This is a genomic window from Streptomyces sp. NPDC001941 (assembly GCF_040296945.1).
In the GTDB taxonomy this organism is placed as follows: Bacteria; Actinomycetota; Actinomycetes; order Streptomycetales; family Streptomycetaceae; genus Streptomyces.
In genome coordinates, this window is sequence record NZ_JBEOYE010000003.1 from 56,770 (window position 1) to 172,112 (window position 115,343).

87 protein-coding genes and 1 pseudogene (2 of these 88 only partly in view) are annotated in these 115,343 nt (G+C 73.8%); 49 read left to right on the forward strand and 39 right to left on the reverse strand.

Annotation, left to right across the window (positions count from 1 at the left end):
• Positions 1 to 2,521, reverse strand: partial view of an AAA domain-containing protein gene (locus ABT160_RS03910; RefSeq protein ID WP_351643176.1) — the 5' portion only. The gene continues 770 nt to the left of window position 1, outside the view; 2,521 of the gene's 3,291 nt are visible here — the first part of the coding sequence; the start codon lies at positions 2,519 to 2,521; its stop codon lies off the left edge, out of view.
• 351 nt (positions 2,522 to 2,872) lie between these two features.
• On the opposite strand from ABT160_RS03910, the gene ABT160_RS03915 reads away from it, so the two are divergent.
• Complete coding sequence (locus tag ABT160_RS03915; protein WP_351643178.1) at positions 2,873 to 4,909, forward strand: nuclease-related domain-containing DEAD/DEAH box helicase; 2,037 nt, start codon at positions 2,873 to 2,875, stop codon at positions 4,907 to 4,909.
• 122 nt (positions 4,910 to 5,031) lie between these two features.
• Here the strand turns inward: ABT160_RS03915 and ABT160_RS03920 are convergent, their stop codons facing one another.
• The 15 genes from ABT160_RS03920 to ABT160_RS03990 form a co-directional block, all read right to left on the reverse strand.
• Positions 5,032 to 5,763, reverse strand: a complete 732-nt coding sequence (locus ABT160_RS03920) for a 4'-phosphopantetheinyl transferase family protein (RefSeq protein ID WP_351643181.1) — start codon at positions 5,761 to 5,763, stop codon at positions 5,032 to 5,034.
• Between the two features lie 11 nt (positions 5,764 to 5,774).
• The gene (locus ABT160_RS03925; RefSeq protein WP_351643183.1) at positions 5,775 to 7,076 is read right to left on the reverse strand and encodes an MFS transporter; all 1,302 of its coding nucleotides are present in this window, start codon (positions 7,074 to 7,076) and stop codon (positions 5,775 to 5,777) included.
• Between the two features lie 85 nt (positions 7,077 to 7,161).
• On the reverse strand, positions 7,162 to 7,347 hold the full coding sequence (locus ABT160_RS03930; RefSeq protein ID WP_351643185.1) for a hypothetical protein: 186 nt from the start codon (positions 7,345 to 7,347) through the stop codon (positions 7,162 to 7,164).
• A gap of 83 nt (positions 7,348 to 7,430) precedes the next feature.
• The gene (locus ABT160_RS03935) at positions 7,431 to 8,753 is read right to left on the reverse strand and encodes a glutamate synthase-related protein (RefSeq protein WP_351643188.1); all 1,323 of its coding nucleotides are present in this window, start codon (positions 8,751 to 8,753) and stop codon (positions 7,431 to 7,433) included.
• Positions 8,750 to 9,733 carry an asparagine synthetase A gene (locus ABT160_RS03940; protein WP_351643191.1) on the reverse strand — a complete coding sequence of 328 codons (984 nt, stop codon included), beginning with the start codon at positions 9,731 to 9,733 and terminating at the stop codon, positions 8,750 to 8,752. The genes ABT160_RS03935 and ABT160_RS03940 overlap by 4 nt, the downstream gene beginning before the upstream one ends.
• 56 nt (positions 9,734 to 9,789) lie before the next feature.
• Positions 9,790 to 11,166 (reverse strand): methylaspartate mutase, encoded by a 1,377-nt coding sequence (locus ABT160_RS03945; protein ID WP_351643194.1) that lies wholly within the window; start codon positions 11,164 to 11,166, stop codon positions 9,790 to 9,792.
• Positions 11,163 to 11,585, reverse strand: coding sequence for a cobalamin B12-binding domain-containing protein (locus ABT160_RS03950; RefSeq protein ID WP_351643196.1), 423 nt, complete (start codon positions 11,583 to 11,585; stop codon positions 11,163 to 11,165). Before ABT160_RS03950 ends, ABT160_RS03945 begins: the two co-directional genes overlap by 4 nt.
• 200 nt (positions 11,586 to 11,785) lie before the next feature.
• Entirely contained in the window at positions 11,786 to 11,992 is a 207-nt protein-coding gene (locus tag ABT160_RS03955) for an MbtH family protein (RefSeq protein ID WP_351643199.1), read from the reverse strand.
• The gene (locus ABT160_RS03960) at positions 11,989 to 19,185 is read right to left on the reverse strand and encodes a non-ribosomal peptide synthetase (protein WP_351643201.1); all 7,197 of its coding nucleotides are present in this window, start codon (positions 19,183 to 19,185) and stop codon (positions 11,989 to 11,991) included. The genes ABT160_RS03955 and ABT160_RS03960 overlap by 4 nt, the downstream gene beginning before the upstream one ends.
• A gap of 366 nt (positions 19,186 to 19,551) precedes the next feature.
• Positions 19,552 to 24,930, reverse strand: coding sequence for a condensation domain-containing protein (locus ABT160_RS03965; RefSeq protein WP_502984159.1), 5,379 nt, complete (start codon positions 24,928 to 24,930; stop codon positions 19,552 to 19,554).
• A gap of 11 nt (positions 24,931 to 24,941) precedes the next feature.
• Complete coding sequence (locus tag ABT160_RS03970) at positions 24,942 to 26,771, reverse strand: non-ribosomal peptide synthetase (protein ID WP_351643207.1); 1,830 nt, start codon at positions 26,769 to 26,771, stop codon at positions 24,942 to 24,944.
• An 8-nt stretch (positions 26,772 to 26,779) separates the two neighbouring features.
• Positions 26,780 to 27,826: a TauD/TfdA family dioxygenase gene (locus ABT160_RS03975; RefSeq protein WP_351643209.1), complete on the reverse strand. Its 1,047-nt coding sequence runs from the start codon at positions 27,824 to 27,826 to the stop codon at positions 26,780 to 26,782.
• Positions 27,827 to 27,904: 78 nt separating this feature from the next.
• Positions 27,905 to 28,696, reverse strand: coding sequence for a thioesterase II family protein (locus ABT160_RS03980; RefSeq protein ID WP_351643212.1), 792 nt, complete (start codon positions 28,694 to 28,696; stop codon positions 27,905 to 27,907).
• Positions 28,693 to 35,115 carry a non-ribosomal peptide synthetase gene (locus tag ABT160_RS03985; RefSeq protein ID WP_351643215.1) on the reverse strand — a complete coding sequence of 2,141 codons (6,423 nt, stop codon included), beginning with the start codon at positions 35,113 to 35,115 and terminating at the stop codon, positions 28,693 to 28,695. The genes ABT160_RS03980 and ABT160_RS03985 overlap by 4 nt, the downstream gene beginning before the upstream one ends.
• Before the next feature lie 139 nt (positions 35,116 to 35,254).
• Positions 35,255 to 36,778 carry a helix-turn-helix domain-containing protein gene (locus ABT160_RS03990; protein ID WP_351643217.1) on the reverse strand — a complete coding sequence of 508 codons (1,524 nt, stop codon included), beginning with the start codon at positions 36,776 to 36,778 and terminating at the stop codon, positions 35,255 to 35,257.
• A gap of 320 nt (positions 36,779 to 37,098) precedes the next feature.
• On the opposite strand from ABT160_RS03990, the gene ABT160_RS03995 reads away from it, so the two are divergent.
• Entirely contained in the window at positions 37,099 to 37,287 is a 189-nt protein-coding gene (locus ABT160_RS03995; protein WP_351643219.1) for a hypothetical protein, read from the forward strand.
• A 242-nt stretch (positions 37,288 to 37,529) separates the two neighbouring features.
• Here the strand turns inward: ABT160_RS03995 and ABT160_RS04000 are convergent, their stop codons facing one another.
• The gene (locus tag ABT160_RS04000) at positions 37,530 to 40,814 is read right to left on the reverse strand and encodes an AfsR/SARP family transcriptional regulator (RefSeq protein WP_351643222.1); all 3,285 of its coding nucleotides are present in this window, start codon (positions 40,812 to 40,814) and stop codon (positions 37,530 to 37,532) included.
• A gap of 328 nt (positions 40,815 to 41,142) precedes the next feature.
• On the opposite strand from ABT160_RS04000, the gene ABT160_RS04005 reads away from it, so the two are divergent.
• Positions 41,143 to 41,481 carry a nuclear transport factor 2 family protein gene (locus ABT160_RS04005; RefSeq protein WP_351643225.1) on the forward strand — a complete coding sequence of 113 codons (339 nt, stop codon included), beginning with the start codon at positions 41,143 to 41,145 and terminating at the stop codon, positions 41,479 to 41,481.
• Positions 41,482 to 41,523: 42 nt separating this feature from the next.
• Here the strand turns inward: ABT160_RS04005 and ABT160_RS04010 are convergent, their stop codons facing one another.
• Positions 41,524 to 42,672 carry a magnesium and cobalt transport protein CorA gene (locus ABT160_RS04010; protein WP_351643228.1) on the reverse strand — a complete coding sequence of 383 codons (1,149 nt, stop codon included), beginning with the start codon at positions 42,670 to 42,672 and terminating at the stop codon, positions 41,524 to 41,526.
• A 120-nt stretch (positions 42,673 to 42,792) separates the two neighbouring features.
• Here ABT160_RS04010 and ABT160_RS04015 point away from each other — a divergent pair, with 120 nt between their 5' ends.
• The gene (locus ABT160_RS04015) at positions 42,793 to 43,908 is read left to right on the forward strand and encodes a winged helix DNA-binding domain-containing protein (protein ID WP_351643231.1); all 1,116 of its coding nucleotides are present in this window, start codon (positions 42,793 to 42,795) and stop codon (positions 43,906 to 43,908) included.
• A gap of 22 nt (positions 43,909 to 43,930) precedes the next feature.
• Here ABT160_RS04015 and lysA read toward each other — a convergent pair whose 3' ends face one another.
• The 3 genes from lysA to ABT160_RS04030 form a co-directional block, all read right to left on the reverse strand.
• On the reverse strand, positions 43,931 to 45,259 hold the full coding sequence (gene lysA, locus ABT160_RS04020; protein ID WP_351643233.1) for a diaminopimelate decarboxylase: 1,329 nt from the start codon (positions 45,257 to 45,259) through the stop codon (positions 43,931 to 43,933).
• A complete protein-coding gene (locus tag ABT160_RS04025) occupies positions 45,256 to 45,612 on the reverse strand; it encodes an SAV_915 family protein (protein WP_351643235.1) in 357 nt (118 codons plus the stop codon). The genes lysA and ABT160_RS04025 overlap by 4 nt, the downstream gene beginning before the upstream one ends.
• A gap of 378 nt (positions 45,613 to 45,990) precedes the next feature.
• A complete protein-coding gene (locus tag ABT160_RS04030) occupies positions 45,991 to 46,821 on the reverse strand; it encodes a LuxR C-terminal-related transcriptional regulator (protein ID WP_351643236.1) in 831 nt (276 codons plus the stop codon).
• A gap of 107 nt (positions 46,822 to 46,928) precedes the next feature.
• Here ABT160_RS04030 and ABT160_RS04035 point away from each other — a divergent pair, with 107 nt between their 5' ends.
• Together ABT160_RS04035 and ABT160_RS04040 are read left to right on the forward strand one after the other, a co-directional pair.
• Complete coding sequence (locus tag ABT160_RS04035) at positions 46,929 to 48,620, forward strand: AMP-binding protein (protein WP_351643239.1); 1,692 nt, start codon at positions 46,929 to 46,931, stop codon at positions 48,618 to 48,620.
• A gap of 68 nt (positions 48,621 to 48,688) precedes the next feature.
• On the forward strand, positions 48,689 to 50,329 hold the full coding sequence (locus ABT160_RS04040) for an AMP-binding protein (RefSeq protein ID WP_351643669.1): 1,641 nt from the start codon (positions 48,689 to 48,691) through the stop codon (positions 50,327 to 50,329).
• Positions 50,330 to 50,372: 43 nt separating this feature from the next.
• Here ABT160_RS04040 and ABT160_RS04045 read toward each other — a convergent pair whose 3' ends face one another.
• The 3 genes from ABT160_RS04045 to ABT160_RS04055 form a co-directional block, all read right to left on the reverse strand.
• Positions 50,373 to 50,876, reverse strand: coding sequence for a GNAT family N-acetyltransferase (locus tag ABT160_RS04045; protein ID WP_351643241.1), 504 nt, complete (start codon positions 50,874 to 50,876; stop codon positions 50,373 to 50,375).
• Positions 50,877 to 50,984: 108 nt separating this feature from the next.
• Positions 50,985 to 51,788 (reverse strand): TIGR04222 domain-containing membrane protein, encoded by an 804-nt coding sequence (locus ABT160_RS04050; protein WP_351643243.1) that lies wholly within the window; start codon positions 51,786 to 51,788, stop codon positions 50,985 to 50,987.
• 113 nt (positions 51,789 to 51,901) lie between these two features.
• Positions 51,902 to 52,639, reverse strand: a complete 738-nt coding sequence (locus tag ABT160_RS04055; protein WP_351643245.1) for a hypothetical protein — start codon at positions 52,637 to 52,639, stop codon at positions 51,902 to 51,904.
• 301 nt (positions 52,640 to 52,940) lie between these two features.
• Between ABT160_RS04055 and gcl the strand changes: the two genes are divergently transcribed.
• Together gcl and ABT160_RS04065 are read left to right on the forward strand one after the other, a co-directional pair.
• Positions 52,941 to 54,728: a glyoxylate carboligase gene (gene gcl, locus ABT160_RS04060; RefSeq protein WP_351643248.1), complete on the forward strand. Its 1,788-nt coding sequence runs from the start codon at positions 52,941 to 52,943 to the stop codon at positions 54,726 to 54,728.
• A 120-nt stretch (positions 54,729 to 54,848) separates the two neighbouring features.
• Positions 54,849 to 56,063, forward strand: coding sequence for a Shedu anti-phage system protein SduA domain-containing protein (locus ABT160_RS04065; RefSeq protein ID WP_351643250.1), 1,215 nt, complete (start codon positions 54,849 to 54,851; stop codon positions 56,061 to 56,063).
• 661 nt (positions 56,064 to 56,724) lie between these two features.
• Here the strand turns inward: ABT160_RS04065 and ABT160_RS04070 are convergent.
• The 3 genes from ABT160_RS04070 to ABT160_RS04080 form a co-directional block, all read right to left on the reverse strand.
• A complete protein-coding gene (locus ABT160_RS04070; RefSeq protein WP_351643253.1) occupies positions 56,725 to 58,182 on the reverse strand; it encodes a catalase in 1,458 nt (485 codons plus the stop codon).
• Positions 58,183 to 58,357: 175 nt separating this feature from the next.
• Positions 58,358 to 59,248, reverse strand: a complete 891-nt coding sequence (locus tag ABT160_RS04075) for a 2-hydroxy-3-oxopropionate reductase (protein WP_351643256.1) — start codon at positions 59,246 to 59,248, stop codon at positions 58,358 to 58,360.
• Between the two features lie 34 nt (positions 59,249 to 59,282).
• Positions 59,283 to 60,122, reverse strand: coding sequence for a TIM barrel protein (locus ABT160_RS04080; RefSeq protein ID WP_351643259.1), 840 nt, complete (start codon positions 60,120 to 60,122; stop codon positions 59,283 to 59,285).
• 124 nt (positions 60,123 to 60,246) lie between these two features.
• On the opposite strand from ABT160_RS04080, the gene ABT160_RS04085 reads away from it, so the two are divergent.
• The 8 genes from ABT160_RS04085 to ABT160_RS04120 all read left to right on the forward strand — a co-directional run bounded on the left by ABT160_RS04085 (position 60,247) and on the right by ABT160_RS04120 (position 67,619).
• Positions 60,247 to 60,528 (forward strand): YkoF family thiamine-binding protein, encoded by a 282-nt coding sequence (locus tag ABT160_RS04085; protein ID WP_351643260.1) that lies wholly within the window; start codon positions 60,247 to 60,249, stop codon positions 60,526 to 60,528.
• Entirely contained in the window at positions 60,525 to 60,902 is a 378-nt protein-coding gene (locus ABT160_RS04090; RefSeq protein ID WP_351643262.1) for a helix-turn-helix domain-containing protein, read from the forward strand. Before ABT160_RS04085 ends, ABT160_RS04090 begins: the two co-directional genes overlap by 4 nt.
• Before the next feature lie 84 nt (positions 60,903 to 60,986).
• The gene (uraD, locus tag ABT160_RS04095) at positions 60,987 to 61,586 is read left to right on the forward strand and encodes a 2-oxo-4-hydroxy-4-carboxy-5-ureidoimidazoline decarboxylase (protein ID WP_502984160.1); all 600 of its coding nucleotides are present in this window, start codon (positions 60,987 to 60,989) and stop codon (positions 61,584 to 61,586) included.
• On the forward strand, positions 61,583 to 61,972 hold the full coding sequence (gene uraH, locus ABT160_RS04100; protein ID WP_351643266.1) for a hydroxyisourate hydrolase: 390 nt from the start codon (positions 61,583 to 61,585) through the stop codon (positions 61,970 to 61,972). Before uraD ends, uraH begins: the two co-directional genes overlap by 4 nt.
• A gap of 5 nt (positions 61,973 to 61,977) precedes the next feature.
• Complete coding sequence (pucL, locus tag ABT160_RS04105) at positions 61,978 to 62,901, forward strand: factor-independent urate hydroxylase (RefSeq protein WP_351643268.1); 924 nt, start codon at positions 61,978 to 61,980, stop codon at positions 62,899 to 62,901.
• Between the two features lie 67 nt (positions 62,902 to 62,968).
• Positions 62,969 to 64,366: a nucleobase:cation symporter-2 family protein gene (locus tag ABT160_RS04110; RefSeq protein ID WP_351643270.1), complete on the forward strand. Its 1,398-nt coding sequence runs from the start codon at positions 62,969 to 62,971 to the stop codon at positions 64,364 to 64,366.
• 80 nt (positions 64,367 to 64,446) lie between these two features.
• A complete protein-coding gene (locus tag ABT160_RS04115) occupies positions 64,447 to 65,838 on the forward strand; it encodes an 8-oxoguanine deaminase (RefSeq protein WP_351643271.1) in 1,392 nt (463 codons plus the stop codon).
• 326 nt (positions 65,839 to 66,164) lie between these two features.
• The gene (locus tag ABT160_RS04120; protein ID WP_502984155.1) at positions 66,165 to 67,619 is read left to right on the forward strand and encodes a nucleobase:cation symporter-2 family protein; all 1,455 of its coding nucleotides are present in this window, start codon (positions 66,165 to 66,167) and stop codon (positions 67,617 to 67,619) included.
• A 170-nt stretch (positions 67,620 to 67,789) separates the two neighbouring features.
• Here the strand turns inward: ABT160_RS04120 and ABT160_RS04125 are convergent, their stop codons facing one another.
• Positions 67,790 to 68,662: a chitosanase gene (locus ABT160_RS04125; RefSeq protein WP_351643273.1), complete on the reverse strand. Its 873-nt coding sequence runs from the start codon at positions 68,660 to 68,662 to the stop codon at positions 67,790 to 67,792.
• Between the two features lie 274 nt (positions 68,663 to 68,936).
• On the opposite strand from ABT160_RS04125, the gene ABT160_RS04130 reads away from it, so the two are divergent.
• The 5 genes from ABT160_RS04130 to ABT160_RS04150 all read left to right on the forward strand — a co-directional run bounded on the left by ABT160_RS04130 (position 68,937) and on the right by ABT160_RS04150 (position 75,102).
• A complete protein-coding gene (locus ABT160_RS04130; RefSeq protein ID WP_351643274.1) occupies positions 68,937 to 69,638 on the forward strand; it encodes a TetR/AcrR family transcriptional regulator in 702 nt (233 codons plus the stop codon).
• On the forward strand, positions 69,622 to 70,845 hold the full coding sequence (locus ABT160_RS04135) for a cytochrome P450 (RefSeq protein ID WP_351643277.1): 1,224 nt from the start codon (positions 69,622 to 69,624) through the stop codon (positions 70,843 to 70,845). The genes ABT160_RS04130 and ABT160_RS04135 overlap by 17 nt, the downstream gene beginning before the upstream one ends.
• Before the next feature lie 237 nt (positions 70,846 to 71,082).
• Positions 71,083 to 72,501, forward strand: a complete 1,419-nt coding sequence (locus ABT160_RS04140; protein WP_351643279.1) for a M20/M25/M40 family metallo-hydrolase — start codon at positions 71,083 to 71,085, stop codon at positions 72,499 to 72,501.
• 86 nt (positions 72,502 to 72,587) lie between these two features.
• Positions 72,588 to 74,042 (forward strand): YfcC family protein, encoded by a 1,455-nt coding sequence (locus tag ABT160_RS04145; RefSeq protein WP_351643673.1) that lies wholly within the window; start codon positions 72,588 to 72,590, stop codon positions 74,040 to 74,042.
• A 91-nt stretch (positions 74,043 to 74,133) separates the two neighbouring features.
• On the forward strand, positions 74,134 to 75,102 hold the full coding sequence (locus ABT160_RS04150) for a fibronectin type III domain-containing protein (RefSeq protein ID WP_351643281.1): 969 nt from the start codon (positions 74,134 to 74,136) through the stop codon (positions 75,100 to 75,102).
• Between the two features lie 75 nt (positions 75,103 to 75,177).
• Here ABT160_RS04150 and aceB read toward each other — a convergent pair whose 3' ends face one another.
• Both aceB and ABT160_RS04160 read right to left on the reverse strand, forming a co-directional pair.
• Entirely contained in the window at positions 75,178 to 76,809 is a 1,632-nt protein-coding gene (gene aceB, locus ABT160_RS04155; protein WP_351643283.1) for a malate synthase A, read from the reverse strand.
• Positions 76,810 to 77,046: 237 nt separating this feature from the next.
• On the reverse strand, positions 77,047 to 77,691 hold the full coding sequence (locus ABT160_RS04160) for a nucleotidyltransferase family protein (protein WP_351643285.1): 645 nt from the start codon (positions 77,689 to 77,691) through the stop codon (positions 77,047 to 77,049).
• A gap of 219 nt (positions 77,692 to 77,910) precedes the next feature.
• Between ABT160_RS04160 and ABT160_RS04165 the strand changes: the two are divergent.
• Positions 77,911 to 78,225, forward strand: a pseudogene (locus ABT160_RS04165) (DUF5955 family protein); the annotation flags it as partial.
• 169 nt (positions 78,226 to 78,394) lie between these two features.
• Here ABT160_RS04165 and ABT160_RS04170 read toward each other — a convergent pair.
• A complete protein-coding gene (locus ABT160_RS04170) occupies positions 78,395 to 80,485 on the reverse strand; it encodes an ATP-binding SpoIIE family protein phosphatase (protein ID WP_351643287.1) in 2,091 nt (696 codons plus the stop codon).
• Between the two features lie 122 nt (positions 80,486 to 80,607).
• On the opposite strand from ABT160_RS04170, the gene ABT160_RS04175 reads away from it, so the two are divergent.
• Positions 80,608 to 80,814, forward strand: coding sequence for a hypothetical protein (locus ABT160_RS04175; protein ID WP_351643289.1), 207 nt, complete (start codon positions 80,608 to 80,610; stop codon positions 80,812 to 80,814).
• Between the two features lie 32 nt (positions 80,815 to 80,846).
• Here the strand turns inward: ABT160_RS04175 and ABT160_RS04180 are convergent, their stop codons facing one another.
• Both ABT160_RS04180 and ABT160_RS04185 read right to left on the reverse strand, forming a co-directional pair.
• The gene (locus tag ABT160_RS04180) at positions 80,847 to 81,473 is read right to left on the reverse strand and encodes a response regulator (protein ID WP_351643291.1); all 627 of its coding nucleotides are present in this window, start codon (positions 81,471 to 81,473) and stop codon (positions 80,847 to 80,849) included.
• Entirely contained in the window at positions 81,470 to 82,735 is a 1,266-nt protein-coding gene (locus ABT160_RS04185) for a sensor histidine kinase (protein WP_351643294.1), read from the reverse strand. The genes ABT160_RS04180 and ABT160_RS04185 overlap by 4 nt, the downstream gene beginning before the upstream one ends.
• A 112-nt stretch (positions 82,736 to 82,847) precedes the next feature.
• On the opposite strand from ABT160_RS04185, the gene ABT160_RS04190 reads away from it, so the two are divergent.
• Positions 82,848 to 83,933: an ABC transporter permease gene (locus tag ABT160_RS04190; RefSeq protein ID WP_351643295.1), complete on the forward strand. Its 1,086-nt coding sequence runs from the start codon at positions 82,848 to 82,850 to the stop codon at positions 83,931 to 83,933.
• 208 nt (positions 83,934 to 84,141) lie between these two features.
• Entirely contained in the window at positions 84,142 to 84,831 is a 690-nt protein-coding gene (locus tag ABT160_RS04195; RefSeq protein WP_351643297.1) for an ABC transporter ATP-binding protein, read from the forward strand.
• Positions 84,832 to 84,925: 94 nt separating this feature from the next.
• On the opposite strand, the gene ABT160_RS04200 is transcribed toward ABT160_RS04195, so the two are convergent.
• A complete protein-coding gene (locus ABT160_RS04200) occupies positions 84,926 to 85,732 on the reverse strand; it encodes an IclR family transcriptional regulator (RefSeq protein WP_351643298.1) in 807 nt (268 codons plus the stop codon).
• Between the two features lie 393 nt (positions 85,733 to 86,125).
• Between ABT160_RS04200 and allB the strand changes: the two genes are divergently transcribed.
• Together allB and alc are read left to right on the forward strand one after the other, a co-directional pair.
• Positions 86,126 to 87,472 carry an allantoinase AllB gene (allB, locus tag ABT160_RS04205; RefSeq protein WP_502984161.1) on the forward strand — a complete coding sequence of 449 codons (1,347 nt, stop codon included), beginning with the start codon at positions 86,126 to 86,128 and terminating at the stop codon, positions 87,470 to 87,472.
• A 4-nt stretch (positions 87,473 to 87,476) separates the two neighbouring features.
• A complete protein-coding gene (gene alc / locus ABT160_RS04210) occupies positions 87,477 to 88,589 on the forward strand; it encodes an allantoicase (protein WP_351643302.1) in 1,113 nt (370 codons plus the stop codon).
• 177 nt (positions 88,590 to 88,766) lie between these two features.
• Here alc and ABT160_RS04215 read toward each other — a convergent pair whose 3' ends face one another.
• A complete protein-coding gene (locus ABT160_RS04215; RefSeq protein WP_351643304.1) occupies positions 88,767 to 89,576 on the reverse strand; it encodes an SDR family NAD(P)-dependent oxidoreductase in 810 nt (269 codons plus the stop codon).
• A gap of 254 nt (positions 89,577 to 89,830) precedes the next feature.
• Between ABT160_RS04215 and ABT160_RS04220 the strand changes: the two genes are divergently transcribed.
• Positions 89,831 to 90,742 carry a DMT family transporter gene (locus tag ABT160_RS04220; RefSeq protein WP_351643307.1) on the forward strand — a complete coding sequence of 304 codons (912 nt, stop codon included), beginning with the start codon at positions 89,831 to 89,833 and terminating at the stop codon, positions 90,740 to 90,742.
• A 16-nt stretch (positions 90,743 to 90,758) separates the two neighbouring features.
• Here the strand turns inward: ABT160_RS04220 and ABT160_RS04225 are convergent, their stop codons facing one another.
• Positions 90,759 to 90,971: a hypothetical protein gene (locus ABT160_RS04225; protein ID WP_351643309.1), complete on the reverse strand. Its 213-nt coding sequence runs from the start codon at positions 90,969 to 90,971 to the stop codon at positions 90,759 to 90,761.
• A gap of 155 nt (positions 90,972 to 91,126) precedes the next feature.
• Here ABT160_RS04225 and ABT160_RS04230 point away from each other — a divergent pair, with 155 nt between their 5' ends.
• The 3 genes from ABT160_RS04230 to ABT160_RS04240 all read left to right on the forward strand — a co-directional run bounded on the left by ABT160_RS04230 (position 91,127) and on the right by ABT160_RS04240 (position 94,291).
• Positions 91,127 to 92,356 (forward strand): sensor histidine kinase, encoded by a 1,230-nt coding sequence (locus ABT160_RS04230; RefSeq protein WP_351643311.1) that lies wholly within the window; start codon positions 91,127 to 91,129, stop codon positions 92,354 to 92,356.
• Entirely contained in the window at positions 92,353 to 93,033 is a 681-nt protein-coding gene (locus tag ABT160_RS04235; protein WP_351643312.1) for a response regulator, read from the forward strand. The genes ABT160_RS04230 and ABT160_RS04235 overlap by 4 nt, the downstream gene beginning before the upstream one ends.
• Before the next feature lie 76 nt (positions 93,034 to 93,109).
• Entirely contained in the window at positions 93,110 to 94,291 is a 1,182-nt protein-coding gene (locus ABT160_RS04240) for a cytochrome P450 family protein (protein WP_351643313.1), read from the forward strand.
• Between the two features lie 125 nt (positions 94,292 to 94,416).
• Here ABT160_RS04240 and ABT160_RS04245 read toward each other — a convergent pair whose 3' ends face one another.
• On the reverse strand, positions 94,417 to 95,421 hold the full coding sequence (locus ABT160_RS04245) for a Gfo/Idh/MocA family protein (RefSeq protein WP_351643315.1): 1,005 nt from the start codon (positions 95,419 to 95,421) through the stop codon (positions 94,417 to 94,419).
• Positions 95,422 to 95,593: 172 nt separating this feature from the next.
• On the opposite strand from ABT160_RS04245, the gene ABT160_RS04250 reads away from it, so the two are divergent.
• From ABT160_RS04250 to ABT160_RS04315, 14 genes are all read left to right on the forward strand, one after another.
• Positions 95,594 to 96,313, forward strand: coding sequence for a GntR family transcriptional regulator (locus ABT160_RS04250; RefSeq protein ID WP_351643675.1), 720 nt, complete (start codon positions 95,594 to 95,596; stop codon positions 96,311 to 96,313).
• A 314-nt stretch (positions 96,314 to 96,627) separates the two neighbouring features.
• Complete coding sequence (locus ABT160_RS04255; protein ID WP_351643317.1) at positions 96,628 to 97,641, forward strand: sugar ABC transporter substrate-binding protein; 1,014 nt, start codon at positions 96,628 to 96,630, stop codon at positions 97,639 to 97,641.
• Positions 97,638 to 98,687 (forward strand): ABC transporter permease, encoded by a 1,050-nt coding sequence (locus ABT160_RS04260; protein ID WP_351643319.1) that lies wholly within the window; start codon positions 97,638 to 97,640, stop codon positions 98,685 to 98,687. Before ABT160_RS04255 ends, ABT160_RS04260 begins: the two co-directional genes overlap by 4 nt.
• Complete coding sequence (locus ABT160_RS04265; RefSeq protein ID WP_351643321.1) at positions 98,654 to 99,502, forward strand: ATP-binding cassette domain-containing protein; 849 nt, start codon at positions 98,654 to 98,656, stop codon at positions 99,500 to 99,502. The genes ABT160_RS04260 and ABT160_RS04265 overlap by 34 nt, the downstream gene beginning before the upstream one ends.
• Before the next feature lie 98 nt (positions 99,503 to 99,600).
• Positions 99,601 to 100,779 carry an ROK family glucokinase gene (locus ABT160_RS04270; RefSeq protein ID WP_351643323.1) on the forward strand — a complete coding sequence of 393 codons (1,179 nt, stop codon included), beginning with the start codon at positions 99,601 to 99,603 and terminating at the stop codon, positions 100,777 to 100,779.
• Positions 100,776 to 101,351 carry a hypothetical protein gene (locus ABT160_RS04275; RefSeq protein WP_351643325.1) on the forward strand — a complete coding sequence of 192 codons (576 nt, stop codon included), beginning with the start codon at positions 100,776 to 100,778 and terminating at the stop codon, positions 101,349 to 101,351. The genes ABT160_RS04270 and ABT160_RS04275 overlap by 4 nt, the downstream gene beginning before the upstream one ends.
• A gap of 91 nt (positions 101,352 to 101,442) precedes the next feature.
• On the forward strand, positions 101,443 to 102,804 hold the full coding sequence (gene pcaDC, locus ABT160_RS04280; RefSeq protein WP_351643326.1) for a bifunctional 3-oxoadipate enol-lactonase/4-carboxymuconolactone decarboxylase PcaDC: 1,362 nt from the start codon (positions 101,443 to 101,445) through the stop codon (positions 102,802 to 102,804).
• A 47-nt stretch (positions 102,805 to 102,851) separates the two neighbouring features.
• Positions 102,852 to 103,499 carry an MBL fold metallo-hydrolase gene (locus ABT160_RS04285; protein WP_351643327.1) on the forward strand — a complete coding sequence of 216 codons (648 nt, stop codon included), beginning with the start codon at positions 102,852 to 102,854 and terminating at the stop codon, positions 103,497 to 103,499.
• Between the two features lie 30 nt (positions 103,500 to 103,529).
• The gene (locus ABT160_RS04290; RefSeq protein ID WP_351643329.1) at positions 103,530 to 104,309 is read left to right on the forward strand and encodes an exodeoxyribonuclease III; all 780 of its coding nucleotides are present in this window, start codon (positions 103,530 to 103,532) and stop codon (positions 104,307 to 104,309) included.
• A gap of 80 nt (positions 104,310 to 104,389) precedes the next feature.
• Positions 104,390 to 104,830, forward strand: coding sequence for a DUF6278 family protein (locus ABT160_RS04295; RefSeq protein WP_351643331.1), 441 nt, complete (start codon positions 104,390 to 104,392; stop codon positions 104,828 to 104,830).
• Between the two features lie 153 nt (positions 104,831 to 104,983).
• Positions 104,984 to 105,727: an amino acid ABC transporter ATP-binding protein gene (locus tag ABT160_RS04300; RefSeq protein ID WP_351643332.1), complete on the forward strand. Its 744-nt coding sequence runs from the start codon at positions 104,984 to 104,986 to the stop codon at positions 105,725 to 105,727.
• A 14-nt stretch (positions 105,728 to 105,741) separates the two neighbouring features.
• Entirely contained in the window at positions 105,742 to 106,647 is a 906-nt protein-coding gene (locus ABT160_RS04305; protein WP_351643334.1) for a glutamate ABC transporter substrate-binding protein, read from the forward strand.
• Between the two features lie 7 nt (positions 106,648 to 106,654).
• Positions 106,655 to 107,299 carry an amino acid ABC transporter permease gene (locus tag ABT160_RS04310; RefSeq protein WP_351643335.1) on the forward strand — a complete coding sequence of 215 codons (645 nt, stop codon included), beginning with the start codon at positions 106,655 to 106,657 and terminating at the stop codon, positions 107,297 to 107,299.
• A gap of 56 nt (positions 107,300 to 107,355) precedes the next feature.
• The gene (locus ABT160_RS04315) at positions 107,356 to 108,153 is read left to right on the forward strand and encodes an amino acid ABC transporter permease (protein ID WP_351643678.1); all 798 of its coding nucleotides are present in this window, start codon (positions 107,356 to 107,358) and stop codon (positions 108,151 to 108,153) included.
• A 51-nt stretch (positions 108,154 to 108,204) separates the two neighbouring features.
• Here ABT160_RS04315 and ABT160_RS04320 read toward each other — a convergent pair whose 3' ends face one another.
• Complete coding sequence (locus ABT160_RS04320; RefSeq protein WP_351643338.1) at positions 108,205 to 109,788, reverse strand: alpha/beta fold hydrolase; 1,584 nt, start codon at positions 109,786 to 109,788, stop codon at positions 108,205 to 108,207.
• A 244-nt stretch (positions 109,789 to 110,032) separates the two neighbouring features.
• Here ABT160_RS04320 and ABT160_RS04325 point away from each other — a divergent pair, with 244 nt between their 5' ends.
• From ABT160_RS04325 to ABT160_RS04335, 3 genes are read left to right on the forward strand one after another with little or no spacing between them, the layout of a single operon-like run.
• The gene (locus tag ABT160_RS04325; RefSeq protein ID WP_351643680.1) at positions 110,033 to 110,548 is read left to right on the forward strand and encodes a (2Fe-2S)-binding protein; all 516 of its coding nucleotides are present in this window, start codon (positions 110,033 to 110,035) and stop codon (positions 110,546 to 110,548) included.
• Positions 110,545 to 111,579 carry an FAD binding domain-containing protein gene (locus ABT160_RS04330; RefSeq protein WP_351643340.1) on the forward strand — a complete coding sequence of 345 codons (1,035 nt, stop codon included), beginning with the start codon at positions 110,545 to 110,547 and terminating at the stop codon, positions 111,577 to 111,579. The genes ABT160_RS04325 and ABT160_RS04330 overlap by 4 nt, the downstream gene beginning before the upstream one ends.
• The gene (locus ABT160_RS04335) at positions 111,576 to 113,705 is read left to right on the forward strand and encodes a xanthine dehydrogenase family protein molybdopterin-binding subunit (protein WP_351643342.1); all 2,130 of its coding nucleotides are present in this window, start codon (positions 111,576 to 111,578) and stop codon (positions 113,703 to 113,705) included. Before ABT160_RS04330 ends, ABT160_RS04335 begins: the two co-directional genes overlap by 4 nt.
• Positions 113,706 to 113,718: 13 nt before the next feature.
• Here ABT160_RS04335 and ABT160_RS04340 read toward each other — a convergent pair whose 3' ends face one another.
• On the reverse strand, positions 113,719 to 114,927 hold the full coding sequence (locus tag ABT160_RS04340; RefSeq protein WP_351643343.1) for a L,D-transpeptidase: 1,209 nt from the start codon (positions 114,925 to 114,927) through the stop codon (positions 113,719 to 113,721).
• Between the two features lie 409 nt (positions 114,928 to 115,336).
• Between ABT160_RS04340 and ABT160_RS04345 the strand changes: the two genes are divergently transcribed.
• Positions 115,337 to 115,343 carry the start of a cytochrome P450 gene (locus tag ABT160_RS04345; protein ID WP_351643683.1) on the forward strand. 1,220 nt of this gene lie beyond the right edge of the window, so only the first 7 of its 1,227 coding nucleotides appear in the window; the start codon lies at positions 115,337 to 115,339; its stop codon lies off the right edge, out of view.

The following is a 115,343-nucleotide window of genomic DNA, read 5'->3' on the forward strand; positions in this document are numbered from 1 at the left end:
CCACGACGTACAACCGGGTTCTCGTCCGGGTCACCGCGACGTTGAACAGCCGGATGCCGTTGCGGTGCCAGGCTTCGGCCCCCGGCTGCCGGTGGGCGAGGGCCATCCACAACTCCCGGCTGTCACCGCTGCCTTCCACGGTGTCGAAGACGACGACGTCGAACTCCCGGCCCTGGAACCGGTGGGCCGTGCCGACCTCCGCGAGGGGACGCCCCGTGCCTTCGACGTCGCGCAGGGCCTCCAGGGTGGCCTCGGCCTGGACGCCGTACGGCGTGACGATGCCGGCTTCCTCCCCCTGTTCGCGGTGGAGTTCCACCAGGGCCCGAGCGATGAGCGACCCGGCGGGCCACCATCCCTTGCGGCTGCCGGTCAGGTGGACGCGGGCCAGATCGTCCAGCCCGTCGGTGTCGATGAGGACGATCTCGGGGTCGTTGTCCGGTCTCTCCCGCAACGCCTGCGGACCGCCCGTGAGGACACCGCCGTACGCCAGGTCGTTGGCCAGGCGCATGACGGCGGGGCCGAAACGGTGCTGTTCGGTGAGCGTGACGCACGACGGATGCGCCTCGGCGTCCGACGGTTCGTGGATGCCGCAGTGCTGGAAGACGTCCGGGTGCAACCACCGCTTGATGTCCGGGCGGTCGTTGTCGCCGAGAGCCGGCGGGATGACCGGCCCGAGCTGCATGAAGTCCCCGAGGAGGACGGCTGCCCGGCCTGCCTTGCCCGCGGCGAGCAGCACCTCGGGAAGGGTCGCGGCACCCGCTTCGTCGACGAGCACCACGTCGTACGGCCCTTCCAGGACCGTCCGGTTGGTGCGAAACCGCGCCAGGGTCGTGGCAACCAGCTTGGCCGACTTGATGATCTCGCCCTGGGCGTTGCGTGCGAGCCGTTCGTACCCCTCCTGCGCCTGCTGGTACTGCTTCTCCAGGTCCGGGCGGCGGGTGCGGTCGGCTGCCACCGCGGGACGCAGCCGTTCGGCCCGGTCGTGCTGGGCCGGCCAGCCCCTTCTCGCGGCTCCTTCGGCCAGCTCCTGGGCCCGCCGGGCGCGGGCAGCGGCCTCGGAAGCCCTGATCGCCTCCCGCTCGAGGGCGAGTGCCTGCTGCCCGGCCTGCTCGCGCGCGGCCACGAGCGACACGGAGTCGGCTTCGAGCTGGCGGATCTGGTCGCGGCTGAGCGGGATGGCCTCCGTCAGCACGTTGATACGGGCACCGATACGGGCGATGTGGGCGGTCGCGACGGTGCGGGCTTCCTGCGCCGCCGTGCGGGCTTCGTCCGCTGTCCGCCGGGATCGCGCCAGCTCGTCCTCAAGGGCGGTGATCGTGCCGCGCTGACGCCACCTGCCGACGGCTCCCTTCGCTTCGAGTGCCCTCAGCCTGAGCTCCAGGGCCCGTCGCTCGTCCTCTGCGAGCAGCGCGTCGGCCTCCCTGTTCCCGGCCGCCTCCCGCACACGGATGACCTCCTCCGAGAGGTTGTCGACTTCGCGCCACTGGACCTTCGCCGCGTCCGCGGCCCGCTGGCGAGCGTGCGCCGTCCCGACGGCCTCCCCGAGGTCGTGCAGGCGCTGGACCACCTGGCCGAGCCGCTCTTCCGCCGCTGCCGTCCGGGCTTGCGTCGCCGCCGCGTCCTGTCCGGGCGTCCGTACGAGCTTCAGCGCCGCGAAGTAGGCGGGAGCGTCGAACTCCTCAAGCTCGCTGTCCAGCACCGCCAGCTGTTCGGCCCGGTCCCGGACGGCGACGAGTTCGGCCTCGAGCGCCGTGCGCCGGGCCGCCGCCTCGCTCAGCCGGGCCCGGACCATCAGGGGGAGAGACACGGAAGGGTCCTCGGCCACCTCGCGCAGGTGCGGCGGTCCCACTCGGACGATGTCACCGGACCCGTGGCGCTTCTCCCGCACCACCCCCAGTAGCGCGTTGTCCACGGCGATGTTCGTCGCGGACACGAGCAGCACGCGCCGTCCCTGGGCGATCAGATCGCCGATGGCCCGCTTGAGCACGGTGGTCTTCCCCGTCCCCGGTGGCCCCCACACGAGGTGGACGCCTTCGCCCAGGCACGCGCGGTAGGCGTCCGCCTGGGCAGGGTGGAAGCCCGGCGGGTCGGCGGCGTGGACCGATGATCCACCGATCGCGGCGGTCGCGAGGGCCGTGGCGAGTGGGTGTTCCCCCAGTCCTGCGATGCCGTCGCGCAGGGCCTCGACCAGGAAGGTGGGCGGCTGCTTGAGCATCCACAGGTGGGGGTCGGTGATGTCCGCGAACTCCGGTACGACCAGGGTGAGCAGAGATCCGTTCTGCACGGTTTCGGAGACGGCGAAGCCCTTGGCCTCGATGCCGTCGCCGTCCGGTCCGGCCAGCCTCAGCGAGTCGAGCTGCTCCGGGCCGATGTCGGAGCCCCGTAGATCGACCACGTACCGGCCCGGATCACCGCTGCGGGCCGCCCGCCCGACGAGCTGCCACCGTGCGGGCTTGCCCGCGCCGCCCTCGACGGCGATCCACTCGCCGAGCGCCGAGGCGATCTCCTCGCGCCAACCCACCCACCACCCCCGATCCGTCCGGTCCGGTCACCGGTCCGCCGCACCCTGTCCACCTGCTCGTTGTCACATAAAGTGAACGACCGATGGTGGGCAGGCTCAACGTGGTCGTGAGCCGACCGTCCGTCGGGATTCGGCCAGTTGCGGTCTTCTGGACCGTGGCCGTGCCCGCGGGGATGAACGTCCCGCTGTGAACCAGAGGCCTCCGGCCGGGCGGCACAGCCCGGCGCGGGAAGCCCTGTCGCAACGGTCGCGGACCGTCCTATGCTCGCCACTCCGCGTACTGAGGGGGCAGGTATGGCGGCAGGAGGTTCGGCGTCGCGACGGGCGCAGGAGGCACGACGGCAGGAGCGGTTGCTGCGTGAGCAGTGGCAGGCAGCCCGTCGGCAGGCGCGTCAGTGGGAAGCGGCGAGCGAGGGGGAACGCCGGGTCGCCGCTCAGCTCCTGGTACTCACCGACCGCGGATGGCGACTGCTCGTCGATCGCCGATGGCCGGGAACTCGCGCCGCCAACGTGGACATGTTGATGGTGGGACCTGGTGGTGTCTTCGTCATCGACGTCAAGAACTGGCGCTCTGCCCCGGAGGTCTCGGACGGCAGACTCCGTGCTGGAGGCGAGTCGCGCGACGGGCACGCGGCGAAACTGCTCGCGGTCACCAAGGCCGCCGAGGGGGCGGTCGCGTCGCTCGGTCTGTCTCCGGTGGCAGTCCAGCCGCTCATGGTGTTCGCGGGGCAGAGGGTCGACGCCGGCCTCGACCGGATCCGGCTCCTGGGAGAGCGTGAGGTCGCCCCCGCGCTGCTCTCCGAGTGCCGTCGACTGCGTGCGGAGTCCGTCCGGGCGATTGCCGACCACTTGGAACGAGTCTTCCCCGACTACGAGGGATCGGCGCTTGCGCAGAGGATTCCTCCGCTTCCCGAGCAATCGCAACAGGAGCCGCCTGAGGGGCTGTTCGATCTGGAGGGCCTGCGGGACGCGGCCCTGGAAGAGGCGTTGCGGGCCCCGATCGAGCAGTGGATGACCTTTCTCCACCCCGACCAGGTTGCCCTGGTGCGCCGCAATTGGGCCGGTCCGGCGCGCGTCAGCGGTCCGGCGGGTACGGGAAAGACCGTGGTCGGACTGCATCGCGCCGCCCACCTCGCCAGGCGCACCGGCGGCCGGATCCTCTACGTCACGTTCGCCAACAACCTGCCCCGAGTACAGGGCACCTTCCTCAGGACCATGGCCCCGGCCGTCGCGGAACGCGTGGAGTTCCGCAGCCTGCACTCCTGGGCGCAGGAGTTCCTCCACGAGCGAGGCGTCCCCGTGCGGCTGCACGGAGACAAGGCCGAGACCGCCTTCAGCCTCGCTTGGAAGCACGTCGGGCGCGACAGCTGCCTGGCCGAGATCGATCCGGCGCCGCTGTACTGGCGCGAGGAGATCGACCACGTCATCAAGGGGCGCGGCATCACCTCCTTCGAGGAGTACGCGATCGTGCCCCGGCGCCGGCGCCGGGCGAGCCTGCGCCGCCCGCACCGGCAAGCGGTGTGGGCACTGTACGAGGCGTACGAGTCGCTCCGCGTCGAGCGTGGCGTGCACGACTTCAACGACGTGCTGTCGCTGGCCCTGGCAGAAGTGGTGCGTCACGCGGGGCGACAGCCGTCGTACGCGGCCGTCATCGTGGATGAGGTCCAGGACCTCACGCTCGTCGGAGTCCGTCTCCTGCACGCACTGACCGGTGACGTCGCCAACGGCCTGCTGCTGATCGGTGACGGCCAGCAAGCCGTCTATCCGGGTGGGTTCCGCCTCGCTGACGCGGGCATCGACATTCGGGGCGACCGCGGACAAGTACTGCGCACCAACTACCGCAACAGCAAACAGATCCTTGACGCCGCGCTCGCGGTCGTGGCCGACGACGCCTTCGAGGACATCGACGGCCTGCGTACACCCGGCCGCCGCGAGGTCGACGTCACCTACCACGACGGGCAGGTGGTCCGCGTCACGAGGCCGACCGTGAGTGCTCATGACCAGGCGCTCCTGGAGGCCCTGCGCGCCCTGTCCGACGCCGCACGGGCGGACGCCGCGGTGCTGTGCCCGTCCATGCGGTCCATCGGCCATTACCAGCGACTGCTCACGCAGGCGAACGTCCCGGTATGCCTGTTGGAGCACTACGACGGCCGCCCCGTCGACGCGGTCAAGCTCGGCAGCTACCGAAGGGCCAAGGGTCTGGAGTTCAAGCACGTGTACCTGCCCCAGCACGACGCGGCCCTGCCGAACGCGGCGTCAGCCGGCACTCCCGGTGCTGCTGGCGTGGTCGAAACGGCCCAGGAACGCGAGGAGTTGCTGCGGAGCCAGCTCTTCGTGGCGATGACTCGGGCGCGTGACCTGTTGTGGCTGGGCAGTGTGGCGCGGTAGCGGCAGCGACGCGTCCGCGGTGGGCGTCGCCCCTGACCCAGGCGCACCCCGTCCCCGCCCGGGCCCCTGCTGGGCGGACGGGGGGACGGGGGACGGCGGACGGGGGACGGGGCTCCTTCCGGTCAGGGCACCCGCAGTGCCACCGCCGCGCAGTGGCCCTCGGGGACCGAGACGTCCATCAGGGACCAGCCGGGGATCGGGGCCGGGGTCGGGCCCGAGCCGACGTAGTCGGACGACGGGTCGGCGGAGAGGCCGACGCCCAGGCCCTTGAGGTAGGCCTCCTTGCGGGTCCAGACCCGGGTGAAGGCCAGTGGGCGGTCCGGGGCGGGGAGCAGGGCGAGTTCGGCGGCTTCCCGGGGGTGCAGGACCGAGAGGGTGTCCGCGATGGTCGCGGTCGGGACCAGCTCCTCCACGTCCACGCCGACCGGGGCGGTCGCGAACGCCAGCAGGCTCAGGCCCGCCCCGTGCGAGAGCGAGAAGTGCAGGGCGCCGCCCGGCAGGACCGGGCGTCCGTGCGGTTCGTCGCAGTGCGCGCAGGGAGCGCGTTCCACGGTCACCTCGCGGGGCGACAGGCCCAGGTAGGCGCCGAGCAGACGGCGCAGCGCCACGTGCGCGCAGACGTAGGAGTCGCGGTCGGAGTTCCGTACGAACTCGGCGGCCCGGGTGAGCTCCTGGGCGTCCAGGGTGGCGGGGGCCCGGCGGTGGGCGTGGTCGCGGTACTCGGTGGTGTCCACCAGCCACACCTCGGGTCCCGGGGCGGGGCGGGCGCTCACCGTGACGGTCTCGCCCGGGTCGGGGCCGGGGTCGGTCAGCCGCTGGGGGACCAGCAGCCGGGGGACGGTCAGGACGGTCATCGGGTTCCCCTTCAGACGGCGGCGGGCACGGGCAGGTCGGCGCTGGTGGCGACGGCGGGGGCCGGCTCCTCGGCGCGCGCCGGGTGGCGCAGGGCGAGGACGGCGGCCACCGGGGAGACGAAGGCGATCGCCCCGCACACCAGCCAGGTGGTCTGCACGCCGAGCCACAGGGACAGGCTGCTGAAGACGGCGATGGAGAGCGGGGCGGTACCGATGCCGGCGAGCGACAGCGTGGACATCGCGGCTCCCATCCGCTCCTCGGGCGCGGACTGCTGGTAGAGGGTGACGATGGCGGGGCCGTTGAGCCCGGAGAGCAGGCCCACGCCCGCGGCGACGGCGGTCAGCGAGACCACGGACGGCATCAGGGCCATGACCAGGATGCCCGCGGCCAGCCCGGCGCCGGTGACCACCAGGCGTACGTACATCGGGATGCGGTGCGCGAGGGCGGCGCCGAGCGCGCTGGAGCCGAGGGCCCCCACGCTGAAGGCGGCCAGGACCACGCCCACCGCGCCGACGCCCCAGCCCCGCTGGGACACCAGCAGCGGCAGCGCGACCTCGGCGGGCCAGGAGAAGGCGAGGTCCAGGCAGAGCGAGGCGATGAACATCCAGCGCAGCCGGGGGTGACGGGCGAGCAGCCGGAAGCCGTCGCCGGAGCGCTTGACCAGGGAGACGCCGGGCTCCGGCTCGGGCCGGGTGAAGCCGTGCGTGACGTGCAGGAGGCAGCCGAGCCAGACGGCCCCGGTGAGGGCCCCGACGGCCAGGGCGACCCAGAGCTCGCCGACCGTGATCAGGAAGGCCCCGGCGGGCGCGCCCAGGATCGGGGCGACCCGCAGGACCATCGCGTAGAGGGAGTTGGCACGGGCGAGCTGGTCCCCGCGCGCGAACATCGGCAGCAGCACCCCCGAAGCGGGTCCGGCCAGGCCCAGCAGCACCCCTTCGACGAGGGCGATCACCACCAGCGGCCACAGCGTCTCGGTGCCGGCGACGACGACGGCGCCTGCCGCCAGGAGCGCCACGCGGGCCGTGGTGGTGCGCAGCAGGACGAACCGGGGGCCGAGCGTGTCGGCGATCGCCCCGCCGAAGATCAGCATCAGGGCGCGCGGGACCGTGGCGGCGAGCATCAGCAGGGTGACGGCACGGGTGCCGCCGATCTCGACGGCGGTCCAGTTCATCGCGATGAGCAGGGCGAAGCTGCCGAGCTGGACGGCGGCCTGCCCGCTGACGAGGGAGGCGACGCGGCCCCACGGGACCGGCGGCTGCTGCGGCGCGGCGGATCCCGTGGTGTCGGTGCCGGGGGCGTCGGTGGTGGTCATGGGCGGAGTACCCGTTCTCTGGGAGGAGCCGAGGGAGGAGGGGGGAGGGGGAGGAAGGAGGAGGAGGAGGCGGGTGCGGGTCCCGTCAGGCGGCCAGGGCCCGGCGTACCGCCCGGCGGGCCGCGTCGGCCGCGTCCTGCGGGCGGGGCGCCGGTCCGTACGTACGGAGTTCCAGGTGTCCGCCCAGGTGGCCGTGCCCCGCCTCGGTGAGCGCGCGGGCGGCGGCCGCCGCGGCGGGTCCCGCGCCCGGTCCGGGGCGGACGGTGAGCAAGGGAGGTCCTCCGGGGCCGGCCGGCCGGAACCGGGCGCGGACCAGGGCGCGGCGCAGCCGGGACGGGCCCGGTGCGGCCCGCCTCACGGCCGGCCCCCGGCGGGCAGCGCGGCGCCGGAGGGCGCGGGTGCCGGCGCGGGCGCCGGCTCGGGTGCGGCCGTCGGGTCCCACAGGTCGGCCGGGTCCAGGTCCTCGGTCCGGTACTTGCCCAGCGCGCTGACCAGCAGCCGCAGTTCCAGGGCGAGGGCGTCGACCAGGCGCTCCAGGCCGTGCCCGGGGTCCTCGTCCACGGCGACCAGGGCCGCCCGGCCCAGGCCCACGGCGCGGGCGCCGAGGGCGAGGGCGCGCACCGCGCGGCCGCCCTCCCAGATCCTGCCGGTGGCCAGCAGGTCCCCGGCGGGGGTCCCGATCCGGCGCAGGCACTCGCCGAGCGGCAGGCCCACCTGGTCCAGGAAGACCCGGGGCGCCCAGCCGGTGCCGCCCTCGGCGCCGTCGACGGTGACGGCGTCGGCGCCGGCGGCCCAGGCGGTGGCCGCGGCCCGGCCGATGTCACGGCCCGGGTGGAACTTCACCCAGGTCCTGGCCAGCGGGAAGTTGTTCCGCATGAACCGCAGCTGCTGGCGGACGATCTCCTCGGTGAAGGTGCCGGGGGTGGCGCAGCGCAGCCACCGGTCCGGGTCGCCGAACACGTCGCGTACGGCGAACTGCCCGGCGAGCCGCCCGGCTTCCCCGCCGCCGACCACGGTCATCCCGCCGAGGCCGGGCTTGGCGCCCTGGCCCACCTTCAGCTCGAAGCCGAGCCGCCCGGAGTCGCGCAGGGCGCGGGTGCCGGGGTCGCTGTAGAGGAGGTTCCACACCTCGGAGTCGGCGTCCTCGGTGGACTGCTGCACGACCACCCCGCCGAGGCCGTCGGGGACGGTCTCCGCGTAGACGGCGATGCGCTCCAGGAGGGCGGAGCGCACGCCGTCGCCCTCGCCGCGGCGGTATCCGTGCACCGGGACCATGTTCTCGCCGATGACCATCGGCAGGCCGAGCCGCGCGGCCTGCCGGGTGGCGGCCAGGGCCAGGTCCCCGCTGCCCGCGCGGGTGGAGCCGAAGGCCGACAGGTACAGGGGCAGCGGGGTGGTGAACCCGCCGGTGGTGCCGCCGAGTTCCACGTCCTCGTAGGAGGGTTCGCGGCCCAGGTCGATGAGCTTCTCCAGGCGCCGGGGCATGAACACCGGTGGCACGATCCGCAGCCGGTCCAGGGCGTCCGGACCCTGCGCGGGGGCGGGGGAGCCGCCCGCGCCGTAGAGCCCGCCGCCGTCGCCGTAGCCGTCGGGGGAGGGGAACACCTCGCCGGTGCCGGTGCGGGCCCGGGCCCGCACCTCGCGCTCGGGGAAGCCGTCCGCGTGCAGGGAGCTCACGGCGCGATCACCCCCGGGAGCTTCGGGTAGGCGCTGACCTGCCACAGGGCGTCCAGTCCGGTCAGGAAGCGCACCAGGCGCTGGAGGCCCATGCCGAACCCGGCGCTGGGGGAGATGCCCTCGCGGGCCAGGTCCAGGTACCAGGCGTACTTGGCGGGGTTCTCCCCGCTCTCCCGCATCCGGGTCACGATGGTGGCGTAGTCCGACTCGCGCTCGCTGCCGCTGACGATCTCCCCGTAGCCGCCGTGGGCCAGCAGGTCGAAGTTGCGCAGCACGCCCGGGCGTTCGGGGTCCTCGCGGTCGTAGAAGCCGCGCGAGCCCTTGGGGTAGTCGTCCACGAAGAAGGGCCGGTCGGCGGCGAGGGAGAGGATCCGCTCGCCCGCCCAGTCGATCTCGGCGTCGGGGCTCTGCGGGTGGCCCTCGGCGATCAGCTGGCCCACCACCTCCTCGTGGGTGCGGACCTCGAACTTGCCGGCCCGCAGCTCGGCGAAGTCCAGCTCGTCGCGGCCCAGTTTGCGCAGCACCTCGGGGACGGCCGTCCACACGTGCTCCACCACGTGGGCCAGCAGCCCGGCGGCGATCTCCTGGGCGTCCTCGCGGGTCCCGCCGGCCATCTCCACGTCGATCTGGTGGAACTCCACCAGGTGCCGTCCCGTACCGGCCGTCTCCGGCGGCTCCACCCGCACGTTCGGGGCGATGTAGAACAGTCGCGGGAAGCCCTTCAAGGACGCCTGCTTGTACAGGATCGCGCTGGTCATCAGCTTGTAGGGGCGGCCGTAGTAGTCCACGTCCAGGGCCTTCGCCCCGCGGCCGCCCGGGTCGGTGACCGGGCCCACCAGCGGCGGCAGCAGCTCGGTGAACCCCTCGCCGCGCAGGAACTGCCGCGCCGCGTACAGGGCTTCCTGCTGGACCAGCATCGCGGACCGCAGCCGCGGTGAGGCCAGGTGTTCGCCCAGCGGGGGCGGGGTGGTGAGGTCCATGTCGACTCCTTGTGCGGGGGATGGGGGTGACGGCGGGGCGGGCGGAGCGGGCGGGGTCACGACGGGCTCGCGGCGGTGACGGCGTCCCGCTCCCGGGCGGGGCGGGCCCGGGCGGGCGGGCCGTCCGGGCCGTCGTAGCGGTCGGCCACCGCGTACAGGGCCCGCAGCAGTCCGTCCGAGGTCAGCGGGGTCCGCCCGGTCGGGGACGCGTACGGGACCACCGGCATGGCGCCGGTGTCGGACCAGCGCAGCCGTCCGGCCGGGTCGAGGAAGCTCCGGCTGCGCCCCGCGTTGTCGGGGTGCAGGCAGAACGGGACGTCGAGCACGCCCCGCGCGAAGGCCGCGCGCAGCGCCCGCCCCGGGTCGTCGGAGAGCTCCAGGACGGCCTCCACCAGGGCCCGGGCCTCGCGGTACACCTCGCCGTCCGCCTCCTCCGGCTCGGGGCCGGCCACCGGCCGCCCGGCCAGGGAGGACGCGGCGGCGGCCGTCTCCAGGGCCCGGACGTTCTCCCGGACCGAGGGGATGCGGTGCGCCTCCGCGGTGGTCTTGACGATCAGGCGCTGCGCCCCGGCCCGGACCGCGAGCTGCGCGGAGTCCTCCAGGAGCCGGGTGGCGCCCCGTTCGGTGTGCGGGAAGACGCCCATGTACGCGTACAGCACCACGTGCCGGTCCACGTCCGCGGGCAGGAACTCCCGCGCGAGGCGGCGCAGCGCGCGGACGGCCTCGGCGTCCTGCCCGGGGTGGGTCTGCTGGGCGTAGCTCAGGGAGACGCTGCGGATGCCGTGGCGTACGAAGAACACCGCCTCCAGCAGGCTGATGGCCACCAGCAGTCCGGGCGGGCAGAGCTGGCCGAGCATGCAGCCCCCGAAGGTCTCCAGGTGCGGCCTGCGCGGGGCGGGCGCCAGCTCGGCCAGCAGCTCGCAGGCGCGGGCCCAGTTGTCCACCGACCGGGCGAGCGGGGTGCGGCCGTAGGGCAGGCAGTACGAGACGGGGCCGCCCTCGGTCGCGTCGAGCCCGGCCGCCGCCGCGGCCCGGATGATCGCCTCCGGGCGGGAGGAGCCGTGCCGGACCTGCACCGGGAAGGAGGCGTCGCGCACCCCGTCGAGCAGGTCCCGGGTGACGGCGGCGGGGTGGCTGGCGATGGGGTAGCCGTTGAGGCGGGCCCCCTCGTCCAGGGCGGCCCGGGCGCCGGCCAGGTCCCCGACGCGGGTGTAGCTGTCGATGGTCAGGGTGCCGACGGTGGTGGCGACGGCCCTGCGGGTACGGGACAGCCCGTGCCGCATCAGGGCGGGGTCGGCGAAGCCCATCCGGGGCTGGACCACCAGCCGGCCCGCGGCCGCCGCGGCGGCGACGAAGCCGCCGAACGACGGGTGCGGCGTGGCCGCGGGGGAGGCGGGCGCCGCCGTGGCGGGGCGGGTGGCGGTGCCGCTCATGCGGCGGCCCGCCGGTCGAAGGCGGTGTCCAGCCAGGTGCGCAGGGCGCCGGTGTCGCCGTCGTCGAACACGGCCGCGCAGCCCGCCGCCAGCAGCCGGCCGCGCTGCACCGGGTCGGGCCGGCCCGCGGTGCTCAGCTTGCCGCCGACGACGACGGGGGTGCCCAGGCCCGCCCCGCGCAGGGCGCGCACCGCGCCCAGCCCGTCGCGGTAGCCGTGCCCGTTGACGCTGCTGACGACCACGAGGTCCGGCCGGTCCGCGGCGCAGGCCGCGGTCAGCAGCTCGTCGGTGACGCACGGCCCGAGGTTGCGGACCGGGTGCCCGAGCTCCTCCAGGAACAGCTGGAGGTAGACGAGGTTCCAGGTATGGGAATCCGAGGCCGTGCCCGTCAGCAGGATGTTGACATTCCGTCGTCGCATGCTCAGAAATATAGGAAACGCCGGGCCTTCCGAGGGGAAGTTCCGGCGGCAGTATGAGGGGAACTAGCGCAATGCGGAAACGCGGCCGGCGGGCCCGGTCGAATCTCCTCCAGGCACGCGGAAGGCCGTGCCCGCACGGGTGTGGGCACGGCCTTCCGGGATTGTCCGGGGGATTCCTCCGAGGAATTCCCCGGGGTCGTTCAGGAGTACTGGGCCACGAGGCTCAGCGGGCGGATGTCGGTCCAGTTCTGCTCCACGTAGGCCAGCGCGCCGGCGTGCGTACCCGGACCCCACGCCACGTCCCAGCCTGCGGGAACGTCCGCGAACACGGGCCACAGGGCGTGCTGGCCCTCGCTGTTCACCACGACGTGGAAGGTGCCATCGGCGTCGTCGAAGGGGTTGGTCATGACAGGCTCCTCAGTTTCTCGGAAAGGATGCGGCCGATCAGGGAAAGCGGTTCCGGTTCACCCATTCTGGTGTGCGGAACTCCGATCAAGTGGTTTTCCACGGTGCCGTCTACATAGGGAATCCAGTGCTGTGCGAGGGTGTTCTCCGTTTCCCCGTCCTCCAGTGCGCCGAGGAAGAGCATGTCCGTTTTCACGGGGCGCGGGGAATAGAGGTTCATGATTTCGGCGTGGTCGATGGAGGCACCGATCACCGAGCGGATCTCCTCGTCGGAGAAGGCGCCGAGCACCGGGTCCTTCAGCCGGACCAGGTCGATCAGGGCGTCCGTGTCGAAGGGCGCGTCCTCGGGCTCGTCCGAGGCGTCGCCGACCAGCATGTCCCGCTTCTGCGCCGGGGTCATCCGGCGGCGCACGGGCTCCGTCGGCAGCAGGTGGACGTCCATCATGGCCAGCAGCTCGGTGCGCTCGCCCAGTTCGGCCAGGCGCACCGCCAGGGCGTGCGCGACGGTCCCGCCGAAGGACCAGCCCAGGAAGCGGTACGGGCCGTGCGGCTGGACCTCGCGGATCAGCGGCAGGTAGTCCGCCACCATCTCCTCCACCGACTCCGGGGAGTGCCCCAGCTCGCTCAGCGCCCGCGCCTGGATGGCGTAGAGCGGCTGGTCCGGGCCCAGGTGGCGGGTGAGGCCGGCGTAGGTCCAGCCGACGCCCGTGCCCGGGTGGAGGCAGAACAGCGGGTTCCTGCTGCCCTTCGCGTGCAGCGGCAGCACCACGCCCATCGGGTCGAAGCCGGTGGGCTCGTCCCCGAGCAGCCCCGCCACGGTCGGCGTGCGGAACAGGTCCCGTACGCCCAGCTCCAGGCCGAGCACCGCCCGCATCCGGCTGATCAGCCGCACGCCGAGCAGCGAATGCCCGCCCAGGGTGAAGAAGTTGTCGTCGATGCCGACCTCCGCCACCCCCAGCACCTCGGAGAACAGCCCGCACAGCAGCTCCTCGCGCGGGGTGCGCGGGGCCCGCCCCGCGGTGCGCTCCGCCGGGGCGGGCGCGGGCAGCGCCGCGCGGTCCGGCTTGCCGTTGACGGTCAGCGGGATGGCGTCAAGCAGGACCGCCGCCGAGGGCACCATGTGCTCGGGCAGCTCGTCCGCGGCCCAGCGCAGCAGGCCCTCCGGGGTCAGCCCGTGCCCGGCGCGCGGCACGGCGTACGCCACCAGGCGCTTCCCGCCGGGGCCCTCCTCGAAGACCACCACCGCGACCTGCCCGACCCCGGGGTGCCGGGCCAGCGTGGCCTCGATCTCGCCGGGCTCGATCCGGAACCCGCGGAGCTTGACCTGCCCGTCCGCCCGTCCCAGGAAGCGCAGTTCGCCCCCGGCGGTCCAGTGCACCAGGTCGCCGGTGCGGTACATCCGGCCGCCGTCCGCGCCGAACGGGTCCGGCAGGAAGCGCTCCGAGGTGAGCCCCGGCCGCCCCAGGTAGCCGCGTGCCACCTGACTGCCCGCCAGGTACATCTCCCCGGCCACGCCGCGCGGCACCGGCCGCAGCTTCTCGTCCAGGACGTAGACCCGGGTGTTGTCCAGGGCCGCCCCCAGGTACACCCCGTGCACGGTCCGCTCCTCGGTGGAGAAGCGCTGCCAGTGCGAGGCGAAGGTGGTCTCGGTGGGCCCGTAGCTGTGCACCAGCACCGTGTCCGGGCAGTGGGTGAGGACCCGCTGCAGGGCGCTGGGGGAGGCCACGTCGCCGCCCGTCCACACCTCGTCCAGCAGCTTCAGGGTGTCCAGGCCCTCGTCGGCCATGATGTGGAACAGGCCCATCGTGAAGTAGGCGGCGCTCACGCCCTGGCTGCGGACCGTGTGGTCGATCTCCGCGAGGTCGGTGCCGTCCCCGGGGCAGACGACCAGCTCGCCGCCGCCCAGCAGCGGCACCCACAGCTCGTACGTGGAGGCGTCGAAGCCGATCGCCGAGTGCACCAGCATCCGCCGGTGGTGCTCCAGGTCCCAGCAGCGGTCCGTCACCAGCTCGGTGACGTTGCGGTGGGTGACCCCGACGCCCTTGGGGCGGCCGGTGGAGCCCGAGGTGAACATCACGTACATCAGGGAGTCCTCGCCCACCGCGACGCCCGGGTCCTCGGTGCGGGCCTCCCAGCCGGCGGCCCCGCCCGGGTCCTCGCCCGCCGCGTCCGCGGCCAGCACCAGCACCCCCGCGGCGGCCTCCTGCACCGCTGCCGCCGAGCCCAGGTGCCCGCCCTGCGTGAGCAGCACCCGCGCCCCGGTGTCCTCCCGGACCATGCGGACCCGGGCCTCGGGCAGCCGCGGGTCCAGCGGCACGTACGCCGCACCGCACTTGAGCACCGCCAGCGCGGCCACCAGCAGCAGCGGGGTGCGGTCCATGAGCACGCCGACGGCGTCCTCGCGGGCGACCCCGGCCGCGATCAGGCGGTGCGCCAGCGCGTTGGCGCGGGCGTCCAGCTCGGCGTAGCTCACCCGCTCGTCGCCGAAGGACAGCGCCGTGCGGTCGGGGGTGCGGCGGGCCTGCGCGGAGAACCGCTCGTGGACCAGGCCGAGGGCGGCCCGCGGGACGGCGGTGTCGTTGTACTCCACCACCAGCCGGTGCTCCTCCTCCGCGGAGAGCAGCGGCAGGTCCCCGACGCGCAGCCCCGGGTCGGCGGCCACCGCGCGCAGGGTCCGCTCCAGGTGGACGGCGAGCATCGCGGCGGTGTCCGCGTCGTACAGGTCGGTCGCGTACTCCAGTACGCCCGCCAGGCCGTCGGCGGCCCCGTCCGGGGTGCGCTCCTCGCGCAGGGACACCGTCAGGTCGAACTTGGTGAACCCGGACTCGGTGCCCAGCGGGGTGCCGGCCAGGGCGGTGCCCGGCGGGGTCTCCGGCTCGGCCGGGTGGACCTGCACCACCGTCTGCACCAGCGGGTGCCGGGCCGTCGAGCGGGCCGGGTTGAGGCGCTCCACCAGCAGGTCGAAGGGCAGCTCCTGGTGGGCGAAGGCCGCCAGGTCGGTGGCGCGGACCCGGTCGAGGAGCTCACCGAAGGCCGGGTCGCCGGAGGTGTCGCAGCGCAGCACCAGCGTGTTGACGAAGAAGCCCACCAGGTCCGACAGGGCCTCGTCGTCGCGGCCCGCGACCACCGTGCCCAGCGGCAGGTCGCTGCCCGCCCCGTGCCGGGTGAGCAGGGCCGCCACGGCCGCCTGCACCACCATGAACAGGGAGGCGCCGTGGGCCAGGGCCAGCTCCTCCAGGCGGGCGTGGACCCCGGCGTCCAGGGCCACCGGCACGGCCGCGCCGCGCCGGGAGGCGTCCGCGGGCCGGGTCCTGGCCGGGGTCGGCTCCAGCACCTCGGGCGCGCCCGCCAGGGCCTCCCGCCAGAACTCCACGTGCTCCTCGGCGGCCTCCCCGGTCAGCGCCGCCCGCTCCCACAGGGTGTAGTCGGCGTACTGGACCGGCAGCGGCTCCCAGCCGGGGGCGGTGCCTCCGGCCCGGGCCGCGTAGGCCGCGGACAGGTCCGACAGCAGCGGTCCGGTGGACCAGCCGTCGGCGGCGATGTGGTGCACCACCAGGACCAGCACCTGTCCGGCCTCCGCCGGACCGGTGCCGGAGCCCTCCGGGGTGATCAGCGCGGCCCGCACCGGCAGGTCGGCGGCCAGGTCGAAGACCCGGCCCGCGGCCGCGTCCACGGCGTCCGCCAGCTCCCCGGCCGGGCAGGACACCACGTCGAGCGCCGGCCGCGCGGCCGGGCCCGAGAGCACCCGCTGGTACGGCTCGCCCTCCACCGCCGGGTAGACCGTGCGCAGCACCTCGTGCCGGTCCGCGACGTCCGCGAGGGCGTCGGCGAGCACCGCCGGGTCCAGCGGCCGGTCCAGGCGCACGGCGAAGGGGATGGTGTACGAACGGCTCGGGCCCTCCAGCTGGTCCACGAACCACAGCCGGCGCTGCGCGTACGACAGCGGCAGCCTCCCGGGCCGCAGCTCCGGCGGTACGGGGACGGGGCCGGGGCGCCCCGAGGGCGCGGCCGCGCGCAGCAGGCGGGCCGCCAGCAGGGCGGGGGTGGGGGCGAGGAACAGGTCGCGGATGCGTGCCTCGGTGCCGAGGGCGGCGCGGATCCGGTTGACCAGGCGCACCCCGGCCATGGAGTGCCCGCCCACGGAGAAGAAGTTGTCGTCGGGGCCGATCGACTCCACCCCGATCATCTCGGCGAACAGGCCCCGCAGCAGGGTGACGGCGGCCTCGTGCCCGGCGTCCCGGCCGGTGCCCGCGGCCTCCAGGGCCGCCGCCGCGCGCCGCTCCTCCTCGGCGCGGGCCAGCCCGGCGCGCAGGGCGGCGATCCGGTCCGCCTCCTGCCCCGTGAGCAGCGCCCGGGCGTCGGTGACGGCGTGCGGGTCGGCGGCGGCCCGCTCCAGGGCGCGGACGAACAGGTCGAGCAGCAGCCGGGCGGTCTCCGGCTCGAAGCGGTCGGCCGCGTACTGCCACCACACCTCGAGACCGCCGTCACCGGGCAGCGCCACGCAGGAGGCGTTGAGGTCGAACTTGGCCGCTTCCAGGCCGGGTGGGGCGAAGGTGCCGGCGAGCGGTCCCGCGGCGCGCAGGCCGGAGCCGTCCTCCTCCTGGGCGGTGAGCATCACCTGGAAGAACGGGTTGACGGCGAGGCCGCGTTCGGGAGAGAGGTGCTCCACCAGCAGGTCGAAGGGCAGGTCCTGGTGGGCGTAGGCGGCGAGGTCCGCCTCCCGGGCCCGGTCGACGAGTTCGGCGTACGTGGCGGGTCCCGCCACGTCGGTGCGCAGCACCAGTGTGTTGACGAAGAAGCCCACCAGTTCGTCCAGGGCCTCGTCGCCGCGGCCCGCGACGGGGGTGCCCACGGCGATGTCGTCCCCGGCCCCGGCCGCCGCCAGCGCCAGGGCGAGGGCGGGCTGGACCACCATGAGCAGGCTCGCGCCCCGGTCCTCGCCGAGCGCCGTCAGCCGGCGCAGCGCCTCCGCGTCCAGGCGGGCCGTGACGGTGGCGCCGGTGCCGGTGGGCTCGGCCGGGTGCGGCCGGTCCGCGGGCAGGTCGAGCACGGTCGGCATGCCGTCCAGGGCGGAGGTCCAGTGCGCCAGCAGGGCCGCCGGGTCCGCGAGGAGGTCCTGCTGCCACAGGGTGTAGTCGGCGTACTGGATCTCCAGCGCCTCCCAGCCGGGCCCGGCGCCCGCGCGCCGCGCCGCGTAGGCGGTGCCGAGGTCGGCGAGGAGCGGGCCCAGCGACCAGCCGTCGGTGGCGATGTGGTGGGTCAGCAGCACCAGGGTGGCGACGGGCACCCCGCCCGTCCGCTCCCCGCTCGGCTCCTCCCCGCCCGGCTCCTCTTCGGTGAGGAACAGGGCGGCTCGCAGCGGGAGTTGGGCGGCGAGGTCGAAGGTGCCCGCGGTGAACCGGGCCACGTCGGCGTCGAGCGCCCCGGGGGCGGGACGGCGCACGTCCAGCGGGACCGGCGGCGCCGGGAGGACGTGCTGGTAGGGCTCCCCGGCGACCGCCGGGTACACGGTGCGCAGCACCTCGTGCCGCTCCACCAGGTCGGCCAGCGCGGCGGCCAGCGCGTCCTCGTCGGGGACCTCGTCCAGGCGGAGCACCAGCGGCAGGTGGTAGGTGGTGGAGGGGCCTTCGAGCCCGGCGAGGAACCACAGGCGGCGCTGCGCGTACGACAGGGGCACCCGGTCCTCCTCGGGCAGCGGCTCCCCGGCGAACACGTCGTACGCCGGGTCCGGGGCGCCGGGGGCGGCGGGCGCCGTCCGCTCCGCCGAGGCCCGCAGCGCCTTGCGGTCGATCTTCCCCGAGGAGGTCCGGGGCAGCGCCGGGACCAGCTCGAAGGCGCCGGGCACGGCCGCGGCGGGCAGCGCGAGACGGGTGTGCTCGCGCAGGGCGGGCCCGTCGGTGCCGGGGTCGGCGACCACGAAGGCGGCCAGCCGCTTGCCGCCGCCCGGCGCGGCCACGGCGACCACGGCCGCCTCGCGCACGGCCGGGTGCCCGGAGAGCACCGACTCCACGGAGGCCGGGTCCACCCGGTGGCCGTTGATCTTCACCTCGTCGTCGGCGCGGCCCTCGAAGCCCAGCAGGCCGTCCTCGCGCACCCGCACCAGGTCGCCGGTGCGGTAGGCGCGCTCGCCGCCGAGCCGGGCGAACCGGCGCTCCGTCAGCTCGGGCCGCCCCAGGTAGCCCCGGGCCAGCCCGCCGCCGAGCAGCCACAGCTCGCCCTCCACCACGGCGGCCCGCACCCCGGGCAGCGGGGTGCCGATGGGCACCGGGCCGCCCGCGTACCGGGACAGGTCCGCGACGGTGGCGACCACGGTGGCCTCGGTGGGCCCGTACGTGTTCAGCAGCCGGACCCGCTCCGGGTCCACGGCCGCCGCCCACCGCGCCACCCGCTCCGGCAGCGCGGCCTCCCCGCCGATGACCACGGTCCGTACGGAGGACGGCAGTTCGGCCAGACCGGTGGACACCGCGTGCGCCAGCTCGTGCCAGTAGGCGGTGGGCAGGTCCAGGACGGTGATCCCGTGGGCGGCGCAGCCCGCGAGCAGCCCGGGCACGTCCAGCATCTCGTCCTCGCGCAGCACCAGGGTGGCGCCGGCGCCCAGGGTGCAGAACACCTCCTCGACGCTGGCGTCGAAGTGCAGCGGCGCGAACTGCAGCACCCGGTCCTCGGCGGTGATCCGGTAGACCTCGGTGGCCCCCGCGGTGAAGTGGGCCAGCGCGTCCTGCCCGATGACCACGCCGTTCGGGGTGCCGGTGGAGCCCGAGGTGTAGATCACGTACGCGTCGTCGGGGCCGACGCCCGGGCCCGGCAGCACGGTCTCGCCCTCGGCCGCCGCGGGCTGCTCGGAGCCGGTGCAGTCGGCGAGGACCGCGGCGGTGCGGGCGGCCGGGGCGGCCGGGTCGAGCGGCAGGTAGGCCGCGCCGGTCCGCAACACCGCGAGCAGGGCCACGACCGCCTCGACGCCCCGGGGCCGCCGCACGGCCACCAGACGGCCGGGACCGGCGCCCAGGGCGGCCAGTTCGTCGGCGCGGAGCGCCACGGCGAGGGCCAGCTGGCCGTACGTCATCCGCCGGTCGCCGTGGACCAGGGCCACCCGCTCGGCGTCCTGCCCGGCGATCCGGTCCAGGACGCGGGGCGCCGGGCTGGGCGCCGGGCCGCCGTCCAGGACGGCGGAGGCGGTGGGGGCGGTCGAGGGCATCGCGGGGCCTCCAGGCGAGGGGGTCGGGGGAGGAGCGGGGTGACGTGCCCCCACGCTAGGTACGGCCCGGGCCCCGGGCGGGCAGTCCCCGGGGCAGCTCCGCCCCGCCGCGCTGCCCCCGAACTGCCGGTCGCCACTGCCGCTCACCGCTGCCGCTCGTCGAAGCCGGGGCCGGATCCGGCGATCCGCCGCGTCTCCGTAACGCGAGGGCGTTCCCCCACGTCGCCGGAACGTCGCCGGAACGCGAGGGCGTTCCCCCACGTCGCCGGAACGTTGCCGGAACGCGAGGAGGCCCGCCCCCCGGGGGGGACGGGCCCCCCGAGGGGACGGGCCTCTTGGACCTCACCAGCGCGTCGTACCGCCCCGCTACGGCTGCCGGACCCGGGCGCCGCCGCGGGTGCGGCGGCGCAGGGGCGGCGGGGTCGGCGGGACCGGCGGCACCACGAGCAGCGGGCCGGCCGGGACGGCCGCCGCCGCCAGGAAGGCCGCCAGCTTCGCGGGCGTCGGGTGCCGGAACACCTCGCGCAGGGTCAGCTCACGGCCCAGCTCGCCGCGGACCCGGTTGACCAGCCGCACCGCGAGCAGCGAATGCCCGCCCGCCTTGAAGAAGTTGTCCCCCGGGCCCACGTCCCGCCCGTCGAGGACCTCGGCGAACAGCCTCAGCAGGCCCGCGAGCAGCAGGTCCCCCGTGGCCCCCGCCCCGCCCTCCGGCGCCGCACCGGCCGCCGCCGCACCGGGCCCGTCCGCTCCGGCGGCCCCCGGGGAGGGCTCCCCGGACAGCGTCACCGCCGCCGGCACCGCGTACTCCGGCAGCCGCTCCGCCGCCCAGGACTGCAGGACGGCCTCCGTGACCCCGGCCTCCGCGGCCCCGGCTGCCACCACCTCGGCCAGCAGCCGGCCGTCCTCGGCCGCGACCCGGGCCGAACGCACCGCGGGGTGGGCCGAGAGCACCTCCGTGACGTGCGCCAGGTCGATCCGGTAACCGCCCACGAGCGGCCGCTCCCCGCGCCGGTCCGCCGGGGCCGCCAGATCGCCGACCCGCGCCGACGGGTCCGCCGCGAACAGTTCGAGCGCCGACCCCAGCAGGGCCGCGAGACGGGCCGCGCCCGCGGGACCGTACAGGTCCGTCGCGTACTCCAGCACCCCCGCCAGCGAACCGTCCTCGCGCTCGGTCAGCGCGAAGGTCAGGTCCGACTTGGCCGTGGCCGAGCCGAACGGCAGCTCCGTGCCCGCCAGCGGGCCCGTCAGCGGTCCCGCCGCCCCCGCCAGCGCGTTCACCTGGAGCATCACCTGCACCAGCGGGTGGTGCGCCGACGACCGGTGCGGGTTCAGGTGCTCCACCAGCCGGTCGAAGGGCAGCTCCTGGTGGTCGTAGGCCGCCAGGTCCGCGTCCCTGACCCGCTCCAGGAGCGTCCCGAACTCCGGGTCCCCCGAGGTGTCCGTCCGCAGCACCAGCGTGTTCACGAAGAACCCGACGAGACCCGAGAGCGCCTCGTCGCCCCGCCCGGCCACGGTCGTGCCAAGCGCCAGGTCCGTGCCCGCCCCCAGCCGGGTCAGGCAGGCCGCCAGGGCCGCCTGGACCGCCATGAAGAGCGTGGCGCCGCGTGAACGAGCCGTCCGCACCAGGGACTTGTGCGCCTCGGCGGAGACCGTGAACCCGGTGAGCCCGCCCCGGCCCGAGGGCAGCGCCGGACGCGGCAGGTCCGTCGGCAGGTCCGTCAGCGGCGCGAGACCCGCCAGCGTCCGCTCCCAGAACCGCAGTTCCCGGTCGGCCCCGTCACCCGCCAGCGACTCCCGCTGCCACAGCGTGTAGTCGGCGTACTGCAGCGGCAGCGCCGGAGCCTCCGGGGTCCGGCCCCCCGCCCGCGCCTCGTACGCGGCCGACAGGTCCGCGAGCAGCGGCCCCGTGGACCAGCCGTCCGCCGCGATGTGGTGCAGCAGCAGCACCAGCGTCTGCCGCCCCTCGCCCTGCGGGAAGAACAGCCAGGCCCGCAGCGGCAGGTCGCGCGCCAGGTCGAAGACGTGGCCCGCGGCCGCGTCCACCGCCGCCGCCACGTCCGCCGGACGCCCCAGCTCCAGCTGCGGCCGGGCCTGCGCGAGCACCTCCTGGTACGGCTCCCCGCCCTCGGCCCCGTACACCGTGCGCAGCACCTCGTGCCGCGCCGCCACGTCCGCCAGGGCGTCCGCCAGCGCCATCGGGTCCAGCGGCCGGTCCAGCCGGCGCACCAGCGCGATGTTGTACGTCGAGGACGGGCCCTCCAGCTGGTCCACGAACCACAGGCGGCGCTGCGCGTACGACAGCGGGAGCCGCCGGGGCCGGTCCGCCGCGGGCACCGCCACCGGTGCCGGACGGGCGGTCCCCGCCGCACCGGCCGCGCCGAGCCGCTTGTGCAGGGCGGCCGGGGTCGGGGCCAGGAACAGATCCCGGATGCCCGCCTCCACGCCCAGCACCGCGCGCACCCGGTTGACCAGCTTGCTGGCCAGCAGCGAATGCCCGCCCGACTTGAAGAAGTTGGCCTCGGGGCCGTGCTCCTCGCGGCCCAGGGCCTGCGCGAACAGCGCGCACAGGATCTCCACCCGCGGGGCCGCCGGACCGGCTGCCCCGGCGGTCGCGCCCGCACCGGCCTCCGCCCGCCGCGCCGCCTCCGCGAGGCGCTCCCGCCGCCCGGCCAGGGCCCGCGCCTCGGCCGCCGTCACCAGCTCCAGCTCCGAAAGGCGCGCCCCCGGACCGGCCGCGGCGCCCGCGAAGGCCCGCAGGGCCCGCCCGAACACCGAGAGCAGCAGCGCGGCCGTCTCCGCGTCGAACAGGTCCTCCGCGTACTGCAGGTGCAGGTCGAGACCGGCGGGCGCACCGTCCGCGGACCGCCGCACCGCGCAGTGGAAGGACAGGTCGAACTTGGCCGCGCCCAGGTCGGCGCTGCCCGCGGCGGCCGTCAGCGGCCCCAGGCGCACCTCCTCGACCGATGTCTCACGGACCGTCAGCATCACTTGGAAGAAGGGGTGTTCGCCCAGCGCGCGGCCGGGCTCCGCCAGCTCCTCCACCAGCACGTCGAAGGGCAGGTCCTGATGGTCGAAGGCCGCCAGGTCGGCGTCGCGCAGCCGGTCCACCAGCGCGCCCACCGCCGGGTCGCCGGCCAGGTCGGCGCGGAGCACCAGCGAGTTGACGAAGCAGCCGACCAGGTCGTGCAGCGCCTCGTCGGAGCGGCCCGCCACCGGCGTGCCCACCGCCAGGTCGGTCCCCGCCCCGGCCGCCGACAGGGCCGCCGCGAGCGCGGCCCGCGCCACCATGAACAGGCTGGCCCGCCGCTCCCGCGCCAGACCCGCCAGGCCCCGGTGCGCGTCCGCGTCCAGGACGGCCGTCACCGCGGCCCCGCGCCCGCTCGGCTCGGCCGGGCGCGGCCGGTCGTACGGGAGCGCCGTCCGCGCCGGCAGCCCGTCCAGCGCCTCCTTCCAGAAGCCCAGCAGCCGGTCCCTGGCCGGTCCGGCCAGCAGCGCCCGCTGCCACAGTGCGAAGTCGGCGTACTGCACCGGCAGCGCCCGCCATCCCGGCGCCCGGCCCGCCAGCCGCGCCCCGTACGCCTCGCCGAGGTCCCGCAGCAGCGGGGCCAGCGACCAGCCGTCGGTGGCGATGTGGTGCACCAGCAGCACCAGCACGGCCGTGCCGTCACCGGGGAGGAACACGGCGGCCCGCAGCGGGCCCTCCGCCGCCAGGTCCAGGTGCTGCCGGCCGAACTCCTCGACCGCCGCGTCCAGTCCGGCGGCCGGGACCTCGTGCCACCGCGGGACCGGAGCCTCGTCCAGGGGCCGCACCCGCTGGTACGGCTCCCCGCCCTCGGCCGCGTAGGCCGTGCGCAGCACCTCGTGGCGGCCGGTCACGTCGGCCAGCGCCGCCGTCAGCGCCCGCCGGTCGGGCACCCCGTCCAGGCGGAGCACCAGCGGGGCGTTGTACGCGGCCGAGGCCCCCTCGATGCGGCCGAGCAGCCAGAGCGCGCGCTGCGCCGCCGACAGCGGCAGCAGGGCGGGCCGCTCCCCGGCCGGGACGGCGGTCAGGGCGGGACGGGCGCCCGTCCCGTCCGTGGGGTCCGCGGCGGCGGCCAGCCTGCGGTGCAGGGCGGCCGGGGTCGGGGCGAGGAACAGGTCGCGGATGCCGGCCTGGACGCCCAGGGCGGCCCGGATCCGGTTGACGAGCTTGCCCGCGAGCAGCGAATGGCCGCCGTTGCGGAAGAAGTTGGCGTCCGCGGGCAGCGCGTCCAGGCCCAGGACCTCCGCGAAGAGGCCGCACAGGATCTCCTCGCGCGGCGCGAGGACGTCGGTGCGGACCGGGGCGGGCGCCGGTGCGGCCCGCTCCGCGGCCTCCCGCTCCAGGCGCTCGCGGCGCCCGGCCAGCGCCGTGCGCTCGGCGGCGGAGAAGGGCTCCAGCGCGCCCACCGGGCGCGTCGGCGCGTCCGCGAAGGCGGCGAGGGCCTTGAGGTAGCCGCCGAGCAGGAGGCGGGCGGTGTCCTCGTCGAACAGGTCCTCGGCGTAGGTCAGCGCCACGTCCAGGCCGTCGGGGCGTCCTTCGGCGGTGTGCCGTTCGGCGCAGTACCAGGTCAGGTCGAACTTGGCGGCGTCCAGGCCGGTGTCGGCGGTGGTGCCGGTGAGGCCCCCGGCGAGCCGCAGCGGCCCGGAGTCCGGTCCCTCGGCCGCCACCGTCAGCATCACCTGGAAGAACGGGTGGTGCCCCAGGGCGCGTTCGGGAGCCAGCCGCTCCACCAGGACGTCGAAGGGCAGCTCCTGGTGCTCGTAGGCGGCGAGGTCCGCCTCGCGGACCCGGTCGAGGAGTTCGGCGGCCGACGGGTCCCCGGACACGTCGGTGCGCAGCGCCAGGGAGTTCACGAAGAACCCGACCAGCTCGTACAGGTCCTCCTCCGGACGGCCCGCGACGGGCGTGCCGATCACCAGGTCCTCGCCCGCCCCGGCGGCGGCCAGGGTGGCGGCCAGGGCCGCCCGGGCCGCCATGGTGAGGCTGGCCCGGCGGCTCCGGGCGAGGGCGAGCAGCCCGCCGTGGGCGGCCGCGTCGAGGCGGCCGGTGACGGTGGCGCCGCGCCCGGAGGGCTCGGCCGGGCGGGGGCGGTCGGCGGGCAGCGCGGTGAGCGCGGGGGCGCCGTCGAGCACCCGCCGCCAGTGGGCGACCTGCTCCGCGGCCAGGCTGCCCGGGTCGGCCGGGTCGCCCAGCAGCTCGTGCTGCCACAGGGTGTAGTCGGTGTACTGGACGGGCAGCGGCTCCCAGCCGGGGGCGGTGCCCGCCAGCCGGGCGGCGTACGCGGCGGCCAGGTCCCGCAGCAGCGGCCGGACCGACCAGCCGTCGGTCGCGACGTGGTGGACGAGCAGGACCAGCACCGAGGTCCCGTCACCGGACCGGAACAGCCGGGTGAGCAGCGGCGGCCGGTCCGTGATGTCGATCGCCTGCCGGACGAAGGCGGCCACGGCCGCCTCGCGGGCGCCGGGCGCGCAGTCCTCGACGGTCAGCGGGGGTACGGCGGAGGCGTCCCGCACCTGCTGGTGCGGCTCCCCGTCGGGTCCGGCCGCCAGGACCGTGCGCAGCACCTCGTGCCGGTCCACCAGGTCGGCGAGGGCGGCGCGCAGGGCGCCGGGGTCCGGCACCCCGTCCAGGTGCAGCACGACGGGGGCGTTGTACGCGGCGGAGGGTCCGTGGAGGCGGCCCAGGAACCACAGCCGGCGCTGGGCGAACGACAGCGGGATCACGGTCATCGGTCCTATGCGTCCTGGCCCGGCGCGGCGGCGACGAGCGTGTCGATGTGGGCGGCGAGGTCGCGCAGCCGGGGGTTGGCGTAGACGGCCTTCACGGGGAGGGCGACGCCGAGTTCGGCGCGCACCCGGGACACCAGCTTGATCGCGAGGAGGGAGTGCCCGCCCAGCTTGAAGAAGTTGTCGTCGGGGCCGACGCGGCTCGCCCCCAGGACGGTGGCCCAGACCCCGGCGATCAGCGCCTGGGAGCGGGTCAGTGCAGGCCCCTCGTCCGCGGCGTCCGCCGTGTCGGCGGCGGCCGGGGCGGGGTCCGGCAGGGCGGCCCGGTCCAGCTTGCCCTGGGTGGTGGTGGGGAAGCGGTCCAGGGCCACGAACGCGGCCGGGACCATGTAGCCGGGCAGCGAGGCCGCCAGGTGGGTGCGCAGCTCCGCCGCGTCGGCGGGGCCCGCGGCCGGGTCCTGGGGGCGGTGGTAGGCCACCAGGCCGGGGGCGCCGTTGACCTCGTCGCGCAGCAGCACCACGGCCTCGGCGACGGCCGGGTGAGCGGTGAGCGCGGCCTCGATCTCGGGGAGCTCGACGCGGTGGCCGCGCAGCTTGACCTGGCCGTCGGCGCGGCCCAGGTAGCCGAGGCGGCCGTCGGGCAGCAGCCGCACCAGGTCGCCGGTGCGGTACATGCGGGCGCCGTCGCCGTGCGGGTCGGCCACGTACCGTCCGGCGGTGAGCGCGGGGCGGCGCCGGTAGCCGCGGCCCACGCGGGGGCCCGCCAGGTACAGCTCGCCGCTGCCGCCGGGCTCCACCGGGTTCAGCTTGTCGTCGAGGACCCGCGCGCTCAGGCCGGGCAGCACGCTGCCGATGTGCGGGGCGTCCGCGGCGTCGATCCACCCGGCGGTGGAGTCCACGGTGCACTCGGTGGGTCCGTACAGGTTGACCGCGCGCAGCACCCCGGCCGCGGCCCGCTCGCCGATGCGCTGCCACAGCGCGGGGCCGATGGCCTCGCCGCCGATGAGGAGGGTCAGCGGGCGCGGCCCGCCGTCGGCGGTCAGCAGGTCGAGCAGGGACTCGGCGTGCGAGGGGGTGATGTCGAGGTCGGTGAGGGCCCGCTCGTCGACGAACCGGGCCAGCAGCGCCGGGTCGGCGCGGGTCTCGTCGTCCACCATGACCAGGGTGTCGCCGCGGCAGAGCCGCACCCACTGCTGCACGGAGGCGTCGAAGGACGGGGAGGCGTTCCAGCCGACCCGGCCGTGGCCGGGGGCCGCGATGCCCTCCGACTCCAGCTCGGCGAGCAGGGCGGAGGCGGCGCCGCGGTGGACCTCCACGCCCTTGGGCATGCCGGTGGAGCCTGAGGTGTAGATGACGTACGCCAGGCCGTCGGCGGCCACCGGCACGGGCCGGTACTTCGGGTCCGGGGCGCCGTCGGGGGCGGTCAGCTCGCCGATCGCCACGTGGGCGGTGCCCGGGGCCAGGGGCGCGGTGTCCCCGTCCGGGGTGACGACCAGGTCGGCGCCGGAGTCCTCGACCAGGTAGCGGCGCCGGTCGGCGGGGAGCTTGGGGTCCACCGGCAGGTAGGCGGCGCCCGCGGTGAGGGTGCCGATCAGGGCGGTGAAGAGGGCCGAGCCGCGGGGCAGGGCCAGCGCGACCACGCTCTCGGGGCCGATGCCGCGGGCGGCCAGGCGGCCCGCGAACCGCATGGCCTCGGTGCGCAGTTCGGCGAAGGTCAGCTCGCGGTCGGCGGCGACCACGGCGGTACGGGAGGCCGGGGCCTGCGCGAGCCGGTCGAGCAGGTCGGTGGCGGCGGGACGGGCGGTGGCGCCGGGGCGCTCGGGGAGGACGGCGGTCATGGTGGTGGTCACTTCCCGGTGAAGACGGTGGTGGAGGGCTGGGAGGCGGGGGAGCAGTCGGCCAGCGCGACCGGCTCGCCCATCGCGACGAGGATCTTGCGGTCGCCCTTGAAGGCCTCGCGGCCGTGCGCGCAGAGCAGGTTGTCGACGAGCATCAGGTCGCCCTCCTGCCAGGTCTCGCGGACCGTCACCCGGTCGTAGACCGCGTTGATCGCGTCGACCTCCTCGTCGGTGAGGCGGCTGCCGTCCCCGAGGAAGGTGTTGAAGGGCAGGCCGTCCTCGCCGTAGGTCTCGACCAGCACCTCGCGGACGTCGGGGTCGAGGGTGCGGCTGTTCCAGAACGCGAAGTGGTTGAACCAGCTGCGCTCGCCCGTCACCGGGTGCGTGATGATCGCCGAGCGGCGCTGCCGGGTCACCATCGAGTCGTCGTCGAGCCATTCGTAGCCGACGGTGTTCTCCGCGCAGTACGCCTCGGCGACCGCCTTGTCCTCGGTGGCGAAGGTCTTGTACCAGGGCAGGCCCGCCAGCTCGGAGTAGTTCCGTACGAGCAGCCAGCCGGCCTCCTCGAAGCGGGCGACCAGCTCCGGCGGCAGCAGCCGCAGCGCCTCGCGCATGTCGCCGACGGTGGTGGCGCCGCCCTCCTCGGGGGCGGTCACGCAGCCGAAGAGCAGCACGCCGGGGAAGTCCAGGGTGTAGCTGTTCTCGTTGTGCAGGCGGATCGGCTGCACGGCCGGGAGGTCGGTGGAGGAGAACACGCCCTCGCCGAAGTCGGTGCGCGGGGTGGCCTTCTCCTTGTACCCGGCGCGCTGCGAGATCAGGGCGTCGCGGGCGGCGGCGAAGTCCGCGGCGTCCGTGACCGGCAGGCCGCGCAGCAGCACGGCGCCGGAGCGGTGCAACTCGGCCTGGATCTCCTCGCGGTGGGCCGTCAGCCAGGACACGGCCTCGGCGAGACCGGCCCCGGCCGGGGCGTGCACGACGGCGGGCTTGCCGGCCTCGTGGACCGCGACCACCGGGTGGTCGGCGGCCGGGGCGGGGGCGTCAGCGTAGGTGGTCATGGGAATCCTCGTGGTGGGTGCGGAAGTCGGGGGTCGCCCCGGAGCGGGACGGGAGTGCGGGAGTGCGGGAGGCGGGCGTCAGGCCGCCGCGGGGGCCGGGGTCCGGCCGCCGACCACCGTGGCCAGCACCTCGAAGAACTCGGGCAGCCGGTCCTGGAAGTAGAAGTGCCCGCCGGGCAGCGTGTGCGCGGTGAAGGGGTGGCCGGTCACCTCGGCCCAGCGGCCGAGGGAGGCCGCGGGCGCCACCGGGTCGGCGTCCCCGCCGATCACCGTCACCGGGCAGTCCACCCGGGCCTCGTCCCGCGGGCACCGGTAGACGTCGTCGATGGCGAAGTCGGCGCGGATCGAGGGGATCACGATCTCGCGGAGCTCGGGGTCGTCGAGGATGCCGTCGTCGGTGCCGCCGCGCACCTTGATCGCCGCGACCAGCTCGTCGTCGTCCAGCCGCTCCGGGTGGACCACCGCCGGGTTGTCGAGGAACGGGGCCCGGCACGCGGAGGCCACCAGGGCCCGCGGGGTGCGCCCGGCCGCCTGGAGCAGCCGCACCACCTCGAAGGCGACCAGCGACCCCATGCTGTGCCCCAGCACCACCAGGTCGTCGGCGGCGCCCTCGGGCAGGCAGGCCGCCACCGGCCCGGCCAGGTCGGCCACGTCGCGCGGCAGGTCCTCGGCGAAGCGGGCGCCGCGCCCCGGGTACTGGCCGATCAGCAGCCGTACGTCGGCGGGCAGGTGCTCGCGCCACCCGGCGTAGGCGTGGGCGTTGCCGCCGGCGTGCGGCAGGACCAGCAGGGTGGTGCGCTGCGGTCCTTCGCCGGGCAGGTCCCACACCACGTCGTCGGGGGCGGGGAGGGTGCCGTCGTGCTCGTTCATGAGGTACTCCGTTCCTGGTCGGTGGTGCGGCGGCGCAGGGTGGGCCGGGTCCGCCGGGGCGGGGCCGCACCGGCCGAGAGGCGGGCTTCGACGTACTGGGCGAGGGCCGCCGGGGTCGGGTGCTGGAAGACGTCCCGCAGGGTCAGGGAGACGTCCAGCGCGGCCCCGATGCGGTGGGTGAGGCGCGCGGCGAGCAGGGAGTGCCCGCCGTGGTCGAAGAAGTCGTCGTCGACCGACAGCCGTCCGGCCACCGCGAGGACCTCGGTGAACAGGCCCAGCACGGTCTCCTCCACGGGAGTGCGCGGGGCGCGTCCACCGTCGGCGGCGACGGTGCGCGGCGCGGGCAGCGCCCGCTTGTCGATCTTTCCGTTGGGGGTGAGCGGCAGCCGCTCCATCGGCACCACGAACGCCGGGACCATGTGGTCGGGCAGCCGCTCCCGCAGCCACAGCCGGACCTCCTGCGGGGTCGGGCCGGCGTCCCCGGACGCCACCACGTAGGCCGTGAGCCGCGGGCTGCCGTGCCCGTCGGGGTGGATGGCCAGGGTGGCTTGGGTGAGGTGGGGGTGGGTGGTGAGGACGGTTTCGATTTCGGTGGGTTCGATGCGGAAGCCGCGGATCTTGATCTGGGTGTCGGTGCGTCCGGTGTAGTGGAGGTTGCCGTGGGTGTCCCAGTGGGCTTGGTCGCCGGTGCGGTAGAGGCGGGTGCCGGGGGGTCCGTAGGGGTTGGGGGTGAAGCGGGCTGCGGTGGTGGCGGGTTGGGCGAGGTAGCCGTGCGCGATCCCGTCACCGGTCAGGTAGAGCTCGCCGGTCACGCCCGGGAGGACGGGGCGCAGCCGCTCGTCCAGGACGTACGCCTGCTTGTGGGCGAGAGGCCGCCCGATGGGGACGGTGGCGCCCGTCGGTACCCCGGCTTCCACGGTGTGGGTGGTGGTGAAGCCCATGGATTCGGCGGGGCCGTAGCCGTTGGTGATGGTGAGGTGGGGGTGGTGGGTGTGGAGTCGGGTGATGTGGGTGGGGGAGGCGGGTTCGCCGCCGGTGTAGACGATGCGGGTGGTGGTGAAGGTGTGGGGGTGTTCGTCGGTGAGGTAGTTGAAGAGGCTGGAGGAGAGCTGGAGCATCGTCACCGCGTGGCGGGGTGCGAGTTCGGCGATGAGGGCTGGTTCGGGTCGTTGTCCGGGTTGGAGGATGGTGGTGCCGCCGTGGAGGAGGGCGCCCCAGAATTCGAGGCTGAAGGCGTCCCAGGAGACGGGGGAGCACTGGAGGAAGACTTCGCCGGGTCCGAAGGTGGCGTAGGTCTGGCCGCTGACGGTGGACACCAGGTTGCGGTGGGTGGAGAGGATGCCTTTGGGGCGTCCGGTGGAGCCGGAGGTGAACATGACGCAGGCGGTGTCCTGGCCGGTCAGTGTCACGTCGGGGTCGTGGTCAGGGCGGGACTCGATTTCGGTGGCTTCGGTGTCGGTACGGATCTGGGTCCACGGTCCGTCGAGTTTCCGGGCCTCTTGGGTGGCGTCGGTGACGAGGAGTCGTATCCCGGCGTCCGTGGCGGTGCTGCTGAGTCGTTCGTCGGGGAACTCGGGGTCGAGGAGGGCGTATCCGGCGCCGGTCTTGGTGACGGCGAGGAGGGCGATGGCGAAGGGGATGCCGCGTTCGAGGAGGATGCCGGCGAGGTCGCCTCGGCCGAGTCCGTGTGAGCGCAGGTGGTGGGCGAGCTGGTTGGCTCGGGTGTTCAACTCGCCGTAGGTGAGGGTCTGTTGGTCGAATACCAGGGCGGGGGCGTCGGGCCGCAGGCGGGCCTGCTCCTCGAACCGCACCGTCAACACCGGCTCCGCGTCGAGCGGATCGGCAACGGCCTGTCCCGGCCACTCCCCGAGGACCTGGGCGCGCTCCTCGGCCCCCAGCACCTCCAGGCCCGACACCGGCACCTCGGGCGCCGCCACCGCGTGCTCGAGCACCCGCCGCAGCACCCGGGTCATCCGCTCCACGGTCTCCCGGTCGTACAGGTCGGAGCTGTAGAGCACCGCCCCCGTCAGCCCGTTCTCGTCGTCGGCGGAGAGCAGGAACTCCAGGTCGAACTTGACCGCCCCGGTGGCCAGCGCCTCCGCGGGACCGGCCGTGACCCCGGGGAACTCGGGCGCGGGGACCGGTCCCGACTCCAGGGCCAGGCACACCTGGAACAGCGGGTGCCTGGCCAGCGAACGGGCCGGGTTCACGGCCTCCAGGATCAGGTCGAAGGGGGCGTCCTGGTGGGCGAACGCGTCGAGGTCCGCGGTACGCACCCGGGCCAGCAGCTCCCGGAAGGCCGGGTCCCCCGAGGTGTCGGTGCGCAGCACCAGCGTGTTGACGAAGAAGCCCACCAGGTCCGCCAGGGACTCGTCGGCGCGGCCCGCCACGGGCGAGCCCAGCGGCAGGTCCGTACCGGCGCCGAGCCGGGTCAGGGTGGCCGCGAGGGCCGCCTGGAGCACCATGAACGGGGTGCAGTGCTCGGCCCGGGCCAGTTCGAGCACCCGCTTGTGCAGCTCGCGCCCGAAGTCCACCCGGACCACCCCGCCCCGCCGCCCGGCCACCGCGGGCCGGGGCCGGTCGGTGAGCAGCGGCAGCTCCTCGGGGAGGTCCGCCAGCGCGGTCCGCCAGTAGGCCAACTGCTCCTGGAGCACGGCGCCTTCCAGGGCCGGTGCCTGCCACAGCGCGTAGTCGGTGTAGTCCAGCGGCAGCGGCTCCCAGTCGGGGGCCCGGCTGGCGGCGCGGGCGGCGTAGGCGGTGGACAGGTCGGCGAAGAGCGGGCGCAGGGACTGGCCGTCGGTCGCGATGTGGTGCAGCAGGACGAGCAGGGTGTCGCGGCCGTCGCCGCCACGGAACAGGGTCACCCGCAGGGGGTGTTCGGCGGCCAGGTCGAAGGCGTGCCCGGCGGCCGTGCGCAGGGCCGCCTCGCGGTCCTCCTCCGCCACCTCCCGTACCTCGAAGAAGACGTCCGCCGCGGCCTCGTCGGCGGGGGCGACCACCTGGTGCGGCTGCCCGTCGGCGGTGGCGAACCGGGTCCGCAGCGGTTCGTGCCGCCGGACCACGTCACCGAAGGCGGCCCGCAGGACATCGGGATCCGTCGCCCCGGTCAGCCGCACCGCCATCGGCACGTTGTACGCGGTGTCCGGGCCCTGGAGCCCGGCCACCAGCCACAGCCGCTGCTGGGCGGAGGAGAGCGGGAGCCGCTCCGGGCGTACCGCGGCGCGGGCGGGCGCCGGGAGCGCCGTGCGGCCCGAGGCCTCGGTGATCCGGCGGGCCAGCGCGGCCGGTGTGGGGTGCTGGAAGACGTCCCGCAGGGTGAGGGACACCCCGAGGGTGGCGCCGATCCGCCCGGTGAGCTTGGCGGCCAGCAGCGAGTGCCCGCCGTGGTCGAAGAAGGAGTCGTCCACCGACAGCGGGGCCGCCGAGCCCAGCACCTCGCCGACCAGGGTCCGTACCAGCTCCTCCAGTTCGGTGCGCGGAGCCCTGCCGCCGGACTCCAGGGGGGCCTCCACGGCGGGCAGCGCCCGCTTGTCGACCTTCCCGTTGGGGGTCAGCGGCAGCCGGTCGAGGACCGCGAAGCGGGCGGGCACCATGTGCTCCGGCAGCCGCTCGCGCAGCCAGGCCCGCAGCGAACCGGGGGTGACGGCGGAGCCCGGCACGGCCGTGACGTACGCGGTCAGCTCGTCCGTGGCGAGCAGGGTGGCTTGGGTGAGGTGGGGGTGGGTGGTGAGGAGGGTTTCGATTTCGGTGGGTTCGATGCGGAAGCCGCGGATCTTGATCTGGGTGTCGGTGCGTCCGGTGTAGTGGAGGTTGCCGTGGGTGTCCCAGTGGGCTTGGTCGCCGGTGCGGTAGAGGCGGGTGCCGGGGGGTCCGTAGGGGTTGGGGGTGAAGCGGGTTGCGGTGGTGGCGGGTTGGGCGAGGTAGCCGTGCGCGATCCCGTCACCCGCGAGGTACAGCTCGCCCGTGACTCCGGGCGGCACCGGGCGCAGGCGGTGGTCGAGTACGTACGCCTGCTTGTTGGTGAGCGGCCTGCCGATGGACACGGCCCCGGCGGGTACCGCGTCCTGCGGCACGGTGTGGGTGGTGGTGAAGCCCATGGATTCGGCGGGGCCGTAGCCGTTGGTGATGGTGAGGTGGGGGTGGTGGGTGTGGAGTCGGGTGATGTGGGTGGGGGAGGCGGGTTCGCCGCCGGTGTAGACGGTGCGGGTGGTGGTGAAGGTGTGGGGGTGTTCGTCGGTGAGGTAGTTGAAGAGGCTGGAGGAGAGTTGGAGCATGGTGACGGCGTGGCGGGGTGCGAGGTCGGCGATGAGGGCGGGTTCGGGTCGTTGTCCGGGTTGGAGGATGGTGGTGCCGCCGTGGAGGAGGGCGCCCCAGAATTCGAGGCTGAAGGCGTCCCAGGAGACGGGGGAGCACTGGAGGAAGACTTCGCCGGGTCCGAAGGTGGCGTAGGTCTGGCCGGTGATGGTGGAGACGAGGTTGCGGTGGGTGGAGAGGATGCCTTTGGGGCGTCCGGTGGAGCCGGAGGTGAACATGACGCAGGCGGTGTCCTGGCCGGTCAGGGCGACTTCCGGGTTGCTTTCGTCGTGCTTGCTGATTTCGGTGGCTTCGGTGTCGGTACGGATCTGGGTCCACGGTCCGTCGAGTTTCCGGGTGCCTTGGGTGGCGTCGGTGACGAGGAGTCGTATCCCGGCGTCCTGTGCGGTGCCGTTGAGTCGTTCGTCGGGGAACTCGGGGTCGAGGAGGGCGTATCCGGCGCCGGTCTTGGTGACGGCGAGGAGGGCGATGGCGAAGGGGATGCCGCGTTCGAGGAGGATGCCGGCGAGGTCGCCTCGGCCGAGTCCGTGTGAGCGCAGGTGGTGGGCGAGCTGGTTGGCTCGGGTGTTCAACTCCCCGTAGGTGAGGGTCTGTTGGTCGAAGGTCAGGGCGGGGGCGTCGGGTCGTAGGCGGGCCTGCTCCTCGAACCGCACCGTCAACACCGGCTCCGCGTCGAGCGGGACGGTCCGGCCGGACCACTCGTCGAGCACCCGCCGTTCCTCCTCGGCCGCCAGCAACGGGGCCTGGGACAGCGGAAGTTCCGCATCCGCCAGCAGTCGCTCCACGAAGACGGCGAATCGGTCCTGGTGACCGGCCACCCCCTCGATGTCGCACACCTCGGGGGAGGCGTCGAAGTCCACCCGCAGGCCGCCCTCGGGGCCCAGGTCGTACACGCCGACCGCCAGGTCCTCCACCGGGCCGTTGCCCAGGTTGTGCTGCGTGGTCGGCAGTCCGCAGAACCGCATCCCCGGGGTGAACGCCATGATGTTCACCAGCGGGGCCGCGATCCGGCGGTCGGACTCGCCGAGCCCCAGGTCGCGGCAGACGTCCTCGTACCGGGTGCGCTGGTGCTTCAGGCCCTCCCGGGCCACCTCCCGCACCGACAGGAGCAGTTCGGCCAGCGAGCCGTCGGCCCGCAGCGGCAGCCGCAGCGGCACCACGTTCGACAGCATCCCCGGGGTGCGGCGCGCCAGTTCGGTGCGGCGCCCGGTCACCGGCAGGCCGAGCACCGGCTCGTCCGTACCGCCCGCCCGGTGCACGTACGCCGCGACCAGCGCGATCACCAGCATCGTCCACGGGGTGCGGTGCTCCCGCGCCACCGCCTTCAGGCGGTCCGCCCGCTCGGGACCCAGGACCAGCGTGCGGCGCACGAACGGCAGCGTCCCCGGCGCGGTCCGCCCGGTGTGGCCCTCCGCGAGCCGCGGCACCGGCGGCAGCCCCGCCAGGTGCTCGGCCCAGTACGCCCGGTCAGTGGCGCCCTCCTCGGAGGAGCGGTACGCCGCGTCCTCCGCCAGCAGCTCCGCCAGCGTCCCGAACGGCGAGTCCCCCCACGGCTCCCCGGCCGACGCCCGCTCGTACAGCTCCACCAGGCGCTGGTCCAGCAGGGCGATGCCCATCCCGTCGATCGTCAGGTGGTGGAAGGCGTGGAAGTAGTACCAGCGCTCCTCGCCCGCACCGGTGCGGCCCGCCGCGATCAGCACGTGCCGGGACAGCCAGTCCTCCGCCAGGTCGAACGGGCGGGCCAGCTCCTCGTCCATCCAGGCCCGGGCCGCCGCGACCGGATCGGCCGCCCCGCCCAGGTCCACCCGCCGCAGCGCCCGGTCACCCGGCTCCGCCCACAGTCGCTGCCACGGCACGCCGTCCTCGCCGGCGCCGACCCCGCGGACCCGCAGCGCGTCGGCCTCGGCCGCCAGTCGGCGGAAGCAGCGGGCCAGCAGGTCCTCGTCCAGCGGTCCGGTGAGCTCGCGGTACTCGCCGATGTTGTACCGGCAGCCCGAGGCGTCCAGGCCGTGGGCCATCCAGATGTCGCGCTGCGCCGCCGACAGCGGCAGCCGCACAGCGGCAGGCCCGTGCGCGGCGCCCTGTGCAGAAGCGTTGGGGGACATGCGGCTGCTCCTCGGTGTCGTCTCGGGGGGCGGAGGCCCCGGCCCGGCCGCTGCGGCCTCCGGGGCGTTCCCGCCGTACGTCATCCAAGCCCCGCCCGGCACGCCCGGGCGGCAGTTGCTCCGGCACTCCGGGAGCAGATCAGCGTGCGGCGGCAGTTGCCCCGGCGCGCTGTGCCCAGGCGGCGCGCACCGGCCCCAGCACCCGGAACCGCGAGGTGCCGTCCCGGTGTTCGGCCCGCACCGCGCCGCTGAGCAGCAGCTCGCGCAGCAGCCGCCCGCACTCCGGCAGTGCGAGACCGGTCAGGGCGGTCAGGTCGGCCAGCTCACGACCGCGGTCCGGTCCCGGCAGGCCCCCGCCGGGCGCGGCGCGCAAGGCGTCGTCCCCGCCGGGAGTGGCGCACAACGCGTCGTCCCCGCCGGGCATGGCGCGCAACGCGTCGTCCCCGCCGGGCGCGGCGCACAGGGCGTCGAGGAGGGCGCGCGGTCCCTCCGGGAGCCTGCCGAGGCGCTCCAGGAGCGTCCCGCGCAACCCGGCGCCGCCCGCACCGCCCAGGTGGTCGAGGAGCGCGGCCGGGTCCTCGGCCAGGGTGCGGCAGAGCGCCGCCAGGTCGTACACCACCAGCCAGGAGGCCGCCGCGGCCAGCGCACCCGGGTGCCCGTCGAGGACCCGGCACACCCCGGCGGCCCGCTCGAGGCCGTCCGGACCCGCGGTGAACTCCGGCCTGGCCCGCCGCGCGTGGTCCAGGAAGACCCGCACCGCCGGGTTCGCGCCGGGGTCCTCGCCCTCCTCCGGCACCTCCAGCGACGACAGCAGGAAGATCCGCTCCCCGGGCACCCCCCACGGCGCGTCCGAGGTCACGAGCACCCGCAGCCCCGGGCAGGCCCGCAGCAGGCCGGTCAGCCGGTCCACCCGCGGGGCCACGGACGGCGACCCGTCGAGCACCAGCAGCGCCGGGGCCTCGCCCAGGAGCTCCGCGAGGGCCGCCGCGTCCCCGGCGGCCGACCCGTCCGGCCCCGGCCCGAACCCGAACAGGTGCGCCACCAGCGCCGTCAGACGGTCCGTCAGCTCCCGGTCGTGGCAGCTCAGGTACTCCGCCGGGCTGCCGGGGAAGGCGTGCCACAGCACCGGCAGGCCCTTCCCGTGCAGCCGCTCCGCCACCGCCAGCGCCAGCCGCGTCTTGCCCGAACCGGCCAGCCCGACCACGTTCACCAGCCGCTCCGTCGCCCCCGCCAACTCGCCCACCAGGACCGCCTCCTCGCCCGCCCGGCCCGCCATCGCGTGCAGGGCCGTCGGCGGCGCCGGCGGCTCCGCCCAGCCCCCGCCCGTGCCACGGCCCTGCTGGGCGGCGGCCTCCAGCGCAGCCCGGGCCCGCGGACCCAGCCGCAGGGCGTCCGCCATCAGCCGGATCGTGTCCGTGCGCGGCCGTCTCGCCTTGCCCTGCTCCAGGTCGCGGATGGCCCGCACGCTGATGGTGGACAGGTCGGCGAGCTCCCGCTGGGTCAGCCCGATGCGCAGCCGGTGCGCCCGGATCAGCGAGCCGAGGGGGGTGGAGTCCTGTGCGGGGCCCGCCCCGGCCGGGGAGGCGGCGGGCGCGGCCCCTCGGGGGGCGTACGAGAGGGAGGGGATCGAGGAGGGGACGGACTGCACGGCGGTGGTGTTCACGAGGGCGCTCCCGGCGACGGTGGTGGGGAACGACGGGGCTGGGGTGGTGCTGCCCGGTTCCTGGTCCCATCGTCGGCAGCGGCCTTATCCCGGTGGCATCCCCCGGCGCGCACGCCGCGCGGCCCGGACGCTATCCCCGTACCGCCCCCGCCGGGCGGCCGCTATCACCGCTATCACGGGCCGCCCGCCACCGGCCGTCCCGTGATAGCGGGGGGATAACGGCGGGGACGGTGCCGGGATTCCGGCCCTTCCTAACGTGGTGCCCACAAGGAAGGAAGCGCCCCGGACCAGCCGGGACGCACCGCCGAAAGGACACCGACATGAACCTCGCCCCCGCCCTCCGCGCCGCCCTCGTCACCGTCGCCATCGCCGGAGCCACCCTCTTCGGGACCCAGATCGCCCAGGCCGACGGCCCCGCCCCCACCGGTGTCACCAACCCGGCCCCGGCCGCCCCGGCCCAGGTCACCCCGTCGCCGTCGGCCAGCACCGACACCAACCCCTGGGACTGACAAGCGGTACGGACGTCAGACCCCGGCGGCACCACGGCCGCCGGCGTAGCACCAGCACCACGGACGGTCGGCCCCGCAGACGGGCCACCCGGCACCACGGACGGTCGGCCCCGCAGGCCAACCACTCCGGCACCACTCCGAATCACGTGCAGCACCAGCACCAGCACCGGCACCACGGACGGCCAGCCCCACAGACGGGCCACCCCCGCACTACCCGCACTATCCGCACCACCCGCAGGCGGTCAGCCCAGGGACACCGCGCCGGACACCGGCCCGCCCCCGGACAGCAGGCCCGCCCCGGCCGCCGGCCCCACCACCGTGGGCAGCACGGCCGCCCGCAGAGGGCCCACCGCGTCGAGCATCCGCTCCGCCTCCGCCAGTTCCGGCGCCATCCGCCGCTCACGGAACGCCCGCACCGCCGTCTCCAGCAGCTCGCGCGCCCGCGCCCGGTCCGCCGCGCCGCCCGAGGACAGCAGCCGTGCCAGGTCCAGGCGCACCAGCGCCGCCCCGCCGTGGTCCATGATCTGCTCACGGACCGTCAGGGCCTGCGCGTAGAAGCCGCGGGCCGCCTCCCGGCGCCCCAGGTCGGCGTGCGCGTTCCCCAGGTCCCGCAGCAGGTGGCCCTCGCCGATCACGTCACCGTCGTCCCGGCACAGCTCCAGGACCTCGATGAACGTCCGTACCGCCCGCTCGTGCTCGCCCTGCCCCTGCTGGAGCTGGCCGGCCCGCCGCAGGGTCCGCGCCTGCCCGCCGGTGTACCCCACCGAACGGTAGATGCCCAGGGCCTCGTCCAGCCGGGACTGCGCCGCCGTGACCTGGCCGCGGCGCATCCAGATGTGCGCGCTCTGGGTCAGCACGATGGCCCGGCCCACCACGTCACCGACCTGGTCGAAATCCCGCAGCGCCCGGTCGTACAGGGTCAGCGCCCGCTCCTCGTTCCCGCGCATCCGCTCCAGGAGCGCCAGGTCCCGGTGGCAGAGCGCGAGGCCCTGCCGGTCCCCGACCTCCTGGAACAGGTCCAGCGCCGAGGCCAGTGCGGCCCGCGACTCCTCGTGCTGGCTGCGCCCCAGGTAGAGCACGCCCAGCGAGCTGAGCAGGGCCGCCGTGCCCCGGGTGTTCCCGGCCGCGCGCACGCACTCCAGGGCCAGCTGGTGCGTACGCTCCCAGTCGTCGAAGTACCCCTTGCCCTCGAACAGGGTGGCCAGGGTCGCCGTCAGGTCCCAGCACAGCTCGTCCATCCCGGCCCGCGCCGCGTGCTCCACGGCCTGCACCAGGTTGGCGTGCTCGCTGTCCAGCCACTCCATCGGCTCCACCAGCAGCTCCGACACGCAGCTCTCCGGCGGCACCCAGCGCGGGGCCGTGCCGTGCAGGACCGTGAAGTCGCCGCCGTAGATGCGCCGGTGGGCCTCCTCGGCCAGCGAGAGCCAGCCGCCCAGCATCCGCTCCAGCGCCGCCGTCTGCACCGCGGGCTCGTCGTGGAGGGCCAGCTGCTCCCGGGCGAACACCCGGATGATCTCGTGGAAGCGGTAGCGGAACCCGCCGGTGGACTCCACGCCCACCACGTCCAGCATCTGCACGTCCACCAGCGGCTCGAACAGGTCCGAGGGGAAGGGGCGGTGGTCGTCGAGGAGCGCCCCGGCCAGCCAGCCCGGCAGGGTCGGGCCCTGGGCGAGGCTGAGCAGCCGCAGCAGCCGCCGGTCCTCGCGCGCGAGGCCGTCGTGGGTCAGCGACAGGCTCGCCCGCATGGTCATCTCGCCGTGCGTCAGCTCGTCGAGGCGGTGCCGCTCGTTGGCGAGCCGCTGCACCATCGAGGCCAGGGTCCAGTGCGGGCGGGCCGCGAGCCGCGCGGCCACGATCCGCAGGGCCAGCGGCAGCCCGCCCACCGTGCGGACCAGCATCTCCGCGGCCACCCGCTCGCGCCCGAGCCGGTCCTCGCCGATCACCCGGCCCAGCAGCTCCAGGGCCCGCTCGGTGTCCATCACGTCCAGCTCGACCCGGTGCGCCCCCGGCAGCGCGGTGAGCCGGACCCGGCTGGTGACCAGGACCGCGCACCGGCTGCTGCCGGGCAGCAGGGGCCGCACCTGGCTCTCGGAGGCGGCGTCGTCGAGGACCACGAGGACCCGGCGCCGGGCCAGCAGGGTGCGGTACATCTCGGCCCGCTCGTCCTGGGACTCGGGGATCACCGGGCCGGGGATGCCCAGCGCTCGCAGGAAGCGGCCGAGCACTTCGGGGGCGGTGGCGGGGGAGCCGGTGGTGCCGCGCAGGTCACAGTACAACTGGCCGTCGGGGAAGGCGTGTTCGCCGAGCCGGTGGCCCAGGTGGGTGGCGAGCGTGGACTTGCCGGTGCCGGGCTTGCCGACGATCACGGCCAGGCCCACGGCGCGCCGCCCGTCCTCCCCGAGCAGGACCCGCTCGACCTCCGCGAGCTGCCGCTCGTCCCCGACGAAGTCGGAGGTGTCGGCGGGCAGTTGGCGCGGCACCTCCTCGGCGGCGGCCGCGGCCCGCCCGCCGGGTTCCGTACCCTCGACGCCGCCGCCGAAGGAGTCCCCGGATCCGGATCCGGATCCCGAGCCGGAAGCGGGCAGGCCGGCGTCGCTCGGCGGGGTGTCCGTCCCGGGCGCGGCGCTCCGTACGCTGCCGGGGCCGGCTCCCGAGGGAGCGGCGGGGGCCGGTACGGGGACGGACGCGGGGCCCGGTACGGGTCCGGGCGCGGCGGCCGGTCCGGCCTGCGGGGCGGGTGCGGGCGGCACTTCGCCGGAGAGGATCGCCGACTCCAGGCCGCGCAGTTCGCTGCCGGGCTCCAGGCCGAGCTCCTCCACCAGGAGCTCCCGGCCGACCCGGTAGGCCTCCAGGGCCTCGGCCTGGCGGCCCGACCGGTACAGGGCCAGCATCAGCTGTCCCCGGAGCCGCTCGCGCAGCGGCTCCTCGCGCACCAGGTTCTGGACCTCGGCGACCAGCTGGTGGTGCCGGCCGAGGCCGAGCTCCAGCTCGATGCGGGTCTCGGTGGCCGTCATCCGCTCCTCGTCGAGCTGGAGGGCCTTGCCGCGCAGGGTCTCGCTGGGTATCCCGCTGAGACAAGCCCCCTCCCACAACTCATCGGCCTGTCTCAGGAGTTCGGCGGCGGTCCCGAGGTGGCCCTGGCGGGCGGCGGTCCGGGCGTCGGCGACGTGGCGGGCGAACAGCACGGAGTCGACGAGTTCGCCCTCGGTCTTGAGCACGTACCCGGGTGGGCGGGTGGTGATGGCGGCGGCGACCCCCGCCTTGGTGAAGAGCTTGCGCAGCCGCGAGACGCAGATCTGGACCTGGGTGCGGGCGGTGTCCGGGGGCTCGTCCTCCCAGATCAGGTCCACCAGGTAGTCGGTGCTGACGACGCGGTCGGCCTCCAGCAGCAGCGCGGCCAGGATGACCTCCTGCCGCCCCGGCGGTACGCGGACGGGCCCGGCCGCGCCGACGACCGAGAGGGGGCCGAGGATCCGGAAGGCCACCGGTTCGAGAGCGTGCTGTGCCCCACCGGGCGAAACGGTCATGAGTCTCCCAGCTGGGGCCACGCTTGTGAGGTGGTCGAGCGCCCGGTCAGTCTCGCCGAACACATGAGCTGTTGTCCATGGCGTGGAGATTTCGTGGCGATGAAGCGCCGCTGGCCGAAAACCGCCCCCACCGGATTCCCCCGCCCGCGCCCCCGTCCACGCAGGCCGGAGCGGCGCGAAGGGCCCGTCCACGCAAGCGCTCCGGCGGCACTCGAGCCGCGTGATAGGGGCGCGATAGCGGCGAGTTGCGGCCCTCCAGGAAGCTGTTCCCACCGCACCGCACCGCTGGAACGTGACCGCGTGGGGCGGCCGTAGGAAAGGACCCTCGATGGACAGTCGGTACACCGCACGGCGTGATCCGAGCCGTGTCGTCACCGATTCCGGGGTGGACCACGTGCGCCTCGCGTACGACTACCTCGACGCCGGCGACCTCGACGGCTACGGCTCGCTCCTGGACGCCGGCGCCCTCGGAGCGGATCTCGAATTCCCCCGCCCACCGGGGGCCCGGCACCTGATCACGAGGATCGTCGCCGACGGGGACTGCGTGGTCGCCATGGGCCGACTGGCCCCCCAGCAAAGGGACTTCGTCGACGTCTTCACCCTCTCCGCCGAGGGCATGCTGCGCAACTGCCGCCGCTACTACGCGGGCTCGACGGTCCCGTCCTGACGGCCGAGGCGGACACGGCCCCGCATCGCACGCGGGCGGGGCCTACAACCAGTCCCGCCGCTTGAACACGAAGTACAGGCTCACGCACACCAGTGCCATCAGCATGATCGCGAACGGGTAGCCGACGGCCCACTTCAGTTCCGGCATGACGTCGAAGTTCATGCCGTAGATCGTGCCGACCAGGGTCGGGGCGAAGAGGATCGCCGCCCACGAGGAGATCTTCTTGATCTCCTCGTTCTGCTCGAAGCCCGCCTCCGCCAGCGCCCGCATCTCCGCGTTCTGCTGCTGGGTGACCAGGGTCGCGTTCACCGTGAGGATCTCGGTGAGGGCCTGGCGGAAGCCGTCGACGCGTTCGCTGGTGTGGGTGACGTGGTCGGCCACGTCGCGCAGGTAGCGCTGGAGTTCCTCGTCCGTGCCGTACTTGGCGAAGCCCGCCATCAGGGCGTGCAGCATGCCCACCAGGGGGCGGGTCGCGCGCTGGAACTCGACTGTCTCGCGGGAGAGTTCGTAGATGCGGCGGGAGACCGCCGGGTCGCCGCTGAAGACCTCGGTCTCGATCTCGTCGATGTCGTTCTGCACCCCCGCCACCACCGGGGCGTACCCGTCGACCACCGCGTCCAGGATCGCGTACAGCACCGCCTCCGGGCCCAGGGCCAGCAGGTCGGGGTCGTCCTCCATGCGGCGGCGGACCGCCGAGAGGTCCGGGGCCGCGCCGTGGCGGACCGTGATCACGAAGTCCCTGCCCACGAACACGTGCAGCTCCCCGAAGTCCACCTCCTCCGGGCCGTCCAGGTAGCGGGCCGCGCGCAGGACCACGAAGAGGGTGTCGCCGTAGCGCTCCAGCTTCGGGCGCTGGTGGGCCTCCAGGGCGTCCTCCACCGCCAGCTCGTGCAGGTCGAACTCGGCGGCCAGGGAGAGGAGTTCGGTCTCCGTGGGCTTCGCGAGGCCGATCCAGGCCATGGCGTCGGGGAGTTCGCGCAGCAGGCGGAACGTCGCCGCCAGTGTGTCCGGCGACGCGACCTTGCGGCCGTCCCGGTAGACCGAGGACTGGATGACCGTCCCCGGCTGGGGAGCGGCGTCGGCCGACTCGGGGTGCGGTGCGGCGGGGTACGGGGGAGGGCGGCGCCAGGTGTGCTTCACCGGGCGCGGGGGTTGCTCCGGCACGCCGTCCACCTCCGCTTCGTGCGCCATGTCACGTAGCAGCTTATACGTGCACATTTCATGTGGCATGTGTGCGGTGGGGTGGGCGGCTTCCCCGCCGCTTCCCAGTTGCGGACCGGAGCTGTCCGCGATGGTGGCTATTTTCTACGCATGGCCACACCCACCACCGCCCCCGTCCTCACCACCCGCGCCCTCAACCGCGCCACCCTGGACCGCCAGCTCCTGCTGCGCCGCGCCCGTCTGGGCGCCGAGGACGCCGTCACCCACCTCGTGGGGCTCCAGGCCCAGAACGTGAAACCGCCCTACCTCGCCCTCGCCGCCCGCCTGGAAGGGTTCCGGGCCGAGGAGCTGTCCGGGCTCATGGAGTCCCGGCGGGTCGCCCGCATCGTCACCCTCCGCTCCACCCTCCACACCCACACCGCCGACGACGTCCTCGGCCTGCGGGCGTTGGTGCGGGGCCCCCGCGAACGCGAGATCGGCCTCTTCAGGAAGGGGCTCCAAGGCGTCGACCTGGAGCGGCTCGCCGCCCTCGCCCGGGACCTGGTGGAGGAGCGGCCCCGCACCATGAAGGAGCTCCGCGACGCCCTGGCCGTCGTCTGGCCCGGCGCCGACCCCACGGCCCTCGGCATCGCCGCCCGCTGCTCGCTGCCCCTGGTCCAGGTCACCCCGCGCGGGCTCTGGGGGCGCAGCGGACAGGTCGCGCTCACCACCGCCGAGCGCTGGCTCGGGCGGGAGGTCCCCGGGGAGACCGACCTGGACGCGGTCGTGCTGCGCTACCTCGGCGCCTTCGGACCCGCCTCCGTCAAGGACATGCAGACCTGGGCCGGCCTCACCCGGCTGCGGGAGGCCTTCGAGCGGCTGCGGCCCCGGCTCGCCGTCTTCCGTGACGAACGAGGCGTCGAGCTGTTCGACCTGCCCGACGCCCCGCGGCCCGACGAGGACGTCCCCGCCCCGCCGCGCTTCCTGGCCGAGTTCGACAACCTGCTGCTCTCCCACGCCGACCGCACCCGGGTCGTCCCGCCCGAGCACCGCCCCCGCACCTGGAACGGCAACCAGGCGCACCGCACCTTCCTCGTCGACGGCTTCGTGGCCGGGATCTGGCGGCCCGAGGAGGCGGGGGAGGGGCGGGCGACGGTCACCGTCCAGCCCTTCGCCGAGCTCGGCCCCGCCCAGCGCGACGCCGTCGCTGACGAGGCCCTGCGGACCCTGGCCTTCCTGGAGCCCGACGCCGAACACGCGGTCCACTTCGGGGACTTCACCGCGTGAGACAGGTGTGACGCGTGACGTACTACAGGCCGATGTCCCGCGCCCGTACGTCCTCCAGCGTCTCCCTGCGCACCAGCAGCCGCGACCGGCCGTCCCGCACCGCCACCACCGGCGGGCGGCCCGTCATGTTGTAGCCCGACGCCATCGACACCTGGTAGGCGCCCGAGGCCGGGACCGCCAGTACGTCACCGGGCCGCACGTCCTCCGGCAGCTCCGCCGCCTCCGCGAGCACGTCGCCCGCCTCGCAGTGCCGGCCCACGACCGTGGCCGTCCGCACCGGCGCCGACGAGGCGCGGCCCACCACGCGCACCGTGTAGCGCGCCCCGTACAGCGACGGGCGGGGGTTGTCACTCATCCCGCCGTCCACCGCCACGAACGTCCGCCCGCCGCCGCGCTTCACCGCGAGCACCCGGTACAGGGCCACGCCCGCCGGGGCCGCGATCGACCGGCCGGGCTCGACCGTCAGGCGCGGCGCGGGGAAGTCGAACTCCGCGCAGACGTCGGCCAGTTCGCGGGTGATGAGCGAGGCGTACGCCTCCGGGGCCGGCGCCGGGTCGCCCGCGCGGTAGGCCACCGCGAAACCGCCGCCCAGATCCAGCTCGGGCAGTGTGACACCGTACCGGTCACGCAGTACCGCCAGGAACTCCACCACCCGGCGCACCGCCTCGCCGTACGGCTCCGGGGCCGTGACCTGCGAGCCCAGGTGGCAGTGCAGGCCCACCAGCTCCAGCCTGGGCTGGCCCAGGATGCGGGCCACCGCGTCCTCGGCGTCGCCACCGGCCAGGGACAGCCCGAACTTCTGCCCCTCCCCGCCGGTCCGGATCTTGCGGTGGCCGCCCGCCTCGATGCCCGGCAGCACCCGCACCAGCACCCGCTGGCGCTCGTGCGCGGGCACGTGCGCGGCCAGCCGGGCGATCTCGCAGTCCGAGTCGACGACCACCCGCCCCACGCCGAGGCGCAGCGCGGCGCGCAGGTCCTCGGGGGACTTGGCGTTGCCGTGCAGCACCATCCGCTCGGGCGGGAAGGCCCGGGTGGCGGCCAGCTCCAGCTCGCCCGCCGAGCAGACGTCCAGGCCCAGGCCCTCCTCCTCGACCCAGTCGACGACCGCCCGGCAGAGGAACGCCTTGGCCGCGTACACCACCTCGGCGTCCGGCAGCGCCCGGCGCCAGGCCCGGGCCCGGGCGCGCACCTCGTCCTCGTCCACGACGTACACCGGGGTGCCGTACCGGTCGGCCAGCTCCGCGAGCGGGACGCCGCCGACGGCGACGTCCCCACCCGGGGCGCGCACCGCCGAGGCGGGCCAGACGGAAGGGGCGCCGAGGCCGGATATGGGAACCGTGGGGGCCGTCATCCGTACACCTCCGAGGGGGAGCGGCGCACGCAGGGGCGGGCCACCGCGAGGACGGGCGTCCGTACGGCGGCGGCGCCCGGCGTGGGGGCCGTGAGCTGCGGGTCGAACGTCACCGTCTCCACGCCCAGGGGCTCGACCAGGGAGCGCAGGACCGGTTCGGCGAGCCGGATCCAGGGCTGGCGGGTGCCCAGCACCTCGCGCAGCCGGTGCTCGCTGGTGAAGGCGATGGCGGTGCGCGCGCCCAGTGGCGTGCGCATGAAGCGGAGTTGACTCCCTCCGGCAGAGCCGAGCCGCACCGGCACGTAGAGCGGCCCTGCCGGGCGGCGTTCGTCGGGGTCCGTGTCTTCGTTCACGAGGATGTCCACGAGACGAAGCTATGCCCCGGCGGCGCGCGGATCTCCCGCCCCTGACGGCGCGCTGACCCGCACGGGGGCGGTTTTGACGGAGCCCTAGCGGCGGGTGTCGGGGGCGGGGCGCGACGGCCCGGGGAGGGCACGGGCGTCCGGATTCACCCGAAGGGGGGCGGGGTGGGGGTGCGGGGTGGGGGTGCGGGGTGGGCCCCGGAGCCTGGCCCTGGGGCGGTCAGGGCCCGGGCCTTGGGCGGGTGACGCGTCACGCATGACCTCTCACGCGTCACCTGTGACATGGCACCCACGGTCCCGCACGCGTCACGCGTGACATGGCACCCAGGGCCCCGCACGCGTCACCCGTGACATATCACCCGTGACATGTCACGGCAGCAGCCCCGCCCGTCGCGCCGCCACCACCGCCTCCAGGCGCGTGTGCGCGCCCAGCTTCCGCATCGCCGAGCGCAGGTACCCCTTCACCGTCTCCGGGCGCAGGCCCAGGCGCTGGGCGGCGTCCGCGTTCGTCGCGCCCGACGCGACCACCGCGAGGACGTCCACCTCGCGCGGGGCGAGCCGTACCTCCGGGCGGCGCGGCAGGTGCTGCGCCGAAGCCAACCGGCCGCACACCGCGAGCAGTTCGGCGCGCAGCGCCTCGTCCAGGACGCGCGGCGCCAGCGCCCGCAGCTCGCTGTGCGCCTCCCGCACCTCCTCCCAGGCGCCCGGCTCCCCGGACCCCACCGGCGTCCGGGTCGCCGCGAGCAGCCGGCCGGCCTCGTCCCGTACCAGCAGCGCCTGCTCCACGTCGCGGGCGGCCGCGACGGCCGCGTCGAAGACCCGGTCGCCCAGCGGACGGGCCACCCGCAGCGCCCCGTACAGCACGCCGCGCACCTTGCGCCGTACGACCACCGGCACCGCGAGCACCGAGCGCAGCCCCTCCACGGCCACCGCACCGTCGTACTCGTGGCTGATGTGCCGCGCGGCCGGGTAGTCGGTCACCGCGCACGGCCGCGACAGCGCGATCGACTTGCCGCCGAGCCCGGTCCCCGTACCGATCGACAGGCCCCGCAGGGACTCGGACAGGGTGCCGTTGAGCTCCGCGATGCGCAGCTGGCGGGGGTCGCGCAGCAGGCCGCCGAACGCCACCTGCACCCCCGTCGTCCGGCGCAGCCGCGCCAGCGCGGCCCGCATCTCCACGGCTTCCACCTGCTCGGGCACGTGCGCCTCTCCTTCGCCGTCGTCGCCTTCACCCCCGTACGGGGGTAGTGGGACCTGGGCCCCCGATTACACGATGTCGAGGACGGGCCGCGCAATGAGGAGGACACATGTCGGAACGCAGCGCGACGGAGGAGTTCCGGGCCGCCCGGGACTTCCTGCTCGAACACCGCGAGGACTACGAGACGGCGTACGCGGGCTTCGTCTGGCCGCGCCCCGAGCGGTTCAACTGGGCGCTGGAGTGGTTCGACGTGATCGCCGCGGGCAACCGCGCGACGGCGCTGCACATCGTCGAGGAGGACGGCACCGAGGCGGAGCGGACCTTCGCCGAGATGTCCGCCCGCTCCCACCGGCTCGCCAACTGGCTGCGCGCACACGGCGTCCGGGCTGGCGACCGGGTGGTCGTGATGCTCGGCAACCAGGTCGAGCTGTGGGAGACCGCGCTCGCCGCGATGAAGCTGCGCGCGGTCGTCATCCCGGCCACCCCGCTGCTCGGCACGGCCGACCTGCGCGACCGCGTCGAGCGCGGCCGGGCCCGGCACGTGATCGTGCGCTCGGGGGACGCCGCCAAGTTCGACGGGGTGCCCGGGGAGTACACCCGGATCGCCGTCGGAGGAGCCCCGGACGGGTGGGTGGCGTTCGAGGAGGCGTACGAGGGGATGGCGCCCGGGGACGCGCCCGAGCCGTTCGACCCGCAGGGGGCCACCCGCGCCGACGACCCGCTGATGCTCTACTTCACCTCCGGCACCACCGCGCGCCCCAAGCTGGTCGAGCACACCCATGTCTCGTACCCCGTCGGCCACTTGGCGACGATGTTCTGGATCGGCCTCAAGCCCGGCGACGTCCACCTGAACATCTCCTCGCCCGGCTGGGCCAAGCACGCCTGGTCCAACCTCTTCGCGCCGTGGAACGCCGGGGCGACCGTCTTCATCCACAACTACACGCGCTTCGACGCGGGCCGGCTGATGGCCGAGATGGACCGGGCCGGGGTCACCAGCTTCTGCGCGCCGCCGACCGTGTGGCGGATGCTCATCCAGGCGGACCTGGGCCAGTTGCGCACCCGGCCGCGCGAGGTCGTCGCGGCGGGGGAGCCGCTCAACCCGGAGGTCATCGAGACCGTGCGGCGCGCCTGGGGCGTGACCATCCGCGACGGCTTCGGCCAGACGGAGACGGCCGTGCAGGTCTCCAACAGCCCCGGCCAGCCGCTCAAGACGGGCTCCATGGGCCGCCCGAGCCCGGGTTTCCGGGTCGAACTGGTCGACCCGGTGTCGGGCAAGCCCGGGGTCGACGAGGGCGAGATCTGCCTGGACCTGTCGGCCCGGCCGGTGGGCCTGATGACCGGCTACCACGGCGACCCCGGGCGCACCGCCGAGGCGATGGCCGGCGGCTTCTACCGCACCGGGGACATCGGCTCGCGCGACGCGGACGGCTACATCACCTACGTCGGCCGCGCCGACGACGTGTTCAAGGCCTCCGACTACAAGATCTCGCCGTTCGAGCTGGAGAGCGCGCTGCTGGAGCACGAGGCGGTGGTCGAGGCGGCGGTGGTGCCCGCGCCGGACCCGGTGCGGCTCGCGGTGCCGAAGGCGTACGTCGTACTCGCGGAGGGCTGGGAGCCGACGGCCGAGACGGCCCGCGTCCTGTTCGCGCACGCCCGGGCGGTGCTGGCGCCGTACCAGCGGGTGCGCCGCATCGAGTTCGCCGAGCTGCCGAAGACGGTCTCGGGCAAGATCCGCCGCATCGAGCTGCGGGAGCGCACGGCGGCGGGGTCGTCGGCGGAGTTCGTGGAGGGGGAGCTGTGACGGAGCACGGTGACATAGGACGCGTGAACGAGCAAGGTGACATGGCACCCGCCACAGTGCACGGTGACATGGCACCCGCCGCCCCCGCCCCCGCCCCCGCGCGCGGGCCGCACGGCCACCCCGCCCTCTCCTACGCCCACGGCGTCAGCGACACCCCGCTGCTCGGTGACACCGTCGGGGCGAACCTGGACCGGGCCGTCGCGGCCTTCGGCGGGCGCGAGGCCCTGGTCGACGTGGCGTCGGGGCGGCGCTGGACGTACGCCGAGTTCGGCGCCGACGTCGACCGGCTGGCCAGTGCCCTCCTTGCCAGCGGGGTCCGCAAGGGCGACCGGGTCGGCATCTGGGCGGTCAACTGCCCCGAGTGGATGCTCACCCAGTACGCCACCGCGCGCATCGGCGCCGTCATGGTGAACATCAACCCGGCCTACCGCTCGCACGAGCTGGAGTACGTCCTCAACCAGTCGGGCGTACGCCTCCTGATCGCCTCGCTCGCCCACAAGACCAGCGACTACCGCGCGATGGTCGAGGAAGTCCGCGACTCCTGGGCACAGTTGGCGGAGGTCTTCTACATCGGCGACCCTACCTGGGACGACCTGGTCGCCCGCGCCACCCCGGAGGTCCGCGCCGAGCGGCTCTCCTGCGATGAGCCGGTCAACATCCAGTACACCTCGGGCACCACCGGCTTCCCCAAGGGCGCCACCCTCTCGCACCACAACATCCTCAACAACGGTTACTTCGTGGGCGAGATGATCGCCTACACCGAGCGGGACCGGGTGTGCGTGCCGGTGCCGTTCTACCACTGCTTCGGCATGGTCATGGCCAACCTCGCCGCCACCTCGCACGGCGCCTGCATCGTCATCCCCGCCCCCTCCTTCGACCCGGCCGCCACCCTGCGCGCCGTGCAGGAGGAGCGCTGCACCTCGCTGTACGGGGTGCCCACGATGTTCATCGCCGAGCTGGACCTGCCGGACTTCGCTTCGTACGACCTCTCCTCCCTGCGCACCGGGATCATGGCGGGCTCGCCGTGCCCGGTGGAGGTGATGAAGCGGGTGGTCGCCGAGATGAACATGGCCGAGGTCTCCATCTGCTACGGCATGACCGAGACCTCCCCGGTCTCCACCCAGACCCGCCGCGACGACGACCTGGAGCGCCGCACCGGCACCGTCGGGCGGGTCATGCCGCACGTGGAGGTGAAGGTCGTCGACCCCGCCGACGGCACGACGCTGCCGCGCGGCGAGGCGGGTGAGCTGTGCACCCGCGGCTACGGCGTGATGCTCGGCTACTGGGGCGAGCCCGGGAAGACCGCCGAGGCCGTCGACGCGGGCCGCTGGATGCACACCGGGGACCTCGCGGTGATGCGCGAGGACGGGTACGTGCAGATCGTCGGCCGCATCAAGGACATGATCATCCGGGGCGGCGAGAACGTCTACCCGCGCGAGGTGGAGGAGTTCCTCTACGCCCACCCGAAGATCGCCGACGTCCAGGTGGTCGGGATCCCGGACGAGCGGTACGGGGAGGAGGTCCTGGCCTGCGTGATCCCCAGGGACCCGGGCGACCCGCCGACGCTGGAGGACGTACGCGCCTTCTGTCGCGAGCGGCTCGCGCACTACAAGGTGCCGCGGCGGGTGGAGGTGCTCGACGCGTTCCCCATGACGGTGAGCGGAAAGGTCCGGAAGGTGGAGCTGCGGGAGCGGTACGGGGAGGGGTGAGCCGGGTCGGGCCCGGGCCGGACCCGCCCCCGGGCCCGTCCTTTCACAGCTCCCGGCGCATGCAGACCCGGGGCCAGTGGTCCAGGCCCAGGTCCGCCTCCTCGCGCCTGATCTTCCGCAGCCCCTCGGTGAGTTCGGCCTCGGCCAGTGCGCGGAAGCCCAGGCGGGCGTAGTACGGCGCGTTCCACGGCACGTCGGTGAACGTGGTCAGGGTCAGGGCCCCGAGCCCCCGCCCGGCGGCCCGGGCCGCCAGGTCCTCGATGAGGGCGCGGCCCACGCCGCGGCGGGCGGCCCGCGGGTGGACGGTGACCTGCTCGATGTGCGCGGCGCCGTCGATGACGTCGGAGACCAGGTACGCGACGGGGTGGCCGCCCTCGTCGGCGACCCAGGCGTGGCCGCCCGCCCGGTAGGTCTCCAGGAGGGCCAGCGCGGGGGGCTCGTCGTCGGCCACGGAGTCCATCCCCAGGGCTCGGAAGGACTCGCCCGCGGCGCGCTCGATGGTCTGGAGCAGGGGGAGTTCGGCGGTGAGGGCGGGGCGGATGCGCATGGGGCGAGTATCGCGCAGCCCGTCCGCCCGTTCCTCCTCCGCCCCCTCCCGGGTCCTTTCCGGGTCCCTTCCGCGGGGCCGCGCTCCCACGGGCTCGCCACCCGGCCGCTACGGGATCGCCGCCCCGCACCCCCCGTAGCCGGTGCCGCCCGTCGAGCCGGACGCGCCCGTGTCGTAGCCGTCGGTCTTCGTGCCCCGGCCGAGCAGCCCGCCGTCGCGCGCCAGGTGCGGGGTCACCAGGGTCAGTGCGGTGTCACCGTGCAGTGCGACGTACAGCGGCTCCTCGCCCCCGGCCACCTCCGCGCGCGCCGCGGGCAGCGGGTGTCGCTCGCGCAGCGCGTCGAGGGCCGCCCGCCCGGCGGGCGTCACGCGCCGCACGCACCACAGCCCGGCCGCCCCGAGCACAGGGAGCGCCGAGACCGCCAACTGCGCCGGAGTGTTGGGCGCCCCGAGCGGCACCACCACCAGCCCCGCCACCATCACCACCGGCACCGACCCGAGGAGCGTGCGGGCCACCCGCCACCGTCCGGCGGCCCGCAGCAGGCCCGCCCCGGCCAGTCGCGCGCGCAGCTCCCGTACCGCGCGACGCACCTTGGGCCGCACCATCAGCGGGCGCATCCCCAGCGGCCGCACCAGCTCCCGGTAGAGCGCCAGGCGCAGCGGGTCGCGCTCACCGCGCGGGTACCGCTCCTGGCGCAGCGCCCCGCCCCGCGCCGGGATCACGGCGTCCAGCAGGTACAGCTCGGTCACCGCCGTGGTGACGGCCGCGCGCCGCCCACCGCGCAGGAACGCCGCCTGCTGGGGCGTCAGTTCCCGTGCACCGTCCCCCGCCGGCGCCACCCGCAGCAGCGCCCAGGCCGCCGCGAGCAGCACCGCCCCCGCCCCCACGAACCACCAGGTGTCCACCGGCATCGACTCCACCCCCCGGGGTGAGGGTCCCCGCGCGGGGCCATCGTCGACACCTCAACTCACGTGTTCAGAGCTTGATTTGAGGTTAGGTCAGCTCCGTACGCAGGCGACACCGCTCACACGCCCCGCAGCACCAGCTCGTCCGCCGCGCCGTTCACCGGCTGCGGGGTGCCCGTGAGGTCGAGGACGAACAGCGGGATGTCCAGGTCGTCGGCGCGGGCCCGGGCGTCGGGCGCGTACCCCGCGAGGGAGAAGAACACGCTCGACGAGGAGGCGCTGAGCCCGTTGAGCCACAGGCACTCCACCGCGCGCAGGCTCGACGGCCGGGTGGTCGGGTCGACCTGGGCCACCAGGCCGGGGCCGCGCAGGTCGACGCCGGAGGGGGTGCGCTCCTCGGGCTGGACGACCTGGCGGAAACCCAGCCAGCGCAGGTAGAGGGCGGCCGCGGTGACCGCGTCGCGGGCGGTGCGGATGGTCATGGGCTGGAAGGGGCCGCGGGGCGCCCCGGCGGCGGACGGCTCCCGCTCGCTCGCGGGTGCGCCCGCCGAGGCGGGGTGCGGCGGCGCTCCGGGGGCGGGCGGCGGGGCCGCGACCACCGGGCGGACCGGGACGCGCAGGACCGTACCGCAGGAGCAGCCGTGCTCCGGGGCGGGCCACTCGTCGTGCCGGCCGCAGCGCTCGCAGCGGACGGTCACCCACTCCTCGGCCCAGTTGCGCCGGGTGATCGGCTCCGCGGGCGCGCCGGTCAGCAGCGGCGGGGTCACCGGGGCGCCGCAGGCGCACGGGAAGGCGGGCGCCGCGAAGGCCTGCGCCCGGTGGCAGACCGGACAGCTCACCGGCACGGTCTCGTTCACGCTCCTCGCCCCCTGCTCCTCTTCCGTGTTCCCCGGGTGGTTCCCCGGGCGCTCCCTCTTCCCCGGGTTCCGGCCCATCGTCCCCCAGCCGGGCCCTCCTTGGCAGGAGGTCGGGACAAGTGGGGGCGGGGCCGGGGAGCGGGCCGGCGGCTCCCCGGGAGTGGGCGGGCGGCTCTTGACGGCTCCTGGCACGCCGCCTAAGTTGTTTTCGTATAGCAGAACATAACTTCCGCATTACGGAATCGAAGCTCTCAGGTGGCGCGACAGAGCCCGATCCCCCAGGCCGAAGCAGGAGCACTCCATGCCTCGTATGACCGCTGCCCGAGCGGCAGTTGAGATCCTCAAGCGCGAAGGCGTCACCAACGCGTTCGGCGTGCCGGGCGCGGCGATCAACCCCTTCTACCGGGCGCTCAAGGAGGGCGGTGGCATCCACCACACGCTCGCCCGCCACGTCGAGGGCGCGTCCCACATGGCCGAGGGCTACACCCGGGCCAAGGCGGGCAACATCGGTGTCTGCATCGGTACGTCCGGCCCGGCCGGCACCGACATGATCACCGGTCTGTACTCCGCGATCGCGGACTCGATCCCGATCCTGTGCATCACCGGCCAGGCGCCGGTCTCCAAGCTGCACAAGGAGGACTTCCAGGCGGTCGACATCGCCTCGATCGCCAAGCCCGTCACCAAGAAGGCCACCACCGTCCTGGAGGCCGCGCAGGTCCCGGGCGTCTTCCAGGAGGCCTTCCACCTGATGCGGTCCGGCCGTCCCGGCCCGGTCCTCATCGACCTGCCGATCGACGTCCAGCAGACCGAGATCGACTTCGACCCGGAGACCTACGAGCCGCTGCCGGTGTACCAGCCGCGGGCGACCCGTGCCCAGGCCGAGAAGGCGCTCGGCTTCCTGCTGGAGTCGGAGCGCCCGCTGATCATCTCGGGCGGCGGCATCATCAACGCCGACGCCTCCGACCTGCTCGTCGAGTTCGCCGAGCTGACCGGCATCCCGGTCATCTCCACGCTGATGGGCTGGGGCACCATCCCCGACGACCACGCGCTGAGCGCGGGCATGGTCGGCGTCCAGACCTCGCACCGCTACGGCAACGCGAACTTCCTGGAGTCGGACTTCGTCCTCGGTATCGGCAACCGCTGGGCCAACCGCCACACCGGGTACAACCTGGAGGCGTACACCAAGGGCCGCAAGTTCGTCCACGTCGACATCGAGCCCACCCAGATCGGCAAGATCTTCGCCCCGGACTTCGGCATCGCGTCCGACGCGGGCGCCGCGCTGGCGCTGTTCGTCGAGATCGCCAAGGAGTGGAAGGCCGCGGGCCGGCTGCCCGACTTCACCGCCTGGGCCGAGTCCTGCCAGGACCGCAAGGCCCGGCTGCTGCGCCGCACGCACTTCGACAACATCCCGATGAAGCCGCAGCGCGTGTACGAGGAGATGAACAAGGCCTTCGGCCCGGAGACGCGCTACGTCACCACCATCGGCCTCTCCCAGATCGCCGGCGCGCAGATGCTGCACGTCTACAAGCCGCGCAACTGGATCAACTGCGGCCAGGCGGGCCCGCTCGGCTGGACGATCCCGGCCGCGATCGGCGCCGCCACGGCGGACCCGGACACCCCGATCGTCGCCCTCTCCGGCGACTACGACTTCCAGTTCATGATCGAGGAGCTGGCGGTCGCCGCCCAGCACAAGGTCCCCTACGTCCACGTCCTGGTGAACAACGCCTACCTGGGCCTGATCCGCCAGGCCCAGATCGGCCTCGACATCAACTTCCAGGTCAACCTGGAGTTCGAGAACATCAACACCCCGGAGCTCGGCGTCTACGGCGTGGACCACGTCAAGGTCGCCGAGGGCCTGGGCGTCAAGGCCATCCGCGTCGAGGACCCCGCCAAGCTCGGCGAGGCCTTCGAGCAGGCCAAGAAGCTGGCCCAGGAGTTCCAGGTCCCGGTCGTCGTCGAGGCGATCCTGGAGCGCATCACCAACATCTCCATGAGCCGCACGGTCGACGTCAGCGACGTCACCGAGTTCGAGGAGGTCGCGACCGAGCCCGGCCACGCGCCCACCGCGATCAAGGCGCTGAAGGTCTGACCGGTCTGATCCCGGAGGCCTGACGCGCGGCACGTCGCCCGCGAACAGGAGGGGCGGTCCACCCGAGGGGGGTGGACCGCCCCTTCGGCGTTGTCGTACCCCACCGCCACACTGGAGGCCATGACGGTGAGAGTGGACGCGACGCTGGAGTGGCAGCTCGACGAGGTGGCGGCGCACACGGAAGGCGCGCGCACGAAGGCGGCGATCGCTGCGGTCTTCGCACACATGCGGAGTGGCAGCGCACGTAGCAGGAAGAGACGCGGTGGCAGGGAACTGATCAGGCTCCTGGAGGAAGCGAGGTCGACGGCTGCGGCATCGGGCGAGTGGCAGGTGGTCCGGCTGCTGCAGGACTCCCTGGACTACGCGGAACACCGCATCCTGCGCTACGACTTCGAGGAGCGCTACCGATTGTTCCAGGCGGGGAAGGTCAGGAGTGATCGCAACCGTGACTTCATCGGGCGCCAGCTGTCGATGTCGCTGCTGTTCGCCGCGGAGGACCTGGAGGAACTGCTCGGCCGCGAACCGGAGGCGACGGCCGCCGAGGCCGTCGCCCACCTACGGCGGCGGTCGCAGGACGCGAACTACGCGGAAGCTCCGGAGGACCGCCCCGGGTGGTACCGGATCACTCCGGGGATGGCCGAGATGGGGGAGTGGGTGGAGCGCATCCTGCGGGAGCGCAGGGTCGAGGTGGGCGATCCCGCGGCGGCGGCGCGCCGCATCGTGATGTCGCCGGAATCGCTTTCCGTGCTCGCTGCCGATGCCGAGGGGCAACTGGTGGTCAGAGCGGTGGAGTTGCAGCGGAGGGCCGCCGGTCTCCGGGCGCTGCGCACTGTCACCCTGGACCCCTATGCCACAGAGCACGACGTGCAGAAGGCGCTGGAGGGCCAGTACTGGATCTTCGGAGGCGCCTACGTCGGCGAGGCCGCCCACCGGCGCCTCGTGCCGGGCGACGAGGTGGACATCCCGCTGGTCCGGGGCGATGGTGCGCTGCACGTGGTCGAGCTGAAGCGGGCGATGTCACTGCGCGATCCCCTGGTGAAGCGGCACCGTGGTGGATGGGTGGCGACGGCGCCGGTGCACGACGCGGTCGGTCAGGCCATCAACTACCTGGTCGGGCTGGACGAGCACCGGGAGAGGATACGTACGGAGTTCGGCCTCGACACCCGCAGAGCCGGGGCGATGGTGCTGATCGGCCATCCCGCGGCTCACCCCGAGGTTCCCGAAGAGGCGGTGAACGAGGCACTGCGCACGTTGAACGCCCAGCTGGTCCGGGTGGAAGTGCTCACCTACAAGGAGCTGGTCGACAACGCTGAGCGGGCGCTTGGGCGGGGCTGACGCAGCGGAGAGGCCCCGCCGGGCGGGCAGCGGGCGGGGCCTCCGGGGTGTGTCGCGCCTGGCTCGGGGTGAGCGCGCCACACCCTGCCCTCGGCGGGGCGGGTGCGGGGAGGGCCCCGGCCGGGTGGCTGAGACTACGCCTGTGATGGCCGAAAAGTAACCCTTCGGCTGGGGTGCGCGCCCCACGCGTACCCGTGCGCCACGACTCTCGAGGACCGCACGCCAAAAAGACCGGGATCCGATCCCTGTGCGTGGATCGGACCCCGGTCTTCGGGTGCGCGGACCGGGACCGTAAACCGGTCCGTGCGCCCTGGCTCTCCAGGTGCGGGCACTTCGGCCGCTGTTCGGTTGTTGCCGCCCGACGGTGCGAGGCTGGCGCGACAGGACGTTCGCGCCGCCGGGCGGGGCTCGTGGGGGAGGTTCCTGGGACCGCGGCGGCGGGTGACGGGCCGGCCGGGGGGTCTTCCTTCCTTCAGGTCAAGAAGGAGTGCCCCGGGGCCCTTACCACCGCACTGGCTCACCTGCCGCCGCGGTCCTCAAGTCGTCCGCTCCGCCGGCCACCCCTCATCCGGGCCGGCGGGCCGGACCGCGCAATGGACGTGACCTCCCGTCAGATCCGTTGCGCCGTCTGGTGGTTCGGACGGTGCCGAACCGGGTCCTGCTAGTCCTCGCGCAGGGCGCGGACCGCTTCCTCGACGCGCTTGCCGTACTGCGGGTCGGCGGCGTGGAAGTGGGCGAGGTTCTTCTCGATGACGTCCTCGCGCGAGACCTGCGACAGGCCGCCCGCGATGTTGGCGACGAGGCGCTGCTTCTCGTCCTCGGACATCAGGCGGTAGAGCTCACCGGCCTGGAAGAAGTCGTCGTCCTTGGTGTGGGCCGGGGCCTCGTGGGTGCCGGTCCAGCCGTGGATGGCCAGCGGGGCGGACAGCGGGGTGTCCGTCTGGGCCGGGCCCTGGTACGAGTTGGGCTCGTAGTTCTTGTCGTGGCGCGAGCCGTAGCGGGTGGCCATCAGGCCGTCCCGGCCGTAGTTGTCGGCGACGGCGGCCTTCGGCGCGTTCACCGGCAGCTGGGTGTGGTTGACGCCCAGGCGGTAGCGGTGCGCGTCGGCGTACGCGAACAGACGGCCCTGGAGCATCTTGTCCGGCGACGGGCCGATGCCCGGCACGAAGTTGTTCGGGGAGAACGCCGACTGCTCGACCTCGGCGAAGACGTTGTCCGGGTTGCGGTCGAGGACCAGGCGGCCCACGCGCTGCAGCGGGTAGTCCTTGTGCGGCCACACCTTGGTGAGGTCGAACGGGTTGAAGCGGTAGTCCGCCGCCTCGGCCGCCGGCATGATCTGCACGTACAGCGTCCACGAGGGGTTCACGCCGCGCTCGATGGCCTGCAGCAGGTCCGTCTGGTGGCTGTTGCCGTCCTTGCCCACGACCTCGGCGGCCTGGTCGGAGGAGAGGCTGCGCACGCCCTGGTTGGTCTTGAAGTGGTACTTCACGAAGAAGGCCTCGCCCGCCTCGTTCGTCCACTGGTAGGTGTGCGAGCCGTAGCCGTTCATGTGGCGGTACGACGCGGGGATGCCGCGGTCGCCCATCAGCCAGGTCACCTGGTGCGTGGCCTCGGGGGCGTGCGCCCAGAAGTCCCAGACGTTGTCCGGCTCCTGCTTGCCCGTGAAGGGGTCGCGCTTCTGGGAGTGGATGAAGTCGGGGAACTTGATCGGGTCCTTGATGAAGAACACCGGGGTGTTGTTGCCGACGAGGTCGTAGTTGCCCTCTTCGGTGTAGAACTTCAGCGCGAAGCCGCGCGGGTCGCGGACCGCGTCCGCGCCGCCCAGCGAGTCGGCCACGGTGGAGAAGCGCAGGAAGAGCTCGGTCTTCTTGCCGACCTCGCCGAGGAAGGCGGCCTTGGTGTACGCGGTCACGTCGTCGGTGACCTCGAAGTGGCCGTAGGCGCCGGAACCACGGGCGTGCACGACGCGCTCCGGGATGCGCTCGCGGTTGAAGCGGGCGAGCTTCTCCAGCAGGTGCTGGTCCTGGAGGAGCAGGGGGCCACCGACGCCGGCGGTGGCGGAGTTCTGGTTGTCGGCGACCGGGGCGCCGGACTCGGTCGTGAGCACGCGCTTCGACATCGTGGACCTTCCGTACTGGAGCTGCTGACGGTGCTCAGGAGTTAAATACGCGCTGGAGCGAACGTCAACAGTTTGTTGAATTTGAGGAGTGGCGTTCCGGACGGCGGCGACGCCTGGGCGCGACAGGACAGGTGTCAGCGCCGCCGCCGTCCGGAAGTTTCGGGAGCCCTCCGGCTCAGACCTGCGACCCGGACAGGCGCTCCACGGCCCGCAGCAGGGCCGAGTGGTCCAGGCCGCCGTCGCCCTGGGCGCGCAGCGAGGCCACCAGCTGGGCGACCACGGCGCCGACCGGGAGGGCCGCACCCACGTTGCGGGCGGCGTCGGTGACGATGCCCATGTCCTTGTGGTGCAGGTCGATCCGGAAGCCCGGGGCGAAGTCGCGGTTGAGGAAGTTGTCCTTCTTGCGGGTCAGCACGGTGGAGCCGGCCAGACCGCCGTTGAGGACGTCCAGGGCCGCCTTGAGGTCCACGCCGGACTTCTCCAGGAAGACCACGGCCTCGGCGCACGCCTGGATGTTGACCGCGACGATGAGCTGGTTGGCGGCCTTCACCGTCTGGCCCGAGCCGTGCGGACCGCAGAGCACGATGGTCTTGCCGAGGGCCTGCAGGATCGGCAGGGCCTCGTCGAACTCGGCCTGCTCGCCGCCGACCATGATCGAGAGCACCGCCTCGATGGCGCCGGCCTCGCCGCCGGAGACCGGGGCGTCCAGGACGCGCAGGCCCTTCTCGGCGGCGGCCTTGGCCAGGTCGACGGAGGTCTGCGGGGTGATCGAGGACATGTCCACGATCAGGGCGCCCTGCTTGGCGTTCTCCAGGATGCCGGCCTCACCGTACGCGATGGCCTCGACCTGCGGGGAGGCGGGGACCATCGTGATGACGACGTCCGCGTCCTTGACGGCCTCGGCGATCGAGCCGGCCGCGGTGCCGCCGGCGGCGGTCAGGCGGTCCAGCTTGTCCTGCTCCAGCGTGAAGCCGGTGACCGAGTAGCCCGCCTTGATCAGGTTCTCGGACATGGGCGAGCCCATGATGCCGAGGCCGATCCACGCGATCTTGGGGAGGGTGCTCATGAGGGTACCTCTCTGAAAACTGTTGTACGTGAAGTCAGTTGGCCGCGCGCAGCGGCTGGGGCAGCCACTCGAAGGCGCCGGCGCTCGGGCGGTCGCCCGGCTTGTACTCCAGGCCGACCCAGCCCTCGTAGCCGGCCTTCTTCAGGCGGCCGAGCAGGTCGACGAAGTCCAGGTCGCCGGTGCCCGGAGCGCCGCGGCCCGGGTTGTCCGCGATCTGCACGTGGCCGGTCCTGTCCGCGTACTTCTCGATGACCTCGTGCAGGTCCTCGCCGTTCATCGAGAGGTGGTACAGGTCGAGCAGGAACTTGGCGTTCCCCAGGCCGGTGGCCGCGTTGACCTTGTCCACGACCTCGACCGCCGAGGGGGCGCTGACCAGCGGGTACAGCGGCGACTCGGGCTGGTTGAGGGCCTCGACGAGCAGGATCGCCCCGATCCGGTCGGCCGCGCGGGCCGCCAGCACCAGGTTCTCCAGCGCCAGGCTGTCCTGGATCTGGGGGTCCACGCCCTCGACGCGGTTGCCGTAGAGCGCGTTGAGCGCCTTGCAGCCGACCGAGGCGGCGAAGTCCGCGGCCACGTCGATGTTGGCGCGGAAGCGGTCGGACTCCTCACCCGGTACGGAGAGGGCCCCGCGGTCGGGGCCGGGGAGCTGCCCGGCGTAGAAGTTCAGGCCCACCAGCTGGGTGCCGGCGTCGTCCAGCGCCTTCTTGAGGGCGTCGAGCTCGCTCTGCTCGGGGGTGGGCGTCTCGATCCAGGGCCACCACAGCTCGACCGCGGTGAAGCCCGCCGCGGCGGCGGCCGCGGGGCGCTCCAGGAGCGGGAGTTCCGTGAAGAGGATCGACAGGTTCACATCGAAGCGCTGGTCCGTGTATCCCATGAGGGGTAGGCGCTCCTTCCGTATTGCGGAAGTTGTTTTCTGCTTAACGGAAGACTGCATGTGAGCTCGGGAAGCTGTCAAGGGGGCCTCCCGGATTTCCTCCCCGGCGCAGTAGGTTGGCGGCGTGCGATTGAGAGTGGAGTTCACGACCGAGCCCTTCGACCTGGACGAGGCGCCCGCCCACGCGGTGGTGGCCCGCGAGGTCATCCAGGGCGCCGCGCTGGACGCGGTCGACGTCGGGCCCTTCGGGAACACCGCCGAGGGCGGCGCCGACGAGGTCCTCGACGCGGTGGACGCGCTGCTGCGCCGCGCGCTGGCGGCCGGGGCCACCCGGGTCTCGCTCCAGGTGAACGTGATCGGGGACGCGACCGGGCAGGACGCGGCGGAGGAGGGTGGGAAGAAGTGACCGTTCCGGGGGACCACCCGCTGCTCGCGGCCGTCAAGCCGCTCGTGGACGCGATGGGCGCCGAGATCCTCGACGCCGACCAGGCCCAGACCGACGACGTCGTACTGGCCTGGGAGGGCGAGGACGTCCTCGCCGTACGGCTGCCCCAGCTGTCCGACTCGCTGGAGCACATCCTGGCCGCCCTGGAGCGCCGCCACGGCCGCCCGCTGGCCGAACTCGACCGCAAGGCCAAACAGGAGGTCGTCCGGGTCCTGGAGGCGCGCGGGGCCTTCTCCGTGCGTCACGGGGTGGAAACGGTGGCGGGCGCCCTCGGGGTCAGTCGTTTCACCGTGTACAACTACCTGAACAGGGAAAACACCGCCAAGAGCGAGTGATCGCCCCCCGCTGCCAGTGGACCGCCGCCCGGATGCCGGGCGGCGGTTTTCGTTACTCCAAGTTTTCAACAAAGTGTTGACGTGATGTTTCGGCTGGCGTTAGCTATCCGCAGCCCGTCCAGCACCAAGGCCACGGAGGCTCCCGTGACTTCGACCGAAACCCGCTCGTCGGGGGACACCCCCGCAGCGGGCCTCACCCGGCTGAACACCCTCGCCGACAGCGAAGCGCACGCCGCGCTGCACGAGGTGTGCGCCAGCTCGGCCTGGGGGAGCAAGCTGCTCGCCCAGCGCCCCTACGCCAGCGCGGACGCCCTCTTCGCCGCCAGCGACGCCGCCATGGCCGAGCTGACCGCGGCGGACCTGGAGGAAGCGATGGCCGGGCACCCGCCGATCGGCCGGCCGAAGCCCGGAGACCCGACGTCCGCCCGCGAACAGCGGGGGATGGCCGGCGCCTCCGAGGAGCTCAAGGCCGAGATGCTCGAACTGAACCTGGCGTACCAGGACAAGTTCGGACACGTCTTCCTGATCTGCGCGACCGGCGCCACCGCCGAGTCCATGCGCGACGCGGTCAGGACCCGGATCGGCAACACGGCCGAGCAGGAGCGCGAGATCGTGCGCGCCGAACTCGGCAAGATCAACCGCATCCGGCTGACCCGTCTCGTGGAGGAAGAAGACCCCGCATGAGTACCGAGACCACCGCCTCCGTGTCCACGCACATCCTGGACACCAGCGTCGGACGCCCCGCCGAGGGCGTCGCCATCTCGCTCGCGGCGCGCAGCGGCGCCGGCGCCGCGTGGATCGCGCTGGGCGGCTCCGCCACCGACGCGGACGGGCGCTGCAAGGACCTGCCGGCGCTGCCGGAGGGCACCACCCACGTGCGCCTCGACTTCGAGACCGAGGCGTACTTCTCCAAGAAGCAAGCCGATGCGCAGCAGGACGCCCCCGCGAATCGGGACAGCGGTGCGTTCTTCCCCGAGGTGGCGATCACCTTCGCCGTCGAGGCGGGCGAGCACTACCACGTACCGCTGCTGCTCAACCCGTTCGGCTACTCCGTTTACCGAGGGAGCTAGCAGACATGCCCACGATTCTGGGACAGAACCAGTACGGCAAGGCTGAGAACCGCGTCGTCAAGATCACGCGCGACGGCGACACGCACCACATCAAGGACCTGAACGTCTCCATCGCGCTCTCCGGCGAGATGTCCGACGTGCACCTGTCCGGTTCCAACGCCAACGTGCTGCCGACCGACACCACCAAGAACACGGTGTACGCGTTCGCCAAGGAGTACGGGATCGAGTCCGCCGAGCAGTTCGGCATCCACCTCGCCCGCCACTTCGTCACCTCCCAGCCGGCCATCCACCAGGCGCGCATCCGCATCGAGGAGTACGCCTGGGAGCGCATCGAGACCTCCGAGGCCAACTCGAAGTTCATCGGCTCCGACGAGGTCAAGCACTCCTTCGTCCGCCAGGGCCAGGAGACCCGCGTCTCGCAGATCACCTACGACGGCCGGGAGTGGGAGGTCGTCTCGGGCCTCAAGGACCTCGTGGTGATGAACTCGACCAACTCCGAGTTCTGGGGCTACGTCAAGGACAAGTACACGACGCTCCAGGAGGCGTACGACCGCATCCTGGCCACCCAGGTCTCCGGCCGCTGGCGGTTCAACTGGACCGACGACGAGCAGAAGATGCCCAACTGGGAGCGGTCCTACGAGCAGGTCAAGAAGCACATGCTCCAGGCCTTCGCCGAGACGTACTCGCTGTCGCTGCAGCAGACGCTCTACCAGATGGGCTCGCGCATCATCAACAACCGTTCGGAGATCGACGAGGTCCGCTTCTCGCTCCCGAACAAGCACCACTTCCTGGTCGACCTCGAGCCGTTCGGCCTCAAGAACGACAACGAGGTCTACTTCGCGGCGGACCGCCCCTACGGCCTGATCGAGGCCACCATCCTGCGGGACGGAGTGGAGCCGCGGATCCCGGTCGACATGACCAACCTCTGACGCCAGGCCGCGTGCCGCCCCGCCCGTCGCAGTCGGGCGGGGCCGTACCGGACCGGAGGGAACATCAATGGCACAGCCAGCAAAGGGGCCGGCACAAGGCCCGTGTTCCACCCCACCGGCGGGCGACTGCCACCCGGTGGACGAGAAGTTGCCCCCGTCGCGGCTCGTCCCCGCCGCGCTCCAGCACATCGCCGCGATGTACGCCGGCGTGGTGACCCCTCCGCTCATCATCGGCCAGGCCGTACACCTGGACGCCGCCGGGATGACCCGGCTGATCGCCGCCAGCCTGCTCATCGCCGGGCTCGCCACCATCCTGCAGACCATCGGCATCACCAACTTCGCCGGGAACCGGCTGCCGTTCGTCAACGCCGCCTCCTCGGCCGGCATCGCGCCCATGCTCGCGATCGCCGAGACCAGCGCCCCCGGCCACCAGCTCCCCGCCATCTACGGCGCGGTGATGGTCGCCGGAGTCTTCTGCCTCGCCGTGGGACCCTTCTTCGGCCGGCTGCTCCGCTTCTTCCCGCCGCTCGTCACCGGCGTCGTGATCACCCTCATCGGGGTCACGCTGATGCCCGTCCCCGTCGGCTGGGCCCAGGGCGGCAACGCCGGCGCCGCCGACTTCGGCTCCATGAAGTACCTCGCCCTCGCCGGGTTCACGCTCGTGGTGATCCTGCTCTTCCAGCGCTTCGGCCAGGGCTTCCTCAAGCAGGTCGCCCTGCTGCTCGGCCTGTTCATCGGCACCCTCGCCGCGATCCCGTTCGGGATGGCCGACTTCTCGGCCCTGCGCGAGGCCCCGGTGGCCGCGCTGCCCGCGCCCTTCTCCTTCGGCACGCCCGAGTTCCAGCCCGCCGCGATCCTCTCGCTGTGCATCGTGATGCTCGTCCTGATGACCGAGTCCAGCGCCGGGATGCTCGCCCTCGGCGAGATCTGCGAGCGCCGCACCGACGGCCGCACCATCACCCGCGGCCTGCGCACCGACGGCATCGCCACCCTGCTCGGCCCCGTCTTCGGCGGCTTCCCGACCTCCGCCTTCGCGCAGAACGTCGGCGTCGTCTCGCTCACCCGGGTGCGCAGCCGCTACGTCGTCGCCGTCGCGGGCGGCGCCCTGATCGTCCTCGGTGCCTTCCCGGTCCTCGGCGCGGTCGTCTCGCTGGTCCCGATGCCCGTCCTCGGCGGCGCCGGCATCGTCCTGTTCGGCTCCATCGCGGTCAGCGGCATCCGTACGCTCTCCGAGGCCGGGCTCGACGACAGCTCCAACATCATCCTGGTGGCCGTCGCGCTCGGCGCGGGCATCATCCCGCTGGCCGCGCCCACCTTCTACGCCGGGTTCCCCGCCTGGGCGCAGACCGTGCTCGGCTCCGGCATCAGCGCGGGCGCGCTCGTCGCGGTCCTGCTCAACCTGTTCTTCCACCACCTCGGCACCCACGGCCGGTCAAGCCAGACCGTGGCACTCAAATCCTCCTAGGGTCCTGCCGTGCCCCACCTCCTCCCGGCCGCCACGGCGGGAGGAGTCCACCGCCACTCACGAGAGCAGAAGGAAGCACCATGGCACCTTCGGCAGCCCCCCAGCGCATCGTCATCGAGAACGCGGCGATCGCCACCGTCGACGCCCAGGACACCGAGTACGCCTCCGGGTACCTGGTCATCGCGGACAACAGGATCGAGTCGCTCGGCGCCGGCCGGGCCCCCGAGGGCCTGGAGAACGTCGTACGCCGCATCGACGCCACCGGCCACCTGGTCACCCCGGGCCTGGTCAACACCCACCACCACTTCTACCAGTGGATCACCCGCGGCCTGGCCACCGACCACAACCTGTTCAACTGGCTGGTCGCGCTGTACCCGACGTGGGCCCGCATCGACGAGCGCATGGGCCGGGTCGCCGCGCAGGGCTCACTGGCCATGATGGCCCGCGGCGGCGTCACCACCGCCATGGACCACCACTACGTCTACCCCAAGGACGGCGGGGACCTGTCCGGGGCGATCATCGGCGCCGCCTCCGAGATGGGCGTGCGCTTCACGCTGGCCCGCGGTTCCATGGACCGCTCGCAGAAGGACGGCGGCCTGCCGCCGGACTTCGCCGTCGAGACCCTGGAGGGCGCGCTCGCGGCCACCGAGGAGACGGTGAAGAAGTACCACGACGCCTCCTTCGACGCGATGACCCAGGTCGCCGTCGCGCCCTGCTCGCCCTTCTCAGTCTCCACCGAACTCCTCAAGCAGGGCGCCGAGTTGGCCCGCCGCCTGGGCGTGCGCCTGCACACCCACGGCAGCGAGACGGTGGAGGAGGAGAAGTTCTGCCACGAGCTGTTCGGCATGGGCCCGACCGACTACTTCGAGTCCACCGGCTGGCTCGGCGAGGACGTGTGGATGGCGCACTGCGTCCACATGAACGACTCCGACATCGCCGCCTTCGCCCGCACCCGCACCGGCGTGGCGCACTGCCCGTCCTCCAACGCGCGCCTGGCGGCCGGCATCGCCCGGGTCCCCGACATGCTCAAGGCGGGCGTCCCGGTCGGCCTCGGCGTCGACGGCACCGCCTCCAACGAGTCCGGCGAGCTGCACACCGAGCTGCGCAACGCGCTGCTCATCAACCGCCTCAACACCCAGCACCGCGAAGCCGCCCTGAATGCCCGTCAGGCCCTGCGCCTGGGCACCTTCGGTGGCGCCGAGGTGCTCGGCCGGGCCACCCAGATCGGCTCCCTGGAGGCCGGCAAGCTCGCCGACCTCGTGCTGTGGAAGCTGGACACCCTGGCCCACGCCTCCATCGCCGACCCGGTCACCGCGCTGGTGTTCGGCGCGGCGGCCCCGGTGACCGCCTCCTTCGTCAACGGCAAGCAGATCGTCGAGCAGAACCGCCTGCTCACCGTGGACGAGGACGCCATCGCCCGCGACACCCGCGCGGAGGCCCAGCGCCTCGCCCGCATCGCCGCCCAGGGCTGAGGCCCGGGCGCGTCCAGTACTCCGGTCGGGGGGGACGGCCCCCGACCGGCGGCCGGGACCCGAGCGGGGTCCCGGAAGCCCTCCGGGGGTGGCATGTCACACGTGGCGTGTCACCCCCGGTCGGCACCACCCCCTCGCCGTACGCCCACCCCGGCGTACCACCCGTACGCGCACCCCGGCGTACGGACCCGTACGAGGACCCCGTACGCCCACCCCGCGTACCCGCTCCACCGCCGCACCCCCCACCTGCTGTCGCACCACCGCACCTCGCACCACCTCCATGACACCCACGTACCGCCGACGTGTAACCGACCGGAGGAACCGCCGTGGCGTCCAAGCCCAGGTTCAGCGAAGAAGCAGGCGCAACCCCCGACGACCGGACATCCCCGCAGAAGCATCCGGTCGACGAGACGCTCCCGCCCCTGAAGATGTTCACCAGCGGCCTGCAGCACGTGGCCGCGATGTACGCGGGCGTGGTGGCCCCGCCGCTCATCGTCGGCGCGGCCGTCGGCCTCTCCGCGAAGGAGCTCACCTTCCTCACCGGTGCCAGCCTGTTCACCGCGGGCCTGGCCACCTTCCTGCAGACGCTCGGCGTCTGGAAGATCGGCGCCCGGCTGCCGTTCGTCAACGGCGTCACCTTCGCCGGGGTCGCGCCGATGCTCGCCATCGTCGACACCACCAAGGACAAGGCCGACGCGCTGCCCCTGATCTTCGGGGCGATCATCGTGGCCGGCGTGCTCGGCTTCGTCGCCGCGCCGTTCTTCAGCAAGCTCGTCAGGTTCTTCCCGCCGGTGGTCACCGGCACCGTGATCACCCTGATCGGCATATCCCTGCTGCCGGTCGCCTTCGGCTGGGCCCAGGGCCCCAACCCCAAGGCGACGGACTACGGTTCGACCACCTACCTCACCCTCGCCGGGATCACCCTGGTGATCGTCCTGGCGCTGCGCCGCTTCACCCGCGGCTTCGTCAAGCAGATCGCCGTGCTCATCGGCCTGGTGGCCGGCACGCTGATCGCGATCCCGTTCGGCGTCACCGACTTCAGCCCGGTCGCCGAGTCCTCGGTCATCGGCTTCCCCACCCCGTTCCACTTCGGGGCGCCCCAGTTCGCCGCCGCCGCGATCATCTCCATGTGCGTGGTCATGATCGTCTCGATGACCGAGTCGACGGCCGACATGCTCGCCCTCGGCGAGATCGTGGAGCGCCCGGCCGACGAGAAGACCATCGCCGCCGGACTGCGCGCCGACACCCTCGGCTCGGCGCTGAGCCCGCTCTTCAACGGCTTCATGTGCAGCGCCTTCGCGCAGAACATCGGCCTGGTCGCGATGACCCGCATCCGCAGCCGCTTCGTGGTCGCCTGCGGCGGCGGCTTCCTGGTCCTGATGGGCCTGTGCCCGATGGCCGCCTCGCTGATCGCCGTGGTGCCGCGCCCGGTGCTGGGCGGCGCGGGCGTGGTGCTCTTCGGCTCGGTCGCCGCCAGCGGCATCCAGACGCTGGTCAAGGCCGGTCTGGAGAAGGACAACAACGTGCTGATCCTGGCGGTCTCGCTGGCCGTCGGCATCATCCCGATCAGCGCGCCGGAGTTCTACCACGCGTTCCCGGAGACCGCGAAGATCATCCTGGACTCGGGCATCTCCACCGGCTGCGTGGCCGCCGTGGTCCTCAACCTGCTCTTCAACCACCTGGGCCGCAACCGCCGCGACGCCGACGACGTCACCGCGCCGATGGAACCGGGAGGCGAGATCTCCCAGCAGCGCACGGGCCACACGGCCGCCGCGCACTGAGCACCCGTCAGGCACCGTCCCACCGACCGGACACGACGTGCGGGCCGCCCCAGGAAAGGGGGGCGGCCCGCACGTCGTGTCGCGTGTCGCGTGTCGCGTATCTCGTGTCCCGGGCCCGCCGACGGCCGGACGGCGGCCGTCCGCCGGTCGTCGGGCGGGCCCGTCGCCGGTCAGCCGATCCGGTAGCTGTCGCCGTAGACCTTCCAGCTCAGCGGCGTGTGCAGGTCCAGGTTCCCGGCCTTCAGGAACACCCGCTGGGCGGTGTCCACCCGGCTGGTGTCGCTGTGCGCCTCCTCCTGCTTCATCGCCCAGACGCGGGCGTCGAGGAAGGCGTTGAGGTACGTGACCTCGTTGCCGCCCTGGGCCGGCGGCTTGGCCTTGGCCAGGGCCCGCTTGCGTATGCTGCTGAAGCTCGTCGGGTCGGACCCGTCGCCGTGCATCACGATGGCGTCGTAGTACGCGAACTGGCCCAGCACGCCCAGGCCGTCGCTCTTGCCCCGGCTCACCGCCGGGTTGAAGTACACCCGGTCGCGCTCGTCGTCCTGTGCCTTCGTGAAGACGCTGTCCTGCGCGGCCGTCTTCCAGTCCTTGGTGAAGTTCGGGTCCAGGCCGGCGTGCGAGTCCGTGCCGTCGACCTTGCGCAGCGCGGGCAGGTACTTGGCCAGGACGTTGCCGGGCTTGCGCTGGGCGTAGAGCTCGACCAGGTCCAGCATGTCGCCGGTGCCGGAGCAGAAGCCGATGATCCCGGCCGTGTAGCCGCGGCCGTCGCCGATGTCCTCGATGTACTTGTACTGGGCGCGCCAGTCCAGCGAGGAGTTCTCCGCGCTGGAGACCAGCTTCATGGCGATCTCCTTCTTCGCCGGGTCGTCCAGGCCGACCGCCTGCGCGGCGGGCGCGGCGACGGCCGTGGCGGGCGTGGCCGCCGGGGCGCCGCCGGTGGTGACCGCGTGCGCGGAGACGGGGACGGCGACCAGGGTCAGGCCCAGCAGGACGCGCGGCACGAGGCCGAAGCGGCGCGAGGGGCGCCGGTGGGGGGTGTGCACCGTTACCTCCAAGGGGGAGAGGGGTGACGTGCTTCGTTAGGAAGCTTTCCTATCAGTTGGCGCGGACGTCGTACAGCCGTCCCGCGAAGGCCTGTTGGAAAAGGAGGGGCAAAGTCGCGCCACTCTTACGGGGTGAATCGGGCGTTTTCCGCGCGGAGTTGAACCCGCGCATCGCCTCCGTACGTGTATGCGCGACTACTTGACGATCCGTCAGACAAGCAGGACCCTGCGCTTATATCGGCCGCCCGATATAACCGACGCCCGGGAGCCGCCCGTGACGCCCCGCACCGCATCCCGTACCACCGCATCCCGCACCGCCGCGCCCCGTACGCCCCAGGCCCGGCGCAAGGAGCTCACCCGCGGCCGGCTGATCGACGCCGCCGCCGAACTCTTCGCCCGCAAGGGCTTCCACGCCGTCTCCGCCGAAGCCGTCGCCGAGGCCGCGGACCGCACCACCGGCGCGCTCTACAGTCACTTCGGCGGCAAGGAGGGCCTGCTCCTCGCGCTCCTGGAGGTCTGGAAGGAGCGCACCGCCGAGGAGCTGGCCGCCGAGATCGCCCACAGCCCCGACCCGGGCGACCACTTCGGCGCCATGTGGCGCAGCCTCACCCGCCCGCACCCCGTGCGCGGGGACTCCTGGCTGCTGCTGGAGGTGGAGCTGTGGCTGCACGCCGCGCGCGGGCCCGCCGTGGGCCCCCGCCTCGCCCGCCGGTACGAGGAGGTGCGCGCCCGGCTCGGCGAGGGCCTGGCCGACTGGGCCCGCGCCACCGGCACCACCCTGCCCCGGTCGCCCGAGAAGACCGGGGCGCTCGTCCTCGGCGTGCTCCTGGGCTGCGCGATGCAGCACCGGCTCGACCCCGACGCCGTCCCCGACGCCCTGGTGGTCGAGGCGCTGCGCGGACCGCTCGGCCTCACCGCCACCACCGCGACCGCGCCACCACCCCCCGAAGGAGGACCACATGACCGCCGCCGGTGAGATCGATCTCCTGGAGGACACCTGGGCCCGCGAGGTCCCGCACGCGCAGTTCGCCCGGCTGCGCCGCGACGACCCGGTCCACCTGCACCAGGTCCCGGGCGGGCAGCAGCCGTTCTACGCGGTGACCCGGCACGCCGACATCGTCTCCGTCAGCCGCGACCCCGAGCTGTGGTCGGTCGAGCTCGGCTCGTTCTTCGTGCGCGACCAGACGCCCGAGGCGCTCCAGAGCATCGCCCTCACCCTGATCGGCATGGACCCGCCCAAGCACACCCGCTACCGGCAGCTGGTCAGCACTGCCTTCTCCCCGCGCATGATCCGCAAGCTCGCCGCCGACGTCGGGCGGCGCGCCGAGCGCCTGGCCGGCACGGTCGCCGAGCGGGGCGGCGAGGTGGAGTTCGTCGCGGACGTCGCCGCCCGCCTCCCGCTGGAGATCATCTGCGAGATGATCGGGGTGCCGTCCGCCGACGAGGACCGGATCTTCGACTGGAGCAACCGGATGGTCGGCCACCAGGACCCCGACTTCCGCACCACCGAGGAGGACGGGCAGGTCGCGGCCGCCGAGATCTACGCCTACTGCGACCGGCTCGCCGCCGAGCGCGCCGAGGAGCCGCGCGACGACATCCTCAGCGCCCTGGTGCACGCCGAGGTGGACGGCGAGCGGCTCACCGCGCACGAGATCGACATGTTCTTCGTGACCCTGTGCGTGGCGGGCAACGAGACCACCCGCAACCTGCTCGCGGGCACCCTGCTCACCCTCGCGGAACGCCCCGACGTCCGCGCCGACCTGGTCGCCCACCTCGACGACGACGCGCTGTGGGCCACGGCCACCGAGGAGTTCCTGCGCTGGAACGGCTCCATCCACAACTTCCGGCGCACCGCGACCCGCGACACCGTCATCGGCGGGGTGCCGTTGCCCGCCGGGTCCAAGGCCGTGCTCTTCTACACCTCGGCCAACCGCGACGAGGCGGTCTTCGCCGACCCGGACGTCCTGGACGTGCGGCGCACCCCCAACGAGCACCTGACCTTCGGCGGCGGCGGACCGCACTACTGCCTGGGCGCTGGCCTGGCCCGCAGCCAGATCAAGTCCCTCACCCGCGCACTGCTGCGCCGCCACCCGCACGTGGAGCTGGCGGGGGAGCCGCGCCGGATGCGCTCGGACTTCATCAACGGGATCAAGTACCTGCCGCTGCGGTTCTCGGGGGTGTGACCGGTGAAGTGTCACGGGTGAGCGGTGCCATGTCACACGTGATGTGTGAGGAGTCGCGTATCACCGGTGACATGTCACCGGTGAGGGGTGCCCTCTCAGGTGTCACGCGTGACGCGTCACGGCCGCCGGTCCGGGGAGCGCCCGCTCAGTCCGGTCACCCGGTCCGGCGGCGACCGGCCGTGATGGCGCCGTCACGGCCGGGATGCGGGCCCCGCGCCCCTGTGGTCCCGTGGTCCCATGGATCTCGGATCAAAGGTCGACTCCCTGATGGACGGGCTGCGGGCCGACCTCGAGCGGCTCACCGCCATCCCGTCCATCGCGTTCCCCGGCTACCCCGCCGAGCACGTGCTCCAGGCCCACGACCTGGTCGTCGAGCTGCTGCGCGGCGCGGGCGTCGAGCACATCGAGCGCCTCGACCTGCCCGACACCGCCCCCGTGATCTACGCCGAGGTGCCGCCGCCGACCCCGGACGCGCCGACCGTGCTGCTGTACGGGCACTACGACGTGCAGCCGCCCGGCGACGAGTCGCTGTGGCTGTCGCCGCCCTTCGAGCCCACCGCCGTCGAGGGCGGCCTGCGCGCCCGGGGCGTGGCCGACGACAAGTCCAACGTGATCGTGCACCTGGGGGTGCTGCGGGCCTACGGGGGCCGGCCGCCGACCGGGCTGAAGATCGTCATCGAGGGCCAGGAGGAGTACGGCAGCGCCTTCGACGCCTACCCGCCCACCGACCCGGAGCGGTTCGCCTGCGACGCCATGGTCATCGCCGACATGGGCAACCTGCGCCCCGGCACCCCCACCCTGACCACCGGGCTGCGCGGCGCCGCCGAGGTGGTGGTGGAGGTGCGCACCCTTCAGGAGCCGCGCCACAGCGGGGAGTTCGGCGGCGCCGCCCCCGACGCGCTGCTCACCCTGATCGCCGCCCTGGCCACCCTGCACGACGAGCACGGCGACGTCGCGGTGGCCGGGCTGCGGCGCGAGGAGTGGCGGGGGACGACCTTCACCGAGGAGGAGTTCCGGGAGCTGGCCACCGTGGGCGAGGGCCTGCCGCTGCTCGGCACCGGCAGCCTCGGCGAGCGGCTGTGCAGCGGCCCCGCGATCACCGTGATCGGCCTGGACGCCCCGTCCGTGGAGCACGCGGCGTCCGCCGTGGTGCCCTGGGCCCGGGCCAAGCTGAACCTCCGCTTCCACCCGCGCCAGGACCCGCGGGAGGCCCGTGACGCGCTCGTCGCCCATCTGGAGCAGCTGCGCCCGTACGGGGTGGCGCTCACCGTGACGCCCGGCGACACCGGCCCCGGCTTCGAGGCGGAGACCGGCGGCCCGGCCCACCGCGCCGCGCTCGCCGCGCTGCGCGAGGGCTTCGGCGCCGAACCGGGCCACGTGGGCAGCGGCGGCTCGATCCCGCTGGTCAACGGCCTGGCCCAGGCGGCGCCCGGGGCCGAGGTGCTGCTCTTCGGCGCCCAGGACAGCATGTGCGGGCTGCACGCCCCCAACGAGCGGGTGCTCTTCTCCGAGCTGCGTGGCGCGGTGGTCGCCGAGGCCGCGTTCCTGCGCGAGTTCGCCCGTACGCACGGCACGGCGACCGGAGCCGACGCCGCCCACGCCCCGGGCGCGACCCACGCCACGGACGCCGCCCACGCCCCGGACGGTGCCTCGTGACGGCCCAGGACACCCGCGAGCCGGAGCCCCGTGACCCCCAGGAGCCGGCGGAGCAGCCCCGCTCCGGATTCCGCTTCCCGAGCGCGCTGACGATCCTGGCGATCGTCACCCTGGCGGTGTGGGTCCTGGCGTTCGTCATCCCGCCGGGCAGCTACGACCGCACCGATACCGGGGCGCCGGTGGAGGGCACGTACCACCGCGTCGACACCGGCCGGAGCTTCACGGACCGGCTGAACGACCTGTTCCTCTCGCCCGTCAACGGCCTGTACGGCGTGCAGGACCCGAAGACCGGCGAGGTCGGCCCCTCGCTGGCCGGTGAACTGTACGGCAGCGCGGGCGTGTTCCTCTTCGTGCTGGCCATCGGCGCCTTCATCACGGTGGTGTTCGCGACCGGCGCCCTGGACCGGGGCATCGGGCGGCTCGCGCACCGGCTGCGCGAGCGCGGCGCCCTGCTGATCGCGGGCATCATGGTGGTCTTCTCGGTGCTCGGCACGGTCGAGGGCTTCGCCGAGGAGACGCTGGGCTTCTACGGCCTGATCGTGCCGCTGATGCTGGCGCTCGGCTACGACCGGATGGTGGCCACCGGGGCGATCATCCTGGGCGCGGGCGTCGGCGTGATGTGCTCCACGGTCAACCCGTTCGCCACCGGAGTGGCCTCCTCGGCCGCCGGGATCTCGCTCGGCGACGGCATCGTGCTGCGGTTCGCCATGTGGCTGGTGCTGACCGCCGTCACCGTCGCGTACGTGGTGCGCTACGCGAGCCGGGTGCGGAAGGACCCGGCCCGCTCGCTGGTCGGCTTCCTGCCCGGCGACCGCGAGCAGGGCGCGGCCGAGGGCGGCGCGGTGCCGGAGCTGACCCGCACCCACAAGCTCGTCCTGGTGCTGCTCACCCTGGTCTTCGCCTTCATGATCTTCTCGGTGGTGCCCTGGTCCAGCGCGCTCACCGGGGACGCGGACGCCACCCCCTACGCCTGGGAACTGGACTGGTCCTTCCCGCAGTTGGCGGCCCTCTTCCTGCTCGCCGCGGTCCTGGTGGGCCTGGTCGCGCGGATGGGCGAGGCGAAGCTCAGCTCGACGGTCATCCAGGGCGCCGCGGACTTCATCTCCCCGGCCCTGGTCATCGTGCTGGCCCGCGGCGTCACCGTGATCATGAACAACTCGCAGATCACCGACACCGTGCTGCACGCCATCGAGGGAGCGGTACGGGGCGCGCCCTCGGCCCTGTTCGGGGTGCTGGTCTTCGTGGTCAACCTGCCGCTGGCGTTCCTCATCCCGTCCACCTCGGGCCACGCCACCCTGGCCATGCCGATCCTCGCCCCGCTGGCCGACTTCGCCGGCGTCTCGCGGGCCGTGGTGGTGACCGCCTGGGCGGCGGCCAGCGGCTGGATGAACCTGTGGGTGCCCACCACCGCCGTCACCATCGGCGGCGTGGCCCTGGCCAAGGTCGGCTACGACAAGTACCTGCGCTTCGTCGCGCCGCTGCTGGGCATCCTGTTCGTCCTCGTCTGCGGCTTCGTCGCCCTGGGGGCCGCCGTCACCTGAGGACGGCCCGACCCGTACCGCCCTCTTGTCCGGGGGCCGGGACCTGTGCCATACAGGTCTGGACCAATGCCCTCGGACGGGAGGCCTCCGCGTGCAACGCCCCCTCGCGACAGTCCTGTTGGCCCTGATCTCCCTGGCGGCCTCGGCGTGCGGCGGCGGGCGGGCCGAGGACACCTCGCCGCCCGGCGCGCCCACCGGGGTGACCGCGCAGTCCGGCAGCGCCACCACCGTGCACGTGATGTGGAGCGCGGCCCGCGACGACCGGGGCGTGAGCGGCTACGAGGTCTACCAGCGGGGCCGCGTGGTGAAGGAGGTGTCCGGCGGCACGCTGATGACCGACGTGGTGGGCCTGGCCCCGGGATCCCCGTACAGCTTCACCGTGCGCGCCCGCGACGCCGCCGGGAACCGCTCCGCGCCCAGCGCCGCCGTGCCCGTCACCACCCTGCGGGCCACCGCCCGGGACACCCGGCCGCCCACCGCGCCGGGCCGGCTCACCGGCCGGGCCGACACCGGGGGGCCCGGCGTCACGCTCAGCTGGACCCGCGCCGCCGACGACCGGGGCGTCACCTCGTACGACGTCTACCAGGCCGACTCCCGCGTGCACACCGTCCCGGGCACCGCGACCACCGCCCACCTGGCCGGGCTGCGCCCCGGCACCATCTACTCCTTCACCGTGCGCGCCCGCGACGCCGCCGACAACTCCTCGCCGGACAGCCCGGTCGCCGACCTGACCACGGCCGGCCGCGCGGGGGAGGGGCCGTCCACCGCGCCCACCGGCCTGCGGGCCGAGGCCGTCACCAAGGGCGGGGTGCGCTCCATCGAGCTGTCCTGGCTGCCGCCGGGGACCGGCGCCCCGATCAGGGAGCACCAGCTGTACCTGAACGGGAAGTTCGCCACCACCGTGGTGTGGGGCGCCGAGCCGCCGCCGGGCCGGGCCGCGTACTCCTTCACCGTCTCCGACCCGCCCGGCACCCGCTACTCGGTGAAGGTCCGGGCGAAGCTGCCCGACGGCACCTGGGGCGACTTCTCCGCCCAGCGCACGGTCGTGGTCAGCCGCTGAGCGTGCTCGCGCACAGCCGAGGACCCCCGGCACTGTCGGGTACCGGGGGTCCTGGACGCGGGAGTTGACGCTGTGTCAGCCGACCAGCTGCTCGTACGCGGGCAGCGTCAGGAAGTCCGCGTAGTCCGCGTCGAGCGAGACCTGGAGCAGCAGGTCGTGCGCCTGCTGCCAGTTGCCCGCGGCGAACGCCTCCTCGCCGATCTCCGCACGGATCGCGGCCAGTTCGGCGGCGGCGACCTCACGGGCCAGCTCCGGGGTGACCGGCAGCTCGGCGCCGTCGCGCTCGACGACGACCCCGGCGTTGATCCACTGCCAGATCTGCGAGCGGGAGATCTCGGCGGTGGCCGCGTCCTCCATCAGGTTGAAGATGGCGACGGCGCCCAGGCCGCGCAGCCACGCCTCGATGTAACGGACGCCGACCTGCACGGCGTTGACCAGGCCGTCGTAGGTGGGCCGGGCGTCGAGCGAGTCGATGGCGATCAGGTCGGCCGCCTTGACGTCGACGTCCTCGCGCAGCCGGTCCTTCTGGTTGGGCTTGTCGCCCAGCACCTTGTCGAAGGACTCCATGGCGATCGGGACCAGGTCGGGGTGGGCGACCCAGGAGCCGTCGAAGCCGTCGCCGGCCTCGCGGTCCTTGTCGGCGCGCACCTTCTCGAAGGCGACCTTGTTGACCTCGGCGTCGCGGCGCGAGGGGATGAAGGCCGCCATGCCGCCGATCGCGTGGGCGCCGCGCTTGTGGCAGGTGCGCACGAGCAGTTCGGTGTACGCGCGCATGAACGGCGCGGTCATCGTCACCGCGTTGCGGTCCGGCAGGACGAACTTCCGCCCGCCGTCACGGAAGTTCTTGACGATGGAGAACAGGTAGTCCCAGCGGCCCGCGTTGAGGCCGGCGGCGTGGTCGCGCAGCTCGTAGAGGATCTCCTCCATCTCGTACGCGGCGGTGATCGTCTCGATCAGGACGGTGGCGCGCACGGTGCCCTGCGGGATGCCGACGTACTCCTGGGCGAAGACGAAGATCTCGTTCCAGAGGCGCGCCTCCAGGTGCGACTCCGTCTTCGGCAGGTAGAAGTACGGGCCCTTGCCGAGCTCGATCAGGCGCTTGGCGTTGTGGAAGAAGTACAGGCCGAAGTCGACCAGGGCGCCGGGGACCGGGCGGCCGTCGAAGCGCAGGTGGCGCTCCTCCAGGTGCCAGCCGCGCGGGCGCATGACCACGGTCGCCAGCTGGTCGGCGTCCTTGAGCGCGTAGGACTTGCCCGACCGCGGGTCGGTGAAGTCGATGTTCCGCGCGTAGGCGTCGATCAGGTTCAGCTGCCCCAGGACCACGTTCTCCCAGGTGGGAGCGGAGGCGTCCTCGAAGTCCGCGAGCCAGACCCGGGCGCCCGAGTTCAGCGCGTTGATGGTCATCTTGCGGTCGGTGGGACCGGTGATCTCCACGCGGCGGTCGTTCAGCGCGGCCGGCGCCGGGGCGACCTTCCAGGAGTCGTCCGCGCGGATCGCGGCGGTCTCGGGGAGGAAGTCCAGGGTGGAGGTGCGGGCGATCTCGGCGCGGCGCTCGGCGCGGCGGGCGAGGAGCTCGTCACGCCGGGGCGTGAACAGCCGGTGCAGCTCGGCCACGAAGGCGAGGGCCGCGTCGGTGAGGACCTCGTCCTGCCGGGGCAGGGGCTCGGCGTCGACGATGGCCAGCGGAGACGGCGCTGGTGCGGACATGTGCTGTCACTCCTTCGCGGCGGAGCCCTGGCGGCCGCCGGGACGCCAGGGGTGGCACGGAGTGCCACGGCTCCGAGATACGGCTTCGGGCGCCTTCCGATCTGTAGGGCGCTTCTGAACAGTGGATAGTAGTTTCCTCATGGTGGAAGTTCAATGGTTTGTTGATGTCGAGATTCTCCGACTCGACAGAACATGGCGCACAGTGCCACGCCGCTCACGCCGGGCAGCCGTCCGGCCTCATACCGGGCCCCGCTCGAGCCTGGCCAGATCCGCCTCCGTGTCGATGTCGTACGGCTCCGCCACGTCGCCGCACTCCACCAGCTCGACGACGTCCGCGTGCCGCTTGAGGTAGTCCCGCGCCCCCCGGTCGCCCACCGCGCCGTCGGCGATCCCGGCCCAGTGGGAGGCCCCGAAGAGCACCGGGTGGCCCCGCTCGCCACCGTACGCCGCCGCGGCCAGTGACGCGGGGGAGCGGTACGCCGCGCGGACCCGGGCCACCGCGCGCCCGCCGATGCCGGGCTGGTCCACCAGCACCACCAGGGCCGCCCCGGCGCCCGTGCCGGCCAGCGAGGTCAGGCCCGCCCGCAGCGAGGAGCCCATGCCCTCGGCCCACCGCGGGTTCTCCGTCACCACGCACCCGGCCAGGTCGGCGCGCTCGCGCACCAGCGGTGCCGAGGCGCCCAGCACCACGTGCAGCGGGCCGCAGCCGCCGGTGCGCAGGGTGTCCAGGGCGTGCTCCACCAGGAGCCGCCCGTGGTGTTCGAGCAGCGCCTTGGGCCGCCCGCCCAGGCGCCGTCCGCCGCCCGCCGCGAGCACCAGGCCCGCCACCCGGCCGCCCGGAGCCGTCTCGTCCGCTTCCGCTCTGTCCGTCGTACTCGTCATGCTCCCTGCATACCGCACAACGGCCCGGCCAAGGGTCGGCCACGGTCCGGTCACGGCCCGCCCGCGCCCCGGAAAAGATCGTTGAACGTTTAGCGTTTTTTCCGTCGCGCCGGTGGCGAAATCGACGCGCCATGGCGTTAACTTGCCCACACCCCAAGGCACTTGACCACTGTCCTGGGGCAGCGAGATGGAGCACGAAGGTGTGCGACGGGGAGGTCAATGGTGCTGATTGTTCCCAATGCGGGGCGCAGGTGCGTGACGGAGGGCGGCGAGGACCCCAGGGTGGGGGGTCTGCGCGCCGCGGTGGCCCGGTTGCGACGCGAACTGGCGGGTCACCCCGCCGAGTTCGCCGACCGCGCGGTGGCCGAGGACGAACTGGCGTCGCTCGACGCGATGGCGCTCGGCGGCGTCCCGGACGTCCGCCGCCTGCGCCGCTCGCTGTTACTGGTCGCGGGGTCGACCGGGTCGGTGAGCGCACTGCGCGGCGCCCTGGAGGAAGTGCGCAAGGCGGTGGACCTCTTCGGAGCGCCACCGGAACCCTTCGAACCCCCGCGCTTCAGGGCCAGGCCCCCCGGCCGGGCCGCGGGGGAACCGTACGAACCACCGGACACCTACGACGTCCCCCGGCTGCGCGCCCCGGCGCCGGACGGCGGGAAGGCCGGATCCACCAAGACGTGAGGGCGGCGGGCGCCGCGCCCCCCGGTCACCGGGACCGCGGCGCCCGCTCGGCGCCCGTCGGCAGCCGCACCTCGAACCAGACGACCTTCCCGGTGGACAGCCGGGTCGCGCCCCAGCGCTGGGACAGCCGGTTCACCAGGAACATGCCCCGGTTCCCCTCGTCCAGCGGCATCGCCCGCTTCAGGCGGGGCAGCCCGGGCCAGTCGTCACCCACCTCGCAGCGCAGCACGTCGGTCCGCATCAGCCGCAGCGTGACCGGGCGCTCCGCGTAGCGCACCGCGTTGGTGACGACCTCGCTGACCAGCAGGGCGAACGTGTCCGTCAGCTCGTCCAGGCCCCACCGCTCCAGCGCCCGCCGCACCAGCCGCCGGGCCCGGCCCGCGGCCGTGGCCTCCGACTCCAGGGACCAGTAGGCCACGTCGGTGGCGGCGATGCCGCTGAAACGGGCCGCCAGCAGGGCGATGTCGTCGTCCAGGCGCCCGGACCCCAGCTCCTGCAGGGTCGCGTCGCACAGCCCGTCGGGCCCCTCGTCGGCCGTCGAGCCGACCACCCGGCACAGGTCCTCGATGCCCGCCCACACGTCCAGCGTCCGGGACTCCACCAGCCCGTCCGTGTACAGCACCAGCGTGCTCCCCGGTGGAGCGTCGAACTCGACCTGTTCGAAGGCCGCGCCGCCCACTCCGATCGGCGCCCCCGGCGGCACCGCGAGCACCTCGGTGCGGCCGTCGGGGTGCTGGAGCAGGGGCGGCGGGTGCCCCGCGCCGGCGAGCGTGATCCGGTGCGACACCGGGTCGTACACCGCGTACACGCAGGTCGCCATCCGCTCCGGGCCCAGCCGCTGGGCCTGCTCGTCCAGGTGGAACAGGACGTCGTGGGGCGGCAGGTCGAGCCCCGCGAGGGTCTGGGCGGTGGTGCGCAGCTGGCCCATGACCGCGGAGGCCGCCAGCGAGGGGCCCATCACGTCCCCCACCATGAGCGCCACCCGGCTGCCCGGCAGCGGGATCACGTCGAACCAGTCGCCACCGAGGCGGGCCGCCTCCGTCGCCGCCCGGTAGCGCGCGGCCATCTCCACCCCCGGCGAACGGGGGAGCGACGCGGGCAGCATCGACCGCTGGAGCGCGTCCGCCTCGAGCCAGCCCGGATCGGCCCCGTCCGGGTACGCCGCGGTCGCCTCGTCGGGCCAGGAGTACGAGGGGTCCCGCAGGCCCATCTCGTGCGCGGCCCTGCGCACCGCCGCCCCCTCCTCGTCGAGCACCCCGCGCAACTGCCCCAGCGCGTCGTCGAGTTCATCGAGCTCGGGGTCCTCGTCCGGCCCCCCCGGCGCGACGGCGAGCTGCGACCGGGGAACCCCCTCCCGGGCTCCGGCGAGCTCCCGCTCCAGCTCCGCCACCCGGCGGGCCGCCCGGTCCGCCACCCGGCGGGCGAGGTCCCGTTCCTCCTCGGCCCGCGCCAGTTCGCCCCGCAGCGCGGACTCCTGCGCGCGGACGCGCTCCAGTGCGACGCCCAGCCGCTGCTGGAAGTCCTCCTGCGCGGGCAGCACGGTCAGGGCGTCGATCCGCCGGTTCAGCTCGGCGATCTTCGCCTGGGCCTGGGCCAGCGCCATCAGCAGCAGCGCGGCGGCCTTCACCGCCTGCTGCCGGCCGCGCTCACTGGTGTCGTACGCCTGTCGGGCCCGGGCCATCTCCTCGTACGCGGCGATCGTCCGCTCCTGCGCGGCCAGCAGGTCCCGGGTCCCTCCGGGTGGTGCCACGGGCGGTCCCGGCGCCGGGGTCGGGCTGGTGCGGCCCCGCTCCCACAGGGCCCGGGCCGGGGCGAGCCGGGCCGCCGTGACGTCCGCCCGGGAACCGGGGAAGCACACGTCCTCGACCGCCTCGACCAGGTCCCAGGTCAGCCCGTCGCCCGCCAACTGGTCCCTCAGGGGTCGCAGTTCGGGCACCGTCGCATCCCTGAAGTGGTCCGGCACCAGCCCCCGGCGCAGGCTCTGCACCGAGACCGCGGCCTCGTCCAGCCACGAACGGACCAGTTCCACCAGCTTGTTGACCTCGACGCAGTCGCCCCGCGCCGGGCCCCACGGGCGGCCGGGGCGCTTGTTCCTGTCTCCCGCTGAGCTCGTCACGGGCCGAGCCTGCCACCGGCGCGGACGCCCGCGCGGGTTGTCCCGTGACAACCGAGGGTTTTCACGGGGACAACACGGCCGCACTCGCACGCGTGCCGCCCTCCCGGGCACCGTGGGGCGCCATGAACCCCCACCGCACCCTGCTGCTGACCGCCCTGCTCGCGCTGGCCCTGCTGTGCTCCGCCGTCGGCGCGGCCGCCGCCGGGCTGCTCGCTCGCTGGGACGGCGCGACGCTGCCCGCCGCGCTGGCCCGGGCGGGCGTGGCGTTCGGCGGCTCCCTCACCGTCTGCTGCGCACTGATCGCCCTGCTGCTCGGCGGGCTGAGCTGAAGGGCCCGCCGCCCCGTGCCGGGTGGGGCCGCTCAGCGCCTGATCAGGCGACGGGCCGTCGCCGCCGCGACCGCCGCCGTGCGCGAGTCCACGCCCAGCTTGGCGAACACGTGCACCAGGTGCGACTTCACCGTCGCCTGGCTCAGGAACAGCCGCTTGCTGATCTGCTGGTTCGACAGGCCCTCGCCCACCAGCTGCAGCACCTCCAGCTCCCGCTTGGTCAGCGCCTGGGCCGGGGTGCGCATCCGGTCCATCAGGCGGTGCGCCACCGTCGGGGCCAGCGCCGACTGGCCCGCCGCCGCCGTGCGCACCGCCGCCGCGAGCTCCTCGGGCGGCGCGTCCTTGAGCAGGTAGCCCAGGGCGCCCGCCTCCACCGCCGCCAGGATGTCCGCGTCCGTGTCGTAGGTGGTCAGCACCAGCACCCGCGGGCCGCCCCCGGCGCCGGTGATCGCCGCGGTCGCCTCCGCGCCGTGCATCCCCGCGCCGAACTGAAGGTCCATCAGCACCACGTCCACGCCCCCGGCCGCGGCCAGCTCCACCGCGCGCTCGGCGGTCGCGGCCTCGGCGACCACCGCGAAGTCCGGCTCGGTGTCCAGGACGGCCCGCAGACCGGCCCGCACCACCGGGTGGTCGTCGGCGAGCAGCAGGCGGATCGTCATCGCGTCCCTCCCAGGTCGGCCCCGTACGGTTCTTGGGCCGCTCCCGCCGGCGGGGCTCCGGGCGGGTCCCCGGCGGGCAGCGGCAGCGTGACGGCGACCGCGGTGCCCTGGCCGGGCGCGGACTCCACGGTGAACGTCCCGCCCAGCGACTGGGCGCGCAGCCGCATCGCGGGCAGCCCGAAGCCGCCCTCCGAGGTCGGCGCCGCCACCGCGTCCGGGTCGAAGCCGCGGCCGTCGTCCACCACGTCCAGCGCCACCGCGGAGTCCATGAAGCTCAGCGTGACCTCGGCGCGCGAGGCGTCCGCGTGCCGCACCGCGTTCGCCACGGCCGACTGCGCGATCCTCAGCAGCGCCACCTCGTACGGCGTCGGCAGCTCCACCGGCTCGCCGCTCGCCGAGAAGCGCACCCGCGGCCCCGGCCCCGGCTCGCACAGCCGCTCCAGGGCGCCCGCCAGCGAACCGCGCTCCAGGTCCGGCGGCGAGAGCGCCCGTACGAAGCGGCGCGCCTCGGCCAGGTTGTCCTGGGCGGCCACCCGCGCCCGGTCGATGTGCTCGGCGGCCGGCGAGCCCTCGGGCAGCGCCCGCTCGGCGGCGCGCAGCAGCAGCTGGATCGACGACAGGCCCTGGGCCAGCGTGTCGTGGATCTCCCGGGCCAGCCGCTCGCGCTCGGCCAGGGTGCCCGCGTGCCGCTCGGCCGCGGCCAGCTCCGCCCGGGTCGACATCAGCTCCCGCACCAGCCGACGGTGGCGCTCGCTCTCCCGGTACAGCGCCTGGTAGCCCAGCACCGTCGCCACGGCCACCGCCGCCCCGAGCAGCGGCCCGATGAACGCCCCCGGGTTGGGCCCGCCGCTGTGGCCCACGTACGACGCTATGGCGGCGGCGGCCGTGGCGCCGACGGCGGGCAGCGACCAGCGCACCGGCAGCAGGTGCAGCTGGAGGAAGTACAGCGGGAACGCGGCCCACAGCCCGTCCGGGGTCAGCCAGAGCAGCACCGCCCAGACCGCCCACAGCGCCGCCAGCCAGAGCGCGGCGGCCCGTGGGGACGAGCGCACCCGGGGCAGCAGAGAGCCGGCGGCGTAGACGGCGCCCATGGCGACGGCGGCGGCGCACACCGCGACGGTGTGCGCGGTCGTGGCGTGCGTGACGTGTGACGTGTCACCGGTGACCGCCCGCACGACGGCCAGCGCGAGCAGTCCCGCCATCAGCAGGTGCAGGCACAGGCGCAGGACGCGCAGGGCGGGGGTGAGGGAGCGGGGATCCATGACCCGTCCAGCGTAGGCGGGAGGGGCGGGTGGCCACTCAACCGAAAGTTTGATTGCGGGGCCATCCGTGGCGCGATGCGCCCGGGCACCCGGTGCCAGCAGGCTTGGCCCCATGTTCGTGGCATGGAGAGACCTGAGATTCGCCAAGGGGCGGTTCGCGCTGATGGGCACGGTGATCGTACTGATCACGCTGCTCGTCGGGCTGCTGTCCGGGCTCACGGCCGGACTCGCCCGGGAGAACGTCTCGGCGATCACCGGCCTGCCCGCCGACCACCTGGCCTTCGCGGCGCCGCCCGCGGGCCAGTCGGTCTCCTTCACCAGCTCGACGGTGGACGAGGACGCCTGGCGGGACTGGGCGGAACGGCCCGGCGTGGAGCGCGCCGACCCCATCGGCATCCGCACCGGCAACGCCACCGCGGGCGACCGCACCGCCGCCGTCTCCGCCTTCGGCACCGAGCCCTCCTCGGGCATCGCCCCCGAGAGCGCGAAGCTCGGCCCCGGGCGGGCGGTCCTCTCCGCCTCGGCCGCCGCGGACCTGGGCCTCGCCACCGGCGACCGGCTGCGCGTCGGCACCCAGGAGCTGGAGGTCGCCGCCGTCTCCGGGGACGCCTCCTACAGCCACACCCCGGTGGTGTGGACCTCGCTGGACGACTGGCAGAAGATCGGCCACACCGGCACCACGCCCCGGGAGCAGGCCACCGTCATCGCGCTGACCACCACCGCCGGGGCCGACCTCGCGGCGGGCGGCGAGGCCACCGGGACCGAGGCGCGCACCCTCGCGGACTCGCTCACCGCCATAGGGTCCTACCAGGCCGAGAACGGCTCGCTGCAGCTGATGCGCGGCTTCCTCTTCGTCATCTCCGCGCTGGTGATAGGGGCCTTCTTCACGGTGTGGACCATCCAGCGCAGCGCCGACGTGGCCGTGCTCAAGGCGCTCGGCGCCTCCACCCCGTACCTGCTCAAGGACGCGCTCGGGCAGGCCGTGCTGATGCTCGCCGCCGGGACGCTGCTCGGCACCGCCCTCGCGGTCGGCGCGGGCGCCCTGATCAGCGGCGGCGACGTGCCGTTCGTGCTCCAGCCGCTGACCGTGCTCGGCCCGGCCGCCGTGATGATCGGCCTGGGTGTGCTCGGCGCGGCCCTGTCCATCCGGCGCATCACGGCCGTCGACCCGCTCACCGCGCTGGGCAGCGCACGGTGAGCCGATACGCGTCTCACCGCACGGTGACCCGGTACGCGTCACACCGCACGGTGACCCGGTACGCGTCACACCGCACGGTGACCCGGCACGCGTCACATCACACGGTGACCCCGCACGCGTCACACCGCACCGGTGACATGTCACACCTCACCGGACGCCGATCACACCGCTCACCCCGCCCACCACGACGCACTCACGGAGGTGCACGGTGACGCTTCACCTGGAACACGTGACCCTCACCTACCCCGACGGCGACAGCCGGCTGACCGCCCTGGACGACGTCTGCCTGCACGTCCCCGCCGGCGCCCTCACCGCCGTCGTCGGCCCGTCCGGCTCCGGCAAGTCCAGCCTCCTCGCGGTCGCCGCCACGCTGGTCACCCCGGACGCCGGCACGGTCCTGGTGGACGGCGTCGACACCGGGGAGCTGGACCGCGCGGGCAAGGCGGCGCTGCGCCGCGAACGGGTCGGCATCGTCTTCCAGCAGCCCAACCTGCTCCCGTCGCTGACCGCGGCCGAGCAGCTCCAGGTGATGGCCCACCTGTCGGGCCGGGCGCCGCGCGCGGCACGGGAGCGGGCGCTGGAGCTGCTCGACGCGGTGGGCCTCGCCGACCAGGCCGGGCGCCGCCCGCACCAGCTCTCCGGCGGCCAGCGCCAGCGCGTGAACATCGCGCGGGCCCTGATGAACGACCCGGCCGTGCTGCTGGTCGACGAGCCGACCAGCGCCCTCGACCACGAGCGGGGCGCGGCGGTGCTCGACCTGCTGGCGACACTGACCCGGGAGCGGGGCACGGCCTCGGTCCTGGTCACCCACGACCGCACCCACCTGGAGCGGATGGACCGGACGGTGACCGTGCGGGACGGGAGGCTGTCCGGCGAGGAAGCGGTGGCGCGCGCCTGATCTCCGCCCGCAGCCGCGCGGTACGCGAAGGGGCCCCCGGCAGTCGACTGCCGGGGGCCCCTTCGCGTACGTACTCCTCCGTACCGCTACGCCATCAGCCCTGGGCGGCCGTGGAGTTGATCAGTGCGGCGGAGAGTTCGAGGGCGACCTCCTGGAGCACCGGGACGATGCTGTCGGTGGCCGCCTCGGTCACCCGGCCCGCCGGTCCGGAGATCGAGATCGCCGCGGCGGTGGGGGAGTTGGGGACGGACACCGCCAGGCAGCGCACCCCGATCTCCTGCTCGTTGTCGTCCACCGCGTAGCCCGCCCGGCGCACCTGCTCCAGGGCGTCGAGGAAGCCGTCCGGCGTGGTGATCGTCTTCTCCGTGGCGGCCGGCATCCCGGTGCGCGCGAGCAGCGCCCTGACCTCCTCGGGGGGCGTGTGCGCGAGCAGCGCCTTGCCCACGCCGGTGGAGTGCGGCAGCACCCGGCGGCCGACCTCGGTGAACATCCGCATCGAGTGCTTGGAGGGCACCTGGGCGACGTAGACGATCTCGTCGCCGTCGAGCAGCGCCATGTTCGCGGTCTCGCCGGTCTCCTCGACCAGGCGGGCCAGGTAGGGGCGCGCCCAGGTGCCGAGCAGCCGGGAGGCGGACTCGCCCAGGCGGATCAGCCGGGGGCCCAGCGCGTACCGGCGGTTGGGCTGCTGGCGCACGTAACCGCACGCGACGAGGGTGCGCATCAGCCGGTGGATGGTGGGCAGCGGGAGCCCGCTGCTGGCGGAGAGTTCGCTCAGCCCGACCTCGCCCCCGGCGTCGGCCATGCGCTCCAGGAGGTCGAAGGCACGCTCAAGGGACTGGACGCCACCGCTGGAGGCTGCGGGCTTGGCGGCGTCGGTGGTGCTGGCGCTGGACGTCGGCACGTCAACGGTCCTTTCGAGGCAGGCGGGCAAGGCAGCAGCCTACCGGGCCGTTCTTCCCGGCACACCGCTGACTTCACCCGCTGTTCGCCGCTCAGGGGCTGGTCAGGACGGGGTCGGGGACGGGTTTGTCCCCGTGTCGGCGGGGCGGCCCCCCTGTCGTGACCGGACCCGCCCTGTGTATAACTACGTTCTGCTCTGCGAAATTTCTATTCCACTTCATGGAAACGTCCAATCCGGCCCCTCCGGACCCCCGGAGGGCGCCCACGGGCGGCTCACGGGCGGCCCGCGGACCGCCCGTGGCGGCCCAGGGGGGTCTTGACGCAGGTCGGACGGAAGTTCAGACTCCTTCAACAGTTCGTTGAATTCCGCTGGCTGGAGGCTCGGGTGTCCGACGTGGACGACAAGGTGGTCGTGGACCTGGTACTGCGCTCGACGCGGGTGGTCACCCCCGAGGGGACCCGCCCCGCCTCGATCGCCGTGGCCGGCGGGCGGATCGCCGCCGTCCTGCCGTACGACGCGGAGGTGCCCGCGGGCGCCCGCCTGGAGGACGTCGGCGACCACGCCGTGCTCCCCGGCCTGGTCGACACCCACGTCCACGTGAACGACCCGGGCCGCACCGAGTGGGAGGGCTTCTGGACCGCGACGCGCGCGGCCGCCGCCGGCGGCATCACCACGCTCGTCGACATGCCCCTGAACTCCCTGCCGCCCACCACCACCGTCGGCAACCTGCGCGTCAAGCAGGACGTCGCCCGCAGCAAGGCGCACATCGACGTCGGCTTCTGGGGCGGCGCGCTGCCCGACAACGTCAAGGACCTTCGCCCGCTGCACGAGGCCGGCGTCTACGGCTTCAAGTGCTTCCTGTCGCCCTCGGGCGTGGACGAGTTCCCCGAGCTGGACGCCGATCACCTGGAGCGCTCCCTCGCGGAGGTCGCGAGCTTCGACGGCCTGATGATCGTGCACGCCGAGGACCCGCACGAGCTCGACGCGGCCCCGCACCTGACCGGCCCCAAGTACGCCGACTACCTGGCCACCCGGCCCAAGGTCTCGGAGAACTCCGCCATCGCCGGCCTGATCGCGGCCGCCAAGCGGACCGGCGCCCGGGTGCACGTCCTGCACCTGTCCTCCGCCGACGCCCTGCCGCTGATCGCCGAGGCCCGGCGCGAGGGCGTGCGGCTCACCGTCGAGACCTGCCCGCACTACCTCACCCTCACCGCCGAGGAAGTCCCCGACGGCGCCAGCGAGTTCAAGTGCTGCCCGCCGATCCGCGAGGCCGCCAACCAGGACCTGCTCTGGCAGGCGCTCGCCGACGGCACCGTGGACTGCGTCGTCACCGACCACTCGCCCTCCACCGCCGACCTGAAGACCGACGACTTCGCGACGGCCTGGGGCGGCATCTCCGGCCTCCAGCTCTCCCTCTCCGCGGTGTGGACCGAGGCGAGGAAGCGCGGGTACGGCCTGGAGGACGTCGTCCGCTGGATGTCCGCCGCCACCGCGAACCTCGTCGGCCTGGACCGCAAGGGCGCCATCGAGGCGGGCCGCGACGCCGACTTCGCCGTGCTCGCCCCCGACGAGACCTTCACCGTGGACCCGGCCGAGCTCCAGCACCGCAACCGCGTCACCGCGTACGCGGGCAAGACCCTGCACGGCGTCGTCAAGTCGACCTGGCTGCGCGGCGAGCGCATCCAGCACGACGGCGTCCTCGCCGACCCGGCCGGCCGACTGCTCGAAAGGAACAACTGACACCGTGAGCTCCATACCCTCCTTCACCGGTGACGCCAGCCCCTACGGCGGCGGCGACCCGTACGCCGACTACCGCACGGCCGACTTCCCCTTCACGCACCACGCCGACCTGGCCGACCGCCGCCTGGGCGCGGGCGTCATCGCCGCCAACGACGAGTTCTTCGCCGAGCGCGAGAACCTGCTGAAGCCGGAGCCCGCGGAGTTCGACCCGGAGCACTTCGGGCACAAGGGCAAGATCATGGACGGCTGGGAGACCCGCCGCCGGCGCGGCGTCTCGGCCGAGCAGCCGCACCCCACCGAGGACGACCACGACTGGGCGCTGGTGCGCCTGGGCGCCCCCGGCGTGATCCGCGGCATCGTGCTCGACACCGCGCACTTCCGCGGCAACTACCCGCAGGCCGTCTCCGTCGAGGCCACCTCGGTGGCGGGCTCCCCGTCGCCCGAGGACCTGCTCGCCGACGACGTGAAGTGGGTGACCCTGGTGCCCCGCACCAAGGTCGGCGGCCACGCGGCGAACGGCTTCGCCGTCGACGCCGAGCAGCGCTTCACGCACCTGCGCGTCAACCAGCACCCCGACGGCGGCATCGCCCGCCTGCGGGTGTACGGGGAGGTCGCCCCCGACCCCGCGTGGCTCGACGTGCTGGGCACCTTCGACCTGGTGGCCCTGGAGAACGGCGGCCGCGTCGAGGACGCCTCCGACCGCTTCTACTCGCCCGCCACCAACACCATCCAGCCGGGCCGCTCCCGCAAGATGGACGACGGCTGGGAGACCCGCCGCCGCCGCGACAAGGGCAACGACTGGATCCGCTACCAGCTGGTCGCGCACGCCGAGATCCGCGCCGTCGAGATCGACACCGCGTACCTCAAGGGCAACAGCGCGGGCTGGGCGGCGCTCTCGGTCTCCGACGACGCCGAGAACTGGACCGAGGTGCTGCCCCGCACCCGGCTGCAGCCCGACACCAACCACCGCTTCGTGCTGGACGCCCCGGCGGCGGGCAGCCACGTGCGGATCGACATCTACCCCGACGGCGGCATCTCGCGCCTGCGCCTGTTCGGCTCCCTCACCGAGTCCGGCAAGACGGCCCTGCGCGCCCGTCACCTGGAGCTGGGCGGCTAGACGACCCGCCCGTCGCGGGGCGCCCCGGGCCCGACAGCACCCGGGGCGCCCCGCACACCCTCTCCGGCCCGGTCGGGGGCCGGTCCCGCCCCGGGAGGCGGGGCCCGTCCGAAGGCCCCGCCTCCCCGGGCGTCCCCACCCGGAGGACACGGCGCGTCCCCACCCGGGAGCCACGGCCTACGCCGCGTGCCCGCCGTCCACCGCGACCTCGGCCCCGGTCATGTACGAGCCGCCGGGTCCCGCGAGGAAGCCCACCACCGAGGCCACCTCGTCCGGCGCCCCGAACCGCCCGAGCGCCGTCATCGCGGCCTGGCCCGCGGCCATCGGGCCGTCCGCCGGGTTCATGCCGGTGTCCACCGGCCCCGGGAGCACCAGGTTCGCGGTGATCCCGCGCTCGCCCAACTCCCGTGCCAGCGCCCGGTTCAGGCCCGAGAGCGCGGCCTTGCTCATCGCGTAGAGCGTGCCGCCCGCGCCGGGCACCCGCTGCGCCATGCACGAGCCGATCGTCACGATGCTCGCGCCGCGCCCCATCACCCCGGCCGCCGCCCGCGAGGCCAGGAACACCCCGCGCACGTTCACCGCGAGCACCTCGTCCACGTCGTCGGTGGTGAGGCCGCCGATCGGCCCGAGCCGCCCGACGCCCGCGTTGTTGACCAGTACGTCCAGCCGCCCGAACTCCGCGACGGCCCGCTCCACCGCCGCCACCGCCCCGTCCGCGTCCGCCGAATCGGCGCGCACGGCGAGCCCGCGGCGGCCCGTCGCGCCGATCTTGCGCACGACGTCGTGGGCGGCGTCCTCACCGCGTACGTACGTGATCACCACGTCCGCCCCCAGCGACGCCAGCCGCAGGGCCACCGCCGCGCCGATGCCCCGGCTCCCGCCGGTCACCACCGCGACCCGCCCGGCGAGCTCGCCCGCGCCCTCGAACCCGTACGCCCCGCTCCCGTCCGCGTCCTTCACGTACTTCGTGTTCGCCCTGTCCTTCATGTCCTTCTCCCTCGTCAGGTGGTCATCGGGTACCGCTCAGAAGTGGTTACGGGTTCAATCAAATCCGCGAGCGCCCCCCACCGCTGGCGGTGATCGGACACCGAGATCTCCCTGGCCCCGCCACCCGGCCCGGCGCTACCGTGATCACCCGCACGCCCAGCCCCCCGCGTCGCACACCACCCCGCACGCCACCCGCACCCCGCGCGAGCCGCCGAAGTCTCCGCACCGCCGCACCCGTTGGAGACCCCGCCCGCATGACCGCCGCCACCTCCGCCGTGCCCGCGCTCGCCCCCCGCCGTGCCTGGCTCACCGACCTGCCGATCCTCCTGGTCGCCGTCGTCTGGGGCACCAGCTACCTCGCCGCCAAGGGCATCACCACCGCGCACACCGTCATCGCCGTCCTGGTGCTGCGCTTCGCGGTCGTCCTGCCCGTCCTGGCCGTCGCCGGGTGGCGCGGGCTGCGTGCCCTGACCCCCGCCCAGTGGCGCGGGGCCGCCCTCCTCGGCCTCGTCCTGAGCGGGATCTTCCTGCTCGAGACGTACGGGGTCGTGCACACCTCCGCCACCAACGCCGGGCTCGTCATCAGCCTCACGATGATCTTCACCCCGCTCGCCGAGGCGGCCGTCACCCGCAGGCGGCCCCCGCGCGCCTTCCTCGCCGCCGCCGCGCTCTCCGTCACCGGGGTCGTCCTGCTCACCCAGGGCGCCGGGTTCAGCGCGCCGTCCGGCGGCGACCTGCTGATGCTGCTCGCCGCCCTCGCCCGTACCGTCCACGTCCTGGCCATGGCCCGGATGAAGTCCGTCGACGGCGCCGACCCGCTCTCCCTGACCACGGTCCAACTCGGCGCGTCCGTCGTCGTGTTCGCCCTGCTCGCCGCCATCGGCACCGGAGCGTCCCCGTGGACGGTCGCCACGGCCTTCGGTGCCCGCGAATGGGCCGGACTGCTGTTCCTGTCCGTCTTCTGCACGCTCTTCGCGTTCTTCACCCAGATGTGGGCGGTGCGCCGCAGCTCCCCGTCCCGGGTCAGCCTGCTCCTCGGTACGGAGCCGCTGTGGGCCGCCGCCGCGGGCATCGCCCTGGCCGGCGACCGCCCGGGCGCGGTCGGCCTGGCCGGCGCGGCACTCGTCCTGCTCGGCACCGCCTGGGGCCGCCGCGCCGCGGGCTGACCGGCCCGGCCCCCGGTCAGCGGCTCGCCCGCTCCGCCGCCGTCAGCGCCGCCACCCCCGCCACCGCCAGCACGATGTACGTGTACAGCTCCCGCCCCTGCACGAAGCCGATGTGCTCCACCAGGTGCCGGGTGAAGCCCATCACCGACCACCCGGTCAGCTCCCGGACCACCCCGCAGCCGCCCACGACCAGCAGTACCGTGCCCAATGCCTCCAGAACCTTCTTCATGCCCCGATCCTCGCCGCGCCGCCCGCGGCGGCGCGTCGGCCTTCGGGATGCGCCGCGCGCCGTGCGGCGCGCCGAAAGTAGCGACCCCCGCGACTTTGGTATCCGGGCCGCCGCGCACCCCGCCCCCGTCCGCCCCACCTGCGTAGATTGAGGGCATGAGGCACACCGAGCACCCGTGGCTGCTGCCGTCGGCCATGGCGGGCCCGCTCGACCCCGAGCTGCCCGCCGACCGGGCCCGGCGGCCCCGGCGCACCGTGCGCGACTGGGTCGTCGACACCCTCGTCTTCCTGCTCGCCGCGTTCATCGGGCTGCTCGCCAGCGACGCCACCGACAAGGTGGGCAACCCCGACCTCGTCGTCCTGCTCGACCAGGTGGTCGGCGCCGCCGCCTGCGCCGCCCTCTGGCTGCGCCGCCGCTGGCCGCTGGGCCTCTCGCTGGTCCTCACCGCGGTCGGCGTCGTCGCCCCGGTGGCGGCCGGCGCCTCGCTGCTCGGCCTGTTCAGCGTGGCCGTCCACCGGCCCTTCCGCCCCCAGGTCGCCCTCGCGTTCGGGGCCGGGCTCGTCGCCGCGGTGGCCCAGCCGTTCATCCGCCCCGACCCCACGACCGGCCTCTGGGCCAACGTGGTCACCGGACTCGTCATGATGCTCCTGGTCACCGGCTGGGGCATGCTCGTACGCTCCCGGCGCCAGCTGGTCGTCGCCCTGCGCGAACGCGCGCTGCGCGCCGAGTCCGAGGCCGAGCTGCGCGCCGAACAGGCCCAGCAGCGCGCCCGCGAGGCCATCGCCCGCGAGATGCACGACGTGCTCGCCCACCGGCTCACCCTGCTCAGCGTGCACGCGGGCGCCCTGGAGTTCCGCCCCGACGCGCCCCCGGCCCAGGTCGCCCGGGCCGCCGGGGTCATCCGCGACAGTGCCCACGAGGCCCTCCAGGACCTGCGCCAGATCATCGGCGTGCTGCGCGCCCCCGGCTCCGGCGAGGAGGGCGACCGCCCCCAGCCGACCCTGGCCACCCTGGACGCGCTGGTCGCCGAGTCCCGCGCGGCCGGCATGAAGGTCGCCCTGGACGTCGCCGTCGCCGACCCCGCCGCGGTGCCCGCCGCCACCGGCCGCACCGCCTACCGGATCGCCCAGGAGGCCCTGACCAACGCCCGCAAGCACGCCCCCGGCACCGAGGTCACCGTCACCGTGCGCGGCCGCGCGGGCGACGGCCTCACCGTCGAGGTCGCCAACCCGGCCCCCGACGGCCCCGTCCCGCCCGTCCCCGGCTCCGGCCAGGGCCTGATCGGGCTCACCGAGCGCGCCACCCTCGCGGGCGGGCGCCTCGACCACGGCCGCACCCCCGACGGCGGTTTCGCCGTCCGCTCCTGGCTACCGTGGCACCCATGACCATCCGGCTGCTCATCGTCGACGACGACCCGCTGGTGCGCGCGGGACTCACCTTCATGTTCGGCGGCGCCGACGACATCGAGATCGTCGGGGAGGGAGCCGACGGCTCCGAAGTCCCCGCGCTCGCCGACGCGCTGGCCCCCGACGTCGTCCTGATGGACGTCCGGATGCCCGGCGTCGACGGACTCACCGCCACCGAACGCCTGCGGGCCCGCCCCGGCGCCCCCGAGGTCGTCGTGCTCACCACCTTCCACGCCGACGAGCAGGTGCTGCGCGCCCTGCGCGCCGGTGCCGCCGGGTTCGTCCTCAAGGACACCCCGCCCGCCGAGATCGTCGCCGCGGTACGGCGGGTGGCCGCGGGCGACCCGGTGCTCTCGCCCACCGTGACCCGGCAGTTGATGACCCACGTGGCCGAGGCCCCGTCCGGCGAGCCGGAGCCCGCGCGCCGCACGGCCGCCCTGGAACGCCTCGCCCGGCTCGCCGAGCGCGAGCGCGAGGTGGCGCTCGCCGTCGGGCGCGGCCAGTCCAACGCGGAGATCGCCGGGTCCCTCTACATGAGCGTGCCCACGGTCAAGACCCACGTCTCGCGCACCCTGGCCAAGCTGGACCTCAACAACCGCGTCCAGATCGCGCTCCTGGTCCACGACGCGGGGCTGCTGGACGACGAGGACGCGTAACGGCACCCGTACGGCGCGTACGGGTACGGGTGGCGGCTTTAGCCCCTCCGTACCGACCGGTGCGTACGCTGGCCCGATGGCCGTCATCGAACTGGGGGAGTACGGGGCGGACTTCACCGCCGATCCGTACCCCTACTACGACAAGCTCCGCACCCAGGGACCCGTCCACGAGGTCGTCGGCACCGGCGGCGAACGCTTCTGGCTGGTCGTCGGGCACGCCGAGGCGCGGGCCGCGCTCACCGACCCCCGGCTGTCCAAGTCCGCCGCGCGCGGCGGCTTCGAGATGCTCGACGAGCAGGTGATCGGCCCGCACCTGCTGGCCGTCGACCCGCCCGACCACACCCGGCTGCGGTCCCTGGTGGCGCGGGAGTTCACCGCGCGCCGCGTCGAGGCCCTGCGCCCGCGCGTGCAGGCGATCACCGACGGACTGCTGGACGCCGTGGTCCCCGCCGGGCGCGCCGACCTGGTCGACGCGCTGGCCTTCCCGCTGCCCATCACCGTCATCTGCGAACTGCTCGGCGTCCCGGCCGCCGACCGGGACGCCTTCCGCGCCTGGTCCAACGAGATCGTCGCGCCGACCGCGGCGAACGCCGAGGGCGAGGCGGTGTACGCGCTGGGCGCCTACCTCACCGAACTGATCGAGGACAAGCGCCGCGCGGGCCCGGCCGACGACCTGCTGTCCGCGCTGCTGCGCACCCGCGCCGAGGACGGCGACCGGCTCTCCGCGCCCGAACTGCGCGCCCTGGCCTACCTGTTGCTGATCGCGGGCCATGAGACGACGGTGAACCTGATCGCCAACGGGGTACGGGCCCTGCTCACCCACCCCGACCAGCTCACCCTGCTCCAATCCGACCTCGACGGGCTGCTGGACGGCGCGGTGGAGGAGATGCTGCGCTACGACGGCCCGGTGGAGACGGGGACCTTCCGCTTCGCCACCGAGCCGGTGGCGTACGGGGACACGGTGGTCCCGGCCGGGGCGGCGGTGCTGGTGGGGCTGGCGGCGGGCAGCCGCGACCCCGCGCGGTTCGCGGACCCGGACCGCTTCGACATCCGCCGCGAGCCGCGCGGGCACCTGGGCTTCGGGCACGGCATCCACTTCTGCCTGGGCGCGCCGCTGGCCCGCCTGGAGGCGAAGGTGGCGCTACGGTCGCTGCTGACCCGCTGCCCGGGGTTGGCGCTGGACGCGGAGCCGGGGGAACTCGAATGGCTCCCGGGCCTCCTGATCCGGGGAACCCGCACCTTGCCGGTGCGCTGGTAGCCCCGCACGTCGGGGGCCTCGCCCACGCCCACGTTGTGCCCACCCGTTCCGCCCCAGCGGAACGTATGCCCACAACGCGGGGTGGGCGCCCGCAACGTGGCGGGGGCCCACAACGCCCTGGCCCGTCAGCCCCCCGGGATCTCCGCCATGCGCACCACCCTGCGCTCCCGCCGCGAGAGCTCGCACGCCTCGGCCACCCGCAGCGCCCGCAGCGCCTCCTCGCCGTCGCACGGGTTGGCCGCCTCCCCGCGCACCACCGCCACGAACGCCGCCAGCTCCGCCTCGTACGCCGGGGCGAACCGCTCCAGGAACCCCGGCCAGGGCTTCCCCGGCGCGCCGTGCCCCTGCGGCTCCACCGAGGTCAGCGGGGTGCGGTCGTCCAGGCCCACCGCGATCTGGTCCAGCTCCCCGGCGAGCTCCATCCGCACGTCGTACCCGGCCCCGTTGCACCGGGTGGCCGTCGCCGTGGCCAGCGTCCCGTCGTCCAGGGTGAGCAGCACCGCCGCCGTGTCCACGTCACCCGCCGCGCGGAACACCGGGGGCCCCGCGTCCGATCCGGTCGCGTACACCTCCGCCACCTCGCGCCCGGTCACCCAGCGCAGCACGTCGAAGTCGTGGACCAGGCAGTCGCGGTAGAGGCCGCCGGAGAGCGGCAGGTACGCGGCCGGGGGCGGGGCCGGGTCGGAGGTGGCGGCGCGCACGGTGTGCAGCCGGCCCAGGCGCCCGGAGCGCACGGCGTCGCGGGCGGCGGCGTACCCGGCGTCGAAGCGGCGCATGAACCCCAGCTGCAGGACCGTCCCCGCGTCGCGCACCTCCCGCAGCGCGCCGAGCGTGCCCGGCAGGTCCAGGGCGATCGGCTTCTCGCAGAAGGCGGGCAGCCCGGCGCGGGCGGCGCGGGCGATCAGGCCGGCGTGCGAGGCGGTCGCGGAGGTGATGGCCACGGCGTCGAGGCCGGCGGCGAAGAGCGCGTCGGGGCCGTCGGCGACGGCGGCGCCGGTGAGGGCGGCGACCCCGGCCGCCCTGGCCGGGTCGGCGTCCGTGACGACGAGCGCCTCCACCTGCGGATGGCGTGCCAGGACCGCCGCGTGGAAGGCGCCGATGCGTCCCGTTCCGATCAGTCCGATGCGCATGGCCCCAAGGTGCTGGGCCCCCGGGATCCTGTCAAGGGTTTGTCCTGACAACCGGACTTCACGACTTCCCGTCATGTTGTCCTGCCGTTACGCTCGCCCCGTGCCCAAGCCGTCCAGACCAGCCAGCGCCCCCGCCGCGTCCGCCGCCCCGGCCGCCCGGCTCCGGCTGAGCGTGGACCGCACCAGCCCGGTCCCGCTCTACTTCCAGCTGTCCCAGCAGCTGGAGGCGGCCATCGAGACCGGCGAACTCACCCCGGGCAGCCACCTGGGCAACGAGATCGACCTCGCCCAGCGCCTCGGCCTGTCCCGCCCCACCGTCCGCCAGGCCATCCAGGCGCTGGTCGACAAGGGCCTGCTGGTCCGCCGCCGGGGCGTGGGCACCCAGGTCGTGCACAGCCAGGTCAAGCGCCCGCTGGAGCTCAGCAGCCTGTACGACGACCTGGAGGCGGCCGGGCAGCGCCCCGCCACCCTGCTCCTGGCGCACCGCGTCGAGCCGGCCACCGCCGAGGTCGCGGCGGCCCTGGGGGTGCCCGAGGGCAGTGACGTGCGGTACGTGGAGCGGCTGCGCCGCAGCCACGACGAGCCGATCGCCCGGCTGCGCAACCACCTGCCGCTGGACCTGCTCGACCTGGACCGCGACCAGCTGGAGGCCACCGGCCTGTACCGGCTGATGCGCGGCGCGGGCATCACCCTGCACAGCGCCCGCCAGCGGGTCGGCGCCCGGGCCGCCACCGGGCCGGAGGCGGAGCTGCTCGCCGAGGAGCCGGGCGCGCCGCTGCTGACGATGGCGCGCACCACCTTCGACGACACGGGCCGCGCGGTGGAGTTCGGCTCGCACCTGTACCGGGCGTCCCGGTACGCCTTCGAGTTCCAGCTCCTCGTCCGGCCCTGACCGGGTCCCGCAGGCCCGTGTCCGTACGCCTCGTGCCCGTACGCGCGTCCTCGCGTAAGAATGTTCGGACAAAGCATTGACGGGTCACGCCCGTGGCCGTAGAAACTCCCCAGCCGCACTCCGGCGGCCGGGCAGAGGGGCGGACCCGCGATGCGCACAGCCGGCACCCACGGGCGGGGGCGCGCCGTCCGCCGACGGCACCCGATGACCACTCCGGCACGACCCATGACCGATACTTGGGCGGCCGGGCCCGGCGCATCGCGCGCAGCGGACCCCGGTCGCACCGAGGAGTACAGCAAGAAGGGCTCGACGTCGTGACGGTTCGAAATGGGGTACGCGCGCTCGGCGCGGTACTCGCGGCAGTGCTCGGGGCGTCGCTGGTCGGGTGCAGTGCCACCGGCGGCAAGCGTGCCGAGGACGCCCGCAAGGCGGAGCAGGCCCAGGCGGGCCGGGCGGCCGTGTCCACCCCGAAGTGGACCTTCGCGATGGTCACCCACTCGGGCGATGGCGACACCTTCTGGGACATCGTCCAGAACGGCGCCAAGCAGGCGGCCGCCAAGGACAACATCAACTTCCTGTACGCGCACAGCGCCGAGGGGCAGCAGCAGGCCCAGCTGGTCGACTCCTACGTCAGCAAGAAGGTCGACGGCCTGATCGTCACGCTGGCCAAGCCGGACGCCATGAAGGACGCGGTGGCCCGGGCCCGCAAGGCGGGCATCCCGGTGATCACCGTGAACTCGGGCTCCGAGCAGTCCAAGGCGTTCGGCGCGCTCAGCCACATCGGGCAGGACGAGACCATCGCCGGCGAGGCCGTCGGCGACGAGCTGGGCAAGCGGGGCAAGAAGAAGGCCCTGTGCGTCCTGCACGAGCAGGGCAACGTCGGCCACGAGCAGCGCTGCGCCGGGGCGAAGAAGACCTTCGACGGCGAGATGCAGAACCTGTACGTCACCGGCACCAACATGCCCGACGTCCAGGCGACCATCGAGGCCAAGCTCCAGTCCGACAAGGACATCGACGCCGTGGTGACCCTCGGCGCGCCCTTCGCCGACGCCGCCGTCCAGGCGAAGAAGTCCGCCGGGTCGAAGGCCGAGGTCGACACCTTCGACCTGAACGCCAAGGTCGCCGGCGCGCTCAAGGCCGGGACGCTCGGCTTCGCCGTCGACCAGCAGCCCTACCTCCAGGGGTACGAGGCCGTGGACCTGCTCTGGCTCAACCGCTACAACGCCGACGTCCTCGGCGGCGGGCGGCCGGTGCTCACCGGCCCCCAGATCATCACCGGCGACGACGCCGGGGCCCTGCTGGCCTACACGGAGCGGGGCACCCGATGAGCACGACCGCGCCCCCCGCCGAGGACGCGGCCGACGAGCGGCTGCTGACGGCCTCCCCGGCGAAGAAGCTGCTGGGCCGCCCCGAGCTGGGCTCGGTGGTCGGCGCGCTGGCCGTCTTCGTCTTCTTCTCGGTCGTCGCCGACAGCTTCCTGCGGGCCTCCAGCCTGGGCACCGTGCTGTACGCGGCCTCCACCATCGGGATCATGGCGGTGCCGGTGGCGCTGCTGATGATCGGCGGCGAGTTCGACCTGTCGGCCGGTGTGATGGTGACCAGCTCGGCGCTGGTCTCCTCGATGTTCAGCTACCAGATGACGGCGAACGTCTGGGTCGGCGTGCTGGTCTCCCTGCTGGTCACGCTGGCCTTCGGGGTCTTCAACGGCTTCATGCTGACCCGTACCAAGCTGCCCAGCTTCATCATCACGCTGGGCACCTTCCTGATGCTCACGGGCCTGAACCTGGGCCTGACCAAGCTGATCAGCGGCACCGTCTCCACCAAGTCGATCGACGACATGGAGGGCTTCGGCTCCGCCCGGGCGCTGTTCGCCTCCCAGTGGCGGATCGGCGGGGTGGAGCTGAAGGTCACCGTCCTGTGGTGGTTCGCCCTGGTGGCCCTGGCCACCTGGATCCTGCTGCGCACCCGCTTCGGCAACTGGATCTTCGCGGTGGGCGGCGGCGCGGACGCGGCCCGCGCGGTCGGCGTCCCGGTCTTCCGCACCAAGATCGGCCTGTACATGGGCGTGGCGTTCTGCGCCTGGGTCTCGGGCCAGCACCTGCTGTTCTCGTACAACGTGGTGCAGTCCGGCGAGGGCGTCGGCAACGAGCTGATCTACATCATCGCCGCCGTCATCGGCGGCTGCCTGATCACCGGCGGGTACGGCTCCGCCATCGGCTCGGCGGTCGGCGCGTTCATCTTCGGCATGACGAGCAAGGGCATCGTCTACGCGGAGTGGAACCCCGACTGGTTCAAGTTCTTCCTCGGAGCGATGCTCCTGTTGGCGACCCTGCTGAACGCATGGGTCCGCAAGCGGGCGGAGGCGACCAAGTGACGGCGCTCGTGGAGCTGGACGACGTCAGCAAGTACTACGGCAACATCCGCGCCCTCGAAGGGGTCTCCCTGGAGGTGCACGCGGGCGAGATCTCCTGCGTGCTCGGCGACAACGGCGCGGGCAAGTCCACCCTCATCAAGATCATCGCGGGGCTGCACCGGCACGACGCCGGCCGCTTCCTGATCGAGGGCGAGGAGGTGGCCCTGGCCAACCCGCGCGACGCCCTGGACCGGGGCATCGCCACCGTCTACCAGGACCTCGCCGTGGTCCCGCTGATGCCCGTCTGGCGCAACTTCTTCCTCGGCTCCGAGCCCACCAGGGGCAAGGGCCCCTTCAAGCGGCTCGACGTGGAGCTGATGCGCGAGACCACCCGCACCGAGCTGCTGCGCATGGGCATCGACCTGCGCGACGTCGACCAGCCGATCGGCACCCTCTCGGGCGGCGAGCGGCAGTGCGTGGCGATCGCCCGCGCCGTCCACTTCGGCGCCAAGGTCCTCGTCCTGGACGAGCCCACCGCCGCGCTCGGCGTGAAGCAGTCCGGCGTGGTCCTGAAGTACGTCGCCGCCGCCCGCGACGCCGGTCTCGGTGTGGTCCTCATCACCCACAACCCCCACCACGCCTACCTGGTCGGCGACCGCTTCGTGCTCCTCAAGCGCGGCGCGATGTTCGGCAGCCACGTCAAGGACGGCATCACGCTGGACGAACTCACCCGCCAGATGGCGGGCGGCAGCGAGCTGGAGGACCTGCGCCACGAGCTGGAGCGGGCCGCCGCGCCCACCCACGTCGGCGGCCGTCCCGTCGACGGCGCGCAGTAGGGGTCGCCCGCCCCGGCCCGTACCGGATGGCAGAATCGGACACCGGCGGACGCCGTCCGCCGCCGGTGACCGGCCCCCCACGAGACCCCGCAGGGACGATGAGCACGTACCGCGACCTGAACGACCGGGGCTCGGCCCGGGCCACCGTCCTGCGCACCGTCGGCACCCGCGAGCGCCGCTCGCACCTGTCGGCGCCCCGCGTGCCCACGGTCGGCATCGACATCGGCGGCACCAAGGTGATGGCGGGCGTCGTCGACGCCGACGGCACCATCCTGGAGAAGATCAAGACCGAGACGCCGGACAAGTCCAAGAGCGCCAAGGTCGTCGAGGACACCATCACCGAGCTGGTCCTGGACCTCTCCGACCGGCACGACGTGCACGCCGTCGGCATCGGCGCCGCCGGCTGGGTCGACGCCGACCGGGCGAGGGTCCTCTTCGCCCCGCACCTGGCCTGGCGCAACGAGCCGCTGCGCGACTCCCTCCAGGCCCGCCTCGCCGTCCCCGTCATGGTCGACAACGACGCCAACACCGCCGCCTGGGCCGAGTGGCGCTTCGGCGCCGGACGCGGCGAGGACCACCTCGTCATGATCACCCTCGGCACCGGCATCGGCGGCGCCATCCTGGAGGACGGCCGGGTCAAGCGCGGCAAGTACGGCGTCGCGGGGGAGTTCGGGCACATGCAGGTGGTGCCCGGCGGCCACCGCTGCCCGTGCGGCAACCGGGGCTGCTGGGAGCAGTACAGCTCCGGCAACGCCCTGGTCCGCGAGGCCCGCGAGCTCGCGGCGGCCGACTCCCCGGTCGCGTACGGCATCATCGAGCGGGTCAAGGGCCAGATCCCCGACATCAGCGGACCGCTCATCACCGAGCTGGCCCGCGAGGGCGACGCCATGTGCGTCGAACTGCTCCAGGACATCGGCCAGTGGCTCGGCGTCGGCATCGCCAACCTCGCCGCCGCCCTCGACCCGTCCTGCTTCGTCATCGGCGGCGGCGTCAGCGCCGCCGACGACCTGCTCATCGGCCCCGCGCGGGACGCCTTCCGGCGCCACCTCACCGGCCGCGGCTACCGCCCCGAGGCCCGCATCGCCAAGGCCCAGCTCGGCCCCGAGGCCGGCATGGTCGGCGCCGCCGACCTGGCCCGGCTGGTCGCCCGCCGCTTCCGGCGCGCCAACCGGCGCCGCGTCGAGCGCCACGAGCGGTACGAGCGCTACGCCCAGGCCCTGCGCAACGGCGGCTCCGCCCGCGCCTCCCGCACCACCCCCCAGGAACCCCAGCCATGACCGTGCCCCACCAGCCCTCCTCCCCGGACAGCCCCGCCAAGCCCCCGGAGGACCGGCGCCACAGGATCCGCCGCCGCTGGCTGACGGCGATCATCATCGTGCTGCTCGTCGGCGTCCCGGCGGGCTACCTGGCGATCTCCGCCGAACAGAGCCGTGACAGCGGGCGCGACAAGGAGGCCGAGTCCTCGGCCACCGGGCTGCAGGACTCCTGGCCGTCCAAGATGAAGCGCCGCGTCTTCGAGGTGCCCATCCCGGCCCGCTCCACCGACGTCGCCTACTACGAGACCAGCAACTGGAAGACCAGCCGGCTGTACGTGCAGTTCACGACGTCGGGCCCGGGCCTGGACACCTTCCTGGGCGGCGTGGGCACCAGCCGCGACGCGCTGGAGGCCGGCCGGATCTCCATCGGGCACAAGGACGCCTCCGTGGTGGGCTGGAGCTTCCCGCCCGAACAGGACTGGGCGGGCACCACGCACGAGCAGAAGGACCCCCGCCCCACCCTGGACATCACGGTCGACCTGACCGACCCGGCGATGCCCCGGGTGTACGTGGTCTCCACGACGTCCCCCTAGCGAGCCTGCCGGACCCCGCCGCACCGCCCCGATCCGGCCGGATCGGGGCCCGGACCGGAGCGCCGCCGTCCGCCTCATTACCCTGGAGCGGATGAGTGAGACGCAGACGCCCCAGACGCAGACGCCGCAGACGCCCGAAGACGCCGAGCCGCTCGGAGCCGCCGCAGCACCGGCCCTCCAGTACCGCTTCGACGGCCCCGAGGACGCCCCCGTCCTCGTCCTGGGCCCCTCGCTCGGCACCACCTGGCACATGTGGGACCGCCAGGTCCCCGACCTGGCCCGGCAGTGGCGCGTGCTCCGCTACGACCTGCCCGGCCACGGCGGCTCCGCCGCCCAGCCCGCCGCCTCCGTCGCCGAGCTCACCGGCCGCCTGCTCGCCCTGCTCGACGAGCTCGGCGTGGCCACCTTCGGCTACGCGGGCTGCTCGCTGGGCGGCGCGATCGGCGCCGACCTGGCCCTGCGCGCCCCGCACCGGGTGGCCTCGCTCGCCCTGGTCGCCGCCTCGCCCCGGTTCGGCACCGCCGACGAGTACCGCCAGCGCGGCGTGATCGTCCGCACCAACGGCCTCGACCCGATCTCCCGCACCGCGCCCGAGCGCTGGTTCACCCCCGGCTTCGCCGCCGCCCAGCCCGCCATCGTCGACTGGGCCGTGCAGATGGTCCGCACCACCGACCCCGGCTGCTACATCGCCGCCTGCGAGGCGCTGGCCGCCTTCGACGTGCGCGCCGACCTCGGCCGCATAGGTGTGCCCACGCTGGTCCTGGTCGGCTCCGAGGACCAGGTCACCGGCCCCGCCGAGGCCCGCACCCTGGTGGCCGGGATCCCGGACGCGCGCCTCGCCGTGGTGCCGGGCGCCAGCCACCTGACCCCGGTCGAGCAGCCGGCGGCCGTCACCGACCTGCTCGTACGGCACTTCTCGACGTCCTGGCAGGACACCCTGTCCGCCGTCCCCGCGCCGCCCGCCCCGGTCGCCGTGCCGGCCCCCGTCGCCCCGCCGGCGCCGTTCCCGGCCGCGGAGGAGCCCGCCGAGCCGGTGCCCGCCGGGCCCGTCCAGCCGGCGCCGGCCGCTCGCCCCGACCCGTACGAGGCGGGCATGAAGGTGCGCCGCGAGGTCCTGGGCGACGCCCACGTGGACCGGGCCACCGAGGGCGCCGACGGGTTCGGCGCCGACTTCCAGGAGCTGATCACCCGCTACGCCTGGGGCGAGGTGTGGACCCGAGAGGGCCTGGACCGGCGCACCCGCAGCGTGGTCACCCTCACCGCGCTCGTGGCGGGCGGCCACCTGGAGGAGCTCGCCTTCCACACCCGCGCGGCCCTGCGCAACGGCCTGGCCCCCGAGGAGATCCGCGAGGTCCTCATCCAGACCGCGGTCTACTGCGGGGTCCCGGCGGCGAACTCCGCCTTCCGGGTCGCCCAGCAGGTCATCCGCGAGGAGACCACCCCGCAGGACTGACCGGCCCGGCGGGACCGACAGGACCGGACGGGCGAGGCCGTAGCAGGATGGGTCCCATGAGCCTGAAGCTGACGAAGAAGACCCACTCCTGCGTCCGCGTCGAGAAGGACGGCCGCGCCCTCGTCATCGACCCCGGCGTCTTCAGCGAGGAGGACGCCGCGGTCGGCGCCGACGCGGTCCTCGTCACCCACGAGCACCCCGACCACTTCCACGAGGGCCGGCTGCGCGCGGCCCTGGGGGCGGACCCGGGCCTTGAGGTGTTCACGCTGCGCAGCGTCGCCGAGCAGCTCGCCGCGGCCTTCCCCGGCCGGGTGCGCACCGTCGGGCACGGCGACGCGTTCCGGGCGGCCGGGTTCGACGTCCAGGTGCACGGCGAGCTGCACGCGGTGATCCACCCGGACATTCCGCGGATCACCAACATCGGCTTCCTGGTGGACGGTTCGCTCTTCCACCCCGGTGACGCGCTCACCGTCCCCGACCACCCGGTCGACACCCTGATGCTCCCGGTGCACGCGCCCTGGAACAAGATCTCCGAAGTGATCGACTACGTACGGGAGGTCAAGCCGCGCCGTGCCATCGACATCCACGACGCGCTGCTGACCGAGCTGGCCCGGCCGGTCTACGACCGCCAGATCGGTGAACTGGGCGGCGCCCCGCACGGCCGCCTGGCCCCCGGGGACAGCACCGACCTGTGACTGTCGTACCCGGCCGTTAGGCTTCGTCCCATGCGCATCGCGACCTGGAACGTGAACTCGATCACCGCTCGGCTGCCCCGGCTGCTGGCCTGGCTGGAGAACAGCGGCACGGACGTGCTCTGCATCCAGGAGACCAAGTGCTCCGCCGAGCAGTTCCCCGCCGACGAGCTCCGCGAGCTGGGGTACGAGTCGGCGGTCAACGCGACCGGGCGGTGGAACGGCGTGGCGCTGGTCTCCCGGGTCGGCCTGGAGGACGTGGTCAAGGGCCTGCCCGGCGGCCCGGACTACGAGGGCGCCCAGGAGCCCCGCGCCATCTCGGCGACCTGCGGCGGCGCGCGCGTCTGGTCGGTCTACGTGCCCAACGGCCGTGAGGTGGCCCACGAGCACTACGCGTACAAGCTGCGCTGGTTCGAGGCGCTGAAGGCCGCGGTGGCCGAGGACGCGGCGGGCGCCCGGCCGTTCGCGGTGCTCGGCGACTTCAACGTGGCGCCCGAGGACGCGGACGTGTGGGACGTCAAGCCCTTCGAGGGCGCCACGCACGTGACCGAGCAGGAGCGGGCCGCGCTGGCCGCGCTGCGCGAGGCGGGCCTGTCCGACGTGTTCCCGCGCGCGCTGAAGTACGACAGGCCGTTCACCTTCTGGGACTACCGCGAGCTGGGCTTCCCCAAGAACAAGGGCATGCGCATCGACCTGGTGTACGCGAACGGCGCGTTCCGGGACGCGGTGAGCGACGCCTACGTGGACCGCGAGGAGCGCAAGGGCAAGGGCGCGTCCGACCACGCGCCGGTCGTCGTCGACCTGGACCTCTGAGCCGTGCCTCGCCCGATCGTGGGGGCGGACTCCAGCGTGCCCAGTGGTGCCTTCGGCGGTGGGAGTGCGAGGCTGTTCGGATGAACATCGCATTCTGGGAGAACTGGCGGCGGCGGCAGGGTGAAACGGGGGCGCGGCCGCTGGCCGCGGTCTTCACCGAGGACCCCGAGGGCATCACCGAACTCTTCTCCGAGTGCGAGCTGCTGCGCGCCAGGGCCCAGGAGTCCGGGGTCGAACTGGACGACACCCAGGGCTCGTTGGAGGCCCTCGACCAGCTGCCGCCGCGCTGGCGCGACGACCCGGAGGAGCTGCCCTGGCTGGGCAACGACGCGGGCCTGTACCTGGGCACCGTGATCGTGCGCACCGTGGCGGGCTCCGCGTGGCACGTGTGGCCCGGCGGGCACCCGGTGGTGCGGCTCGCCTCGGGGCGCGAGATCGACGTGGTGGAGGCGGGCCAGGAGTGGGCCGGCTCGGGCGCGCCCGAGCTGTCGCAGGTGTACGCGGAGGCGTCCGAGGGCTGAATCGGCCCGGCGCGCCCGGGCATCGGGCCGCGCCTCCCTCCTTTGCAGTAAATACGGCTTATGCCCCATTTATGCGTGTCGGGTGTGAAGTCCCTTTTCGGGGTGGATAGTTTGCGCTGACCTGACACAGCTGAGAGTGGGGCAGGGCAGCGTATGGCCGTCGATCCGTTGATCGAGCTGCGTGACGTCAACAAGTACTACGGGCAGTTGCACGTCCTCCAGGACATCGACCTCACCGTCGGGCGCGGCGAGGTGGTGGTGGTCATCGGCCCCTCCGGCTCGGGCAAGTCCACCCTGTGCCGGACGATGAACCGCCTGGAGACCATCGAGTCCGGCACCATCACCATCGACGGCCGCCCGCTCCCCGAGGAGGGCCGCGGCCTGGCCCGGCTCCGCGCCGAAGTCGGCATGGTCTTCCAGTCGTTCAACCTCTTCGCCCACAAGACCGTCCTGGAGAACGTCTCCCTGGCCCAGGTCAAGGTCCGCGGCCGCAAGAAGGACGAGGCGGACGGGCGCTCGCGCGAACTCCTGGAGCGCGTCGGCCTCGCCGCCCACGCCGAGAAGTACCCCGCCCAGCTCTCCGGCGGCCAGCAGCAGCGCGTCGCCATCGCCCGCGCCCTCGCCATGGACCCCAAGGCGCTCCTCTTCGACGAGCCCACCTCGGCCCTCGACCCCGAGATGATCAACGAGGTCCTCGAGGTCATGCAGCAGCTCGCCGCCGACGGCATGACCATGGTCGTCGTCACCCACGAGATGGGCTTCGCCCGCTCCGCCGCCAACCGCGTCGTCTTCATGGCCGACGGACGCGTCGTCGAGGACCGCACCCCCGAGGACTTCTTCACCAACCCGGAGAGCGAGCGGGCCAAGGACTTCCTCTCCAAGATCCTCAAGCACTGACGGGGGAAGCCACCATGGAGCGCACCACCAGGACCCTGGCCGCCGCCCTGCTGGCCCTGCTCGCCGCCGCCTGCGGCAAGGAGGGCAGCCCGCCGGTCAAGGGCCCCACCGCCGACGAACTGCCCCGCTACCAGGTGGCGGCCGGCTTCCGGCTGCCCGGCTCCGCGACCTGGGCCAAGGCCCAGCGCCGCGGCCACCTCGTCGTCGGCGCCAAGGAGGACCAGCCCTACATGGGGGAGAAGGACCCCGCCACGGGCGTCTACTCCGGCTTCGACATCGAGATCGCCAAGATGCTGTCCGCCTCCCTCGGCTTCGACCCCAAGACGGTCGAGTTCCGCACGATCGCCTCCGCCAACCGCGAGACGGCCCTGCAGAACGGCCAGATCGACTACTACGTCGGCACCTACACCATCAACGACAACCGCAAGAAGCTCGTCGGCTTCGCCGGGCCCTACTACCTGGCCGGCCAGTCCCTCCTCGTCCGCACCGACGAGAAGGACGTCCGGGGCCCCCAGGACCTGGCCGGCAAGCGCGTCTGCTCCGCCGCGGGCTCCACCCCGTACCAGCGCATCGAGAAGGACTACCCGCGCGCCGACCTGGTCGCCTACGACACCTACTCGATCTGCGTCGACAACCTCCTCACCTACCAGGTCGCCGCCGTCACCACCGACGACACGATCCTGATGGGCTACGCCGCCAAGGTCCCCGACGAGCTCAAGGTCGTCGGCAAGCCCTTCTCCCGGGAGCCGTACGGCATCGGCGTGCCCCGCGGCGACAACACCCTGCGCTTCGCGCTCGACGACGCCCTCGCCGCGCACGAGAAGAACGGCGACTGGCAGAAGGCGTACGACGCCACGCTCGGCCTGTCCGGGCGCAAGGCCACCCCGCCCCCGCCCATCGACCGCTACCCGGCGAGCTGAGGCAGCCATGGACGTACTGACAGAGAACTTCTCGCTCTACGGCAAGGGATTCCTCGGCACCGTCGAGCTCACCGTCCTCGCCTCGCTGCTCGCGCTGGTGCTCGGCTTCCTGATGGCCTCCTTCCGGGTGGCGCCCGTCGGCTCCTTCCGGGTCTTCGGCACCGTCTGGGTCACCGTGCTCCGCAACACCCCGCTCACCCTGCTGTTCTTCGCCGTCCTGCTGGGCCTGCCGCGCTTCGGGCTCGTGCTGCCCTTCAAGGTGTTCGCCGTCCTCGCGCTCGGCTGCTACACCTCGGCGTTCATCTGCGAGGCGCTGCGCTCCGGCATCAACACCGTGCCCAGGGGACAGGGCGAGGCCGCCCGCAGCCTGGGCATGACCTTCGGCCAGACGCTGACCTCGGTCGTGCTGCCGCAGGCGTTCCGCTCGGTCATCCCGCCGGTCGGCTCCACCCTGATCGCGCTCGCCAAGAACTCCGCCATCGCCGGGGCGTTCAGCGTCACCGAGCTGCTCGGCACCTACAAGACGCTCAACGAGCTGGGCTACAGCATCATCTGGACCTTCGTCTGGATCGCGGTCGGCTACCTGGTCATCACGCTGTCCATCAGCGCGCTCTTCAACTGGCTCGAGAAGCGATTCGGAGTAGCCCGGTGACGGATTCCACCGCCCTCTACGACATCCCCGGGCCGCACACCCGGCGACGGCACCTGATGTACGGCGTCGCGTCCACCGTCGTGATCGCCGCGCTCTTCGGCTGGATCCTCTACCTGCTCTTCGACACCGGGCAGTTCACCGCCACCAAGTGGAGGCCCTTCGCGTACAAGGGCATCCAGGAGCTGCTGCTGCGCGGCCTGGGCAACACCCTCAAGGCCTTCGCGTACGCCGCCGTGCTCTCCCTCGCGCTCGGCGCGCTGCTCGCCGTCGGGCGGCTCTCCGACCACGCCGTGCTGCGCCGGCTCGCCACGCTGTTCGTGGAGTTCTTCCGGGCCATGCCCGTCCTGGTGATGATCTTCTTCGTCTTCGTGGCGCTGAAGGTCCAGCCGCTGCCCGCGCTGGTCACCGGGCTCACGCTCTACAACGGCTCCGTGCTCGCCGAGGTGTTCCGCACCGGCGTCAACTCCGTGGAGCGCGGCCAGCGCGAGGCCGCGTACGCGCTGGGCATGCGCAAGACCCAGGTCATGACGTACGTACTGGTGCCGCAGGCGGTGCGCGCGATGCTGCCGACGATCATCAGCCAGCTGGTGGTCGCCCTGAAGGACACCTCGCTCGGATACCTGATCACCTACGAGGAGTTCCTCCACGCGGGGAAGCTGATCGCGTCGAACCTCGACTACGATCTGCCCTTCATCCCCGTGGTGATGGTGATCTCGCCGATCTACATCGGGATGTGCATGCTCCTGTCCTGGTTCGCCACCTGGGTGGCCAGACGGCAGAAGCGCAATCCCAAGACGGAGGCCGCGGGCGTCGCCCCGGCCGAACCAGGGACGCTGCTGCCGGGCGCGCAGTAGCTGGAGGGGGTGCAACCCCGTGGGCCCCACCCGCCCGGCAGCGGCCGGAGATCACCCCTCGCGCAGCGGCACCGACACGTACGACGGGTCGGCGGCCGGCGAGGAGAAGGTCAGCCGCGCGCCGGTCGGGTTGTGCTCGATGTAGAGCGGGTCGACGGTGTCGATCACCAGGGCGAGCCGGTGTCCGGCCGGGACGTCGTAGGCCGTGGAGAACAACTCCAGGTCCACGCCGAACGGTTGGCCGGGCGTCCTGTCGTGGAAGGTGTACGGCGCATTGCTGACCAGCTTGCCGAGGCCGAGCGGGCCCACGTCGTAGAGGTAGGCGACGAGGGTGCCGCTCGACCCGGTACTGGAGACCGTGGTGTGCAGCTTCGCCGTCCCGCGCACCCGCTGCCCGGTCGCGTACCGCTCGGACTGCCACACCGCCGCGAAGGAGCGCGGCAGCAGCGGGATCGAGGCGGTCGGCGGCACCTTGGTGAACTGGTCCAGCAGGTTCGACAGCAGCACGATGCCGCCGTTGGCCCCCGAGTCCACGTTCGCCCACACGCTCTGCGAACCGCCCAGCGCGATCTTGCGGGCGTCCGCATTGACCGACTTCCAGTCCGGGTAGCCCTCGTAGGCGCCGCCGCCGCGGGACTTCAGCTGCACCGGCTGCTCGCGGTCGATGCCGTTGTCGTCGCCGTTCAGGTAGTGGTCGAACCAGCGGTGGGCGTTGTCCCAGACGTCGTTGGGCAGTCCGAGCAGGCCCAGGCCCTCGGCGGTCGCGTGGTCGCCGGGGCGGAACTCCAGGCGCTTGGGGCCCTTGAGCTTCTCGAAGAACGAGGCGTACTGGTTGGGCGGGAACAGGGTGTCGCCCCAGGCGTTGCCGAGCATCAGCGCGGTGCCGTTGGCGTTGAGCTGGTCCAGGTAGCTGACCGGGGAGCGCTTGCGGCCCCAGTCGATCATGTTCTGTTCCTTGTCCAGCTTCGAGCCCAGGAAGTCCCCGAGGATTCCCTGGAGTTCGTCGCTGGGGCGGCCGGTGAGGTACCCGGCGCCGCCGAGCAGCGCGGCGGCCTGGAGGTGCTGGGTGCGGCCGCTGTAGATGGAGTCGATGAGGTCGGCCCAGCCGCTCATCGCGACCACGGCCTTGATCCGCTTGTCGTGCGCGGCGGCGAGCAGGCTGATGCCCGCGCCGTAGGAGACGCCGGCCATGCCGATCTTCGCCGGGTCCGCCGGGGTGTTGGCGAGCGCCCAGTCGATCACCTTGGAGGCGTCCGCCAGGTCCGGGGCGCCCGCGACCTCGATCTTCCCGCCGGACTGCCAGAAGCCCCGGCTGTTGTAACTCACCACCACGTAACCGGAGTCGGCGAGCTTCTTGGCCTGCACCAGGTACTCGATCTGGGGCACCGCCCAGCTGGTGGGCAGCACGACCACGGGGTAGCGGGTGCCGGCCGCCGCGCCGGAGGGGGTGACCACGTTCGCCTTGAGCACGGTGCCGCCGTCGCCGGTGATGTCGACGAAGCGCACCCCGGCCGGGGCGGCGTCGTCGGCCTGGGCGGCCGCGGCGGGGGTCAGGGCCAGGGCGGTCCCGGCCGCGAGCGCGGCGGAGACGGTGCCGACGGTGGTGGTGCGCAGGGCCTTGCGCGCTCGTCCCACGGGTCACTCCTCACTCAGTGCGCACCCGCGGGTCGCGGCTCCGGACCCCCGGGTGCGTCGTGTGCGGCGCCCGTGACGCACGGGGTGCGTGCGTCGGTTGGGGCGCCGAAAGTGACCCGACGGTAACCACGGGGGCTTACCTCAGGTAACCCGTCGGTAAGTTACGTGCGGGTAACGATTGTTGGACGGGGTGTCAGTGAGCCGGGCGGAGCGCCCGCTCCGATAGCTTCGGCGCGTGCTGCGGATGCTGCGGATGCGGGTGAACGGTACGGACCGCGACCTGGAGGTCGACGTACGGGTCAGCCTGCTCGACGCCCTGCGCGACCACCTCGGTCTCACCGGCGCCAAGAAGGGCTGCGACCAGGGGGCCTGCGGGGCCTGCACGGTGCTGCTGGACGGCGAGCGGGTGCTCGGCTGCCTGGAGCTGGCCGTGCGCTGCGACGGCCGGGACGTCACCACCGTCGAGGGCCTGGCCGGCCATCCACTGCGCGACGCGCTCGTCCGCCACGACGGGCTGCAGTGCGGCTTCTGCACCTCGGGACAGCTGTGCTCGGCGGTCGCCCTGCTCGCGGAGGCGCAACGTGACCGGTGCCATGTCACGTACGACATGGTGCGCGAGGGGATGAGCGGCAACCTGTGCCGCTGCGGCGCCTACAACGGGATCGCGGCGGCCATCGGCGAGGTCGCGGGGGCCGAGGCGTTCGGCGGCGCGGGAGCCCCCGCGGGATCCGCGGCCACTGCCGGGGCGGCGGGCCGGTGAAGGCCTTCGACTACCTGCGGCCCACCGCGCTCGACGAGGCGCTGGCCGCCGCCGGGCCCGGAGTGGCCTACCTCGCGGGCGGCACCAACCTGGTGGACCTGATGCGCGCGGGCGTCGAGACCCCGCACACCGTCGTCGACCTCACCGCCCTGCCGCTCGACGGCATCGAGGAGACCGGCACCGGGGGCCTGCGCGTCGGGGCCCTCGTACGCAACTCCCGCCTGGCCGCCGACCCGCGCGTCCGCGACCGCTTCCCGCTCCTCGCCCAGGCCGTCCTGGCCGGCGCCTCGCCGCAGCTGCGGAACATGGCGACCGTCGGCGGCAACCTGTTGCAGCGCACCCGGTGCCCCTACTTCCAGGACACCGCCGCACGCTGCAACCGCCGGCTGCCCGGCGCGGGATGCGACGCCGCCGAGGGCCTGGAGCGGGCGCACGCGGTGCTCGGCGCGAGCCCGCACTGCGTGGCCGTGCACCCCTCTGACCTCTGCGTGGCCCTGGCCGCGCTCGACGCCGAGGTCGAGATCCACGGCCGGGCCGGCCCGCGCACCGTCCCCGCCGCCTCCTTCCACCTGCTGCCCGGCACCACCCCGCACCGCGAGAACGCCCTGGAACCAGGGGAGTTGGTCACGGCCGTGGTGCTGCCGGGGGAGCCCGCCATGCCGAGCGCGTACCGCAAGGTCCGCGACCGGGCCTCGTTCGCCTTCGCCCTCGTGTCGGTGGCGGCGGCGCTGGACGTACGCTCCGGACGCGTCGCCCGCGTCCGGCTGGCCCTGGGCGGGGTGGCCGCCCGCCCCTGGCGCGCCCACGCCGCCGAGCGCGCCCTGACCGGCGCACCCGCGACCGAGGCCGCCTTCCGGCGGGCGGTGGCCGTGGAGCTGGAGCGGGGGGCGGGCGGTCACGTGTCACGCAACACCTTCAAACGTGACATGGCACTGCGCCTCGCCGTCGCCGTGCTGCGCGACCTGGCCGCCCCGGGTGATCGGGCCGTCCCGCGCGACCTGTCCGTCCCGCGTGAGGAGCCCGGCGCATGACGGACACGGCACCCGGCCCGACCGGGCCCGCGCCCCACCGGCCCCAGGCGCCGGTCGAGGTCACCAACGCGCCTTACGTAGGGCGGTCGTTGGACCGCGTCGACGGCCCCGCCAAGACCTCCGGCGCCGCCCGCTACACCGCCGACGTCCCGCTCGACGGACTCGCCCACGGCGCCCTCGTCCACGCCACCGTCAGCCGGGGCCGCATCATCGCCCTCGACACCGAGGAGGCCGCCGCCGTACCCGGCGTGCTCGCCGTCCTCACCTACCGCGACGCGCCCGCGGTACGGCCCGGCGCCCCCGGCGGCGGCGTGAACGTCGACTGCCTCGGCTCCGACGCCGTCCACTGGGACGGCCAGCCCGTCGCGGTCGCCGTCGCCGAGACCCCCGAGGCCGCCCACGAGGCAGCCCGCCTGGTCCGGGTGCGCTACCACCCGCTGCCCGCCGCCGTCCGCTTCGACGAGGAGGGCTCGCGCCCGGTGGCGCGCGAGCGCGCCGGCGACGTGGAGCGCGGCCTCGGCCTGGCCGCCGTGCGCTTCGAGGCCCAGTACTCCACCGCGCCCCAGCACCACAACGCGCTGGAACCCCACACCAGCACCGCCGCCTGGGACGGCGACCGGCTCACCGTGCACGACACCACCCAGCACCTCGACGGCGTCCGCGCCCACCTCGCCCACGCCTTCCGGCTGCCGCCCGAACGGGTGCGGGTGGTGGCCGCCCAGGTCGGCGGCGGTTTCGGCGGCAAGATCGCCGTGTGGCCGGTCACCGTGCTCGCCGCCCGGGCCGCCCGCGCCGTCGGCCGCCCGGTGCGCATCGCCCTGACCCGCGAGGGCGTCTACCGCTCGGTGGGCGGGCGCGCCCCCTCGCACCAGAGCGTCGCGCTCGGCGCCGACCGGGACGGGGTCCTGACCGCGCTGGCCCACAGCGGCACCACCCGCACCGCACGGGTCGGCGGCGACCCGGACCACTTCACCGCCGCGAGTGCCCTGCTGTACGGCGCGGACCACCTGCTCCTCCACCGCGATCACGTCACGCGTGACGTGATGGCGAACACCGCGATGCGCGCACCCGGCGAGGCCGTCGGCTCCTTCGCCCTGGAGTCCGCGATGGACGAGCTCGCCCACCGCACGGGCTTCGACCCGGTCGAGCTGCGGCTGCGCAACGAGCCCGACCGGGCCCCGCTCGACGGGCGCCGCTACACCCGCAGGGGACTGGCGCACTGCCTGGCGCAGGGGGCGCGGGAGTTCGGCTGGGCCGGGCGCGACCCCCGTCCCGGGGTGCGGCGCTGGGGCCGCTGGCTGGTGGGGACCGGCGCCGCCGCCGCGTACCACCCCTCCTGGCTGGAGCCCGCCCGGGTCTCGGTGCGGCTCGCCGCCGACGGCACCGTCCTGGTGCGCTGCGCCTTCCACGAGATCGGCGTGGGCGGTGCCACCGCGCACGCGCAGATCGCCGCCGACGCGCTCGGCGTGCCCTTCGACGCGGTCCGCGTGGAGCACGGGGACACGCTGCTGCCGACCGGGCCGTGCGCCGGGGGCTCCGCGCAGACGGCGGCCGTCGCGGCGGGCGTCCTCGCCGCCTGCGCCCGGGTCCGCGAGGCGGTCGGGGCCGGCCGGCCGCTCCCGTACGAGGTGGTCGTGGACACCGCCCCGAACCGCGTCGACGCCCTCCTGGAGCGCGTCCGCGCCCGCGCCCGGGTGCGGGCCGCGTCCGGCGCCCACTTCTGCGAGGTCCGGGTGGACGCCGACACCGGCGAGACCCGGGTCACGCGCTGGCTCGGGGTCTTCGACATCGGCACCGTCGTCAACGCCAAGACCGCCGCGAGCCAGCTGCGCGGCGGCATCGTGATGGGCATCGGGCAGGCGCTGATGGAGGAGACCCTGCACGACCCCCGCACCGGACGGATCATGAACGCGGGCCTCGTCGGGTACCACGTGCCCGTGCACGGTGACATTCCACCGATCACCGTGCACTTCCTCGACGAGCCCGACCCGACGATGCCGCTCGGCATCCTCGGGGCGGGCGAGCTGGGGATCACCGGGGCGGCCGCCGCCGTCGCCAACGCCGTGCACCACGCCACCGGCACCCGGGTGCGCGACCTGCCCCTGACCCCGGAGAAACTGCTCTGAGCCGCGCGGCCGACTACTGTCCCTGCGCCGTGCCCTTCAGGGCGCTCTTGGCCTGCCAGTCGGCCCAGCTGAGGTTCCACTCGCCGTAGCCGTTGTTCAGCGCCTGGGTGCCCTTGGCGTCGTCGCCGGTCACCTCGAACGGGTCGCCGACCTGCACGTTCTCGTACACCCACGAGGCGTCGGAGTCGCTCATGCCCACGCAGCCGGAGCTGTGGTTGGTGTTGCCGAAGTACGCGGCGTTCCACGGCGCGGCGTGCGCGTACATGCCCGACCAGGTCATCCGCATCGAGTAGTCGACCATCTTGTCGTAGGCGTCGCCCAGGCCGACTGTCTCGGAGCGCATGTTGATCGTGCCCTCCTTGGCCATCAGCACCATCTTGCCGCGCCAGGACGCCTTGTCGCCGCCGGGCGTGCCCGCCGACATCGGCACGTCCTTGATCTGCTGCCCGTCGCGGAACATCTTCAGCCGGTGGTTGTCCAGGTCGATCTTGACCACCTGGTTCTTGCCCACGGTGAAGTTGGTCGTGTAGTCGCGCACGAACCAGCCGCCGGTGCCGGAGTCCACGCCGTTGAGGTCCGCGTTCAGCGTCACCTTGGTGCCGGACTTCCAGTACTCCTTGGGGCGCCAGTCCACCCGGGACTTGCCCGACCAGTCCTCCATCCAGCCCCAGGACCCCTCGGTGTTGTTGCTGGTGGTGACCTTGAGGTGCTTCTCCACCTCGGCCTTGTCCTTCACCGGGTGGTCGAACACGATCGACAGCGGCTGCGCGACGCCGACGGTGCTGTTCTTGCCCGGGACCAGCGACAGCTTGTTGACCTTGTCCGGCGCGGCGGTGGTGAAGTCCGCCTTGGCGCTGCCGCCCTTGTCGTCACGGGCCTCGACCGAGTACGCGGTGCCGGGCGCGGCCTTGCGCACGGAGGTCCAGGTGCGGCCGTCGGACGAGATCTTCCCGTCGAGCTTGCCGCCCTTGGAGTCGATCACGTTGACCTGCTGGAGCTTGCCGTCGGCCAGCGTGACCTTGACCGGCTGGCCCGCCTTGGCCTGCTTGCCGGTGAGGTTGACGGAGATCTTCGTCTCCGGCTTGCCGCCCATGTCGGCGCCGCCGGCGTCCTTGCCGCCCGAGCACGCGGTGAGCGCCACGGCGAGGACCGCGGTGCCGGCGAGTGCGGCGCGGCGGGCCGCGGGGCGGCGGAGCGGGGTGCGTATGGAGCTGCGGCTCAACTGAAAAACCTCCGGTGCGATCACTGTCTCTGGATGAGAGTTCGCCTGCCCACGCGCGGTTGCGGCGATCCCGGTGATTTCCGTCATTTCACGTGTGACATGCCTGACATCACCTTGATCGGAAAAGAGGCGAAGGTCCCTTGTCGGAGACCCGGGCGTTACCAGGGAGGTTGCCGGGTGCCCCCGTCCGGTCCGGGTATGCGCGGGGCCTCGCCTGGGGAGGGGATGAGGGGAGGGGAGGGGTGGAGTGGGGCGGGAACGGTCGGATGGCGGATGGCGGACTGCGGACGGGGGTGGAGGCCGGGTGGTGGGTGACGGTGAGGGCGTGGGCACGGGTGTGGGCGAGGGTGTGGGGCCGGTGGTGGGCGCCGGCGGGGGAGTGGAGGGTGCGGGTGGTGGGGGCGGTGCGGTGCCGG

Excerpts from the sequence above, each read along its gene's own strand:
- ABT160_RS03920 (WP_351643181.1), bottom strand. The coding sequence starts at position 5,763 with ATGACCGTCCTGACCGTCCCCCGGCTGCTGGTCCCCCAGCGGCTGACC.
- ABT160_RS03925 (WP_351643183.1), bottom strand. The coding sequence starts at position 7,076 with ATGACCACCACCGACGCCCCCGGCACCGACACCACGGGATCCGCCGCG.
- ABT160_RS03940 (WP_351643191.1), bottom strand. The coding sequence starts at position 9,733 with ATGGACCTCACCACCCCGCCCCCGCTGGGCGAACACCTGGCCTCACCG.
- ABT160_RS03945 (WP_351643194.1), bottom strand. The coding sequence starts at position 11,166 with ATGAGCGGCACCGCCACCCGCCCCGCCACGGCGGCGCCCGCCTCCCCC.
- ABT160_RS03950 (WP_351643196.1), bottom strand. The coding sequence starts at position 11,585 with ATGCGACGACGGAATGTCAACATCCTGCTGACGGGCACGGCCTCGGAT.
- ABT160_RS03955 (WP_351643199.1), bottom strand. The coding sequence starts at position 11,992 with ATGACCAACCCCTTCGACGACGCCGATGGCACCTTCCACGTCGTGGTG.
- ABT160_RS03960 (WP_351643201.1), bottom strand. The coding sequence starts at position 19,185 with ATGCCCTCGACCGCCCCCACCGCCTCCGCCGTCCTGGACGGCGGCCCG.
- ABT160_RS03970 (WP_351643207.1), bottom strand. The coding sequence starts at position 26,771 with ATGACCGCCGTCCTCCCCGAGCGCCCCGGCGCCACCGCCCGTCCCGCC.
- ABT160_RS03975 (WP_351643209.1), bottom strand. The coding sequence starts at position 27,826 with ATGACCACCTACGCTGACGCCCCCGCCCCGGCCGCCGACCACCCGGTG.
- ABT160_RS03980 (WP_351643212.1), bottom strand. The coding sequence starts at position 28,696 with ATGAACGAGCACGACGGCACCCTCCCCGCCCCCGACGACGTGGTGTGG.
- ABT160_RS03985 (WP_351643215.1), bottom strand. The coding sequence starts at position 35,115 with ATGTCCCCCAACGCTTCTGCACAGGGCGCCGCGCACGGGCCTGCCGCT.
- ABT160_RS03995 (WP_351643219.1), top strand. The coding sequence starts at position 37,099 with ATGAACCTCGCCCCCGCCCTCCGCGCCGCCCTCGTCACCGTCGCCATC.
- ABT160_RS04000 (WP_351643222.1), bottom strand. The coding sequence starts at position 40,814 with ATGACCGTTTCGCCCGGTGGGGCACAGCACGCTCTCGAACCGGTGGCC.
- ABT160_RS04005 (WP_351643225.1), top strand. The coding sequence starts at position 41,143 with ATGGACAGTCGGTACACCGCACGGCGTGATCCGAGCCGTGTCGTCACC.
- ABT160_RS04010 (WP_351643228.1), bottom strand. The coding sequence starts at position 42,672 with ATGGCGCACGAAGCGGAGGTGGACGGCGTGCCGGAGCAACCCCCGCGC.
- ABT160_RS04015 (WP_351643231.1), top strand. The coding sequence starts at position 42,793 with ATGGCCACACCCACCACCGCCCCCGTCCTCACCACCCGCGCCCTCAAC.
- lysA (WP_351643233.1), bottom strand. The coding sequence starts at position 45,259 with ATGACGGCCCCCACGGTTCCCATATCCGGCCTCGGCGCCCCTTCCGTC.
- ABT160_RS04035 (WP_351643239.1), top strand. The coding sequence starts at position 46,929 with ATGTCGGAACGCAGCGCGACGGAGGAGTTCCGGGCCGCCCGGGACTTC.
- ABT160_RS04040 (WP_351643669.1), top strand. The coding sequence starts at position 48,689 with ATGGCACCCGCCGCCCCCGCCCCCGCCCCCGCGCGCGGGCCGCACGGC.
- ABT160_RS04045 (WP_351643241.1), bottom strand. The coding sequence starts at position 50,876 with ATGCGCATCCGCCCCGCCCTCACCGCCGAACTCCCCCTGCTCCAGACC.
- ABT160_RS04050 (WP_351643243.1), bottom strand. The coding sequence starts at position 51,788 with ATGCCGGTGGACACCTGGTGGTTCGTGGGGGCGGGGGCGGTGCTGCTC.
- gcl (WP_351643248.1), top strand. The coding sequence starts at position 52,941 with ATGCCTCGTATGACCGCTGCCCGAGCGGCAGTTGAGATCCTCAAGCGC.
- ABT160_RS04065 (WP_351643250.1), top strand. The coding sequence starts at position 54,849 with ATGACGGTGAGAGTGGACGCGACGCTGGAGTGGCAGCTCGACGAGGTG.
- ABT160_RS04070 (WP_351643253.1), bottom strand. The coding sequence starts at position 58,182 with ATGTCGAAGCGCGTGCTCACGACCGAGTCCGGCGCCCCGGTCGCCGAC.
- ABT160_RS04075 (WP_351643256.1), bottom strand. The coding sequence starts at position 59,248 with ATGAGCACCCTCCCCAAGATCGCGTGGATCGGCCTCGGCATCATGGGC.
- ABT160_RS04080 (WP_351643259.1), bottom strand. The coding sequence starts at position 60,122 with ATGGGATACACGGACCAGCGCTTCGATGTGAACCTGTCGATCCTCTTC.
- uraD (WP_502984160.1), top strand. The coding sequence starts at position 60,987 with ATGTTTCGGCTGGCGTTAGCTATCCGCAGCCCGTCCAGCACCAAGGCC.
- uraH (WP_351643266.1), top strand. The coding sequence starts at position 61,583 with ATGAGTACCGAGACCACCGCCTCCGTGTCCACGCACATCCTGGACACC.
- pucL (WP_351643268.1), top strand. The coding sequence starts at position 61,978 with ATGCCCACGATTCTGGGACAGAACCAGTACGGCAAGGCTGAGAACCGC.
- ABT160_RS04110 (WP_351643270.1), top strand. The coding sequence starts at position 62,969 with ATGGCACAGCCAGCAAAGGGGCCGGCACAAGGCCCGTGTTCCACCCCA.
- ABT160_RS04115 (WP_351643271.1), top strand. The coding sequence starts at position 64,447 with ATGGCACCTTCGGCAGCCCCCCAGCGCATCGTCATCGAGAACGCGGCG.
- ABT160_RS04135 (WP_351643277.1), top strand. The coding sequence starts at position 69,622 with ATGACCGCCGCCGGTGAGATCGATCTCCTGGAGGACACCTGGGCCCGC.
- ABT160_RS04140 (WP_351643279.1), top strand. The coding sequence starts at position 71,083 with ATGGATCTCGGATCAAAGGTCGACTCCCTGATGGACGGGCTGCGGGCC.
- aceB (WP_351643283.1), bottom strand. The coding sequence starts at position 76,809 with ATGTCCGCACCAGCGCCGTCTCCGCTGGCCATCGTCGACGCCGAGCCC.
- ABT160_RS04160 (WP_351643285.1), bottom strand. The coding sequence starts at position 77,691 with ATGACGAGTACGACGGACAGAGCGGAAGCGGACGAGACGGCTCCGGGC.
- ABT160_RS04175 (WP_351643289.1), top strand. The coding sequence starts at position 80,608 with ATGAACCCCCACCGCACCCTGCTGCTGACCGCCCTGCTCGCGCTGGCC.
- ABT160_RS04180 (WP_351643291.1), bottom strand. The coding sequence starts at position 81,473 with ATGACGATCCGCCTGCTGCTCGCCGACGACCACCCGGTGGTGCGGGCC.
- ABT160_RS04185 (WP_351643294.1), bottom strand. The coding sequence starts at position 82,735 with ATGGATCCCCGCTCCCTCACCCCCGCCCTGCGCGTCCTGCGCCTGTGC.
- ABT160_RS04190 (WP_351643295.1), top strand. The coding sequence starts at position 82,848 with ATGTTCGTGGCATGGAGAGACCTGAGATTCGCCAAGGGGCGGTTCGCG.
- ABT160_RS04215 (WP_351643304.1), bottom strand. The coding sequence starts at position 89,576 with ATGAAGGACAGGGCGAACACGAAGTACGTGAAGGACGCGGACGGGAGC.
- ABT160_RS04220 (WP_351643307.1), top strand. The coding sequence starts at position 89,831 with ATGACCGCCGCCACCTCCGCCGTGCCCGCGCTCGCCCCCCGCCGTGCC.
- ABT160_RS04225 (WP_351643309.1), bottom strand. The coding sequence starts at position 90,971 with ATGAAGAAGGTTCTGGAGGCATTGGGCACGGTACTGCTGGTCGTGGGC.
- ABT160_RS04230 (WP_351643311.1), top strand. The coding sequence starts at position 91,127 with ATGAGGCACACCGAGCACCCGTGGCTGCTGCCGTCGGCCATGGCGGGC.
- ABT160_RS04235 (WP_351643312.1), top strand. The coding sequence starts at position 92,353 with ATGACCATCCGGCTGCTCATCGTCGACGACGACCCGCTGGTGCGCGCG.
- ABT160_RS04240 (WP_351643313.1), top strand. The coding sequence starts at position 93,110 with ATGGCCGTCATCGAACTGGGGGAGTACGGGGCGGACTTCACCGCCGAT.
- ABT160_RS04245 (WP_351643315.1), bottom strand. The coding sequence starts at position 95,421 with ATGCGCATCGGACTGATCGGAACGGGACGCATCGGCGCCTTCCACGCG.
- ABT160_RS04260 (WP_351643319.1), top strand. The coding sequence starts at position 97,638 with ATGAGCACGACCGCGCCCCCCGCCGAGGACGCGGCCGACGAGCGGCTG.
- ABT160_RS04265 (WP_351643321.1), top strand. The coding sequence starts at position 98,654 with ATGGGTCCGCAAGCGGGCGGAGGCGACCAAGTGACGGCGCTCGTGGAG.
- ABT160_RS04270 (WP_351643323.1), top strand. The coding sequence starts at position 99,601 with ATGAGCACGTACCGCGACCTGAACGACCGGGGCTCGGCCCGGGCCACC.
- ABT160_RS04275 (WP_351643325.1), top strand. The coding sequence starts at position 100,776 with ATGACCGTGCCCCACCAGCCCTCCTCCCCGGACAGCCCCGCCAAGCCC.
- pcaDC (WP_351643326.1), top strand. The coding sequence starts at position 101,443 with ATGAGTGAGACGCAGACGCCCCAGACGCAGACGCCGCAGACGCCCGAA.
- ABT160_RS04285 (WP_351643327.1), top strand. The coding sequence starts at position 102,852 with ATGGGTCCCATGAGCCTGAAGCTGACGAAGAAGACCCACTCCTGCGTC.
- ABT160_RS04290 (WP_351643329.1), top strand. The coding sequence starts at position 103,530 with ATGCGCATCGCGACCTGGAACGTGAACTCGATCACCGCTCGGCTGCCC.
- ABT160_RS04295 (WP_351643331.1), top strand. The coding sequence starts at position 104,390 with ATGAACATCGCATTCTGGGAGAACTGGCGGCGGCGGCAGGGTGAAACG.
- ABT160_RS04300 (WP_351643332.1), top strand. The coding sequence starts at position 104,984 with ATGGCCGTCGATCCGTTGATCGAGCTGCGTGACGTCAACAAGTACTAC.
- ABT160_RS04305 (WP_351643334.1), top strand. The coding sequence starts at position 105,742 with ATGGAGCGCACCACCAGGACCCTGGCCGCCGCCCTGCTGGCCCTGCTC.
- ABT160_RS04310 (WP_351643335.1), top strand. The coding sequence starts at position 106,655 with ATGGACGTACTGACAGAGAACTTCTCGCTCTACGGCAAGGGATTCCTC.
- ABT160_RS04315 (WP_351643678.1), top strand. The coding sequence starts at position 107,356 with ATGTACGGCGTCGCGTCCACCGTCGTGATCGCCGCGCTCTTCGGCTGG.
- ABT160_RS04325 (WP_351643680.1), top strand. The coding sequence starts at position 110,033 with ATGCTGCGGATGCGGGTGAACGGTACGGACCGCGACCTGGAGGTCGAC.
- ABT160_RS04335 (WP_351643342.1), top strand. The coding sequence starts at position 111,576 with ATGACGGACACGGCACCCGGCCCGACCGGGCCCGCGCCCCACCGGCCC.